We start from the raw sequence: 113,867 nt of genomic DNA, 5'->3' as shown, positions 1-113,867 counted from the left end.
GCCCGCGTCCACGCCGTAGCTCACCCCGTTGACGGCGTGCGCGACGCCGTCCCGGGTGCGGAACTCCACCTTCAGATCGCACACTTCGAGCAGCACGGCACCCTCACCTCAGCTTCGGGTCGAGGGCGTCGCGGACCGCGTCGCCGAGCATGATGAAGGCCAGGACGGTGACGGCCAGGGCTCCCGAGGGCCACAGCAGGGCGTGCGGGGCGTTGCGGATGTACGGGGAGGCGGCGGAGATGTCGATCCCCCAGGAGACGCTGGGCGGTTTGAGGCCGACGCCGAGGTAGGACAGGGTCGCCTCCAGGGCGATGTAGGTGCCGAGGGCGATGGTCGCCACGACGATCACCGGCGCGACGGCGTTCGGGGCGATGTGCCGGAGCAGGATCCGGGAGTCGGAGGCGCCGAGGGCGCGGGCGGCCTGCACGTAGTCGTTCTGCTTGGCGGTGATGACCGAGCCGCGGGCGATGCGCGAGATCTGCGGCCAGCCGAGCAGCACCATGAACCCGATGACCGGCCAGACCGTATTGCTGGTCACCACGGAGAGGAGGACGAGACCGCCGAGGACGACCGGGATGGCGAAGAAGATGTCGGTGACACGGGACAGCAGCGAGTCCCAGATCCCGGTGAAGTAGCCCGCGAGTCCGCCGAGCACCGACCCGAGGACGGCCACACCGAGCGTGGCCAGCACACCGACCGTGACCGAGGTGCGGGCGCCGTACACGGTGCGCGTGTAGACGTTGCAGCCCTGGCCGTCGTACCCGAAGGGGGCACCCGGCCCCGGCCCGTCCTGGGCCTTGGCGAGGTCGCACTGGAGCGGGCTGCCGGAGGCGATCGCCGACGGCCACAGGGAGATGAAGACCAGGAACAGGATGACGAGGCCGGAGAGGATGAAGACCGGGTTGCGCCGCAGGTCCCGCCAGGCGTCGGACCACAGGGAGCGCGGCTTGCCCTGCGCTCCCGTCCCCTCGTGCCCTCCGGGCGGCCCTTCGAGGGTGGCCGCCTCGCTCGCCCCGAGGTCCATCGCGCCGCCCATCCCGGTCCCCGCGATCGCGCCCTCGGGCTCGTACGGCTGCTCAGGCATAGCGGATCCTCGGGTCGAGTACGGCGTAGAGCAGGTCGACGAGCAGGTTGGCGACGAGGAAGACCAGGACGAGCACGGTCACGAAGCCGACGACCGTCTGGGTGTTCTGCCGCAGGATGCCCTGGTAGAGCTGGTAGCCGACGCCGTGGATGTTGAAGATCCGCTCGGTGACGATCGCGCCGCCCATCAGCGCGCCGATGTCGAAGCCGATGAAGGTGACCACCGGGATCAGGGAGTTGCGCAGCAGGTGCCGGGTGATGACGCGGTGCCGGGGCAGGCCCTTGGCGATCGCCGTGCGGACGTAGTCGGCCCGCTTGTTCTCGGCGATGGAGGTACGGGTGAGCCGGGTGACGTAGGCCAGCGAGACGGAGGCGAGGACCAGGCCGGGCACGATCAGCTCGTCGAAGCTCGCCGCCGGGGAGACGGAGGGCTTGATCCAGCCCCACTCGACGCCGAGCAGCAGCTGGAGGAGCAGGCCGGTGACGAAGGTGGGGACGGAGATGACGACGAGGGTCAGGACGAGGACCGAGGTGTCGACGGGCCGGCCGCGCCGCAGTCCGGTCACCACGCCGAGGGCGATGCCGACAACGATCTCGAAGAGGATCGCGACGATCGTGAGCCGGATGGTGACCGGGAACGCCGTGGCCATCAGCTCGGTGACCGGCTGGCCGTTGAACGCCGTCCCGAAGTTCCCGGTGAAGACGTTCCCCATGTAGGTCAGGTACTGCTGCCACAGCGGCTTGTCGAGGCCGAACTCCTTCTTCAGCTGGGCGGCCGTGGCCGGGTCGCAGGAGCGCTCACCGCACAGCCCGGCGATGGGGTCGCCCATCACGTTCACCATGAGGAAGATCAGCAGGGTGGCCCCGATGAACACCGGGATCATCTGGAGCAGCCGTCTGGCGACGTAGCGTCCCATGCCGCTCAGCCGACCTTGATCTCGTTGTACACCGGCACGCTGAAGGGGTTCAGGGCCACGTGGGACAGCCGGGCGGAGTAGCCGGCGCTGCCGTTCTGGTACCAGAGCGGGACGGCAGCCATGTTGTCCCGCACCACGCCCTCGGCCTGCTGGAAGAGCGCGATCGCCTTGGGGGTGTCGCTCTCGGCGTTGGCCTCGTCGACGAGCCGGTCGAACCGCTTGTCGGACCACTTGCCGTCGTTGGAGGAGGCGCCCGTGTAGTACAGCGGCTGCAGGAAGTTCTGGATCAACGGGTAGTCCATCTGCCAGCCGGCCCGGAAGGGACCGGACATCCTGTGCTGGGAGATCTGGTTGCGGAAGTCGGCGAAGGTGCCGACCGGGTTGCCGACGCAGGCCGTGTCGTTGCCGAGCGCGTTGTTGATGGAGTTGCACACGGCGTCCACCCACTGCTTGTGCGAGCCGGAGTCCGCGTTGTAGGTGATCTTCAGTCGGCCGCCGGGGATGCCGCCGCCCTCCTCGATCAGCTTCTTCGCCGCGACCGGGTCGTACTCGCAGGCGGGGCCGCACAGGCCGGCCTTGAAGCCGCCGTCGACGCCGAGGACCGGGGAGGTCCAGTCGGTGGCGGGGGTGCGGGTGCCGCGGAAGATGGTCTCGGTGATCTGCTTCCGGTTGATGGCCATCGACAGGCCGGTGCGGACCTTCCGGGCCCCGGCGGTGTTCCACTTCGGGTCGTAGAACGGGAAGGCGAGGGTCTGCAGGATGCCGGCCGGGGTGTTGATGTAGCGGCCGTCCAGGTCGGTCTCGACGTTCTTGAGCTGGGCCGCGGGCACGTCGTCGACCAGGTCGAGGTTGCCGGCCAGCACGTCGGTGTACGCGGTGCTGGTGTCGGTGTAGACCAGCAGGCTCACACCGTCGTTGCGGGCGCGGTCGGGGCCCGGGTAGGCATTCCACTTCCGCAGGGCCATGGCGGAGCCCTTGGTGTACGACTGGACCTGGTACGGCCCGTTGCCGACCGGCCTGCTCACCCAGGCCGCGTGATCGGTGAAGAACGCGCGGGGCAGCGGGGCGAAGGCGACGTAGCCGAGGGTGTCGGGGAAGCTGGAGAACTTCTGGTTGAGCCGGACGGTGAACGTGCGGGGGCCGGTGACCCGGAGCCCCGACAGGGTGTCGGCGGTCTGGGCGCCGCTGTCGGGGTGGACCTTGTCGTAGCCCTCGATGTAGCCGAAGAAGTAGGCGTTCTTCTGGTTGTTGCGCAGGCTCGCGCCGTAGTTCCACGCGTCGACGAAGGAGCTCGCGGTGACCGGCTCACCGTTGCTGAACCGCCAGCCGTCCTTGACGGTGACGCGGAAGTTCCGCGAGTCGGTGGTGTCGATCCGCTCGGCGAGCATGTCGGTGGCCTTGCCCGTTTTCGGGTCGTACCGCTTGAGGCCGCGGAAGATCATGTCGAGCACCTTGCCGCCCTGCACCTCGTTGGTGTTGGCGGGCTCCAGCGGGTTCTGCGGGTCGCCCCAGGAGGAGGTCAGGGTGCCGGGACCGCCGATGCCGCTCGCGCCGCTTCCGCAGGCGACGGCGAGGAACACCAGGGCGAGCGCGCCGGCGGTCCGCCCCACAGGCCCGGTTCCCCGCATGGCGTGCCTCCTCCGTGACTATTGATTCATTAACGGTCAATATCACGAATAAGGGACAGAAGGGCATGTTCCGCTGGGCCGACGGGCCGGAACTCAGCCGGATGCACGCCCGGCGATCCGCCCCCGGCGGGAAATCGGGCACCCTCGCCGACCGACGGAGGCCGCACCCGGTGGATCTTGGTCCGGAAGCGCAATAGATCTTCGGGCAACGATGCCGAAACGTTGGATTGCGACGCGTCGATGTACGCATTTCGACATACCACCGTCCGCATATCGAACTTGTTGCCCGAATAGTCCAGTTGGTCCGATGTGAAGCACGGATTGATTACGGGGCGCTACCCGCGTAGCTACGGAACAGTCAAGTACGAGCAAAGAAGGTAAATAGACAACCAAGCCGACCGAGAATTTATTGACCTTGAATGAATTGCGTTGAAAAAGTCCGGCGTAGCCCGTAGGGGAGCGCCCTGCGGAGTCATCTCTGACCCACCCTTGGGCCGCAGGAGCACCATGACCCTCCCAACTCCATCTACGGCTGTCCCCCTCGAGGTGACCGACGAGTCCGCCGCGAAGTCGATCACTTCCGGCGACTCGAAGGGCAGCGAGGGGCGTTCTCCGGGACGACTTGCCTGGAAGCGCTTCAAGCGTGACCGGACGGGTGTCATATCCGCCTGCATCGTGATCTTCTTCTTCGTGATCGGCATCGCTGCGCCGCTGATCTCGAAGCTGTACGGCAAGGACCCGTACACCACCTACGCGAGCCAGGACCCGAGCCTGCTCGACGCCTTCTCGTACCCCGCGGGCCCCAACGGCGGCATGAGCTCCGACTTCTGGTTCGGCATCGAGCCGCAGCTCGGCCGGGACGTCTTCAGCTTCCTGCTCTACGCGATCCGCAACTCGCTGGGCATCGCGGCCGCGGCCACGGTCCTCACCACGGTCGTCGGCGTCGTGGTCGGCGTCACGGCGGGCTACCTCGGCGGCAAGACGGACTACCTCGTCGGCCGGTTCATCGACATCCTGCTGTCGTTCCCGTCGACCCTGTTCTTCATCGCGTTCATGCCCGTCGTCTACGGCATCTTCGTCAAGCCGGACGACAACATCCCGACCGGACTGGTCGTCCTCTCCCTGATCGTCGTGCTGTCCGCCTTCGGCTGGGCGTCCATCGCCCGACTGCTGCGCGGCCAGGTACTCGGTCTGCGCGAGCGTGAGTTCGTCGAGGCGGCGAAGGTCACGGGCGCGTCTCCGATGCGCATCGTGTTCAAGGAGTTGCTGCCCAACCTGTGGACTCCGATCATCATCCAGTCCACGCTCATGCTTCCGGCGTACGTGACCGCCGAGGCCGGTCTGGCCTTCCTCGGCGTCGGCGTCACCGACCCCACCCCCGACTGGGGCGTGATGATCGGCCGCGGCGCCACGTTCTACACCGAGGACATCACCTTCATGCTCTTCCCGGGCCTCGCCATGGTGATCTTCGTCCTCGCCTTCAACCTGCTCGGCGACTCCGTGCGTGACGCACTCGACCCGAAGTCGAAGCGGTAGCAACGCAGTTCCACCCGGCCCGGGGCGGTGACACCCGGCTGGTCCCGTCTGTTCCGATCAATCCTCTAGGCAGGCTCAGCATGTCCTTTTCTCGTCGAAACTTCCTGATCGCCACCGGTGTGGTGGCCGCCTCCTCCTCGGTGCTGAGCGCCTGCAGCAGTGGCTCGAAGAGCTCCGGCCACGACAACGTGCCCTCGGTGAGCGACTCCAAGGCCGTCAACATCCCGGTCGGCACCAAGGCCGACTCGACCGGCCCGGCTCCCGAGGTCAAGGACGCGGTCAAGGGCGGGACCATCTACTCGCTCGACCAGTTCGACATGGACCACATGGACCCGGCCCAGATCTACGTCTCGACCGAGGGCGCCATCACCGTCCCGATCATGCGTGGTCTGACCGGCTACAAGCTCGACGAGAAGGGTGGCTGCACCCTCGTCGGTGACGCGGCCACGGACGCCGGCACCATGAAGAACGGCGGCAAGACCTGGTCGTTCACCATCAAGGACGGCATCAAGTGGGAGGACGGCTCCGACCTCTCCATGGACGACGTCCGCCACACCTTCGAGCGCCTCTTCGCGTCCTTCGTGACCGAGGGTCCGCGCTACGTCCAGCAGTGGCTGGTCGGCGGCGACAAGTACAAGGGCCCGTACAGCGGCAAGGAGCTCGACTCGATCGAGATCTCCGGCAAGACGATCACCTTCCACCTCACCGAAGCGCGCGCCGACTTCAACTACACCCTGGCGATGCGCGGCTACTCCCTGGTGCCCAAGAAGCACGACACCAAGGAGAAGTACGACAAGCGCCCGTTCTCCTGCGGCCCGTACAAGATCGGTGACCGCAAGATCGGCAAGTCGCTGACCTACGTGCGCAACGACCACTGGGACGCGAAGACGGACCCGATCCGCAACGCCTACCCGGACAAGTACGTCTTCCAGTTCGGCTTCGAGCTGATCGCCTCCACCGACCGCTACATGGCGGACAAGGGCAACGACCAGTACACGATGTCGATCTTCAACGAGGTCGCCCCGGAGCGCATCGCGCAGGTCCTCACCAACGCGAAGCTCAAGCAGCGCGTCCTCACCCAGGTCGACACGGTCACGTACTACTGGCCGATCAACATGACCCGCATCAAGGACGTCAAGGTCCGCCAGGCCATCAACTGGGCGTGGCCGCACCAGCAGCTGCAGACCATCCGCGGCGGCAAGGCGTCCAGCGAGCTGGCCACCACCATCCTCAGCCCCGTGACCCCGGGTTACGAGAAGTTCGACCTCTACGGCACGGACAAGAAGCCCGGTGGCGACCCGGCCAAGGCCAAGGCCCTGCTGAAGGAGGCCGGCAAGGTCGGCCAGAAGCTGGTCATCGCCTACCAGCACTCCGACAACGCCGTGAAGTCCGCCGTCGCGATCAAGAACGCCCTCGAGGCCGCCGGCTTCCAGGTCGTCAACAAGCAGGTCGACAAGTCGACCTTCTACACGCAGATCGGCAAGGTCGACAACGAGTTCGACCTGTTCGCGGCCGGCTGGAGCCCGGACTGGCCGAACGGCTACTCGGTCTTCTACCCCTGCTGGAGCGGCAAGAACATCGGCGACGGCCGCAGCAACTACGCCCAGCTGAACGACCCGAGCGTCAACAAGGCGATCGACGCCGCGTCGAAGATCGCCGACCCGGACAAGGCCAACAAGGCCTGGGGCAACGTCGACCGCCAGATCATGGAGCTGGCGGCGGTCGTCCCGGACTACCACTCCATCCGTAACTGGATGTACGGGTCGAAGGTCGGCAACGTCGTGTTCGACGCCGGCAACACCTGCATCGCGCTCTCGAAGCTCTACGCCAAGAAGTAAGAGCGCACGACCCCCGGGGGCGGCCATGACCTGGCCGCCCCCTCCGGCCCACCCCTCACCCCGGCGACGGCGCCCCGTCCGGAAAGTCACGCCCCATGTTCCGCTTCCTTGTCCGCCGAGTCCTCGGCGCGCTGGTCATCTTGTTGATCATCAGCGCAGTCACCTTCTGGCTCTTCTACGCCATCCCGCGTGACCCCGCCATGATGTCCTGCGGCAAGAACTGCACGCCTGACATGCTCAAGCAGGTGCGGCACAACCTGGGCATCGACCACCCGGTCCCGGTCCAGTACTGGTACTGGCTCAAGGGCATCTTCGTCGGACGCAGCTACGGCGACTTCGGCGACTGCAGCGCGCCGTGCCTCGGCTACTCGTTCGCCAACCGCGAGCCCGTCCTCGGCACGATCCTGGACCGGCTCCCGCTGACCCTCTCCCTCGCCTTCGGCGCGGCCGTGGTCTTCCTCGTCTTCGGCGTCGGCGCCGGCATGATCGCCGCCCTCAAGCAGGGCAAGTGGCAGGACAAGGCGGCCAGCTCCGCCTCGCTGGTCGGCTCCTCGCTGCAGATCTACTTCGTCGGGTACATCGCGATGTACTTCCTCGTGTTCAAGCTCGGCATCCTCGACAACCCGTCGTACACGCCGATCACCGAGGACCCGATGTCCTGGGCCTCCGGCCTGCTGCTGCCCTGGCTGGTCCTCGCCATCATCTTCACCGCGAACTACACGCGTATGGCGCGCTCGCAGCTCGTGGAGCAGCTCACCGAGGACTACGTCCGCACGGCCCGCGCCAAGGGTCTCTCCCGCCGCAACGTCTTCTTCCGCTTCGCCTGGCGTGGCGCGATGGGCCCGATCGTCACCATCTTCGGTGTCGACCTGGGCACCCTGATCGGTGGCGCGATCATCACCGAGTCCGTCTTCAGCCTCCAGGGCGTGGGCCGGCTCGCGCTCGACGCCGTGAACAAGAGCGACCTGCCCATGGTGCTCGGCGTCACCCTCCTGTCGGCCGGCGCGATCGTGATCTTCAACATCATCGTGGACGCCGTCTACGCCCTCATCGACCCGCGGATCCGGCTCGCCTGACCTCCGCCACACCCCCTACCCCTCGCATCACCCCAGGAGCGTCCCCGTGACGAGCACCGATCAGCAGCCGTTCCTCTCCATCAGGGACCTCAAGGTCCACTTCTCCACCGAGGACGGCGTCGTCAAGGCCGTCGACGGGCTCAGCTTCGACCTGATCAAGGGCAAGACCCTCGGCATCGTGGGTGAGTCGGGCTCGGGCAAGTCCGTGACGAACCTGACGATCCTGGGCCTGCACGACCGCGACCGCACCGCCATCGAGGGCGAGATCCTCCTCGACGGCAAGGAGCTGCTCACGGCCACCGAGAAGGAGCTGGAGCGGCTCCGCGGCAACAAGATGTCCATGATCTTCCAGGACGCGCTGGCCTCGCTGTCGCCGTACCACACCATCGGTACGCAGATCGGCGAGACCTACCGCAAGCACACGGGCTGCTCCAAGTCCGAGGCCCGCAAGCGCGCCATCGAGATGCTGCGCCGGGTCGGCATCCCGCAGCCGGACATGCGGGTCGACGACTACCCGCACCAGTTCTCCGGCGGTATGCGCCAGCGCGCGATGATCGCGATGGCGCTGGTGTGCGACCCCGAGCTGCTGATCGCGGACGAGCCGACGACCGCGCTGGACGTGACCGTGCAGGCCCAGATCATGGACCTGCTCAAGGACCTCCAGCAGGAGTTCGGCACCGCCATCATCTTCATCACCCACGACCTCGGCGTCATCGCCGACATCGCGGACGACGTCCTGGTGATGTACGGCGGCCGGTGCGTGGAGCGCGGCACGAAGAAGGAGGTGCTCGGCGACCCGCAGCACCCCTACACGGTGGGCCTGCTCAACTCGATGCCCAGCCTGAACGGGTCGGTGGACATCCCGCTGACGCCCATCCCGGGCTCGCCGCCCTCGCTGCTCAACCCGCCGACCGGGTGCCGCTTCCACCCTCGCTGCGCCTTCGCGGAGAAGGTGGAGGGCGGTCTGTGCTCCACCGAGCGCCCCCTGCTCGAGGTCCTGGACGGCCGTGGTTCCGCGTGCCACCTCACGCCGGAGCAGAAGCAGGAACTCTTCGCCGACTTCGCCGCGACCCCGCACAACTGACGGACAGACGGGACTTCACGATCATGAGCAACACGAACCCCCTCCTGGACGTCTCCGGGCTGACCAAGCACTTCCCGATCAAGGGCGGCTTCCCGATCCGCCGTACCGTCGGCGCCGTCCAGGCCGTCGACGGCCTGGACTTCCAGGTCGGCGAGGGCGAGAGCCTGGGCCTCGTCGGTGAGTCCGGCTGCGGCAAGTCGACCACCGGCCGGCTGATCACCCGGCTGATGGAGCCCACGGCGGGCAGGATCAGCTACCGCGGGCAGGACATCACGCACGCGGGCCGGAAGGACCTCGCGCCGATCCGGTCCGAGATCCAGATGATCTTCCAGGACCCGTACGCCTCGCTGAACCCGCGGCACACGGTCGGCAAGATCATCTCCGGTCCGATGGAGATCAACGACATCAACCCGGCCGGCGGCCGCGAGAAGCGCGTGCGCGAGCTGCTGGAGATCGTCGGCCTCAACCCCGAGCACTACAACCGGTTCCCGCACGAGTTCTCCGGCGGTCAGCGCCAGCGCATCGGCGTGGCCCGCGCGCTGGCCCTGGAGCCGAAGCTGATCGTCGCCGACGAGCCGGTCTCCGCGCTCGACGTGTCGATCCAGGCCCAGGTCGTCAACCTGCTCCAGAAGGTGCAGAAGGAACTCGGCATCGCGTTCGTGTTCATCGCCCACGACCTCGCGATCGTGCGGCACTTCTCACAGCGCGTCGCGGTCATGTACCTGGGTAAGATCGTCGAGATCGCAGACCGCGAGGACCTGTACGACAACCCGCGCCACCCTTACACGCGGGCCCTGCTGTCCGCCGTGCCCGAGGCCACGGTGGACGAGGAGCCGCGTGAGCGCATCCGCCTGACCGGTGACGTGCCGTCGCCGATCAACCCGCCCTCCGGCTGCCGTTTCCGTACCCGCTGCTGGAAGGCGACGGAGAAGTGCGCGACCGAGGCACCGCCGCTGGTCCAGGTGGACGGCAACAAGCCGGGCCACCTGACGGCCTGCCACTACCCGGAGACGGCGGACCTCATCCCGGCACAGCGCCTCTCCAAGGACCCCGAGGCGGCGGCCTGACACACCCCTTTTCCGTCAGCCGCCCCCTTGCGGAACGGACCTTCTCGGCCCATTGACCCGAGCCCATGAAGTCCGGTCCAGGGGATGAAGGCCCGCGTCTCCCCGATGCGGGCCTTCGTCGTTCCTCCGCGCCGAGCGCACCCCGCGGTCACGTGTCACCGACCCAAACTCCATACGGGCGTACGGAGTTGAGGAACCCTCAAGAATGGGGCCGGAAACTGACGCGCCGTTCAGCATCGTGTGTCAGACTGCCGCGGTGGTAGATCACTCGTTCGCCGATCTCTCGCTCGCCGCACTGTACGACGGCCTCAACCCCTGGGGGCCGAGTGACGACTTCTACCTCGGTCTGGTGAGAGACGCCCGCTCCGTGCTCGACATCGGCTGTGGCACCGGGCGGCTGTTGCGGCAGGCCCGGTCCGAGGGGCACGGGGGCCGGCTGATGGGTCTCGACCCGGCCGCCGCCATGCTCGTCCAGGCGCGCCGGGCCCGCCCCGACGTGGAGTGGGTGCTCGGGGACACGCGGGTACGACGGTGGCAGGCGGACTTCGACCTCGTCGTGATGACCGGGCACGCCTTCCAGGCGCTGGTCCGCGACCAGGACATCCGCCACTGCCTCGGCGGCGTCCGCGCGGCCCTCGCGGACGGCGGGAGGTTCGTGTTCGAGACCCGCAACCCGGCCGCCCGCGGCTGGGAGCGGTGGACTCCCGAGCGGGTGCACGACATCACCACCGACGACGGCACCCCGGTGCGGGTGTGGCACGAGGTGCAGGACGACGACCCCGAGCGGGGCCTCGTGCGGTTCACGGAGACCTTCGCGGGCGACGGCTGGCCGGCCCCCAGGGTCAGCCGCACCACCCTGCGCTTCCTGGACGCCGAGGCCCTGGAGGGCTTCCTCACGGAAGCCGGCCTGGTGGTCGTCGAACAGTACGGCGACTGGGGCCGGGAACCCCTCACCCCGACGGCCCCCGAGATCATCACGGTGGCCCGCCGGGCCTAGGGCCTGTCGTTTGGATCATCCCCGCTCGGGTCGGCAGACAAGGCACCGTGCGCCAGGCCGGCCTGATCCGAACGACAGGCCCTAGGGGGCTCCGGCCACCGCTGCGGCCAGCAGGCCGGCGGTCGTGGGATGAGGGCCGGCGAGCGCCCAGTCCAGCGGGGCGCGGCCGGTTCCGCGATCCTCACGCAGGCCCGGATCGGCTCCGTGCTCCAGCAACGCGCGCACGGTCTCGGTGTGCCCCCAGCACGCGGCCGCGCACAGGGGCGTTCCGTCCGTGCCGGGCCCGCCGCTCTCGGTGTCCGGGCACGCGCCGGCCGCCAGGAGCAGGCGCACGATCCCGGCCTCCCCGTTGACGGACGCCAGGTAGAGGGGGGTCGCTCCGTCCCGGTCGGCCTGCTCGGGATCCGCGCCGGACCGCAGCAGCGCGCGCACCCGGGCCGGGTCACCCGACAGGATCGCGTCGAACAGCCGCCGGGAGAGCTTCTTGCGCTGCCGTCGGTTCATGGGCGCCGAGACTAGCGGCCGGGCACGAGAAGGGCTCGTGGATATTCCGAGGGCTGTGACGGTCGGTCATCTCTACTCGGCGGTCTCCTGGCCCTGCCGGACCGGCCGCGGCGGGGCCGTCTGTCGGTGGCGGCCTTCGGACTGCCGCTGCCGGCGCTGCGGTTCCCGGCCTGATCGGTGTGTCCCTGGTCCGGCCGCTTAATCAGGAGCGCTATGTCCTGTTCGCCATGCTGGGCCTGGCGCTGCTGATCGGAGGGCCTGGCGGCGGCGGGCCGTCGGCGTCCGCGCGCCGGCTCGTCCCGGTGGCCGCCGTGACGGCGCCGGCGGCGCTGTCACCGCAGTTGCCGGCCAAGCGGTCCCCGGCCAGCCGCGTGGACGACGTCCTCGCGGTGACCGGGGACGTGCGGAAGCCGAAGAGGACCGGGGACGCCGCCCTCTTCAGCCCCGCGGACCGGCGCGACACCGCCCAGGTCTCCCCCGACGCCTTCGCCGGGCTCCGGGACATCGCGTTCGTGAGGGACCCCGTGGAAGCCGGGAACCTCAGGGGCGAGGAGGCCCCGCCGCACCGCATCCGGGCCGCGATGCCGACGCAGCGCCGAATCCTGCCGGTCACCGACGCACCGGAGGTGGCCCCGCCGGTGTCCGCCGAGCGGGACCGGGCGAAGAGCGCCGTACTGCGGCGGTACTTCACCGCGGTGGCGGAGGAGCGGGTCCGCGGCCGGGCAGGTGACGGTGGACGCGCGTCGCCCGTGACCGCCGGCACGGCCACGGGCGGCGCCTCGCTACGCGTCCTCGGCGGGCGCCGGCTGCGAGGTCCCCTCCTCCAGTGCCGCCAGCGCCGGGTCCAGGATGATGTCCTCGTCGCGGGCCTCGATCGTCGGCTCCTCCGGGAAGTGGCAGGCCGTCAGGTGACCGGCCCGGTTTCCGGAGATCTGCACCAGCGGCGGCTCGTCCGTGGCGCACTTGTCCTGCGCCTTCCAGCAGCGGGTGCGGAACCGGCAGCCGGAGGGCGGGGAGATGGGGGACGGCACGTCGCCGGCCAGACGGATGCGCTCGCGTGCGGGCGCTCCGCCCACCTCCAGGCTCACCTCGGGGACGGCGGAGAGCAGGGCGTGGGTGTACGGGTGGCGCGGCCGGGTGTAGATGGAGTCGCGGTCACCCACCTCGATGATCTTGCCGAGGTACATGACGGCCACGCGCTGCGAGAAGTGCCGTACCACGGCCAGGTCGTGGGCGATGAAGAGGAACGCGATGCCGAGTTCGTTCTGCACCTTCTGGAGCAGGTTGACGACCTGGGCCTGGATCGACACGTCGAGCGCGGAGACCGGCTCGTCGGCGACGATCAGCTTCGGCTCCAGGGCCAGCGCCCGGGCCACGCCGATGCGCTGGCGCTGACCGCCGGAGAACTCGTGCGGGAACCGGTTGTAGTGCTCGGGGTTGAGACCGACGATCTCCAGCAGCTCGCGCACGCGCTTCTCACGCCCACCCGCCGGGTTGATGTCGTTGATCTCCATCGGACCGGAGATGATCTTGCCGACCGTCTGCCGCGGGTTCAGCGACGAGTACGGGTCCTGGAAGATCATCTGGATCTCGGACCGGATCGGCGCCAGTTGACTGCGCGAGGCATGGCTGATGTCCCGGCCGCGGTAGCTGATCGAGCCGCTGGTCGGCTCCATCAGCCGGGTGATCAGCCGGCCGGTGGTCGACTTGCCGCAGCCGGACTCGCCGACGAGGCCGAAGCTCTCGCCCGCGTGCACGGTCAGGTCGATGCCGTCCACGGCCTGCACCGCGCCGATGGTGCGGCGGATCGGGAAGCCGCCCTTCACCGGGAAGTGCTTGGTGAGCCCAGCGACCTTCAGCAGCGGCTCCCCGTCCGCGCCGGTGCTCTGCTCCCGCGGGGCCGGGAGGACCAGGTCCTCTTTCATGACGGTGTCCTCCTATGACCTAGCCCAGTCGGGGCTTGATCTCCTCGATGAAGATGGTCCGCTTCTGGTCGGCGGTGAGGTGACAGGCCGACGCGCGGTCGGGGGCCAGCAGCGGGCGCTCCTTCACACAGCGGCCCGAGCCCTCCACCCGGTCCTGGAAGGAGCAGCGGGGATGGAAGCGGCAGCCGGACGGCGGGTTGAGCAGCGAGGGCGGGGCGCCGGGGATCGGGGACAGCTGGGCGCCGAGGTCGGAGTCGAGGCGCGGCATCGAGTTCAGCAGGCCCCAGGTGTAGGGGTGCTGGGGTGCGCGCAGCACCTCGTCGGTCGTGCCCCGCTCCACCGCGCCGCCCGCGTACATCACCATGATGTCGTCGGCCATGTCGGCGATCACCCCCAGGTCGTGGGTGATGAAGACGATGCCCGAACCGAACTCCTGCTGGAGGTCCTTGAGCAGGTCCAGGATCTGCGCCTGCACGGTCACGTCCAGCGCGGTCGTCGGCTCGTCCGCGATCAGCAGGTCCGGGTCGCACACCAGCGCCATCGCGATCATCGCGCGCTGGCGCATACCGCCGGAGAACTGGTGCGGGTAGTCCTTCGCCCGCTCCCGGGGGTTGGGGATGCCGACCTTCCCGAGCATCTCCACGGCGCGCTCCCAGGCCTGCTTCTTCGAGGCCCCGGTGTGCTTCATGTACGGCTCGGCGATCTGCCGGCCCACGGTGTAGTAGGGGGAGAGCGCGGTGAGCGGGTCCTGGAAGATCATGGCGACCTTGTTGCCGCGCAGCTTCTCCAGCTCCGACTCGCGGGCCGTGGTCAGTTCCTGCCCGTCCAGCAGGATCTCGCCCTCGACCGTGGTGAACATGGGGTTGTGCAGGCCGAGGATGGTCAGGTTCGTCACCGACTTGCCCGAGCCGGACTCGCCCACGATGCCGAGGGTGCGGCCGCGCTCCAGGTCGAAGGAGAGCCCGTCCACGGCCCGGACGATGCCGTCCTCGGTCTTGAAGCTCACGTGCAGGTCCCGCACCGAGAGCAAGGGCCCGGTGCCGGCCGGGGTGGGAGCACCGGCTTCCTTGGTCAGAGTGGTCACGACAGTGCTCCTAGGCCAGCCGCACGCGCGGGTCGATGAAGGCGTACGCGGCGTCGACGATGATGTTGAACAGCAGGATCATGCTGGCGGAGAACAGCATCACGCCGACCAGCAGCGGCAGGTCGCTGAAGAACACGGACTGGACCGCGAGCTGTCCGAGGCCCGGCAGGCCGAAGGTGTACTCGGTGATGATCGCGCCGCCGAGCAGGGCGCCGAGGTCGATGCCGAAGATGGTGACGATCGGGATCAGCGAACCGCGCCAGGCGTAGCGGAAGAAGACGTACCGCCGGGACATGCCCTTCGCGCGGGCGGTGCGGACGTGTTCCTCCTGGAGCTGTTCGATCATCGAGGAGCGCGACATACGGGTGTACTGCGCCGCGAAGATCGTGGAGAGGACCACCCACGGGATGATCAGGCCCGAGAACCAGGCCACGGTGTCCTGGGTGATCTCGTTGTAGGCCGGCTTGTCGAACCAGTGCGTCTGGTAGACGAGGATCGCCAGGGCCAGCGGGCCGAGGAAGTAGATCTGCAGGGAACTGATGACCATGGCACCCGCGGTGGCCGTCTTGTCGATCATCGTGCCGCGCCGCCAGGCGGCGAGCAGGCCGGTACCGAGACCGATGACAAGGAAGCACACGGCCGCACCCAGGGTGAGCGAGACGGTGGTGGGCAGGCGGTCCATCAGCGTGCCCCAGACCTGCTCGTTGGTGTGGTACGAGTAGCCGAAGCACGGTGCCGGGCACGGGCCCTGCGCGAACTGGTCGCTGCCCAGGACGAGATTGTGCAGGAAGATCCAGTACTGCTCGGGGATGGATTTGTCCAGGCCGAGCACGTGGTGGATGTTCGCGATGCTGTCCGGATTGCAGGTCTTGCCGCACATCAGCAACGCCGGGTCCCGGGGCACCCCGAAGAACAGCACGAACGTGACGATGCTCAGCAGGAACAGAATGACGACGGCACCGATGATCCGGCGGACGAGGAAGCGCAGCATGACAGGGCAGCTCTCAGACGTCGGCGGTCCGGGCGGTACCCGGCGCACCCCCTGTGCGGGAGCGCGCCGGGTACCGGATGGGGACGGTTACTTGATGTAGAGGCGACGCGGGTCGACACCGCCGAGCACGTCGTCGTAGACGAGCCCGCCGACCTTCGAGCCGGCGATCTGGGTCTGCTTGTAGTACGCGGTCGGGACGACGTTCACGACGTCCTTGACGAGGTACTGGTCGAGCTTCTCCCACTCGGCGGCGGACTTGACCGGGTCGGTGATCTGGTTGATCCGGTCGATCTCGCTGTTGACCTTCGGGTCGTTGACCTGCGAGTAGTTCTGCGCGCCGTCGGCGATCACGCGGCCGTCGTACAGCGGCGGGATCACGGTCGAGGAGGACGGCCAGTCGGCGCCCCACGCGGTGTGGAAGATGTCGTAGTTGTTGTCCAGCTTGGAGACCTGGTCGTAGTAGGTCTCGGCCGGGATCTCCTGGCGCTGGACGTTGAAGCCGGCCTTCTTCAGGCCCGCCGCCATGGCGGTGGAGTACTGCTGGCCCTCGGGGGTGTTGATGTAGCCGAAGGTCAGCTTCATGTTGAGCTTGCCGGCCTTCTTCAGCAGCTCCTTGGCCTTGGCCGGGTCACCGGCGGGCTTCTTCTTCTTGCCCCACGGGTCGAAGGCCGCGTCGTAGCCGGAGACGGTCGGGGAGATCAGGCCGCCCGCGACCTCCATGGCGTCGGTGCCGCCGTAGGCACGGACGAACGGGGTGATCGGCAGGGCGTAGGCGATCGCCTCGCGGATCGTCTTGTCCTTCATGGCCGGGTGGCTCATGTTGATGTTCATCTGGCCCACGTACGGCTGGTAGCCGGAGACCGTGCGCGACTTCATCTTCGTGTCACGCAGCACCTGGGACAGGTTGCCCGCGTCGACCTGGTTGTTGAAGCTGACGCCGGCCTGGTCCGCGCCGGAGTCGGCGAGCAGGGCCTTGGTGGACGTCTCGTACTGCTGGTTGAACGTGATGTTGAACTGGTCCACGTACTGGTGGCGGATCGGGTCCGTCTTCGGGTCCCAGTTGGTGTTCTTGACCAGCACCATCGACTTGCCGGACTTGAACGACTGGATCTTGTACGGGCCGGTCACCACCGGCGCCTTGTCGTACTTGACCTTGGTGTCGCCCTTCTCCGAGACGACCGCGTAGCCCGCCATCGCCATGGCGTAGGGCAGGTCGGGGTGCGGCGTCTTGAAGTGGAAGATGATCGTCTTGTCGTCCGGGGTCTCCAGGATGGAGCTCGGCAGGTGCTTGCCCTTGTACGGGCCGTCCTTGAGGAGCTTGCGGTACTCGGTGCCCGGCTTGTCGGCCAGCCACTGCTGGAGGTAGGTGGGGCCCTGGTTGATGAACGACGCGAAGAGCCGCTCGACGCTGTGCCGGACGTCCTTGGACGTGATCGGGGACCCGTCCTGGAACTTGATGCCGTCCTTCAGCGTGTACTTCCAGGTCTTGCCGCCGTCGGTGGTGGTGCCGGAGTCGGTGGCGAGGTCACCGACCACCTCGTGCTTGCTGCCGTCGTTGCTCGTGGCCTTGTAACCGGTCAGGCCGCGGTGCAGCAGCGAGGCGAGCGAGCCCTCGTCGGAGACGTAGATCTGCGCCGGGTCGAGGTGGGCGTAGCTGTCTCGCTGCAGCACCTCCATCGTGCCGCCGCTCTTGGCGCCGGGCACGTCCGCGGCCGGACCCGTGGAGGCCGCGGCGTCGCCGAACTTGATGGACGCCTGCTGACGCTGGGCGTTCTCCTTGTCCTTCTTGCCGTCGGTGCCGCTGTCGCTGCCGCCCTTGCTGCAACCGGTGAGCACAAGAGCTCCGGCCGCGAGCACGGAGAGTGCGCCGTATGCGTGGCGTCCGCCCCTACTCATCACGAAGATTCCCACCCATCTGTGTGTCACCAGTGCGTTCTGTGTGTCACCAGTGCGAAAGAGAACTGCTGGAAGTGCAGTGAGATGCAACGGAACTGACGTTCCGTGCGGTGGCCGTGCTTTGGGTCAGCGCGCGGTCTTGGGATCGAATGCGTCTCTGACCGAGTCCCCGAGCAGGTTGAACGCGACGACGAAAATGATCATCGAGATGCCGGGGAAGAACATGTAGGTGATGTCGTTCTGCATCACCAGTTCGGTGGACGCCTTGGAGAACATCTGCCCCCAGTCGGGCGTCGGTTCGACGATGCCCACACCCAGATAGGACAGGCCGGCCTCGGCCGTCACGAATCCGGGCAGCAGGTACGTCGACTGCACCAGGAGCGGGGTGACGATGTTCGGCAGGATCTCCTTGCGGATGATCCGCCACGGCTTGGCCCCGCTGACCTTGGCCGCTTCGATGAACTCCCGTTCACGCAGGGCCAGTGCGGTGCCGCGCAGGATGCGGCCGAGTCCCATCCAGCCCAGGAACCACTGGACCAGGATGAGCGCGATCACCCGGACGTACGTGGGCGTCTCGTCACGGGGGCTGACGAACAGGGAGACCACGACGGGCATGCTCGCGATGAAGAACAGCTGCGCGGGGAAAGCCAGCAGGAAGTCGATGACGCGGCCGAGGAAGTAGTCGGTCTTGCCGCCGATGTAGCCGGCGGTGACACCGAGCAGGATGCCGGTCACGACGACCGCGATGGTCACGGCGACCGAGATCATCAGCGAGGTGCGGATGCCGTAGATCAGCTTGGTGAAGACGTCGTAGCCGTTGCCGGGTTCGAGGCCGAACCAGAACTCGCCGCTGATACCGCCGTTGGGCTGGATGGGCACGCCGGCGCTGTCGAACAGTTCCGGACGCTCGTCGGCGTAGACCGTGTAGGGGTCCTTGCCGTAGAGCTTGGAGATCAGCGGGGCGAGCAGGCCGATCAGGAAGAAGAAGCCCACGACGTAGGCCGAGATCACGCCGGTGCGGTCGCGCTTGAAGCGCATCCACATCAGCTGGCCGGGAGACCGGCCTTCGAGCTTGACGGCCTCGCTCTTCGTCTCCGGCCCTGGTTCGCCGTCGACGACGACCGAAGTTCCGCCGCCCTCAATGTCGATAGGACTTGTCACGGTTCGTCCGTTTCACAGATATGAGTGTGAGTGGTGCCCGGGTACTCCGAGAACGCGCGAATCCGCAGTCGGACGCGCGTAGTTCTACAGCCGAATCACACTGCTGGAAGTGACGAACTGGCCCACTTGGTGTTTGTGACACCGCGCATGGGGGTTCCTCCTCATGACTTCACGTGTTCACCAACAGGAGAGGGTTTACGTCTTCCCTCCGACACCCCTGACGGAGGGTCAGACACCCCCTGGTGCTCGTGAGTCACCGCGCTGTCCCCACAGCACGAGACCCATTGACCCGAGCGCTACGCGGCTAACTATCTGCCATGAGCCAGGTGGCGACCACCGTCTTTAAATCTCAATTCAGTCACAGCTGGCGTGTAGAACTTCCAAAAACTGGACAAACTGTTCGCGGTGAGAAGGCCGCGAAACGGACGTGTTACATGGCTATCGGTCGAGGATCTCCGCAATGCGGACACCGGATCCCGCCTTGTGGATCACCGGTCGCCGGAAAACGGGTTGCAAAAAGCCCGGGTCCCCCCATCCTTGGGGGGACCCGGGCTCAATTGCCGTGGGGTCAGCCGTGCTTGGCGCGGCTCGCGGCACGGGCGCGCTCGCGGGCGTCCAGGTTCACCTTGCGGATGCGAACGGCCTCCGGGGTCACCTCGACGCACTCGTCGTCGCGGCAGAACTCCAGCGACTGCTCCAGGGAGAGCTTGCGCGGCGGGACGATGGCCTCGAACGAGTCGGCCGACGAGGACCGCATGTTCGTGAGCTTCTTCTCCTTGGTGATGTTCACGTCCATGTCGTCGGAGCGCGAGTTCTCGCCGACGATCATGCCCTCGTACACCTCGGTGCCCGGCTCCGTGAAGAGCACGCCGCGCTCCTGAAGGTTCGTCATCGCGAAGGCGGTGACGGCGCCGGAGCGGTCGGCGACGAGGGAACCGTTGTTACGGGTCTGCAGGGTGCCGAACCACGGCTCGAAGCCCTCGTGGATGGAGTGGCCGATGCCGGTGCCCCGGGTCTGGGTCAGGAACTCGGTCCGGAAGCCGATCAGACCGCGCGAGGGGACCACGAACTCCATGCGCACCCAGCCGGAGCCGTGGTTGGACATGTTGTCCATCCGGCCCTTGCGGACGCCCATGAGCTGGGTGACGGCACCCATGTGCTCCTCGGGCACGTCGATCGTCATGCGCTCGACCGGCTCGTAGGTCTTGCCGTCGACCTCCTTGGTGACGACCTGGGGCTTGCCGATGGTCAGCTCGAAGCCCTCGCGGCGCATCTGCTCGACCAGGATGGCGAGCGCCAGCTCACCACGGCCCTGCACCTCCCAGGCGTCCGGACGATCGGTGTCCAGGACGCGCAGCGAGACGTTACCGATCAGCTCGCGGTCCAGGCGGTCCTTGACCTGGCGGGCGGTGACCTTGCGGTCCTTGACCGCCGCCTTCGCGTCGGCGCCCTTGCCGGTGCCGCCGCGGCCGACCAGCGGGGAGGTGTTGGTGCCGATGACCATGGAGATGGCCGGCTCGTCCACCGTGATCAGCGGGAGCGGGATCGGGTTCTCGGTGTCGGCGAGGGTCTCGCCGATCATGATCTCCGGAATACCGGCGACGGCGCAGATGTCACCCGGCCCGGCCTTCTCGGCGGGCTTGCGGGTGAGCGCCTCGGTCATCATCAGCTCGGTGATGCGGACGTTGCTGATGGAGCCGTCACGCTTGATCCAGGCGACCGTCTGGCCCTTGCGCAGCTCGCCCTGCTCGACGCGGAGCAGCGCGATACGGCCGAGGAAGTTGTCGGCGTCGAGGTTGGTGACGTGGGCCTGCAGCGGCGCGTCGTCCTCGTACGTCGGGGCCGGGATGTGCTCCAGGATCGTGGAGAAGAACGGCTCCAGGCTGTCGCTGTCGGCCGGGACCGTGCCGTCCTCCGGCTTGGTCAGCGAGGCGACGCCGTCACGGCCGCAGGCGTAGACGATCGGGAACTCGATCTGGTCCTCGTCCGCGTCCAGGTCCAGGAACAGGTCGTAGGTCTCGTTGACGACCTCGTCGATCCGGGAGTCCGGGCGGTCCGTCTTGTTGATGCACAGGATGACGGGCAGGCGCTGCTGGAGGGCCTTGCGGAGCACGAAGCGGGTCTGCGGCAGCGGGCCCTCGGAGGCGTCCACCAGCAGCACGACACCGTCGACCATCGACAGACCGCGCTCGACCTCGCCGCCGAAGTCGGCGTGGCCGGGGGTGTCGATGATGTTGATCGTGATCGGGTCCCCGCCGTCCTTGGGGTGATACTTCACCGCCGTGTTCTTGGCGAGGATCGTGATGCCCTTCTCACGCTCCAGGTCGTTCGAGTCCATCATGCGGTCGTCGACGCCTTCGAGCTGGTGGGCGGCGAAGGCGCCGGCCTGCTTCAGCATGCCGTCGACGATGGTCGTCTTGCCGTGGTCGACGTGGGCGACGATGGCGACATTGCGGATGTCGTGGCGCGTGGCCATATTGCGACGTACTCCCGGGGTGTGAGGAAGGCCCTCTGCGTACGTCCGTGTGACGCGGGCCCTGCCGGGCTTGACATGCCACGGCCTCACCCCATGTTACGTGGCCCTGAGGGGGTCGGCTTCCTCAGGGCCTCACGGGTCTCAGCTCGCGGACGGCGCCGGGGAGACCTTGGCGCCCTTCTTCAGGTAGCCCATGTCCTCGTAGACGGGTGTCTGGAAGCCGAAGGCCCCGGCGTTGACCAGCGTCTTCCGTGCGCCCACGAGCTGCGGCCGCTGGTAGAGCGGGATGGAGCCCGCCGTCGCCCAGATGCGCGAGTCGGCCTTGCGGATCAGCGACCGCTCCTCGTCCTCGTCGAGGGTCGCCACCGCCTCGTCGAAGAGCTGGTTCACCTGGTCGGTGCCGACCCTCGTGTAGTTCTGCTCGACGTTCACCGACCCGTCGGCCGCCGCCACCGGCTTGGCGTAGATGGGGCGGGCGTCGGTCGCGGGGAAGGCGGAGGCCGGCCACGAGTACAGGGCCAGGTCGAAGTCGCCGGCGGCGATGTGGTCCTTGAAGTAGCTCTCGTCCGGGACCCTGCTGATCTCCGTGCGGATGCCGAGCCGCTCCAGCATGGCGGAGATCCGTCCGGCGACCGTGTTCAGGCTCTCCGAGCCGGGGCCGGAGGGCAGGACGAAGCGGAGCAGCAGCGGCTTGCCGTCCTTGGCGAGCGGCGCGGCCGGCGCGGCGGCCGGGGCGGCCGTGCCCTTGGGGGCGTAGGCGCCGGGCGCGCCGCCGTGCTTGCCCTCCTGGGCGAGGCGGCGGCCGCTCTCCTCGCCGTGCTCGTGCGTGCCCTCGGCGGACTCGTGGTGCTTGCCCTTGCCGTCGGGGCCGTCGTCGTGGCCCTTGTCGTCCTCGCCGACGATGTACTCGCCGTCCTCGCCGCCGTCGGACTCCTCGCCCTTCTGCTTCTTCTTCTCGGGGCCGGCGGCCTTCTCGGCCTTCTTCGGCTCCGTGACCGGGCCGCCGGGCACCCAGCCGGCGTCGGCGAGCAGCGCCTGCGCCTCCTTGGCGTCCTGACCGCCGATCGCGTCGCTGTTGTCGGCGTAGGCGGGCTGCCCGGAGAGGGCGAGGTGGCTGCCGACCGGGACGGCGGGCAGCCCGAGGGGCGTGAGGACCAGCTTGGCGAGCTCGTCGCGGTTCAGGGCGCGGGCGACGGCCCGGCGGACCCGGTCGTCGAGGAGCGGGCCGGTGGAGCCGTTCAGGGCGAGCTGGGTGTAGGCCGGCTCCAGGGACTTGCGGACCTCGAACCCGGCGAGGGCCTGCTGCTCCTCCAGGTACTCGGCGATGGACTTGCGCAGCTTCTTCCTGCCCGCCTTCACCTCGTCGGAGTCGAAGCCGTGGGCGAGCGCCCAGGAGCGCAGCTTCTTCACGGAGGTCTTGCCGCTGCCCTGGAGCGGGGTCCCGGTGCCCTTCTCGCGGCCGGCGAGCCCGATCCGCTGGGCCTCGACGGAGTCGACGTCGGCGAGGTCCACGCTGCCGTCGGCGAGGGCCACGGCCCGCTGGTCGCGGGGCACGGCGTGCAGCACGATCTCGTTCAGCTTGGCGGGCCTGCCCCACCAGCGGGCGTTGCGGGTGAGGACCACGTCCTTCTTGGCGGTGTCGACCTTCGCCACCTTGAAGGGGCCGGCGGTGACCTGGAGCTTGCGGCGGGCGCCGTCGTTGAAGGCGTCGGGGGTGCCCATGACGTCCTTCGGGTACAGCGGGGAGAACAGCGACTTCCAGTCGGCGTAGGGCTTGGAGAAGGTGACCTGGACCTGGAGGTCGTTGGCGCCGCGCTCGATCTTCTCGATGCGGTCGTAGCCGGCGTTGCGGGCGGTCCAGTAGGCGCTGTTCTTCCCGGACAGGGCGCGCCACTGGGCGAGGAAGTCGGCGGCGCCGATCTCCCGGCCGTCGCTCCAGACGGCCTGCTGGTTCAGTTTGTACTGCACGACCTGGCGCGGCTCGGTCTCGATCACCTTGGCCGACTCCAGGTAGGCGGGATTCGCCACCGGTCGGCCGTTCGCGTCCAGCCGGAACATCGAGGGGAGCACGGCCTGGGCGACGCGCGCGGTGCCCGCGTCGGCGTCGGCCTGGAAGGCGTTGAGGGTCTCCGGTACGGCGTCGACGGCCCACTTCAGGGTGCCGCCGTCGGCGACCTTGTCCCGGGCGACGAGCGCGATGTCCTGCGGCGCGGCGGGGGAGGTGGCCTCGTCGTCGGAGCCGCAGCCGGCGAGGAGCGGCACCGCGAGGGCGCCCGCGGTGAGGAAGACGACCGAGCGCTTGACCGCGCGCGGACCGACGCCGTCGTGGGACATCTCTGCTACCTCCGTGAAGCCGCGGGCTTTATGCTCACTTTTGTCGGTATATGGAGCTGATCACTATTGGCGGTATATGGAGCTGATCAGATCTATGCGGCCACTGAAGAGGAAAGGATCCGGCCACCGTGGGCGACACGGCGACGACGGGCGGTAACCCCACCCGTGCGGCGCAACACAACGCCAGATGCATCCATGCGCCTCCGCCAATCGCTGCACATGCCTTCACACCGGCGTGTGCGGCGCGCAACACTCCAAGGCGCATGAACGTTGCCGCCCAGGGTCCACCGGACCCCCGGAAGTGAGGGCAAGTCATGTCCGTGCACGACGACATCACCTCGGTCCAGCGTTCTCTCGACGATCTGTACCGGTCGCTGGGACGGCTGGAGAACCATCTCGGCAGCGGCGGCCTGGAGATGCGCCGCGTCCGGCTGGACGCCGACCATCTGCGGGAGAGCGTGGCGCTGCTGCGGGAGGCCGCCGCCTCCCCCGACGCGGCCCGCCGCCCCGACCTCGTCACCATCTCCGACACGCCCTACGACATCAGCCTGTGGACGGACTCGGACGACGAGGGCCTCGGCGCCCGCGACCGCCGCGCCCCCTGACACCCCCGAACCGACCGGAGTCCCCCTTGGCTACTGGTACGGAACCCCAGCAGAACAGCGGCGGCGTACACGCCGGTAGGCGCGCCGCGATCGCCGCGCGGCATCTGCGGACCGACCGCTGGTGGCTGGCGCCCGCCGTCACCGCGGCCGGTCTGTTCGCCTTCGTCGTCTACTCGACCTGGCGGGCCTTCGCGAACGCCGACTACTACGCGGCCCCGTACGTCTCGCCGTTCTACTCGCCGTGCCTGGCGGAGAACTGCCGGACGATGCGCGCGGGGCCGAACGCCGACCTCTTCGGAAGCTGGTGGGGCATCTCGCCCGCGATCATCATCCTGATCTTCCCGCTCGGCTTCCGCCTGACCTGCTACTACTACCGCAAGGCGTACTACCGCAGCTTCTGGGCGTCCCCGCCCGCCTGCGCGGTGGCCGAGCCGCACCGGAAGTACACCGGTGAGACCCGCTTCCCGCTGATCCTGCAGAACGTCCACCGGTACTTCTTCTACGCCGCCCTGCTGGTCGCCTGCGTGCTGACCTACGACACGGTGCTGGCCTTCCGGGACGAGCAGTACCGCTGGGGCCACATGGGTCTCGGCACCCTCGTGTTCCTGGCCAACATCGCGCTGATCTGGGCGTACACCATCTCCTGCCACTCCTGCCGGCACATCGTCGGCGGCAAGCTCAAGCACTTCTCCCGGCACCCCGTGCGCTACCGGGCGTGGCAGTTCGTGGGCAGGCTCAACGCCCGGCACATGCAGCTGGCGTGGGCCTCGCTGCTGAGCGTGGCGCTCGCGGACTTCTACGTCTACCTGGTCGCGTCCGGGGTCTTCGACGATCCGCGCTTCTTCTAGAGATTCCAGTGAGGGACTGACTGATGTCCGTGGTGGACCGGCAGGAGTGGGACGTCGTCGTGGTCGGTGCCGGGGGCGCCGGGCTGCGGGCCGCGATCGAGGCGCGCGAGCGGGGCGCCCGTACGGCGGTGATCTGCAAGTCCCTGTTCGGCAAGGCGCACACGGTGATGGCCGAGGGCGGCATCGCGGCGGCCATGGCCAACGCCAACGAGCACGACAACTGGCAGGTGCACTTCCGCGACACCATGCGCGGGGGCAAGTTCCTCAACCAGTGGCGGATGGCCGAGCTGCACGCGCAGGAGGCCCCGGACCGGGTGTGGGAGCTGGAGACCTGGGGCGCGCTGTTCGACCGTACGAAGGACGGCCGGATCTCCCAGCGCAACTTCGGCGGCCACGAGTACCCCCGCCTCGCGCACGTCGGCGACCGCACCGGCCTGGAGCTGATCCGCACCCTCCAGCAGAAGATCGTCGCCCTCCAGCAGGAGGACCACCGGGAGACGGGCGACCACGAGTCCCGGCTGAAGGTCTTCCAGGAGTGCACGGTCACCCGGATCCTCAAGGACGGGGAGCGGGTCTGCGGGGTCTTCGCCTACGACCGCGAGACCGGCCGCTTCTTCGTCCTGGAGGCCCCCGCCGTGGTCGTCGCGACCGGCGGCATCGGCAAGTCCTTCAAGGTCACGTCGAACTCGTGGGAGTACACCGGGGACGGGCACGCCCTCGCCCTGCTCGCGGGCGCGCCACTGCTGAACATGGAGTTCGTGCAGTTCCACCCGACGGGCATGGTCTGGCCGCCGTCGGTGAAGGGCATCCTCGTCACCGAGTCGGTGCGCGGCGACGGCGGGGTGCTGCGGAACTCCGAGGGCAAACGGTTCATGTTCGACTACGTCCCGGACGTCTTCAAGGAGAAGTACGCCGAGTCGGAGGAGGAGGGCGACCGGTGGTACGAGGACCCGGACCACAACCGCCGGCCGCCCGAACTGCTCCCCCGGGACGAGGTGGCCCGCGCGATCAACGCCGAGGTGAAGGCGGGCCGGGGCTCACCGCACGGCGGTGTCTTCCTCGACGTCTCCACCCGGATGCCCGCCGAGGTCATCCGGCGCCGGCTGCCGTCCATGTACCACCAGTTCAAGGAGCTGGCGGACGTCGACATCACGGCGGAGGCGATGGAGGTCGGGCCGACCTGCCACTACGTGATGGGCGGCATCGCCGTCGACTCGGACACGGCGGCCGCGCGCGGGGTGCCGGGACTGTTCGCCGCCGGTGAGGTGGCCGGCGGCATGCACGGCTCCAACCGGCTCGGCGGGAACTCGCTCTCCGACCTGCTGGTCTTCGGCCGCCGGGCGGGCCGGCACGCCGCCGACCATGCCCTGGGACTCGCCGGGGGCCGCCCCGCGGTGGACGACGCCCAGGTCAACACGGCCGCCGCGGAGGCCCTTCGGCCCTTCTCCGCGGAGACCGAGGGCGAGGCGGGACCCCCGGAGAACCCGTACACCCTCCACCAGGAACTCCAGCAGACCATGAACGACCTGGTCGGCATCATCCGCCGCGAGAGCGAGATGGAGCAGGCCCTGCACCGGCTCGCCGAGCTGCGGGTACGGGCGCGCCGGGCCGGGGTGGAGGGGCACCGCCAGTTCAATCCCGGCTGGCACCTGGCCCTGGACCTGCGGAACATGCTGCTCGTCAGCGAGTGCGTGGCGCGTGCCGCGCTGGAGCGCACCGAGTCGCGCGGCGGCCACACCCGCGAGGACCACCCGGCGATGGACCGTGCGTGGCGCAACGTGAACCTGCTCTGCGCCCTCGCCGACCCCACCGGCGGCCTCGCGGCGGCCGACCCCGCCCGGGGCCAGATCCGCCTGAGCCGCGAGACCACCGAACCCGTCCGCCCCGACCTGCTCGCCCTCTTCGAGAAGGAGGAGCTGGTCAAGTACCTCGCCGAAGAGGAGCTGTACGAGTGAGCAGCTACGAGGCCCGTTTCAAGGTGTGGCGGGGCGATGAGCAGGGCGGCGGCCTGACGGACTTCACCGTCGAGGTCAACGACGGTGAGGTGGTCCTCGACATCGTCCACCGCCTCCAGGCCACCCAGGCGCCCGATCTCGCGGTCCGCTGGAACTGCAAGGCGGGCAAGTGCGGTTCGTGCTCGGCGGAGATCAACGGCCGGCCCCGGCTGATGTGCATGACCCGTATGTCGGTGTTCGACCGCGCCGAGACGATCACCCTCACCCCGCTGCGCGCCTTCCCGGTGATCCGGGACCTGGTGACGGACGTCGGCTTCAACTACCAGAAGGCCAGGGAGGTCCCGGCGTTCGTACCGCCCGCCGGCCTGGGTCCCGGCGAGTACCGCATGATGCAGGAGGACGTGGACCGCTCGCAGGAGTTCCGCAAGTGCATCGAGTGCTTCCTGTGCCAGGACACCTGCCACGTGGTGCGTGACCACGAGGAGAACAAGACCGCCTTCGCCGGTCCGCGCTTCCTGATGCGGGTCGCGGAACTCGACATGCACCCGCTGGACTCGGCCGCGGAGGCCGGCCTGGACCGCAAGCGGACGGCCCAGGACGAGCACGGACTCGGCTACTGCAACATCACCAAGTGCTGCACGGAGGTCTGCCCCGAAGGCATCAAGATCACGGACAACGCGCTGATCCCCCTGAAGGAGCGGGCCGTCGACCGCAAGTACGACCCGCTGGTGTGGCTCGGCTCGAAGATCGGACGGCGGTCCTCGTAGCCTCGCGGCCGGGGCGCCGGGCCGGCATCCGCAGGTCCGGCCCGGCCATGACCGTCAGGGCCCCGCCAGGGCCAGGGCCCGCGCCAGGTTGTGTTCCGCGATGCCCCGCATGAGTTCCGGGTGGGGGAAGTCCCCGTCGAGCAGCCGCAGCGGGCCGGCGACCAGGTTCAGGTGCATCGCCAGCCGGTACAGACGCAGCCGGTCCGGGTCCAGACCGGGGGCGCGCAGGCCGTCGTAGTGCGGGCCGAAGCGGAAGCTCAGGAAGACGTGCTCCCACTCGGCGTCGAAGTACATCAGCCCCTCGATGTCGATCAGTGCGGGATGCCCGCCGGCGTCCAGCAGGACGTGGTCGGGGCCCAGTTCGCCGTGGACGAGGCTGTGCGCGGCACGCGGGCGCACCTCGGCGGCGAGCGCCCGCACGCTCTCCTCAAGCCGTGCGCGGTGGGCGGCGATCCGCGGTTCGCGTACGGCGGTCTCGGCGATGTCGGACAGCGCGCGGCCGGTGACGAGCCGGGCGCAGGAGCCGCCGTACGAGGAGGCCCCGCCGTCCGCGACGGCGACCTTGCCGAACCTGTCGGAGCGGCAGGCGCGAAGGGAGGCGAGGGCCTCGGCGAGTTCGCCCAGGGCCGGCCGGGCCGCGTCCGGGTCCCGCCGCAGGGCCTCCTCCAGGCTGCCGCCGGGCAGGTCCTCGACGACGGCCGCGCCCGCCTCGCGGTCCACGTGCAGCAGGCGGGCGGTACGGACACCGGCGGCGGCGAGCCGGTCGTGCGAGGCGGTGAACAGATCGAGGCCGGAGGCGTGCGAGAAGGGGTCGCGGGGGTCGGCGTCGGGCTGCTCCCAGTAGTCCTCGTCCGGGGCCCAGACGTAGGCGATCGCCGTCGTGCCGTCGTCCGTCCGGAGGCGGTAGGCGCCCTTCTTGGATCCGCCGCGCAGCCGGGTGACGGCCGTCAGGCCGCGGTGGGCGCCGAGGGCGGCCCGTGCGAGGGGTGCGAGGTCGGCGGTCGTGCGGTGCCGCCGTCCGGGTGTCATGCGGCCCAGTCTGCCCGGTAGGCCCGCCAGTCCGCCTCCGTCGCCGCGAAGTCGACGTACAGGGCGACGCCGAAGCGGGCGCGGTCGGCGTCGGTCCGGGACAGGCCCAGCCGCACGCCCCGCACGGCCGCGGGGACGGTCTCGGCGTGGGCCCAGTGGCCGAACCGGTTCTCGTGGTAGAAGGGCAGGCCCATGAGGAGGTCCGTGGAGTCGGGGGTGGCCTCCAGGGCGAGGCTGGTCTGCTGGGCCACGTATCCGCCGTAGAGGCTCTCCAGCGGCTGCATGGTGTCGTACGACATGACGGCGATCTGGTCGACCCGGCGGGCCACCTGCCCGAAGTAGGCCTGCGACCACCACTTGGGGTGGCCGGTGGTCGTGCCCCAGAAGGAGTGGAAGGCGGGCAGCGGGTCGATCTGGTGGGCGGCCACGGACAGCAGTGCGTGGTGGGCGTGGGTGAGGGCGCGCAGCTCGTCGAGGAGGTCGAGGTAGTCCCGGTCGCCGGAGTGGAGTGGCTCCAGGTCGAAGTGGGCGCCCTCGAACCCGGCGTCCAGGACGCGGCGGGTGGAGGCGACGATCGCGGCCCGGGTGGCGGCGCGCTCCAGGCGCAGCCCGGCGGGGCCCTCGGTGGCCAGTTTGTCGCCGAGCCAGGCCTGCACCCGCACGCCGGGCAGTTCCCGGTGGACGGCCGAGATCAGCCAACGCGCCCGCGCGTACGCGGAGCCGGGCAGGGTTCCGTCGTGCTCCAGCGGACCGGAGTGGACGTACACATCCCGGATCCCGGTGCCCCGCAGCCGGCCGGCCAGCGCCTCGACGTCGTGGTCCGTCTTGCGGCCGTCCACCCACGCGTGGCCCAGCCAGAGGGCGTCCCGGTGGCGCGTACGGGTCCCGGCGGCCGGGTCCCCTGTGTAGTTGACGCGCAGGGCGGTCTCGGCGGTGAGGAGGGGGACGAGAAGGAGGGCGAGCACGAGGAGGGCGTAGCGGCTGAACCGCCGGAGCCCGCGCCCGGCGCGCTTCCGCGGCGCGCCGGAGCCCGCGGGTTCGGTCGTGGCGCCGTCCGGCCGGGCCGCGTCCTCCTGCGGCTGTTCGGCTTCCGGCCGGTTCGTCCGTCCGGTGTCCATCCCGCCCCCTGTCCGCCTCGTCCCCCACCCGTATCCATCCCGCTCGCGAAGCCGTCTACCTGCCCATACGCTCCGAAATGTGACGTCCTCCCTCATCCGGGGCCGGCCCCGGCGCGCCAAGGCGCACATACGGGTGCGGGTGACGCATGCCGTGCTGGGTGCCGTGGCCGGGGCGGGGTGGCTGGTGCTGCCCCTGATGACGATCAACGCCGGCGAACCGGTTCCCGCGGCCCCCACCGGGCCGGTCGCGGGTGCCGCCGCGCCGCAGGACGAGACGTCCCCCGCCGACCTCGTCCTGCCGCTGGTGGCGGGTGGCGCGGCCGTCGTCCTGGCCGGATACGGCTACCTGCGCCGCACCCGGCGGGCCCGGTCCCGGACGACCCCGGGCATCGTCTCCGTCACCCCGGCCGCCCCCACCCCGGCCGACTCCGAACGCCAGGCGCGGGCCGCGCTGGTGCTGGCCGACGACTGCGTCCGCGCCGGCGGGGAGGAACTGTCCTTCGTGCGGGAGCGGTTCGGGCAGGCGGAGACCGAACGCCTCACGCACGCGCTGGATGCCGCGCGGACCGAGCTGTCGGCCGCGTTCGCGATCTGGCGGCGGTACGAGGAGGGGGTGCCGGAGGATGCGGACGCCCGGCGGCAGGCGCTGGTCGGGGTGATCGGGCGGTGCGCGGAGGCGGGGCGGCGGCTGGACGCCGAGGCGCCGGAGATGGACCGGCTGAGGGGGCTCGACCGGGGCGTGGGCGGGGCGCTGGAGGTCGCCGAGGCGCGGTTCCGGGAGCTGACCGCACGGACGGCGGCCGCCCAGGACGCCGTCGCCGCCCTGCACGTGCGGTTTCCGCCGCCCGCCGCGGAGCCCGTCACCGGGTACGTCGAACAGGCCAAGGACCGGCTGGTGTTCGCCACGACCCACCTCAACGGCTGCCGGCAGGCGGACGACTCCGCCGACCGGACACGGGCCGCGGCCCATCTGCGGGCCGCCGAGGGCGCCATCGCCCAGGCCGGCACCCTGACGACCGCGATATCCCGCCTGACGGCACACCTGGAGGAGGCCGCCGCCCTGGTGCCGCCCGCGCTGACGGGCGCGGAGGCGGAGCTGGCCGGGGCGCGGGAGCCCGAGGGCGAGAAGGCGGAGGACGGTTCGCCCCGCCCGCGTCCTGTGCCGGCCGCCGGTGAGCTGCGGGCGCGGCTGGCGCACGCCGACGGAGTACTGGCCGGTGTCCGCGCGGAGGCGACCTCGGGGCCGTACGACCCGCTGGACGCGCTGCGCCGGATCACGCGGGCCGTGGCCCGGCTGGGGACGGGGCGGGCGGGCGTGCTGGACGCCGCGGCGGTGCTGGTGGCCCGGAGTTCCGTCGCCGGGGCGGAGGAGTTCACGGCGGTGCACCGGGGCGCGGTGGGCGCGGAGGCGCGGGCCCGGCTGGCCGAGGCGACGCGGTCGCTCGCCGCGGGGGACGCCGAAGCGGCCGACACGGTGTCACGACAGGCGCGGGACCTGGCCGAACGGGACGTGCGCACGCACGGCACCCCGTACGTCGGCACCGACGGCGACCCGGCGGGGCCGGCCGGGGCCGTGCTCGGCGGGATCCTCCTGGCCGAGGACCCCGACGGCGGCCCCCGGCCGCCTACGGCGGCCCGGCCACCCGCGGCAGACACCACTTCCGCCCGCCCCCGTGACGGCCCGCACGCCGACGGCGGGCGCCGATCGCGTGCTTCCGGCCGGGCTGGCACCGTGTCTCGAACCGGCCGTTGCCCTGTGAGCGACGGCCCGGCGGGACCGCGCCCCAGGCAAAGCCGACCGCGGCCGGTCACCGGCGCCGACGGCAGGCCCATGCTCCGGCCAACGACCGCTACGGCGGGGCCCGACCGGGCGCGGGTGCCGGTGGCGGCCGGGGCGTGGGGTCAGAAGAGGCTGAGCAGTGCCTCCGCCGGGTCGGTCAGGCCGTTCTCGCCGCCCGGCAGCGGCAGCTCGAACCACACCGTCTTGCCCCGGGGTGTGCGCCGTGATCCCCATGCCGCGCTCAGCAGTCCGACCAGTTGCAGACCCCGGCCGCCCTCGTCCGTGTCCCGGGCCCGTCGCCGCCGGGGCTGGACGAGCCCCGAGTCCCACACCTCGCACACCAGGGTCCGGTCCAGCAGCAGCCGGAGCCGTATCTCCCCCTCGCCGTACCGCAGCGCGTTCGTCACCAGCTCGCTCACCAGCAGTTCGGCGGTGTCGACCAGCGGCTCCAGGTCCCAGCTGAGCAGCTGCCCGCGGGCGTACTCCCGGGCCCGCCCCACACTGCGCGGCTCGCGCGGCAGCGTCCAGTCGCCGACGGACTCGGCCGGCAGCCCCTGCACACGGGCCATCAGCAGGGCGATGTCGTCCTCGCCGTGGTGGGTGTCGAGGGTGTTGAGCACGTGGTCGCAGACGTCCTCCAGCGGCCGGGAGGGATCCGTGAGCGCGCCCACGAACGCCTGCAGGCCCTCGTCAAGGGGGTGGTCGCGGGACTCGACGAGCCCGTCCGTGTAGAGGGCGAGCAGCGCCCCCTCGGGGAGTTCGACCTCCACCTCCTCGAACGGCTCCCCGCCCACGCCGAGCGGCATGCCGGGCGGCACGTCGAGCATCAGCGCGGCCTCACCGGGCTCGACCAGGACCGGCGGCAGATGGCCGGCGTTGGCGAACGTACATCGCCTGGTCACGGAGTCGTAGACGGCGTACACACAGGTCGCCAGGTACACCTCGGAGAGGTCGGCGTCCCGGGGCTGCCGGGCCGTGCGCGTGGCCTGCTGGACGCCACCCGGGGTGCCGAGCCCCCGCGCGATCTCGTCCAGCGCCGACAGCACCTCGGCCGGTTCCAGGTCCAGCAGGGCCAGCGTGCGGACCGCCGTGCGCAGCTCGCCCATGGCGACGGCCGCCCGCAGTCCCCGGCCCATCACGTCGCCCACCACCAACGCGGTGCGGTGCCCGGGCAGTTCGATCACGTCGAACCAGTCACCGCCGACCTCCGTGGCCGCGTTGCCGGGCAGGTAGCGGCAGGCGATGTCCAGTCCGGAGGCCTCCGGGTCGCCGGGCGGGAGCAGGGACCGTTGCAGTATCAACGCGCGTTCGTGCTCGCGGCGGTACAGCCGGGCGTTGTCGATGCAGACCGCGGCGCGCGCGGCCAGCTCCACCGCGAGGTCCCGGTCGCGCTCGCCGAACGGCTCGCTGCCCTTGGTCCGCGCGAACCGGGCGAGTCCGACGACCGTGTCGTGGGCGACCATCGGCACGGCCAGCGTGGACTGCACGAGGCCGCCCTCCTCGGCGGGCACGGCATGCGGCCGGGCGGTGCGCAAAGCGTCGGCGCAGGGCGAGTTGAAGGGGAAGTGGTGGACCGCGCCGATCTCGACGGAGTCGCCGGATCCGCTGAGGGGCGCGTCGGCGACGGCGCTGGCGAAGGCGACGCGGCGGAGTTCGGCGCTGCCGTCGGCGAGCCCCGGCGGTGCCTCGTCGCCGGCCAGCAGTCCCTGGTAGAGGTCGACGGTGGCGAGGTCGCAGAAGCCGGGGACGACCACGTCGAGGAGCTCGCGGGCCGTGGTCTCCAGGTCCAGGGAGTTGCCTATGCGGGCGCCGGCCTCGTTGAGCAGGGCGAGGTTGCGCCGGGCGGCGGCCGCCTCGCGGGCCGCGGCGCGGCGGGCGGTGATGTCGGTGCCCAGCCAGGCGATGCCGATGGGCCGGCCGCTGCCGCTGTGCACACGGTAGAGGTTGACCGACCAGTGCCGGCGTTCCTCGGAGCCCGGGACGAATCCGGTGACGTGCATGTCGGTGATCGACTCGCCGCTCTCCAGCACCCGCCGCAGGGTGGCCGAGACCCGCTCGGCCTCACCGCGCGGGAGGTAGTCGTGAACTCCCTTGCCGCGGTGGTCGTCCGGGGTTCCGCCGAAGACGGAGGCGAACCGCTCGTTCGCCCGCCGGACCCGCAGGTCGGTGTCGATCAGCAGGAATCCGAAGGGGGATTGACCGAATATCGCCTGCGAGGCGGCGAGGTCGGTCTCGATGCTGCGCAGGGTGCGCACGTCCACGACGATGCAGACGGCGGCCTTGTCGCCCTCGGCGGTCCGGGTGGGCATCACGTAGACCTCGGCGAGGCCGTCCTCGCCGCGGCCGCCGTCCGCCGTACCCGGCGCCCGGAAAGGTACGACCCCGGTCCACTCCCGCCCGTCGAGGATTTCGGCCATCTTGCGCTGACCGCGGTCGCGCAGATCGGAGTCGATGAACGCCTCTATGGGGTCGATGCCCACGGCGCGTTCGGCGGGGATGCCGAGCAATTGCTCGGCGCGCAGGCTCCACTGGTCGACCAGACCGCCGGGACCGATGGAGAAGGACGCGACCTTGATGTAGTCGTAGATCGAACCGGGCGGACTGCTCTGCCACATGGCGTCGCCGGGTGCCGCGGCATCCGCGGCCTGCTGCCTCGCGCCGTCCGACGGGTCCTCGGACTCCGTGGCCTTCGCTGGTATCTCGCTCACGCGAACCGTCCCCTCCAGCTCACCGCGTCCGGCACCGGTCACCGGAGGCGGCTGCCCGCAGTATCCAGCACTACGGTGCCGCACGACACGGTGTTCACGATCACAGCTCGGTCCAGGTGTTTTTCGGACCGGTCCGTGACAACACTTCCACTCTTCTAACCAGGGAACACGCCCGCGAATCACACACACGCGGACCGGCCGGAGAGCGGAGCGCGATCGACGGCACCCCGGCGTACGTCCGGCCCCGCGCGAGCCCCCCTGTGCTCCCCCCTCACCCGGGCAGCGCCAGTTCGAACCAGACGGTCTTTCCGTTCGCGCCGGGACGGGTGCCCCAGCGGCGTGCGGATTGGGCGACCAGTTGCAGACCGCGCCCGTTCTCGTCCTCAAGGCGGGCGACACGCTCGCGCGGGGGGTCCGGGAGCGGGTCGGAGACCTCCACGAGCAGCGCGCCGTCGAGTCCGCCGGGACGCACCAGCCGTACGCCGATGGGCCCGGTGGCGTGGCGCAGGGAGTTGGTCACCAGCTCACTGACCAGCAGGGCGGCGAGGTCGGCCAGACAGTCGAGGCCCCAGCCGTGCAGCTGGCCGCGTACGGCGGCGCGTGCGGTGCGCACCGCTCCAGGTTCCGCGGGAAAGGACCACTCGGCGCAGTCGCCATCGGTCTCGATCACGCCGATCACTTCCCAGGCCAGCGAGCGCACCCATGTCCGGTTTCGTGGGGTTAATGGGCACATACCCGATATCTCGCGGGCAGTACCGCGCCGGAGGGCGCACTGTGGCACGAACGGCGTACGACTAGTCCGGCGCGGCGGGCCGAGCGCCGGACCGGTGCCGGTGCCGGGCATCCGGTCAGAAGGAGGCCAGCGCCTCGACCTCGCGGACCGCCGCCACGTCCTGGTCGAGCCAGGGCACGTCCCAGACCTCGGCCGGGGTCAGCCAGCGCAGCTCGTCGTGGTCCTGGAGGGGTTCGGGGGCCGGCGAGCCGGGGCGGAGGCGGGCGGTCCACACCTGGAGGACGTACGGCGTCCGCAGCGGCCACTCCCCCGGTACGCGCTCGACCGGCTCGGCGTCGATGCCGAGTTCCTCGCGGAGTTCGCGCACCAGGGCGTCCTCGGGGCGTTCGGCCGCCTCGACCTTGCCGCCGGGCAGCTCCCAGCGCCCGGCCAGTTCGGCGGGCGCGCTGCGGCGCGCGGCGAGCAGCCGGCCGTCGTCGAGCAGGGCGGCTCCCACCACCACGATGCGTTCGGTCCTGGGCGTCATGGGGCGGAGCCTACGGGAGTGCGCGCCTGGTCAGTTGCGCGTGCCGTCCCCGTTCTGGCCGATGCGTTCCACCCAGTAGAGCTGCTTGTGCCCCCGGTCGTCGAAACTGTCGGCGATCTTCTGGGCCTCGGCCCGTGTCGCGTACCGTCCGACGCGGTAGCGATTGCCGTTGTCGTCCTGCCGTATCACGATCCAGGGCAGAGAGACCGTGTTCTCACTCATGGCCCTCACCGCCCGGGTCACTCCTTCTCGCACCGCCCCACCCTCCACGACGCTCGGCTGCGCTCGCCCGGGGCCCCCGTCCCGTTCCGGGCCCCCGCCGTGCCCCGCCTAAGGAAACCGCAATCCGCATATGCCCGAGCGTACGCCCAACCTTCACGCACCGAATACGCCTTTTCACAAAGAGGTACGCAACCAGCCAGAACGGTGGGGGCGCACGGGACCGAACGCGCCGTCCCGGACGACCCCCACTGGGAGGGACGTCCGCTCGGCGGAAATGGGGATCACCTGGGAGAACGGCCGGATTGCAGCGGCCTGCCGGGCGGGGGTCATGGCCGGGCGACGGCGCGGACCGCACACCCGGTGCGCACCGGGTGTGCGCTACCTCACTCGGCGGGCGCGCGGACTCCTCGCCGCCGCCCCGCCCGGGCGGGGGTTACCAGGGGGCGTCACTTCACGGGCAGGTGGTACGCGACCCGGTAGCGGTCGGCCGGGATCACCACGTCGGCGGTCTCCACCGGGCGGCCGGAGGCGAAGTAGGTGCGCTGGATGACCAGGACGACATGGCCCGGGACGCCGCCGAGCAGGTGCAGTTCCTCCGCGAGGCCGGGGCGGGCGCCGACCTCCTCGGTGACGTTGTCCACGATGACGTCGATGGCCCGCATGCGCTCGGCCACGCCCATACCGCCGAGGGGGCCCTCCTCGGGGAGCATCACGGGGGTGCGGCCGGTGACGGCCAGCGGCTCCCAGGAGGTGGAGAGCATCATCGGCTCGCCGCCCTCCCGGAACAGGTAACGGGTGCGCATGACCCGCTCCCCGGCCTGGATCGCCAGCCGGTCGGCGATGACGGCACCGGCCTCGGCCTGCTCGCTGCTGGATTCCCAGGTGCCGCGCACCGAGGCGTCGGCCTGCTCCTGCCGGAAGGGCGTGGCACCGCCGGACGGGCGGTACCCGGAGCGGGACACCCTCCGGGGCACGGGCCGCTCCCGCACGTACGTCCCCGAACCGGAGCGGCCCTCGACCAGCCCCTCGGCCATCAGCACCTTGCGGGCCTCCAGGGCGACCGTGTCCGAGACGCCGTACTCCTCGCGGATGCGGGCCTGTGAGGGAAGCCGGGTGTGGGGTGGCAGTGAACCGTCGACGATCTTCTTGCGGAGATCACCCGCGACGCGCAGGTACGCCGGCTGCTCACCGAAAGTCACTGGCCGCTCCCATCAGGTTGTACAGACAGCAACAGCGTGGCAACCGTGGGTTGTGCCATGCAAGCGAAGGCCAGAGAATCACTCGATGTGATGACAAAAGAGCCGCAGGGTCTTCACGCAGGCACTTTCCTCCCTCTATAGGGGTGCTCATCTCGCGGCGCACTCACACCTGGACGACCCGGACGACAGAGACGAGCGAGGGCGGAATGACGGCGGAGACACGTGCGCGGGGCAGAGTGGGCAGCCGGGCCGTCCGGGCGGTGAACGGGCTCACCGCACGATGGGCGGCGACCGTGCGGGACGGCACGGTCTTCTCGGCGGCCGGCGTCTGGCCCCTGCTGGCCTTCCTCGCCGACGGTGCGGCAGGACCGGCACGGTCCGAACTGGCCGAGGCACTGGGCCTGCCGGCCGATCAGGCGGCCTTCGTGGGGCGGGAGTTGATCACCGGCATGGCCGCCGTGCCGGGCCTGGACAGCGCGGTGGGGCTGTGGACCGCGCGGACGCTCGAACTGCGCCCGGAATGGGCGGCGGGGCTGCCCGCCGGGATGCACGGCGTACTCACCGGGGACGTGCCCGCGGACCGGAGAGCCATGGACACCTGGGCGGTGGAGCGCACCGGAGGTCTGGTCGAGCGGCTGCCCCTGCCGGTGACGGAGGCGACCGAACTGGTGCTGGCGAACGCGCTCACGATGCGCACCGAGTGGCTGACACCGTTCGACGAGGTGCCGCTGGAGACGGCGTACGGACCGTGGGCCGCCACCGAACGGCTGGGCCTGCGGCGCTCGACCGCCGTGCTCGACCGCATCGGCGTCGTGGACACCCCGCACGGCCGGGTGACCCGGCTGACGGTGCTGGGACGCCACGCGCTGGACGTGCACCTGCTGCTCGGCGAGGAGGGGACGGACCCGGGCCGGGTGCTGGGAGCGGGCGTCGGCGCCCTCGCCGGGCAGCACACGGTCCTGCCGGGGCCGCGGCTGCCCTACGGGGCGGTGGGTCCCGGCCTGACCGTACGACGGGAACGCGGCACGAGCCCCCGGCCGCCCACGCTCGACGTCACGACGGCCGCCTTCGACCTGCGCGCGAGCCACGATCTGCGGGCCTCTCCACGGCTGTTCGGACTCACGACGGCCATGGACACCGACCGCGGCCACTTCCCCGGCATCAGCGGCGGCCACCCGCTCGCCCTCGACGCGGCGGAGCAGTCGGCTATGGCCAGGTTCGGCGCGCTGGGGTTCAGGGCGGCCGCGGTCACCGCCTTCGGGGCGGTGGCGGGCGGCGTACCGGACCCGCGGTACGTGACGACGACGGTCGACGCCCGCTTCGACCGGCCCTTCGGCTTCCTCGCCCTGCACCGGCACTCCCGGCTGGTGCTGGCGGCGGGCTGGGTGACGGATCCGCCGCCGTTCCCCGAGGACCCGGAGGAGGAGTGGAAGGAGCGCCGGTGACGGCCTCTCAGGGACGCTGATCCTCAAGGACGTCGACGCAGCGGGCGAGGAGAGCGGCCAGCGCCTCCCGCTCCTCGGCGCTGAACTCGGCGGCGAGGGCCCGCTCCACGCGTACGGCGCGGGCGTCGGCGTCGGCCAGTACGGCGCGGCCCTCGTCGGTGAGGCGGGTCTCCAGGACGTTCCTGTGCCACTCGTGCGGAGTGCGCGCGATCAGGCCGCGGTCCTGGAGGTTCCTCAGGACCGTGGTCATGGTGGGCGGCGTGACCCCGCACAGCCGGGCCAGGGCGGCCGCGGAGATGCCGGGCTTGTCGGAGAGGTGGAGCAGGGCGGCGTACTGGGCGACCGTCACGCCCGCCGGCTTCAGCACCGCGGTCTTGGTCGCGTTGAGAGCCTGCTCGGCCCGCTTGAGGTGGGAGCCGAGGCGCTCGGAGGCGGGCATGGAGGTCATCACCCGCGCATGCTAGCGGGCACGTACATCCATGCCGCCCCTGGCACCCGCACCACCCGACAGGCTCATTAATGCATTGACGATCGTTAGAGCTCTAACTTACCTTCGTGCACGCATCCATGGAATGGCTCAACCGATCCCGAGAGGCACCGCCACCCGTGTCCCCTTCGATCCACCGCCGCACGTTCCTGACCGCCACCACGGCCGCTGCGCTGGCCGTCGCCGCTCCCGGGCAGGCCCGGGCGGCCGGACCGCGCGTCTCCACGGCCTTCACCCTCCCCGGCGAGCGCGCCTACCCCGAGGGCATCGCCCTCGACCCACGCACCGGGGACGCGTACGTCGGTTCGTTCACCACCGGCGCGGTCTACCGCGCCGCCGCCGGGAGCCGCACCGCCGAGGTGTACCTCCCCGCCGGCACCGACGGCCGGACCACCGCCAACGGCCTGAAGACCGACCGCAGGGGCCGCCTGTGGGTCATCGACTCGACCACCGGCGTCGACGTCTACGACCTGCGGGACCGCTCCCTGCTGGCGCGCTTCGAGATCCCGGACGGCGAACAGCGCTTCCTGAACGACCTCACGATCACCGCCGACGGCACGGCGTACGTCACCGACAGCGTCCGTCCGCTCGTGTACCGCGTCACCCCGGCCGAGGTGAGCCGCGCCCGCGGCGGCCGCGCACCCCTGACCGCGCGCTACGACCTGAGCGCGGCCGTCCCCGCACAGCCCGGCGCGGCCTACACCCTGAACGGCATCGTCGCCGACCCGTCCGGCCGCCTGCTCTTCACCGTCGACATGACCGGCGGCGGCCTGTACCGGGTCGCCGTGGCCGACGGCTCGGTGCGCCGGGTCGCGCTGCACGGCGGCGACCTGGTGCACGGCGACGGCCTGGAGCTGGTGGGCCGCACCCTGTGGGCCGCGCACAACGCGACCAACACGCTGACCCATTGGCACTTGTCGGCGGACGGCACCGAGGCCCGCCTCCGGCGCACCCTGACCGACCCCGCCCTGCAGATCCCGACCACCCTGGCCCACCACCGCGACGGCCTGCTGGTGGTCCGCTCCCAGTTCGACAAGGGCGGCCCGATGGGCCCGGGCACCCCGGAGACCCCCTTCACGGTGGCCCGGGTGACGGGGCTGTGATCCACCCGGGGGGCGGAGGCCTCCGGGGCGCCGGGAAGGGGGGCACCCCTTGACGATCTCGTCGCCTCCGCCGCCCCGAGTGGCTACGATTTGACCATGACCGCACTGCCCGACTGGATGCGCCCGCCGCGCTCGGAAGGCTGGTTCGCGGAGGACCTGGACCGCCTCCCCGAGGCACCCCGCCACACCGAGCTGATCGACGGAGCCCTCGTCTTCATGATGTCGCCCCAGCGGTCCTGGCACGGCCGCCTCGTCACGTCCCTCACCACCGCGCTCATGGCGACCACACCCGCCGATTTCGAGATCGAGCGGGAAATGACGATCCGCCTTGACGAGCGCAATCGTCCGGAGCCGGATCTGCTCGTGACGACCGCTGCCTACGATCCGGACCGCACGTGGTACGCGCCGGAGATGGTCCAGCTCGTCATCGAGGTCGTCTCCCCCGAGTCCGCCCACCGGGACCGCACGGTCAAGCTCCGCAAGTACGCGGAGGCCGGCATCCCGCACTACTGGTGCATCGAGGACGAGGACGGCGCTCCTGTCGTCCACGTCTACGAACTCGACGAGCCGACCGGCGTCTACGCCCCCGCGGGCATCTTCCGGGGCACCCTCGAACGGCCCGTGCCCTTCGAGATCAGCCTGGACCTCGACAGGCTCGTCCCGCCGAGGAGCGTGTAGGAGCCGGCGCCGACTCGGCACACGGAAAGGGGCCGGACTCACCGAGCCCGGCCCCTTTCCGGCGGTTCAGACGTTGAAGCGGAACTCCACCACGTCGCCGTCCTGCATGACGTAGTCCTTGCCCTCCATGCGCGCCTTGCCCTTGGCGCGGGCCTCGGCCACCGAGCCGGCGTCGACCAGGTCGCCGAAAGAGATGACCTCGGCCTTGATGAAGCCCTTCTGGAAGTCGGTGTGGATGACACCGGCCGCCTCGGGGGCCGTCGCGCCCTTCTTGATGGTCCAGGCGCGGGACTCCTTGGGGCCGGCCGTCAGGTAGGTCTGCAGGCCCAGGGTGTTGAAGCCGACACGGGCCAGGGTGGCGAGGCCCGGCTCCTCGGCGCCCACCGACTCCAGCAGCTCCAGGGCGTCCTCCTCGTCGAGCTCGGCGAGGTCCTGCTCCAGCTTGGCGTTGAGGAAGATCGCCTCGGCGGGGGCGACCAGGGCGCGCTGCTCGTTCTTGAAGTCCTCGTCGACCAGTTCGTCCTCGTCGACGTTGAAGACGTAGAGGAACGGCTTGGTGGTGAGCAGGTGCAGGTCGTGCAGCAGCTCGTTGCGCTCGGTGCCCTGGACGATGCCGTGCGCGAAGAGCGTGTCGCCCTTCTCCAGGATCTCCTTGGCCTCCTCGACGGCCTTGACCTTGGGCGCGATGTCCTTCTTGATCCGCGACTCCTTCTGGAGCCGGGGCAGGACCTTCTCGATGGTCTGGAGGTCGGCGAGGATCAGCTCGGTGTTGATCGTCTCGATGTCGTCCTTCGGCGAGACCTTGCCGTCGACGTGGACGACGTTCTCGTCCTTGAAGGCGCGGATGACCTGGCAGATCGCGTCGGACTCACGGATGTTCGCGAGGAACTTGTTGCCCAGGCCCTCACCCTCGGACGCGCCGCGCACGATGCCGGCGATGTCCACGAAGTCGACCGTGGCCGGAAGGATGCGCTCCGACTTGAAGATCGAGGCCAGCTGGGCGAGACGGGCGTCGGGCACACCGACGACGCCGACGTTCGGCTCGATCGTGGCGAACGGGTAGTTGGCCGCCAGCACGTCGTTCTTGGTCAGGGCGTTGAACAGGGTCGACTTGCCGACATTCGGCAGGCCGACGATTCCGATCGTGAGCGACACGTTGCGACTTCCCGTAGATGAGTGGGCCAGGGGCTGCCAGGGGCCAGGAGACACTGGCCGATCCACCAGTCTACGGCGTTCCCGGGGGCGGGCTCGCGGGAGCGTCGAACGCCCGGCCAACCTCCTCTCATCGGCGTGTCCGAGGGCCGATTCGGCACATAAACAGACCTAAGTTGGTCCAGTGGAGCAACACAGAACGCGACCCCCGAACGACGGAAGGCGACGTGGCACGCCGCACGGCTCTCTGCCGTCGCAGGCCGGACGCCGGTCCGGTGGAGCACGGCCCGGACGGGCGGAACGGCCGTTACGACAGGTCCGGGGCGCCCGGCAGGCGCCGCGGGGCCCGCGGCTGCCCGACCTGCGGCTGACCGGCCTCGGCAGCGGCCTGTTCTGCGGCGCGGCGACGTTCCTGCTCGGCTTGTTGGACTGGTTGCTGTTCGACGGGTCCCTGCCCGTGTACGGGGTGCTGTTCCTGCCGGTGTGCGTGCTGACCGCGCTCTGGGTGCGCGAGGGGGACGTGCTGTCCGCGCCCGTGGTCGTGCCGATCGCGTTCGTCGTGGGGCTGCTCCCCCTCGCCGGCGGCGACGGGGGACTGACCGGCCGCATGGTGGGGCTGGCCACCGGCCTCGCCACCCAGGCCGGCTGGCTGTACGGGGGGACGCTCGTCGCGGGGGTGATCGTGCTCGTCCGCCGGGTGCGGTGGGTACGGCGGCGCCGCCGGCGGGGCTGAGCGGGACCCGGGACCGCGGGGCGGCCGCCGCGCGGTCCCGCTAGCCCCGGCCCTGCCGGCCCCGGCCCTCCTGGGCCGCTCTCATCGCCGCCCCCACGATCCCCGCGTTGTTCTGCAGCTGCGCGGGGACGATCTCGGCCTCGATGCCCTCGATGAGGTGCAGGAACTTGTCGGACTTGCGGCTGACCCCGCCGCCGATGATGAACAGCTCCGGCGAGAACAGCATCTCGACGTGCGCCAGGTACTTCTGGACGCGGTGCGCCCACTGCTGCCAGGTCAGGTCGTGGTCGTCCTTGGCCTTGCTGGAGGCGCGCTTCTCCGCGTCGTGGCCGTTCAGCTCCAGGTGGCCCAGCTCCGTGTTCGGCACGAGGACGCCGTCCACGAAGACGGCGCTGCCGATGCCGGTGCCGAAGGTGAGCAGGATGACCGTGCCCCGGCGGCCCTGCCCGGCGCCGAACTGCATCTCGGCGACGCCCGCCGCGTCGGCGTCGTTGACCACGGTCACCGGCAGGCCGCCGAGCCTGCCCCCGAACAGGACGCGCGCGTCGGTGTCGATCCAGCTCTTGTCGACGTTCGCCGCCGTGCGGACCGTGGCGCCGCCGGTGACCACTCCGGGGAAGGTCAGCCCGACCGGGCCGGTCCAGCCGAAGTGGTCGACCACCTGCTTGACCCCGTCGGCCACGCCGTCGGGCGTCGCCGGATGCGGGGTGAGCACCTTGCAGCGCTCCTGGGCCAGGGTGCCCCCGTCCAGGTCCACAGGGGCACCCTTGATCCCGGATCCGCCGATGTCCACGCCGAAGATCTGCATGGCACCACGTTACGACGGACCACTGACGGTCACTACGGTGAGCGGCGGAGTGATCCGCCGGCCGTCACTCGGCGGCGGTGCCCGCGGCGCCCGAGCCGCCGCGCTCGGCGACCAGGACGGCCGCCTCGTCGCGCAGGTCCCGGCGCAGTTCCTTGGGCAGCGAGAAGGTGATGGACTCCTCGGCCGCCTTGACGATCTCCACGTCGCCGTAACCGCGCTGGGCGAGCCACTCCAGGACCTGCTCGACCAGCACCTCGGGCACGGAGGCGCCGGAGGTGACGCCGACCGTGGTGACGCCCGCCAGCCAGGCCTCGTCGATCTCGTCGGCGAAGTCCACCAGGTAGGCGGCGCGGGAGCCGGCCAGCTTGGCGACCTCGACCAGCCGCTTGGAGTTGGAGGAGTTGCGGGAGCCGACGACGATGACCAGTTCGGCCTCGGCGCCCATCTGCTTCACGGCGAGCTGGCGGTTCTGCGTGGCGTAGCAAATGTCGTCGCTGGGCGGGGAGACGAGCCCGGGGAACTTGGTCTTCAGGGCGTCGACGGTCTCCATGGTCTCGTCGACGGACAGGGTGGTCTGGGACAGCCACACGACCTTGGACGGGTCGCGGACCTCGACCTTGGCGACGTCCTCGGGTCCGTCGACGAGCTGGATGTGCTCGGGGGCCTCGCCGGAGGTGCCGATGACCTCCTCGTGGCCCTCGTGGCCGATCAGGAGGATGTCGAAGTCGTCGTTCGCGTAGCGGACGGCTTCCTTGTGGACCTTGGTGACCAGCGGGCAGGTGGCGTCGATGGTGGCGAGCCGGCCCTGGCGGGCCTCCTCGTGCACGACGGGGGCGACGCCGTGCGCCGAGAACATGACGATGTTGCCGGGCGGCACCTCCTCCGTCCGCTCGACGAAGACGGCGCCCTTCTTCTCCAGGGTCTGCACGACGTACTTGTTGTGGACGATCTCGTGCCGGACGTAGATCGGGGCCCCGTACTGCTCGAGGGCCTTCTCGACGGCGATCACGGCGCGGTCCACACCGGCGCAGTAGCCCCGGGGGGCGGCGAGCAGGACACGGCGGCCAGGCGAAGCGGTCATGCGTCCCATCGTAAGGCCGCGTCCGGTGCCGCGGAGATCGCGTCCCCGCTCTGCCGCGGGGAACACGGGAACCCCTGTCCGACACCGGAACGGCGGCCTCCGCGCGGACGCCCGCCCGCGCGGCGCGTGGCCACCGCGGGCCCCGGCACCGCAGGCCGGCGGCCCCTCGCTGTCGGTACCGGCCGATACGCTCGGGCGCATGGCTGTCAACACGTCCCCCGAAGCGCCGCTGCCCGTCGGTGAGGTGTCCCGGATGATCGGGGGCTGGATCGACCGGCTCGGGGCGGTGTGGGTCGAGGGGCAGATCACGCAGCTGTCGCGGCGGCCCGGTGCCGGCGTCGTGTTCATGACGTTGCGCGATCCGTCGCACGACATGTCGGTCAGCGTGACCTGCTACCGGCAGGTCTTCGATGCCGTCGCCGATGTCGTCGGCGAGGGCGCGCGTGTCGTGGTCCTGGCGAAGCCCGAGTGGTACGCCCCGCGCGGCCAGCTGTCGTTGCGGGCAGCCGAGATAAGGCCCGTCGGCGTCGGTGAGCTGCTGGCGCGGCTGGAGCGGCTGAAGAAGGCGCTCGCGGCCGAGGGGCTGTTCGCGCCGGAGCGGAAGAAGCCGCTGCCGTTCCTGCCGCAGCTGATCGGGCTGGTGTGCGGCCGCGCCTCCGCGGCGGAGCGGGACGTGCTGGAGAACGCCCGGCACCGCTGGCCCGCCGTCCGCTTCGAGGTGCGCAACGTCCCCGTCCAGGGCGTGCACGCCGTGCCGCAGGTCGTGCAGGCGGTGAAGGAGCTGGACGAGATGGACGGCGTGGACGTCATCATCGTCGCCCGCGGCGGGGGCAGCGTGGAGGACCTGCTGCCCTTCTCCGACGAGCAGCTCGTACGGGCGGTGTCGCAGTGCCGTACGCCCGTCGTGTCGGCCATCGGGCACGAGCCGGACAGTCCGCTCCTGGATCACGTCGCCGACCTGCGCGCCTCCACTCCGACGGACGCGGCGAAGAAGGTCGTGCCGGACGTGGGCGAGGAGTTCGAGCGGGTGCGGATGCTGCGGGACCGCGCGCGGCGCTGCGTGAACGCGTCGCTGGAGCGGGAGGAGCGGGGCCTCGCGCACGCGCTGGCCCGGCCCTGCATGGAGGACCCGCACCGCATGATCGACGAGCGGTCCGATCACGTGGTCTCCCTGACCGAGCGGAGCCGGCGGACGCTCGGCCATCTGCTGGACCGCGCGGACTCGGAGCTGACGCACACCCACGCGCGCGTGGTGGCCCTCTCCCCCGCGGCGACGCTCAAGCGGGGTTACGCGGTGCTGCAGAAGGCCGACGGGCACGCGGTCCGGGATCCGGAGGAGGTCGCGCGGGGCGAGGCGCTGCGCGCCCGTGTCGCCGACGGCGAATTCACAGTGAAGGTAGGGGAATGACGGGCAAGGTGGACGAGACGCTCTCGTACGAGCAGGCGCGGGACGAGCTGGTCGAGGTCGTCCGGCGGCTGGAGGCGGGCGGGACGACGCTGGAGGAGTCCCTGGCGCTGTGGGAGCGCGGCGAGGAGCTGGCCAAGGTGTGCCGGCGCTGGCTGGAGGGGGCGCGGGCGCGGCTGGACGCGGCGCTGGCCGAGGAGGAGTCCGAGGGCGAGGACACCGAGTAGCCGGACCCGGGAGGCTGTGAAGCGGATCACCGCACCCCGGTATTTGTTGAACATTGAACTTCCTTTGTCGTAAGGTCGTGCCGTCAGCCGGTCCGGGACTCCGGGCCGGACGCACACCTGAGGAAGTCACGCATGTCTCTCGTTCTTGACCCCGCTGCCCAGGACCTGCTCTTCCGCGAGGCCCGCACCGCGAACACCTTCACCGACGAGCCGGTGACCGACGAGCAGGTCCAGGCGATCTACGACCTGGTCAAGTACGGCCCGACCGCCTTCAACCAGTCGCCGCTGCGCATCACCCTGGTCCGCTCCGCCGAGGCCCGCGAGCGCCTCGTGCAGCACATGGCCGAGGGCAACCAGCCGAAGACGGCCGCCGCCCCGCTTGTCGCCATCCTCTCCGCGGACAACGAGTTCCACGAGGAGCTGCCGGCCCTCTTCCCGCACTTCCCGGCCGCCAAGGACGTCTTCTTCTCGGAGCGCCCGGCCCGCGAGGGTGCCGCCGCCCTGAACGCCGCCCTCCAGGCCGCCTACTTCATCATCGGCGTCCGCGCCGCCGGTCTCGCCGCCGGCCCGATGACCGGCCTGGACTTCGCGGGCGTCCAGAAGGAGTTCCTGGACGACGACCACACCCCGCTGATGGTCGTCAACATCGGCCGGCCGGGCCCGGACGCCTGGTTCCCGCGCTCCCCGCGGCTGGCGTTCGAGGACGTCGTCACCACCGTCTGAGCCGTACCGCCGGTCCGTGAGGCCGGCCCGCAGCACCCATGGAAGAGGCCCCCGGCGATGCCGGGGGCCTCTTCCATGGGCGGTCGCCGTGCGGCGCGCGGGCAGGACCGCGCAGCACGGCCGGGCGCCTACTGCATCTTCAGGGCCGCCGCCATCTTCGTCAGATCGGCGAAGGACGCCGTACCGGCCACCACCGTCGTGGAGCCGGGCGTGTCCTGGAGGACCAGGGCGTCGTAGCGGCCGCCGGTGTAGCGGGTCCAGGTGCGGTCGCCGATCCGGTCGGTCCGCTTGGTCGCCGACGCGCCCTGGCTGGCCTCGTCGATGAACCGGGAGGGCTTCTGAGCGGACTGCTCGACCTGCACGTACTGCCCGTCGGGGGTCTGGAAGCCCAGGTGCCAGCGGTCTTCCTGCTCGCCCTGGAAGCGTACGGAGGTCGCCTTCCAGGTACTCGGCAGTCCTTCGGGGGCGGCCACCGGGTAGCTCACCGCGCGCCGGGCCGTGAGCAGCTCGACCTTGTAGTCGACCCGCTTGAGTTGGGGAGCGTGATCGTCGTGCGGGATGCTGAGGAAATAGACGACCGCCGCCGCGATCCCGATGAGGGCCAGGGAGAGGATCATGTCCCGGGCCGTCTGCTGCTTGCCTTTCGAACCTGCCACGCCCCCTATCGTCGCAGGTGCCCCAAGCGCTCATCCGTGGGGTCCCCTGCTCATTTTGTCGGCCTAACGATAGAGTCGGGGCGAAGACCCTCATCCGGCCGTCGTCGTATCAGAAAGGTGCGCTCCGATGACCGAAAATCATCACCTGCCGTCCGAGCTCGATGTTCCCTCCGAGGCTCCCGACCGCAACCTCGCCCTGGAACTCGTCCGGGTGACCGAAGCCGCCGCGATGGCAGCGGGCCGCTGGGTGGGGCGCGGCGACAAGAACGGCGCCGACGGCGCCGCGGTGCGCGCGATGCGGACCCTCGTCTCCACCGTCTCGATGAACGGCGTCGTCGTCATCGGCGAGGGGGAGAAGGACGAGGCCCCGATGCTCTTCAACGGGGAGCAGGTCGGTGACGGCACCGGACCGGAGGTCGACATCGCCGTCGACCCGATCGACGGCACCACGCTGACGGCCAAGGGCATGCCGAACGCGATCGCCGTCCTCGCCGCCGCCGAGCGCGGCGCCATGTTCGACCCGTCCGCCGTGTTCTACATGGACAAGCTGGTCACCGGCCCCGAGGCGGCCGACTTCGTCGACATCAACGCGCCGGTGGAGGTGAACATCCGCCGGATCGCCAAGGCCAAGCGGTCCGCGCCGGAGGACGTCACCGTCGTCATCCTGGACCGGCCCCGGCACGAGGGCCTGATCCGCGAGGTCCGCGAGGCCGGCGCGCGCATCAAGCTGATCTCGGACGGCGACGTCGCCGGCTCGGTGTACGCGCTGCGCGAGGGCACCGGCGTCGACCTGCTGCTCGGTGTCGGCGGCACCCCCGAGGGCATCATCTCCGCCTGCGCCGTGAAGTGCCTCGGCGGCACCATCCAGGGCAAGCTGTGGCCCAAGGACGACGAGGAGCGGCAGCGGGCCATCGACGCCGGGCACGACCTGGACCGGGTGCTCACCACGGACGACCTGGTCTCCGGAGAGAACGTCTTCTTCGTGGCGACCGGCATCACCGACGGTGAGCTGCTGCGGGGCGTGCGGTACCGCTCGGAGACCGCCCTGACCGAGTCGATCGTGATGCGCTCGAAGTCCGGGACGGTGCGGCGGATCGACTCCGAGCACCGGCTGCGCAAGCTGCGTGCCTACAGCGCGGTCGACTTCGACCGGGCCAAGTAGCACCTGCCGTCCGGGGGCCGGCCGGCCCCCGGACGTGAAGGAGACCGGCTGCGCCGCCGGTGCGGAGCGGGCGCAGCCGTCTCCCGCTCAGCCCGCTATGCGGTTCGCGGCGGTGGCCCGCGCCGCCTTCTTCAGGTCCATCTCCCGGCGGCGGCGCCGGGCCAGGACCACGCGGCGCTCGGCCGCCGTGAGGCCGCCCCAGACGCCGTACGGCTCGGGCTGGAGCAGCGCGTGTTCGCGGCACTCGACCATGACCGGGCAGCGCGCGCAGACGCGCTTGGCCGCCTCCTCGCGGGACAGCCGGGCGGCGGTGGGTTCCTTCGACGGGGCGAAGAACAGGCCGGCCTCGTCACGCCGGCAGACCGCCTCGGTGTGCCACGGGGCGTCCTGGTCCCTGTCCCGTGCCGGACCCCGCTGGGCCGGCACAGCAGCTACCTGCAGGGACGAATGCGGCGGTTGCAGCACGGTCTACTCCTGACGACGGCTTCGCGAGCGAGAGACGATGCAGCAAGGCCTACCCGCTGTGCGCGTGCCTATGCACAGCGTTTCCGACCGCGGGCGCGCGGCGGCCCGTTCACGCCCCCGCAACGGCGCCGCGGGTGGACCGGAACCTTCCGGTGACCCCGCGGGCGGGCCGGGCCGTCAGCGGTCCAGGTGCTTGCGCAGCTTGCGGTCCACCTTGTCGTGGACCCGCTCCAGGATGTCCGCCACGAGCCTGCCGCGCTTCGGGTGCGCCTCCACGTTGCCGAGGACGGCCCAGCCGTCGACGTAGACGACCGGGGCGTCGGGCTCTCCGGAGTCCAGCGGGCTGACCTCGAAGTTGCCCAGCACCCCGCCGCCGGTACCGCGCAGCGAGATGTTCTCCGGGACGCGGATCTGGACGTCGCCGAAGACCGACACGGCCTTGATGACGACCTGCTGGTACTCGAAGAGCGCCTCGCTGAGGTCGATCTCGACCGAACCGAAGATCGCGTACGCGTGCAGCCGGCGGCCGGCGCGCCAGCGGCCGCGGCGCATGGCGCTGCTGAACACGGCCACCACGTTGGCGTCGGCCTCGGCCGGCACCGCGCCCGGCGTCGGCCGGGACGGCACCGGTGTGCAGGCCGGAGCCGACCGCCGCCGGTGGCCGGCGGGCAGGTCCCGGATGAAGACCTCCAGCTCGCCCACCGTCTTGGCGTGCAGCACTCCCTCGACGCGCTCGGCGTGCTCGTCGGCGGTCAGGCGGCCCTCGGCGAGGGCTTCGCGGAGGATGTCGGCGACCCGGTCGCGGTCGGCGTCCGAGGCGCGCAGTTCGGAGACGCGCGGTCCGGCGTCCTGGATGGGGGCGGGCTTCTGAAGGTCCACGGCAGCAGCGTACCCAAACGCGATAGATCGCGACTAGGGGGTGGGCCGGCCAGGTCGCGTCCGGTGCTGAGCGCCACCTCACACCTACTGAGCCTTACCTCACAGGTTCCGTGTCCGCGGCAGGTTCTAGGCTGGTGAGGCCCGCCAGCGTCGGCGGGCGCCGTCCGTCAGAGTGAGGAATGGGCTGAGATGCCTGAGTTCGCGTACACCGATCTGCTCCCCCAGGGAGAGGACACCACCCCGTACCGGCTGGTGACGTCCGAGGGCGTCTCCACGGTCGAGGGGCCCGACGGGCGGACGTTCCTCAAGGTCGAGCCCGAGGCGCTGCGCAAGCTCGCCGAGGAGGCGATCCACGACATCCAGCACTACCTGCGCCCCGCCCACCTCGCCCAGCTCCGCCGGATCATCGACGACCCCGAGGCGTCGGGCAACGACAAGTTCGTCGCGCTGGACCTGCTGAAGAACGCGAACATCGCGGCGGCGGGTGTGCTCCCGATGTGCCAGGACACCGGCACGGCGATCGTCATGGGCAAGCGCGGCCAGAACGTGCTGACCGAGGGCGGCGACGAGGCGGCGCTGAGCCGCGGCATCTACGACGCGTACCTGAACCTCAACCTGCGCTACTCGCAGATGGCTCCGCTCACCATGTGGGAGGAGAAGAACACCGGCTCCAACCTGCCGGCCCAGATCGAGCTGTACGCGACCGACGGCGGCGCCTACAAGTTCCTGTTCATGGCCAAGGGCGGCGGCTCGGCCAACAAGTCCTTCCTGTACCAGGAGACGAAGGCCGTCCTGAACGAGTCCTCCATGATGAAGTTCCTGGAGGAGAAGATCCGTTCGCTCGGTACGGCCGCCTGCCCGCCGTACCACCTGGCGATCGTCGTCGGCGGCACGAGCGCGGAGTACGCGCTGAAGACCGCGAAGTACGCCTCCGCGCACTACCTGGACGAGCTGCCCTCCGAGGGCTCCCCGCTGGGCCACGGCTTCCGGGACAGGGAGCTGGAGGAGAAGGTCTTCGAGCTGACCCAGAAGATCGGCATCGGGGCGCAGTTCGGTGGCAAGTACTTCTGCCACGACGTGCGTGTGGTCCGCCTGCCCCGGCACGGCGCCTCCTGCCCGGTCGCCATCGCCGTCTCCTGCTCCGCCGACCGCCAGGCCGTCGCCAAGATCACCGCGGAGGGCGTCTTCCTGGAGCAGCTGGAGACCGACCCGGCGCGGTTCCTGCCCGAGACGACCGACGAGCACCTCGACGAGTCCTCCGACGTGGTGAAGATCGACCTGAACCAGCCGATGGACACGATCCTCGCCGAGCTGACGAAGTACCCGGTCAAGACCCGGCTGTCGCTGACCGGCCCGCTGGTCGTCGCCCGTGACATCGCGCACGCGAAGATCAAGGAGCGGCTGGACGCGGGCGAGGGGATGCCGCAGTACCTGAAGGACCACCCGGTCTACTACGCCGGGCCGGCCAAGACCCCCGAGGGCTACGCGTCCGGCTCCTTCGGCCCGACGACGGCCGGCCGCATGGACTCCTACGTGGAGCAGTTCCAGGCGGCGGGCGGCTCCAAGGTGATGCTCGCGAAGGGCAACCGCAGCAAGCAGGTCACCGACGCGTGCGCCGCCCACGGCGGCTTCTACCTCGGCTCCATCGGCGGCCCCGCCGCCCGCCTCGCCCAGGACTGCATCAAGAAGGTCGAGGTCCTGGAGTACGAGGAGCTGGGCATGGAGGCGGTCTGGAAGATCGAGGTCGAGGACTTCCCGGCGTTCGTCGTCGTGGACGACAAGGGCAACGACTTCTTCCAGGACCCGGCCCCGTCCCCGACGTTCACGTCGATCCCGGTACGGGGGCCTGGGCTCGCGTAGTGCCTTACGGGGCGGCGGGGCCGGAATCCGTCCCCGCCGCCCCTACCCGTCCCCTCACAGGGGCTCCGCCCCTTCACCCCCGCCGGGGCTGCGCCCCGGACCCCGCTTCGGCCTGGACGACCTCGCCCTCGAACGCCGGACGGGCTGAGTGGTTCGGCCCGCCGAACAGGCCGAACGACTTCTTCCAGGCCCCGGCCCGGCCCCCGACGCTCACGCCGATCCCGGTACGGGGCCCCCGGCCGGCCTGGCGCCTCCCGGTCCGCCTGGGGCGCCCTCGCCCCTCTGACCGGCCCTGCCAACGGCCGACCGCACACCCGGCAGGGACTTCGCCACGGAAGCCTCCCCGCCCGACCGCCCCGTCCCCGGACGCCGGACGGGCAGACGTACCGCCGGACCAATCGGCGAACCCCGGGCCGGCCCGCCAGTGCCGCCCGCCCCTCCCCAAGTCCTCCACCCCCGCCGGGGCAGCGTCCTCGCCCCCGCCCGGCCCCGGCGTTCGCGGCGCGCCCGGCAGCGGGGTCCCGGGCGTCCGGATGCCGGGCGGTGAGGGCGCTCGTACGCTGTAGCGGTGGAGGTGGCTCCATGGGTTTCTGGATGCACTGGGCCGTGATCGGGGTCGCCGACGCCGCCTCCTCCGTCACCGACGTGGACGAAGCGGTGGCGGTTTTCGACAGGTCCATCCACGCGGTCCAGGAGAAGGCCTGCACGCCTCCGGAAGCGGCCGCGCTGGGCGCTTCGGCCGGTGCGGTGCGGACGCGGATGGCCACGGACGGGTCCACCGCCGTGGCGCGGGGCCAGGAGTGGCGCACCCGCGCGGGGGACGTCGAGGTGGTGTTCCGCCCGCGGCCCTAGGGGCACCCGGCGCAACGCGCGGCACCGCACGCCGAGTTGCCCGCGGCCGGCGCCCGCACGGGTGTCCGGACGGGAATACGGGTACCCCGGCCGGTGCTCACGTCTCCGGAGGTACGACGATGACGACCGAAGAGCCGCAGTACCGGATCGAGCACGACTCGATGGGTGAGGTCCGGGTCCCGGCCCACGCCAAGTGGCGGGCGCAGACACAGCGCGCCGTCGAGAACTTCCCCGTCTCCGGGCAGCGGATCGAGCGGGCGCACATCGAGGCGCTGGCGCGCGTCAAGGCCGCCGCGGCGAAGGTGAACGCCCAACTGGGCGTGCTGGACAAGGAGGTCGCGGAGGCGATCCAGGAGGCGGCCGGCGAGGTCGCCGCGGGGAAGTGGGACGAGCACTTCCCGGTGGACGTGTTCCAGACGGGCTCCGGCACCTCGTCCAACATGAACACCAACGAGGTCATCGCCACCCTCGCGACCGAGCGGCTGGGCCGGGACGTCCACCCGAACGACCACGTGAACGCCTCGCAGTCGTCCAACGACGTCTTCCCGTCCTCCCTCCACATCGCGGCCACCGCGGCCGTCACCCGGGACCTGATCCCGGCCCTGGAACACCTGGCCGCCTCCCTGGAGCGCAAGTCCGAGGAGTTCGCCGACGTGGTGAAGTCCGGGCGGACGCACCTGATGGACGCGACGCCGGTGACGCTCGGGCAGGAGTTCGGCGGCTACGCGGCCCAGGTCCGGTACGGCGTGGAGCGGCTGCGGGCCTCGCTGCCCCGGCTGGCGGAACTGCCGCTGGGCGGCACGGCGGTCGGCACCGGCATCAACACCCCGCCCGGGTTCTCCGCCGCCGTCATCGAGGAGGTCGCGCGGGCGACCGGGCTGCCGCTGACCGAGGCCCGCGACCACTTCGAGGCGCAGGGCGCCCGCGACGGCGTCGTGGAGACCAGTGGGCAGCTGCGCACGATCGCGGTCGGCCTGACGAAGATCGCCAACGATCTGCGCTGGATGTCCTCCGGCCCCCGCACGGGCCTCGCCGAGATCCGGCTGCCCGACCTCCAGCCCGGCTCGTCGATCATGCCGGGCAAGGTCAACCCGGTCGTCCCCGAGGCCGTCCTGATGGTCGCCGCGCAGGTCATCGGCAACGACGCCACCATCACCACCGCCGGTGCCGCCGGGAACTTCGAGCTGAACGTGATGCTGCCGGTGCTCGCCAAGAACGTGCTGGAGTCGATCCGGCTGCTCGCCAACGTCTCCCGGCTGCTGGCCGACCGCACCGTCGACGGCATCACCGCCGACCGCGAACGCACCCGCGAGTACGCCGAGTCCTCCCCCTCGGTGGTGACCCCGCTCAACAAGTACATCGGCTACGAGGAGGCCGCGAAGGTCGCCAAGAAGTCCCTCGCCGAGCGGAGGACGATCCGCGAGGTCGTCCTGGAGGGCGGGTACGTGGAGCGCGGCGACCTCACCCGGGAGCAGCTCGACGAGGCTCTGGACGTCCTGCGGATGACGCGTCCGTAACCGCGAGCGAACCTTTCCGGCCACCGCCGTACAACCGTGACGCGTACCGCAGCGTCGTATGCCTACGGCACCTAATATCTGTGCATGAAGGACGACGGAGCGGTGACACGAGTGGAAGCGGGACCTGCCGGCCATTGGCGCCCCGGGACACAGGTCCTGTGGCGCTATCGCGAGAACGCCGGCGATCACGTGCACATCGCCCGGCCCGTCACCGTCGTGCGCGACGACGCGGAACTGCTCGCGGTGTGGCTGGCGCCCGGCACCGAGTGCGTGCGCCCGGTCCTGGCCGACGGCACGCCCGTGCACCTGGAGCCGCTGGAGTCCCGCTACACCAAGCCCCGTACGGTCCAGCGGGACCGCTGGTTCGGCACGGGTGTGCTCAAGCTGGCGCAGCCCGGCCGGCCCTGGTCGGTGTGGCTGTTCTGGGAGCCGGGCTGGCGGTTCAAGAACTGGTACGTCAACCTGGAGCAGCCCCTGGTCCGCTGGTCCGGCGGGGTGGATTCCGAGGACTACTTCCTGGACATCTCCGTGCACCCCGACCGGAGTTGGTACTGGCGCGACGAGGACGAGTTCGCGCAGGCCCAGCGGGACGGGCTGATGGACGCGGCGACCGCCGAGCGGGTGCGCGCGGCCGGGCGGGACGCGGTGGCGGTGATCGAGGGCTGGGGGCGGCCGTTCCCGGACGGCTGGCAGCACTGGCGCCCGGATCCGTCCTGGACGGTACCGTCACTCCCCGATGACTGGGACCGTACGCCCGCGCACGTGTCCTCATGAGACCCTTGATGCGCCCCCAGGCAAGAAACGTAGGATCGTCCTCCGCAAGGGCGCACACAAGCAAGTCCCGGCTCACGGGCCGGGCCTGACCGATCGTCACCGAGGGGCGGCACGACGTGAGCGAGGAGTACCAGGACACCGCGGCCGGCCGCCGAGGCCCCGCCGGTGGCACGGCGACATCTCCTGAGCACGCGGGAATTCCGTTCCCGGGGCACGCATTGCGGGTATCGGGATTTCGGCGGGACCCACTGCGCGCCCGGCGCGCAGCCCCGGACGGATGGATGCGACACGCGTGACGGAGCAGCCCACCTCCTTCGAGCGCCCGCAGCAGGGCGCCGACCCCGCGGAGGCCCGCGGGGCGCTCCTGCGTACCCCGAAGCCGCCCGGCAGCCCGGCCTTACCGGTGCAGGCCCGGGCCGACGGCACGCCGTCGGGTCCGGCTACGGCCACGCCCTGTGGCAAGGGAAAGGACGGCAAGGGGAAGGAGCCCCCAGTCAACGGCCCCGAGCACTCCCAGCCCGCCGCGGCGGAACCCGGCGCGCACCGCCCGCGCCCCGCACCGGAGGGCATCCCGCCGCAGCCCGGTGCCGATCAGGAGCGGGCACCGGCCGGCCAGGAGCGCCGTACCGGGCGCGGACTTCCGCCGGGGCGGCCCATGCCGATGCGGCGCGACGGGGACCGGCTGCGGTTCGTGGGCGCGGCCACCCGCCGGATCGCCCGCGGGCTGGACCTGGACGAGATCGTGATGGGGCTGTGCCGGGCCACCGTGCCGACCTTCTCCGACGCGATCCTGGTCTACCTGCGCGACCCGCTGCCGGTCGGCGACGAGCGGCCCACCGGGCCGGTGGTGCTGCGGCTGCGCCGTACCGACCGCATACCGGAGGAGCGGGACACCGACGGGGTGCCGCTGCCGCCCGCCTTCGAGCCGGAGCCCGAACCGCCCGCGCTGACGGACCTGTCCTCGCTGACGACGGAGCTGTGCGAGGTGCGGCCCGGCGGTGCGCTGAACGAGGTGCTGCGCGGGGTGCGGCCGGTGTTCGCCGACGCGCCCGCGGCCCGGGCCGCGCTGCCCGAGCTGCTCGGTGAGAACGGCGAGGCGGTCGTGCCGGACGGCCGGCACGCGATCCTCGCCCCGCTGCGCGGGCGGCGCCGGGTGATCGGCGCGGCCCTGTTCCTGCGCAGCCCGGAGCGGCCGGCGTTCGAGGCGGACGACCTGCTGGTGGCCGCGCAGCTGGCCACGCACAGCGCGCTCGGCATCGACAAGGCGGTGCTGTACGGCCGTGAGGCCTACATCGCCGACGAGTTGCAGCGCACCATGCTGCCCGAGACGCTGCCCCGCCCGACCGGCGTCCGGCTGGCCTCGCGGTACCTGCCGGCGGCGGAGACCGCGCGGGTCGGCGGTGACTGGTACGACGCGATCCCGCTGCCCGGCAGCCGGGTCGCGCTGGTGGTCGGCGACGTGATGGGCCACTCCATGACCTCGGCGGCGATCATGGGCCAGCTGCGCACCACCGCGCAGACCCTGGCCGGGCTGGACCTGCCCCCGCAGGAGGTGCTGCACCACCTGGACGAGCAGGCGCAGCGCCTGGGCACCGACCGCATGGCGACCTGCCTGTACGCCGTCTACGACCCGGTCACGCACCGCATCACCATCGCCAACGCCGGTCATCCGCCGCCGGTGCTGCTGCACCTGGGCGGCCGGGCCGAGGTGCTGCGGGTGCCGCCGGGCGCCCCGATCGGGGTCGGCGGGGTCGACTTCGAGGCGGTCGAGCTGGACGCGCCCGCCGGGGCCACCCTGCTGCTCTACACCGACGGGCTGGTGGAGTCCCGGTTGCGGGACGTGTGGACCGGCATAGAGCAGCTGCGGGAGAAGCTGGCCGCGACCGCGCAGCTGACCGGGCCGGACCACCCGCCGCCGCTGGAGGCGCTGTGCGACGAGGTGCTGGACATGCTCGGTCCGGGCGACCGGGACGACGACATCGCGCTGCTCGCGGCCCGCTTCGACGGGATCGCGCCGAGCGATGTCGCCTACTGGACGCTGGAGCCGGAGGACTCGGCCCCCGGCCAGGCCCGCAGGCTGGCGCGGCGCGCGCTCGCCCGCTGGGACCTGGAGGACCTGTCGGACTCGGTGGAGCTGCTGGTCAGCGAGGTCGTGACGAACGCCGTGCGGTACGCCTCGCGGCCGGTGACGCTGCGGCTGCTGCGGACGCATGTGCTGCGCTGCGAGGTCGGTGACGACGTGCCGCAGTTGCCGCGGCTCAGGCAGGCGCGGGCCACGGACGAGGGCGGGCGCGGCCTGTACCTGGTCAACAGGCTGGCCCGGCGCTGGGGCGCGACCCGGCTGAGCACCGGCAAGGTGGTCTGGTTCGAGCTGAACCGGGGCTGAGCGCGGCCGGCATGACGACGACGAAGGGCGCCCGGATCACTCCGGGCGCCCTTCGTCGTCGTGCCGGGCCTACTGGTCGAGGGCGCTGTCGGGGTCGAGCGGGTCCTCGGTGGCGGGGTCCGTGGGCGGCCCGGTGCTCGGCGACTGCGACGGCGACTGGCTGGGCGGCTTGCTGGACGGGGTCTGCGACGGGGTGTCGGACGGCGAGTTCGACGGTGGCGCGGACGACGTCGGCGGCTTGCTGGACGGGGTCTGCGACGGGGTGTCGGACGGCGACTGGGACACCGTCGGGGTGTCGGTCGGCTCGACGGCCGCGCCCTGCGTGGTGTTCAGGTCGAACTCGGCCTCGTCGGTCACGCCGAAGGTGTACGCGGCCCAGATCTTCGCGGGCGGACCGCCGCCGTTGACACGGCCGCCGCCCATCGCGCCCTTCAGCGAGACGTGGTCGTTCTTCTTGATCGGCCGGCCGTCGCAGCCGGTGCCACCCGCCTTGTCCGCCTCGCCGAACAGGCCGACCGAGGTGACCAGGTCGGGCGTGTAACCGGTGAACCAGGCGGAGCGGTTGCAGTCGGACGTACCGGTCTTGCCGGCGACCTCCTGGCCCTGGCGCAGCGGGTTGCCCGCCACGGACTCCTGGGCCGTGCCGTCGTCGACCACGCCGGTGAGGACGGAGGTGACCGTGTCGGCCGCCGTGCGGCTGATCACCGAGCCGCCGACCGCGTTCGGTATGTGCGCCGAACGGCCGCGGTTCTCCGCCGACTTCAGGATGCTCGGGGTGACCTTGTAGCCGTGGTTGTCGAAGGTGGCGTAGATACCGGCCATCTCCAGCGGGCTCGCTCCCATGGAGCCCAGCGTCTGGGCGGGCACGGCCTGCATGCCCTTGGTGTCCATGCCGAGCTTGTCCGCGGTGCTCATGACCTTGTCCATGCCCACGTCCACGCCCATCTGCGCGAAGACGGAGTTGACGGACGCGTTCATGGCCTTCTGGACGGTGATGTCGCCGTAGTCGCGGTTGTCCTCGTTCGGCGGGGCGAAGCCGACCTTGGCGCCGTGGTCCAGGACCTGTCGGCGGCTGGTGCCGTCGTAGATCGTGCCGGCGGTGATCGGCTTGCCGTCCTGCGTGGTGGCGTTCTGCTCCAGCGCGGCGGCGAGGATGACCGGCTTGAACGTCGACGCCGGCTGGTAGTCCGTGCGGGTGGCGTTGCTGAAGTAGTGCTTGTAGTAGTCCACACCGCCGTACAGCGCGACGATCTTGCCGTTCTTGGGGTTGACGGAGACGGCGCCGGCCTGAACGTCGTTGTCGACCTTGCGCCTCTTCTTGTCCAGCTTGCTGGTCAGCTCCGTCTTGACGGCCTTCTCCAGCGCGGCCTGCTTCTTGCGGTCGATGTTGAGGGTGATCGTCCAGCCCTGGTCGATGACCGCGCTCTCGGCCTGGCCCCGGCTGAGTCCCTCCTGCTCCATCAGCTGCTGCTCCAGCTGCTGGTTGGCGAGCTCGACCAGGTAGCCCTTCTGCCCGTCGAGGCCGGGGGCGCCCTTGGGTGTCTTGGGGTAGGGGAACTTCAGGCCGTCCCGGGTGGCCTTGGGCAGCCAGCCCTCCTCGACCATGTTGTCCAGGACGTAGTTCCAGCGCTGCTGGACCAGCCGCTTGCCGGTGGGCGTGGCGACCGCCCAGTCGTACTGGCTGGGTGCCTGGAGCAGCGACGCGAGGTAGGCGCCCTGCGCCACCGAGAGCCGCTCGGCGTCGACGTGGTAGTAGGCCTGGGCGGCGGCCTGGATGCCGTAGGCGTTGCGGCCGTAGTAGCTGGTGTTGATGTAGCCCGCGAGGATCTCGTCCTTGGACTTCTCCCGGTCCACCTTCAGCGAGATGACCAGTTCCCTCAGCTTGCGGGAGACCGTCTGGTCCTGGTTCAGGTAGAAGTTCTTGACGTACTGCTGGGTGATCGTCGATCCACCCTGCTTGCCCTTGCCCGACAGGGTGTTGAGCAGGCCGCGGGCGGTGCCTTTGAAGTCGACTCCGGAGTCGTGGTAGAAGCTCTTGTTCTCCGCGGCGACGAAGGTGAGCTGGACCTTGCGGGGCACCTTGGCCAGGTCGACGATCTCCCGGTTCACGTCGCCCTTGCGGGCCAGGACCCTGCCGTCGCTGTACTTGTAGACGTTGCTCTGCCGCTGCGCGGCGGCGTTGCCCTGGGGGACGTCCACATACAGGTACAGGCCGATGAAGCCCGCGATGCCCAGGAGGCACACGCCGAAGAACGTCCCGAGGATCCTCTTCCAGGTGAACATCCTGCGTATGAGGCTCTTGCCGGATTTGCCGCCGCCCCCGGCGGGCCCGGTACCGGCCGTGGGTGCGGAGCGGCGGCTGGGCGCCGCGCGGTGGCCACCACGCTGCCGCGCTCGTCTCTCTTCCGCTCGTCCCATGGGTTCCTACGCTCGCTTCCGTCTCGGCATCAGCTCCGAAAGCTAACACCCGCCTATATGACAAAGAGGGTCTGATTCGCTCTTTTAGGGACGTGACAATCAGCACCCACCCCAAGGGAACCGACGGCCCGGACGCCCACAAGGTTGCCTGGCGGATCCGGGAGAATCCCTTGACACACTAAAGTGATATCACTTAGCTAGAACCAAGCTAAGCGAACCAGGCCGGGCGCCCCTCTACGGCGCCGTCCAGAACGGGGGGACCATCATGTCCGCGCAGGACTCCACGCACACGCCCGACCACCAAGTCGACGCCGACATACCCGAGATGCCCGCTCCCCGGGTGCGGGAGTTCGCCGCCCACAGCATCGGCGGCGGGCTCGCGCTGCTGCTCGGCCTGCTCGGGCTCGGCGTGGCGGCCGCCCTGCTCGCGGCCTCCTCGGCGGTCGATGCGGCCGGCGCCCGGGCCGGGCTGCTCGTCGCCGGCGTCCTGGTCCTCCTCGCCGCCGTCATCGCGATGCGCGGCCTGAACACGGTCGCCCCGGGCGAGGCCCGGGTCGTGCAGCTCTTCGGGCGGTACCGGGGCACGATCCGGCAGGACGGCCTGCGCTGGGTGAACCCCTTCACCTCCCGCACCCGGATCTCCACCCGCGTGCGCAACCACGAGACCGCCGTGCTGAAGGTCAACGACGCCTACGGCAACCCGATCGAGCTGGCCGCGGTCGTGGTGTGGAAGGTCCAGGACACCGCGCAGGCCACCTTCGAGGTGGACGACTACGCCGAGTTCGTCGCCACCCAGACCGAGACGGCCGTACGGCACATCGCCATCGAGTACCCCTACGACGCCCACGAAGAGGACGGCCTGTCGCTGCGCGGCAACGCCGAGGAGATCACCGAGAAGCTGGCCGTCGAGCTCCAGGCGCGGGTGCAGGCGGCCGGAGTGCGGATCATCGAGTCGCGCTTCACGCATCTCGCGTACGCTCCCGAGATCGCCTCGGCGATGCTCCAGCGGCAGCAGGCCGGGGCGGTCGTCGCGGCCCGGCGCCAGATCGTCGACGGCGCGGTGGGCATGGTCGAGGCGGCGCTCGCCCGGATCGCCGAGCGGGACATCGTGGAGCTGGACGAGGAGCGCAAGGCGGCGATGGTGTCGAACCTGATGGTGGTGCTGTGCGGCGACCGGGCCCCGCAGCCGGTCCTGAACACCGGGACCCTCTACCAGTGACGGACACCCCGGACTCCCCCAAGGCCCCGAGGCGCCGGCCCCAGCAGCGCAAGCAGGTGCTGCTGAGGCTGGACCCCTCGGTGTACGAGGCGCTGGCCCGGTGGGCCGGGGACGAGCTGCGGTCGGCCAACGCGCAGATCGAGTTCCTGCTGCGCAAGGCACTGGCGGAGGCGGGGCGGCTGCCGCGGGACACGGGCCCGCTGCCCCGCCGGGGCCGGCCGCCCGGCGACTCCGCCTCCGGACCCCCTTCGCCCTGACCGGCCCCGTCCCCGCTCGCGGGACGGGGCCGATCGTCGTTACCGAACCATGACAATCGGCCGCCACCTGCGCGGCGGTACAGCCCGCCATGATCTGCACACTCCGCGTATACACACCGCGTATACACCGTGTGTAGAGTGCTCCGCATGTCCATCGGTCACACCCTTCTAGGGCTCCTGGAGTCCGGCCCGCGCCACGGCTACGACCTCAAGCGGGCCTTCGACGACAAGTTCGGTCACGACCGGCCGCTGCACTACGGCCAGGTCTACTCCACGATGTCCCGGCTGCTGAAGCACGGCTACGTGGAAGTCGACGGGATCGAGGCCGGCGGCGGCCCCGAGCGCAAGCGCTACGCCATCACCGACGCCGGCATCACCGACGTCGAGCGCTGGCTCGCCACCCCGGAGAAGCCGGAGGAGTACCTCCAGTCGACCCTGTACACCAAGGTCGTCCTGGCGCTCCTCACCCACCGGGACGCGGCCGACATCCTCGACACCCAGCGCTCCGAGCACCTGCGCAGCATGCGGATCCTGACCGACCGCAAGCGCAAGGGCGACCTCGCGGACCAGCTGATCTGCGACCACGCCCTGTTCCACCTGGAGGCCGACCTGCGCTGGCTCGAGCTGACCGCGGCGCGCCTCGACAAGCTCCGTGAGGCGGTGGCCCGATGACTCCTCCCGCCGGCTCCCTGCTCACCGCCGAGAATCTGCGCAAGGCCTACGGCCCGACCCTCGCCCTCGACGGCGCCGAGTTCTCCATCCACCCCGGCGAGGTCGTCGCCGTGATGGGCCCCTCCGGTTCCGGCAAGTCGACGCTGCTGCACTGCCTAGCCGGCATCGTGCCGCCCGACTCCGGCTCCATCACCTATGACGGCCGCGAACTGTCCGGCATGAGCGACACCGGGCGCAGCGCCCTGCGCCGCAGCGACTTCGGGTTCGTCTTCCAGTTCGGCCAGCTCGTCCCCGAGCTGACCTGCGTGGAGAACGTGGCCCTGCCGCTCCGCCTGAACGGCCGTCCCCGCAAGGAGGCCGAGCGGGCCGCGCTCACCTGGATGGAGCGCCTGGAGGTGGACGACCTCAGGGCCAAGCGCCCGGGCGAGGTCTCCGGCGGTCAGGGGCAGCGCGTCGCCGTGGCGCGGGCGCTGGTCACCGGACCGCGCGTGCTGTTCGCCGACGAACCGACCGGCGCGCTGGATTCCCTGAACGGCGAGCGCGTGATGGAGCTGCTGACCGACGCCGCCCGCTCCACCAACGCGGCCGTCGTGCTCGTCACGCACGAAGCCCGGGTCGCCGCCTACTCCGACCGGGAGATCGTCGTACGCGACGGCAGGTCCCGGGACATGGAGCGCGCGATATGAACGTGCGGCAGTGGGGCCGCGATCTCGGCATGGGGATCCGGTTCGCCTTCACGGGCGGGCGCGAGGGCTGGGTCCGGATGCTGCTGACGGCCGTCGGGGTCGGTCTCGGGGTGGCGCTGCTGCTGCTGACGACCTCGCTGCCGAACGTGCTGACCGCCCGGCACCGCGTCGAGGAGGCCCGCCAGGACTACACCTTCTCGGCCACGCTGCCGAAGAAGGCCGACGACACGGTGCTGATCGCCGCCACCGACACCACGTGGCACTCCCGGGACGTCCGGGGCCGGCTCCTCGAACCCGAGGGTTCGCGGCCGCCGTTGCCGCCCGGCGTCAGCCGGGTGCCGGCCAAGGGCGAGATGGTGGTGTCCCCCGCGCTGAAGGAGCTGCTGTCGTCGGACGGCGCGAAGCTGCTGCGGGAGCGGATTCCGTACCGGATCACCGGCACCATCGGCGACAGCGGTCTGATCGGCTCGCGCGAACTCGCCTACTACGCGGGCGCCGAGGGCCTGGTGCCGCGGGCGGGCGGGGCCCGGGTGGAGCGGCTGACCGCGTTCGGCGACCCGCATCCGACGGTCGAGAAGGCCGACCCGGTCCTCATCCTGATGATGCTCGTCGTCTTCGTCGTCCTGCTGATGCCGGTCGCCGTGTTCATCGCCGCGGCCGTGCGATTCGGCGGCGAGCGGCGCGACCGCAGGCTGGCCGCGCTGCGGCTGGTGGGCTCCGACAGCCGGATGACCCGGCGGATCGCGTCCGGCGAGGCACTGGCCGGCGCGCTGCTCGGGCTGGTCGTCGGCAGCGGGTTCTTCCTCGCCGGACGGCAGGCCGCCGGCTCGGTGGAGGTGATGGGCGAGAGCTTCTTCCCCGGCTATCTCAACCCCTCCCCCCTGCTCGTCGCGCTGGTCGCGGTGGCGGTCCCGGCCGCCGCCGTCCTGGTGACCCTGCTCGCCATGCGCGGGGTGGTCGTCGAACCGCTGGGTGTGGTGCGCGCGGCCAAACCGGCCCGGCGGCGCCTGTGGTGGCGGCTGCTGCTGCCGCTGGCCGGCCTGGGGATGCTGTACCCGATGCTCGGCAAGGGCCGTTCGCACGGCGACTTCAACCAGTACCTGGTCACCGGTGGTGTGCTCCTGCTGCTGGTCGGCGTGACCGCGCTGCTGCCCTGGCTGGTGGAAGCGGTCGTCGCCCGGCTGGGCTCGGGCGGGGTCTCCTGGCAGCTGGCCGTACGACGGCTCCAGCTGAGCAGCGGTACGGCGGCCCGCATGGTCAACGGCATCGCCGTGGCGGTGGCCGGCGCGATCGCGCTCCAGATGCTGTTCGCGGGCGTTCAGGGCCAGTACACCAAGGAGACCGGACGCGACCCGAACCGGGCGTCGATGGAGATCGACCTGCCCGACCGCGCACAGGTGACCGCGGCCGGCAGGGAGTTCGCCGCGACCAGGGGCGTGCGCACCTCGGTGGCGCTGTCCACCGGGTCCGTCGCCGACAAGCGGCGCGAGCCGGACAACCTGGCCGACATCACGGTCGGCGACTGCACCGCCCTGCGGGAGGTGGCCCACCTGCCGTCCTGCCGTGACGGCGACGCGTTCCTGCTGAACAGCCCGCAGTTCGACAGCGACTACGTCGCGCGGATGCGCGCCATCGTCCGGCCCGGCCACCAGCTGTACATCGACCCGTCCGCCGCGCAGGACCGCGGCCTCGAAGTGCCGTGGAAGGTACCGGCCGGACTGAAGAAGGCCGTCTACCGCAAGGACTCGCTCCAGCAGGGCGTCGCCGGGGTGCTGATGACGCCGTCCGCGCTGCCCGGCAGGGCCGTGCCCTCGCTGAGCGGCCGGGTCTTCGTCCGCCTCGACGCGTCGGTGCCGGACGCCGAGGAGTACGTGCGGACCACGACCGCGAAGGTCGACCCGGTCGCGAACGCCTACAACTGGGCGGCGACCGAGCAGTCCGACAAGTACACCTCGCTGCGCACCGGTCTGTTCATCGGCGCGATCTGTGTGCTCGCGCTGATCGGGGCCAGCCTGCTCGTCTCCCAGCTGGAACAGCTGCGCGAACGCCGCAAGCTGCTGTCGGCGCTGGTCGCCTTCGGCACCCGGCGCCGCACCCTGGGCCTGTCGGTGCTGTGGCAGACGGCGGTGCCGATCGCCCTCGGCCTGCTGCTCGCCTCGGCGGTGGGGCTGACCCTCGGCGCGGTGCTGCTGAAGATGACGGCCACCCCCGTGGCCGTCGACTGGGCGAGCGTGCTGTCGATGACCGGCGCCGGCGCGGCGGTGGTCCTCGCGGTCACCGTGCTGAGCCTGCCCCCGCTGCTGCGGCTGATGCGGCCCGAGGGGCTGCGCACGGAGTAGGGCGCGGCGGCTCCGGCCCGCACGTACGACGGCTCCGTGCCACCGGTCCCCCGGTGGCACGGAGCCGTCGTACGTGCGCGGGGCGGTGCTCAGCCCTCCGTGTCGAGGACCCGGACCGGCAGCGCGCGCAGGGCCTCGCGCAGCGCCGCCGCCAGCTCCTCGTACTCGGCGCCGCGCGCAGCGCCCGCCCGCATCGCCAGGGCGACGCGGCGGCTCGGGGCGGGTTCGGCGAAGTAGCCCGTGAGGAGCCGGCTGCTGCGGGTCGTCTCCAGCTTCAGCGCGGTGCGCGGCAGCAGGGTGCAGCCGAGGCCGCCCGCGACGAGCTGGACCAGCGTGGACAGCCCGGCGGCCGTCGTGGTGACCGGCGCGTCCTCCCGGCCGGCCTCCCGGCAGATGTCGAGCGCCTGGTCGCGCAGACAGTGACCCTCGTCCAGGAGCAGCAGGTTGAGCTCCTTGAGCGCCTCGCGCGGAATGCCCTCGCGGCCCCCGAGCCAGTGGTCGAGCGGGGTGACGAGCACGAAGTCCTCGTCGAAGAGGGGCAGTTCGGTGACGCCCGGCACGCCGAGCGGCACGGCGAGCAGCAGCAGGTCGAGCCGGCCGGAGTGCAGGCCGTCGATCAGGCTGGCGGTCTGCTCCTCGTGCACCTGGAGGTCGAGGTGCGGGTACCGCTCGTGCACCAGGCGCAGCACGGTGGGCAGCAGGTACGGCGCGACGGTCGGGATGACACCGAGCCGCAGCACCCCCGTGAAGGGCGCCCGGACCGCCTCGGCCTCCTCCAGCAGCGCCCCGACCTCGTCCAGCACCGCCTTCGCCCGTACCGCGAGCCGCTCCCCGGCGGGCGAGAGCAGTACCTTGCGCGTCGTACGCTCGAGGAGGGTCACCCCGAGGGTCTCCTCCAGTGCCGAGACCGCGCCGGACAGCGCGGGCTGGCTGGTCCCGATGGCGGCCGCCGCGTCCCGGAAGTGCAGGTGCTCCGCGACGGCGGCGAAGGCGCGCAGCTGCGCGAGGCTCGGCTGCCTCCGTTTGCCGCTACTGATGGTCACTGATAACTACCTCCGATCAACATGACCGAGTGTAGCTATTTCCCGAATCAATGCATGCTGTGCCAACATCGTTTCAGTCCAACCCATGGGAATCGCCCTCAAAAGGGGCGCTTCCTCGCTGCAAGGAGAGCGTGTGCTCACTGTCGGTGACAAGTTCCCCGAGTTCGAACTGACCGCCTGCGTCTCGCTGGAGAAGGGCAAGGAGTTCGAGGAGATCCACCACAAGTCCTACGAGGGCAAGTGGCTCGTGGTCTTCGCGTGGCCCAAGGACTTCACGTTCGTGTGCCCGACCGAGATCGCCGCGTTCGGGAAGCTGAACGACGAGTTCGCCGACCGTGACGCCCAGATCCTCGGCTTCTCCGGTGACTCCGAGTTCGTGCACCACGCCTGGCGCAAGGACCACCCGGACCTGACCGACCTGCCGTTCCCGATGATGGCCGACTCCAAGCACGAGCTGATGCGCGAGCTGGGCATCGAGGGTGAGGACGGCTTCGCGCAGCGCGCCGTCTTCGTCGTCGACCCGAACCGCGAGATCCAGTTCACCATGGTCACCGCCGGTTCCGTGGGCCGTAACCCCAAGGAGGTCCTGCGGGTCCTGGACGCCCTGCAGACCGACGAGCTGTGCCCCTGCAACTGGAGCAAGGGCGAGGACACCCTGGACCCGGTCGCGCTGCTGGCCGGTGAGTGACCCATGTCGCTCGACTCCCTGAAGTCCCGCGTACCCGACTACGCCAAGGACCTGAAGCTCAACCTGGGCTCGGTCATCGGCAACTCGGACCTGCCCGCGCAGCAGCTGTGGGGCACGGTGCTGGCGACCGCCATCGCCTCCCGTTCCCCGATCGTGCTGCGTGAACTGGAGCCGGAGGCGAAGGCGAACCTGACGCCGGAGGCGTACACCGCCGCCAAGGCGGCCGCCGCCGTCATGGCGATGAACAACGTCTTCTACCGGACCCGCCACCTGCTGTCCGACCACGAGTACGGCACCCTGCGCGCGGGCCTGCGGATGAACGTCATCGGCAACCCGGGCGTGGAGAAGGTCGACTTCGAGCTGTGGTCCTTCGCGGTCTCCGCGATCAACGGCTGCGGCATGTGCCTCGACTCGCACGAGCAGGTGCTCCGCAAGGCCGGCGTCGAACGCGACGTCGTCCAGGAGGCCTTCAAGATCGCCTCCGTGATCCAGGCGGTCGGCGTCACCCTGGACGCCGAGGCGGTGCTGGCCGACTCGGCCGAGTAGTCCGCCGCGAGAACGCCGACGGCCCCTGCCCTCCACGGGCAGGGGCCGTCGCCCGTTCAGCGGCGCGCGTTCACCGGCGCGCGGGGCGCGCCCGCCTAGGCCGGCTCGTCCGCGGTGGGCGCCGGTACGTGGGCCGTCGGCGCCGCTTCCGTCGTGGCCGGGGGCCCGCTCCCGGGCTCCTGCACCCGCTCCTCGGCGCCGACTTGCTGCTCCTGGGCGTACTGGCGCAGATAGCCGACGACCGTGTTCGTCACCGCCACCAGGGGGACGGCCACCACCGCGCCGCCGATGCCGGCCACCATGCCGCCGGCCGCGACCGTCAGGACGACCGCCAGCGGGTGGACGCGGACCGCGCGGCCGAGGATGAACGGCTGCAGCACGTGCCCCTCGATCTGCTGGACCGCGAGGACCACGGCGAGCGTCATGACCGCGGTGAAGACGCCCTGCGTGACGAGCGCGACGATCACCGCGAGCGCGCCGGAGGCGACCGCGCCGACCAGGGGGATGAACGAGAACAGGAAGATGAAGACGGCCAGCGGCACGGCCATCGGCACGTCGAGGAAGTAGATGCCGATGCCGATGAAGACGGCGTCGATGAGGGCGACCAGGACCGTGCCGCGGACGTAGGCGGTCAGGGTGCGCCAGGCGCGCGGGCCGGCACCGGCCACGCCCGGACGGGCGGCGGAGGGCACCAGCTTCAGGAACCACTGCCAGATGCGCACACCGTCGTAGAGCAGGAACAGCGTCGAGAAGAACACCAGCAGGATGCCGGTCAGCGCCTCGACGACGACCTGAACTCCCTCCAGACCCGCGGACGTTATCTGGTCGGTGTTGGCCCCGATCGCCTCGCGCAGGTTCTTGGCGATCTGGTTGATCTGCTTGTCTGTGACGTGGAAGGGACTCTTCAGTAGCCAGTTGCGCAGATCATCGATGCCGTTCTGGATCTGCGTGGAGAGCGTGTCGATGTTCTCCATGACCTGCCAGGTCACGAACCAGCCCATCAGGCCGATGACCACGAAGCCGAGGATGGCGGTGAGCGCCGTCGCCGGGCCCCGCGGCACCCCGTGCCGCATCAGCCGGGCCACCGTCGGCTGGAGCAGCGCGGTGACCAGAAGGGCGATGACGAAGGCGAAGACGACCAGTTGGACCGCGCTGATGACCCGCATCAGCACCCACACGGTGCCGGCGAGCACCAGCAGGCGCCAGCCGGCCTCGGCCGCTACCCGGACACCCCACGGCACCGCCTGCGCCGGATCGGGCCGGGGCCCGGCCGGCGGCGCGGGCCGGCGGACCGGCGCCGGGTCGACGGCGGCGGCAGACGCGTCGGCCGGTTCGGACTCGGCGTGCTCCTTCTCCACCTCGGCGCGGCGCTCGTCCAGACGCTCGCCCATCTCGGTGAGATTGGCGCCGAGCCGGCCGAGCCAACCTGGCACTCGCGACATCATCCGTCCTCTTTCCCCGCGTCCCCGGGTGCTCGCCACGCTCCCCCCTGGAGTCGTTCCGATACGACCGTACAGTGCGAAAGCCCCTCCCCTGAGGACGGGGAGGGGCTGCGCGAGGTTGAGCGGAGCCGGTCGGCTCGGTACCGAGGACCGTCGGGCGGCCTAGTACCAGTGGTTGGCCTGCCAGAACGACCACGCCTGGCACGGGCTGCCGTAGCGGCTGTTCATGTAGTTGAGGCCCCACTTGATCTGCGTGGCGGGGTTCGTCTGCCAGTCGGCGCCGACGGACGACATCTTGGAGCCGGGCAGGGCCTGGAAGAGACCGTAGGCACCGGAGGAGGCGTTGACCGCCTTGTAGTTCCAGCTGGACTCGTGGTCCACGATGTTGCTGAAGCACTGGAACTGGCCGCCGCCCACCATCTGACGCGCCATCGCCTGGATCTGCGCCACGGTGTAGCTGCTCTGGGTGGGGAAGCTGGAGGAGTCGCGGACGTCGTCGCGGCTGGCCGCGGCCTTCGTCTCGGCACGCTCCTTGGCCTCCTTGGCCGCCTTCTCCGCCTTCTCGGCGGCCGCCTTCTTCGCGATGGCGGTCTCGGCGGCGGCCTTGCGGGCTGCTGCCTCGGCGTCCTTCTTGGCGCCCGCGTCGGCGGCGATGGCCTGAGCGTCGGCCTGCTGCGTCAGGGACGCGGTCTGCACCTGGGCCTGCTGACCCGCGGGTATGTCCGCGAGGAGCGTGGTGTCGGCTGCCGTCGTCTCTGCGTCGTTGTTGTTCTGCGCGACGCTGCCCGAGGCAACGCCGACAACGCTTCCGACGGCGGTGACCGCGGTGGCCGAGGCCACTGCGAATCCCCGGACCGAAATCCGGCTCACACGGTTTCCTTCCAGCATCGCCCGCTTCGGTGACCCTGGCGGACGCAATCGTGCCCCTTGGCACTGGCCTCCCAACTGCGGGGTCACGGGAGGCGCGGGCCCGGTGGGCAACTCCCCCGAGGGGAGCGCCGCGTGGTGCTCGGGCGGCATACGACGAACTCTGTGAAGTTGGTGGTGTTGCTGTGGTGCCGTACCGCTGGGGGTACAGGTGTGTCGTATGCGGGGCCTGACAGGAGTGAGACTCTGCCGTAACCGGACGCCGCGTGGCAATTCTGTGTTGCGTGTGAAAGCTCACATCCCGTTTGGCCCTGGTGATTTCAGGAAACCCCCACACGCGAAGGCACCGCCCGGCTAGGCTCCTGTGCCTTTGCCGGACGGCGCCGAATGGGCCTTCCTCAGGGTCAGATGTGGCCGTCCTCCAGCATTTCGGTCACAAGGGCGGCAATCTGGGACCTCTCCGACCGCGTCAGCGTGACGTGGGCGAAGAGCGGATGCCCCTTCAGCTTCTCCACCACGGCGACCACGCCGTCGTAGCGGCCTACGCGCAGATTGTCCCGCTGTGCCACGTCATGGGTCAGAACCACCCGCGAGTTGGCGCCGATCCGGGACAGAACGGTCAGCAGGACGTTCCGTTCCAGGGACTGCGCCTCGTCCACGATCACGAACGCGTCGTGGAGCGAGCGGCCGCGGATGTGGGTGAGCGGGAGGACCTCCAGCATCCCGCGCGCGGTGACCTCCTCGATGACCTCGCGGCTGGTGACCGCGGAGAGGGTGTCGAAGACGGCCTGCGCCCACGGGCTCATCTTCTCCGCCTCGGAACCGGGCAGATAGCCCAACTCCTGCCCGCCGACCGCGTACAGCGGACGGAAGACCATCACCTTCTGGTGCTGGCGGCGCTCCAGGACCGCTTCCAGGCCCGCGCACAGCGCGAGCGCCGACTTGCCGGTGCCGGCCCGGCCGCCCATCGAGACGATGCCGACGTCCGGATCGAGCAGCAGGTCGAGCGCGATGCGCTGCTCGGCGCTGCGCCCCTTGATGCCGAACGCCTCCCGGTCGCCGCGCACCAGCCGGACGTTGCCCTCGGCGGTGACGCGGCCGAGCGCCTTGCCGCGCTCGGACTGGATGGTCAGGCCGGTGTGCACGGGGAGGTCGGAGACCTCCGGGACGTACACGTGCCCTTCCTCGAAGAGGAGGTCGACCTGTTCGCCGGAGAGTGTCAGTTCGGACATTCCGGTCCAGCCGGAGTTCTCCGTGATGGCGAGTTCGGCCCGGTACTCCTCGGCCAGCAGGCCCACGGACGAGGCCTTGATCCGCAGGGGCAGGTCCTTCGACACCACGGTGACGTCGAACCCCTCGGCCTGCAGGTTCCGGGCCACCGCGAGGATGCGGGAGTCGTTGTCCCCCAAGCGGTAGCCGGTGGGCAGCACGCTGGGGTCCGAGTGGTTGAGCTCGACACGGATCGTTCCGCCGAGTTCCCCGATCGGGATGGGGGCGTCGAGGCGACCGTACTTCACCCGGTAGTCGTCCAGCAGGCGCAGTGCCTGGCGGGCGAAGTAGCCGAGTTCGGGATGGTGCCGCTTGGCCTCCAGCTCCGTGACCACCACGACGGGGAGCACGACCTCGTGCTCGTCGAAGCGGGTCAGGGCGTTCGGGTCGGCCAGCAGGACGCTGGTGTCGAGAACATAGGTGCGCCGGTCTGGCTTGTGGCGCTTTGTGCTGGTCACCACGGAAGGACGTACCCCCTCGGATGAGGTCGGGGAGCGACGAAGTGGAGCTGGACCGGTTTCCGGCCTCCGCACACGGCGGGCCGGATACCGGCCCTCCGCGGCTGCTTCCGTGCAGCGATCGCACGGTCGGGCTGGTGCAAAGGGCCTCCCGGGCGGACGGCCCCGTGCCGCCCGCTGAGATCCGACGCCCGTGGTTCGGGTGTCGACCTGCTTGGCTTATGCCCTCGAACATGCACCGCCATGCAAATGCAGCCAACAGCGCACCGGTGAACTCCTTGTTACATCCACCCGAACCGGGGTATACGGCAACCGCCCCGGCGCCGGGCGGCGACGGGGCGGTGCGGTGTGCGGTCAGCCGCCGTAGCGGCGGTGACGTGCGGCGTAGTCGCGCAGGGCGCGCAGGAAGTCGACCTTGCGGAAGGCCGGCCAGAAGACCTCGCAGAAGTAGTACTCGGAGTGCGCGGTCTGCCAGAGCATGAATCCGGACAGCCTCTGCTCGCCGCTGGTGCGGATGACCAGGTCCGGGTCGGGCTGGGCCCGGGTGTAGAGGTGACGGCCGATCATGTCGACGTCGACGGACTCGGCGAGGTCCTCCATCGTCACGCCCTTGTCCCGGGCGTCGAGGACCATGGAGCGCACGGCGTCGGCGATCTCCTGCCGGCCGCCGTAGCCGATGGCCACGTTGACCACTATCCCGTCGATGTGGGCGGTGGCCTCCTCGGCCTCCTTCAGCGCGGTCTGCATCTGCGAGGGCAGCAGGTCGGGCGTGCCGACGTGGTGCACGCGCCAGCGGCCGTCGGCGGCGAGGGTGCGGACGACGTCCTCGATGATGCCGAGCAGGGGGACGAGCTCGTCCGCCGGACGGTCGAAGTTGTCCGTGGACAGCAGCCACAGGGTGACGACCTCGACGTCCGTCTCGGAGCACCAGCCGAGGAACTCCTCGATCTTCTCGGCGCCGGCCCGGTGGCCGTGGACGGTGGTGGAGCCGGACGCCTTCGCCCAGCGGCGGTTGCCGTCCATGATGACGCCGATGTGCTTGGGCACCTGGTCGTGGTCGAGGTGGCCTTCCACCCGGCGTGCGTAGAGCCTGACGAGCAGGCCGCGCAGCTTGTCGCGCAGGTTCACGTGGCCCTCCGGGGGTTGGCGCGGGGGTATGGGGTGCCGGAGCCGTTGAGCCTACCGCTGCCGGAGGCCCGGTCCCGGCCCGGGGCTTGGGTGGGTCCCGACACGGTCTCGCCGTCGGTCGCCGGTCCGCAGAGGCGTGCCGCGCGCACGCGGTGGGGCCGTACCTCGGAAGACAGCCCCGGGACCCCGTGTGGGACGGGGGCCGGCGGCCGGCGGTTGCGGACCGGCCCATGAAAAAACGGGCCGGTCCGTGGGGGGGAGACGGACCGGCCCGAGGGGGGGTTTCCACCATAACCCTTCGTGAGGGATGGTGGGTGCATCGGCGCGACACAACTACTCTCCGGAATCATCCGGCGACGCCCCGGTGGGTGCGGAAGGTGGGATTCAGGGGCGCTTCGTGGCCGATTCGCATCCGAATCCCAGGTAAATCCTGCTGGATGCAGAGGAATTCAGAGGGTTTGCGCCATATTGGCGATAGAACGGCATGTCGCTCCGCCGTCCCCCTGACGGGCTACCCGGCCGGCGAACGGCGGACTTGACGGTTCCGCTCGACGCGGGATGCGGAATGGGAGAGGCTCACCGGCCTGTCGGCACCGCGCAGCCCCCTCCTCTGCGCGGTGCCAGCCCGCGCAGCTTTGCTGGCGCGAATTACCTTGGTCTGAACTTACGTGACCGGTGAGGCTGATGTGAACCGGAGCCGATAACAATGTGGAAACCCCGGGGGAACGGCGAGCAAAGCCTGCCGGGTAAGCCCGCGTATGCCCCGTTTGGTCAGCTGTCCGGTTTGCGGACGTCGAAGAGGTGCCGGGTGCTGTGCGCGACGAACGGCCCCTGCTTCCCGATCCGCTCGTGCAGCGCGCGCAGCCGCGGCTCGTACGCCTCGACCGTGAAGCCGGGCACCATCCAGACAACCTTCCGCAGGAAGTGGACGACCGCCGCGACGTCGTGGAACTCCATCCGCAGCCGCTCCGCCCGCAGACCGGCCACGACGAGGCCCGCCGCCTCGGCACCGGCCCGCTCCCGCTCCGGGTCACGGGCGGACCGCACCTCCTCGGGCTGCGGGCCCAGGAAGTACTCGACCAGCTCGAAGACGCTCGCGGGTCCGACGTGCTGCGCGAAGTAGGTGCCGCCCGGGCGCAGCACCCGGGCGATCTCGTCCCAGTACGGCCGGACCGGGTGGCGGCTGAGCACCAGGTCGAACGCCGCGTCGGCGAACGGCAGCGGCGCGTCGTCCGCGGCCGCGACGACCACCACCCCGCGGGGCCGCAGCAGCGCCGTCGCCCTGGCGACGTTCGGCGGCCAGCCCTCCGTGGCGGCGACCGCGTCCGGGCGGTCCGGCCCCGCCGTGCCCAGCGCGAAGTCCAGCACCTCGCCGCCGCCGGTCTGCACGTCCAGCGCCGCCCGCGCACCGACCAGCCGCTCCCCCGCCGACCGGGCGTACCCCCAGGAGGGCCGCGCCTCGGTGGCCCGGCCCTCGAACCAGGAGAAGTCCCAGCCGTCCGTGGGCGCCGCGGCGCCCTCGGCCACGAGGTCCGCGAAGGATCGGTTCGCTGTCATGACACCCATGATCGCAGCCGGTTGTCGGTGCGTCCTGCTACTTTCCGCCCGCATGACGACGACTTACTTCGCCGGGGAGAAGGACACCCTGCACGCCAGCCTGGACCGGCACCGGGACATCGTGCTCGGGAAGCTTCAGGGCCTCGACGACGAGCAGCTGCGCCGCCCGATGACACCGACCGGCACCAACCTGCTCGGCCTGGTCAAGCATCTGGCCGCGGTCGAGTACGGCTGGTTCGTGGAGACGTTCGGCCGCGAGGCCGAGCCCTTCTGGTTCGACCCCCACGACGACATGCGGGTCTCCCCCGGCGAGACGACGGAACGGATCGTCGCCTTCTACGGCCGTGCCCGCGCCGCCGCCGACCGCGCGATCGACGCGCTGGCGCTGGACGCCGAGGGGCGTCCCGCCTGGCGGGACGTCGGCGTCTCCCTGCGCTGGACCCTGGTCCACATGATCGAGGAGACCGCGCGGCACGCCGGGCACATGGACATCCTGCGCGAGCTGATCGACGGCGCGACCGGGGACCGTCCCTAGCGGGCTTCGTCCGGGCCGGCCGGGGCCGGGCGAGCGGCCGGGGCGGCGGGTGCGGGGAGGACGAGGAGGAGGTGTTCGTTCTCGCCGTGCCGGACCGTGCCGGCGCGCTCGAAGCCGTGTCTCTCCAACAGGCGCACGGAGGCCGCGTTGCCGGCGAACGGATCGGCGTACAGCGGGCGGGCCGGCTCCTCGCGGAGGAAGAGGGCGAGGGCCCGGGTGCCGACGCCACGGCCCCAGTACGGCCGGCCGAGCCAGTACCCGAGGAACCGGCGGCCGTCCTGCGTCCAGGACACGAAGCTACCGGCGACCTCTCCGTCCACGGTGACCGTCCGCACGAGGCAGTCGGGATCTCCCAGGACGCGCTGCCGCCAGTGGGCGAGGAAGGCGTCCCGCGGCCGCGGGGTGAACCTCGACCGCCGGACCGCCTCCGGATCGTGCTCGTGGTCCAGGAACAGTTCCAGGTCCGCCTCGACGACGGCGCGCAGCCGCACCTCGGGGTGCCCGCCCCGCTCTCCGCCCGTGTCCCGCGTCGCGTCCGCCATGCCGGGAAGTGTGGCAGCCGCCACCGACACCGGGGCCTTCCCGCGGATCTACGGCACCAGAGGCCGCACTTCCTCGGCGGTGAAGCGCACGAAGCCCTCCGGGTCGGGTTCGTCCCCGGTCGGCTGGAGGACGACGGTGTCCGCTCCTGCCTCGGCCAGCCGGCGCACCGCTCGGGCCACCGCGGTCGCGTCCCCCGCGACCCCGACGTCCTGGGCCGACTCCAGTCCCTCGGCGGCGAGTTCGGCGCGCAGCCGTGTCTCGGCGCCGGCCCCGGTGGCGGCGAGCAGGTAGACGACCACCGTGTGGGGATCGGTGCGGCCCGTCTCCCGCCGCCCCTCGTCGACGAGCTGCCGGGCCCGCCGTACGCCGTCCGGTGAGGTGGACGCGGTGAGGACGGTGCCGTCGGCCCGGGCGCCCGACAGCCGCAGCGTACGGGGGCCCGTGGCGCCGGCGAACACCTGCGCCGGGGTGTCCGGGGGCCAGTCGAGTCCGACGTCGTCCAGGGTGACGTACCGCCCCCGGACGGTGAGCCGTTGGCCGGCGAGCAGCGCGCGCAGGGCGTCGAGGTGTTCGCCGAGCAGGGTGAGCGGGGACGCGGGGCGGGCGCCCACCTGCGCCATCCAGTCCTGCACCCCGTGTCCGACCACGACGGTGGCGCGGCCGGGGAACATCCGGTGCAGTGAGGCGGTCTCCATCGCGGTGAGGGCCACGTTCCTGAGGGGGACGGGCAGCAGCCCCACGCCGACCCGCACCCGCTCCGACCAGGCGAGCGCCGCTGCGGCGGTGGAGATGCCGCCCTCCCGGAAGCAGTCCTCCCACAACCACAGCTCTTCGAGGCTCACGTCGTCCGCCGTCCGGGTGACGGCCCGCAGCCGCTCGGGAGGAAGCTGGGGGCGGAAGACCACACCGAGTCGAGTCATGTCGCCCTTCCTAGTGGGGAGGACGGGATGAGGACAACGGGATTTCGTCCGGCGGCTGTTGATGCCGAGGCCGGCGCGGAGAGGGGAGTCGGGTCATGGGGCGGCGGGAACGCTGGCGGGACGGACGGGGACGGCTGATCGTGGGGGGAGGCTCCGGGGACGCGGCGGCCGTCACCGTGCCCCTGGAGATCGCGGCGTCGTACCGGGCCCGTACGAAGGGGCTGCTGGGCCGTGACGCGATCGACGGGGCGATGCTGCTGTCGCCCGCGAGCGGGGTGCACACCTTCGGGATGCGGATGCCGATCGACGTCGCCTACCTGGACAGCCGGTCGACCGTCATCGCGGTCCGCACGATGCGTCCCGGCCGCCTGGGCCTGCCACGGCCGCGGGCCCGGCACGTGCTGGAGGCGCGGGCGGGGGCGATGGCGGGCTGGGGGCTGGTGGCGGGGGTACGGGTCGAGGTCGAGGCCGTTGTCGGTGGGGCGGCCTAGCATCCGGGCATGAGAGCTTCAGGGACGTTCACGGTCGAGGAGTTCGCTCCGGCAGCGGTACGGCTGCCGGAGCCGGCGGTCGAGACGGCGGTGCCCGTCGGGGTGGCCACCATGCGGAAGCGGTACGACGGCGAAATCGGCGGGAGATCGGTGACCCTGTTCACCGCGGCGTACGACCAGGCCGCCGCGACCGGCACCTATGTCGCGATGGAGTCGTTCGAGGGGACCCTGCACGGACAGGGCGGCACCTTCAACTTCGCCCACTCGGGCACGACCCTCGGGGAGGGCAGGGAGGCCGAGTTCTTCGTGATCGTGCCGGGCAGCGGGACGGGCGCGCTGACCGGGATCCGAGGGGCCGGCGGTCTGTCGATCGACGCGGACGGCACCCATCGGATCTGGTTCGACTACGAGGTGGGCGGCTCCGTCACCCCTGGGGGCGGGGGAAGGTGACCTCGACCCGGCGGTTCTTGCGCCGGCCCTCCTCGGTGGAGTTGTCGGCGATCGGGTACTGCTCGCCGTAGCCGCGCACCTCGAAGGTGATGCCGGGCTCGTTCAGGTCCTGGTCCAGGACGGCCTGGACGGCGTTGGCGCGCTGCTTGGACAGGACGTCGCCGTGGGCGGAACTGCCCAGGTTGTCCGTGAAGCCGAAGACGCGGACCTGGGTCGCGTTCTGCTTCCTGATCTCGTCGGCGATGGCCGCGATGCGGGCCTTCGCGTCCGTGCCGAGCTTGGCGCTGTCCTTGCCGAACAGCACCTCGGCCTGGAGGGCGAAGGTGACGTCGGCGTTGGTGTCCTCCCGCCGCTCGTCCCCGCTCTGGTCCTCCACGACCGACTTGATGTCCAGCACCTTGGCCTCCGCCAGGGTGGCCCCCTCGGGCAACTTCAGATCGGGATCGGTGGGGTCGACCTTCACGGGGGCGGTGGCGGAGGGTTCGGTACCGGGGGGGTTGCTGGGGTCGGTGTCGTCGGCCCGTGCGGGATCGGCACCGTGCAGCCCGGCGGCCAGCAGAAGCCCGGCGGCGCCGAGGGCGAGAGCGAGACGGGGAGCGGTGGTCACTGTGGCCTCACCCGGAGATCTGGATGCCGGCGCTGGAGAACGTGGGCAGTTGGAGGGTCACCTCGGTGGTGTTCGTGGGTGGAGCGGGGAACTGCATGAACACCGGAAGCGACTGACCACCCTGAAGAGTGCCGAGGCCTGTCGTGGTGAGGGGGCGGCCTTCCGTGTCGCGCAGTACGTAGTACCGCTTCTTGCCCTTGGGATCGACAAGGGTCGCACCACCCAAGGACAAGCCGTGCTTGACGATCTCCGTCTCGTCGCCGCTCATTTGCGGCGGCACCACGACGGACTTCCCGCCGTCGTTCTTCAGGTTGCCGCTCACCGTGACGAAGCCCCCAGCGTCGCGCTGTGCCGAGGTGACCTGCAGGAGCAGACCCTCCGTTCCCTTGAGTTCGGCCAGCGGGGTCTCGGACTGGCCCTCTTGAGTGCTCGGGCCCGATCCTCTGCCCTTGGAGGCGGAAGCGGAGGCCTGGGGCTTCTTGTCGTCGTTCCCGCCACCACCGCAGCCGGCCACACTGACGGCGAGGCCGACGGCGAGGGTCAGCGCGACCACCCCCTTGTGGGCCTTCGCAGTGAACCGAATGCTCATCTCTGCGCTTCCTTCTTCTCTCGTCGTTCGCTTGTCAGCCGGCCAGGTGGACATCGAAGAGATCCTCGGGCTTCGGCAGCCCTTCTCGGTCGTCCGGATCAAGTTCCCAGACTTTGCCGTCACAGGTGAGCTCGGGCAACGCTTCAGCTTCGGCGTCCTCGCCGAGGGGCTTGAACGAGCAGAGCGGTTCGATCTCGGCGATGGCTGTGGCCGACGCACGGATGTTCTCGGTGGTGGGAACGACGGATTCTCCGACGGACTCGTTGTTCGTCACCTCCGCCTGGTACTTGAGCGGCGAGAGCGCATTGCAGCCGTCGAGGCGGGAGTGGTTCTGCTCGGCAAGCTGTCCGGCACGCCCACACGGGTTCCCCACTGCTGCTGTCCCGTCCAGGATGTCGGGCCACTTGGCCGGGTCCCGCAGATCGTCCAGCCAGAGGGCCGCAAGCTCATCTCGCTTGTTCTGAGCCGCCGCCAGCGCTGCCGCATCGGCTGCCGTCTGCGCGCCACTTCTGTTCACGGCGGCCTGGCCCACCGCCAGGTAGGCGAGCGCAAGAAAGAGCAGGCCCGCCACCACCGTGATGTAGATGGGGAAGGCCTGCCCTGCGTCCTTGTGTCTACGCGAAAGCGTCAGGTGATCTCGTTGATCTTCGCAAGAATCTTCTGCATGATCGACTGACCGATGCTGGTACCAGTAACCGCCAGCACGATCGCCACGACCACGGCGATGATCCCGAGGTACTCGACGGCGGTCTGCCCCCGGTCGTCGTCGCGACGGTGCATGGCCACCATCAACTTCAAGAACCAGTCGCTCATGGTGTTCCCCTCCGGCTCCACTTCGGATCCCGCAAACGTAGAAGCCCACCCCGCACACACCCCAGGGCCCCAGGGCCCAACCCCAGGCCCATTCGTGGGGCGTGCCGCTCGCCCGTGTCGCCATCTCACGCCACCCCCAGCCACTTCGCGGCCGCCTGGGACCTCGTCGTGCTGTCGAGCTTGGCGAAGATGCGGTTGATGTGGTTCTTGACCGTCTTCTCGCTGATGAAGCAGGCGGCGGCGATCTGCTGATTGGTCATGCCGGACGCGATGAGGTCCATGATCTCCGCCTCCCTCGTACTCAGCCGGAACCGCGACCGATACGACTCTCCCACAGGACGTTGCAGTTGCGAAAGAGGAATGGGGGGTAATTCCTCCGAAATAAGCGGCGGTTCGCACTCCACGTGTGCAGGTGCACTCGACTGGGGCTCGGGAAGCAACGCCCTCGCCGCCCCCGGTGTCACATGCGGCCGCCCCTCCCGCACGTCCCGCACCGCCCGCACCAACTGCTCGGTCGTGAACTCGCCGTGCACCAGGTATCCCCCCGCCCCCAGCCGCAGCGCCTCCCGCACGGTCTCCGCCTCGTGGCTGTACGTCAGCATCATGACGGGAGCCAGCCGCACCAGGTGGGGCAACGCCGAGATTCCGTCCACCCCGGGCATGCGGACGTCGAGCAGGATCACGTCGGGCCGGCACCGCAGCGCCGCCTCGTAGGCCTCACGGCCGTCCGTCGCCTCCGCCACCACCGTGGTGTCCTCACGGCCGGACAGCAGGGCGGTCAGGCCCGCGCGGACCACGGGGTTGTCGTCGGCGACCAGCAGCCGCAGGGGCGGGGTCACGGGCGCGGAGGGCGGGAAGTCCGGCCGGGGACGGGTGTGCCGCATCGGTACCTCCTCTCAGGCGTCCGGGGAGGACGGGTGGGCGGGACGATCGGTGGGGGCGGTCACGGGGCGGGCCCGCAGCGGGAGTTCCAGCCGTACCTCCGTGCCCCGTGCGTGGCCGCCCCGGCCGACACGGAGGCGGGCGCCCGCCTGTGCGGCGCGTTCGACCATGCCGAGCAGGCCGAAGTGGCCCGAGGTGCGCAGGTCTTCGAGCGTGGTGCCGGGCGGGAGTCCGGCGCCGTCGTCGTGCACGGTGATCCGGAGCAGGTCGCCATGGACCGCGGCCCGTACGTCCACCCGGGTCGCGGACGCGTGCCGGTGCGCGTTCTCCAGCGCCTCCACGACGATGGCGAGGACATGGCGGCCCGTGCTCGCGGACAACGGCGGGAGGCCGGCCGGGACCGGCCAGTGGCAGTGGACCGGAAGACCGGTGCGGGCGCCGAAGTCGAGCACGCGCGCGTGCAGTTCGCGCCATGCCGCCGTCTCCTCCGCCCGGCCCGGCCGCTCGCGTCGCAGGTCCGTCAGCAACTCCCGCGACTCCGCCGCCGCCCTGCGCGCCGAACGGGACACCAGCTCCGCCTGTTGTCTTATGCGGTCGGGATCGGGCGCGTCCGTGGAGGCGGTCGCCGCCAGTCCGTCCGCGGCCAGCGCCACGCCGTACAGGGTCTTGGCCACGGAGTCGTGCATCTCGCGTGCCAGGCGGGCCCGTTCCGCGCTCACCGCCTCGGCCGCCGCGAGGCGCGCCTGCACCGTGGTCAGAGCCTGGGTCGCGGCGCCGAAGCGGAGCATCAGGTTGCGCAGGGTGGAGCCCATGGCACCGGCGATGACGCACAGGCCGGGCAGGAGCAGGGCCTCGGCGACGGGCGCGTGCCGGTCGGCCTTCAGGGTGGCGTGCACCAGCAGCAGGATCAGCGACTGGAGCGAGGCGAAGCAGGCCGCACCGCGCCAGCCGTAGACCAGGCCCGCCACGAGCGGGGTGCAGACGCTGACGTAGGCGAGGGTGGTGTCCGGGCCCGCCGAGACGAGCAGGAAGGAGCCGAAGAGGGTGTCGACGGCGAGCAGGCTGGGGTGGCGCAGCAGGAGGGGGCCGAAGCGGGCCCAGTCGCGGAAGAGGACGTAGGACATCATGAACGTGACGACCACCGCGGCGCCGACCAGGCGTGCGCCCAGGCCGGGTGCGGCGTTGAGCAGCGCGGCGGGGGCGGCCACGGCGATCATGGCCAGCCGGAAGCCGAAGACCTGCCGGCACATCGCCTGCAGCGCCCGCACCTGGATCTTCTCCGACGGCTCGGTCGGCAGCACGCCCTGACCCGCCCCGGTCGCGGAGTGCGAGTCGGCTCCGGACCGCGGATCGGCCGCAGGCCTCGGGTCGGCCGCGGACAGCGGGTCGGTCCCGGCCGCCGGACGTCCTTCCCGCCGGCCTCGGGCCCGCCGGTCCTGCCCGGGCCGGCCCCCGGCCCGCCGCGCCAGCCGGCCGGTGGCCGTCCGTAGTCGCCGCTGGCCCCCGAAGGACGCGTCCCCCACGTGTCCTCCGGCTCCCGTCAGCCCTGTCGCCGTCATGTCCGCCTCACTTCCCCGTGAGCGAACCGAAGTCCACTCCGGAGCCGAGCAGCAGTCCGGCGCCCAGCAGGAGCATCGTCGCCGGGACCATGAACGTGGTGATCATCAGCGTCGCCTTGGGAACCGCCCGGGCGGCCTTGCGGCGGGCGTTCTGCGCGTCGGTGCGGCGCATGTCCTTGGCCAGGGAGACCAGGGTGTCCACGATCGGGGCGCCCAGTTCCTCGCCCTGCTGGAGTGCCGTGACGAACATGGCCACCTGCTCGGAGTCGTTGCGCCGGCGCAGCTCCGCGAAGGCCTGGCGGCGGCTCATGCCCAGGTCCATCTGGCGCAGGGTGATGCGGAGTTCGTCGGCCCAGGGGCCCTCGTAGCGGGACGCGACCCGGTCCAGGGCCTGGCGGAAACCGAGGCCCGCGCTGACCACGACCGCCAGCACGTCGAGGAAGTCCGGCAGGGTGCGCTCGATGACGTCCTTGCGGACGCGGATCGCGGACCAGATGCCGACCTCGGTCCAGAACGCGCCGAACAGCAGCAGGAGCAGGGCCACGAACCACTGCCCCCGCAGCAGGAAGACCAGGAAGCCGACGCCGCCGAGCGCGCCGTAGACCGCGCGGCGGGCCGCGTACCGGTCGATGGTCAGTCCGCCCGGGTTGCCGGCGAGGTCGATCCTGCGCCGGTACCTGGCGACCAGCCGCGGCCCCATCAACCGCAGCACGGCGGGCGCGTAGCGCATGCCCATGCGGTCGATGACCGAGCCCACCGCGCCGGTGCGGGTGGCGCCGACCTCCAGGGCCACGGCGAGGTCGCCGGGGAGCTTGGCGTCGGCGCGGTACATGCGGATGCCGGCGAAGACACCCCAGACCGCGAGGCCCATCACGAGTGCGAGCAGGAGTTCCACGGTAACCGCCCCCTCACACGTCGATCCGGCTGAGCCGCCGGATGAGGACGAATCCGACGGCGTACAGAGCGAACGCGATGATCACGCAGGCCTGGCCCACCGGGGAGCCGGTCATGCGTTCCAGCGCGCCGTCCTTGACGCCGTTCATCAGGAACAGGGCGCCGATCCCCAGGACCGGGACGGCGTACGACGTCATCGTGACCTGGGAGAGCTGGGTGCGGATCTCGCGCCGGGTCTCCTTGCGTTCCTCCAGCGTCTCGGTCAGGTTGCGCAGGGCGGACACCACCTGGCCGCCCGCCCGGTTCGACAGGACCAGGGTGGTGACGAGGACGACCAGTTCGCGGGAGGGGAGGCGGTCGGCGAGTTCCCCCAGCGCGTCGTCCAGGGAGTGTCCGATGGCGAGCTGGTCGTCGACCTTGGCCAGTTCCTCGCCAGCCGGTGCCTCCAGTTCCTCCGCGGCCATGCCGATGGCGGTGCGCAGGGCCAGGCCGGCCTGGGTGGCGTTGGCCAGGATGCGGGCCAGTTCGGGGAGCTGGTTGATGAACCGCTCGATGCGTTTCTGCCGTTGCCAGTTGAGGAACTGGACCGCCGCCCAGATGCCGAGGAGCCCGGCGATCGGGCCGAAGAAGGGCGCCAGGGCGGCCTGGCCGATCAGCCAGAGCGCGGCGACCGTGGCGAGCAGGTAGACGAAGAACTCGCCGGGGGTGACGTCCAGGCCGGTCGCCGCCAGCCGCAGTTCGAGCCAGCGGCCGAAGCGGGTGCGGCGCAGGCGCCGGTCGAGGTCGCGGAAGCGGCGCGTCCGGCCGGTCCCCGCGTGGGGGCCGGTGAGCGCGAGGCGGTCGACGAGGGCGGCGCGCTGGGCCCGCCCGGAGGCGTAGGCGTGCACGCCGGCCACCGCCAGGACGCAGGTCAGCAGCGCCACTCCGGTGGTGAGCTGGACGAGGGTGTGGAGTTCCATGGGGGGTGGCCTACCTACCTGGCTTCTCGGGTGGCGAGCTGGTCGGCGGAGTGGGCGACTCCGAAGGCCTGCGGGACGGGCTGGCTCGCCATGTAGAGGCGGTCGGCGGTACGGCGGGGCAGCGGGAAGTACTGGAAGGTGCCGTACACCCGGCCGTCCGGGGTCATGGGCCGCGCGTCGAAGCGGGCCACGGTGGCCAGCCGGTACGGGTCCCCGCCGTGGCTGTCGAGCAGCGCGATCTCGGTGATGCGGCGGGCGCCGTCGGCGAACCGGGTCAGCTGGACGAGGACGTCGACCGCGCTGTTGATCTGGTCGTGCAGCGCCACGAAGGGCACCTCGACGTCCGACATGGAGGCGAGGGTCTGCAAGCGGGTGAGGGCGTCCTCGGCGCTGTTGGCGTGCACGGTGGCGAGGGAGCCGTCGTGGCCCGTGGACATGGCCTGGAGCATGTCGAGGGACTCGCCGCCGCGGACCTCGCCGACGACGATGCGGTCGGGGCGCATGCGCAGCGAGTTGCGGACCAGGTCGCGGATGCTGACCTGGCCCTTGCCCTCGACGTTCGGCGGCCGCGACTCCAGCCGGACCACATGGCTCTGCTGGAGCTGGAGTTCGGCGGAGTCCTCGATGGTGATGATGCGCTCGTGCGAGGGGATCAGCCCGGAGAGGGCGTTGAGCAGGGTCGTCTTCCCGGTGCCGGTCGCCCCGGAGACGATGATGTTGAACTTGGCCTGCACCAGTCCCGCCAGCAGGTACACCATCTGTTCGTCGAGCGAGCCGAAGGAGATCAGCTCCTGGAGGGTGAAGGAGCGCGGGAAGCGGCGGATGGTGAGGATCGGGCCGGTCAGCGACAGCGGCGGGATGATGACGTTGACCCGCTCGCCGGAGGGCAGGCGGGCGTCCACCATCGGGTTCGACTCGTCGACGCGCCGGTTGACGGTCGACACGATCCGTTCGATCGTCTGCATCAGCTGGTCGGCGGAGACGAAGCGGAGCGGCAACTGCTCGACGCGGCCGCCGCGTTCGACGAAGATCGCGTCGGGCCCGTTCACCATGATCTCGGTGATCGACGCGTCCTCCAGCAGGGGTTCCAGGATGCCGAGGCCGAGGGCCTCGTCCACGACCCGGCGGATCAGCTGCGAGCGCTCCACCGTCGACAGGACCGGGCCCTCGCGGCTGATGATGTGCCCGAGCACCCGCTCCAGCCGCGCCCGGCGCTCGGCGGCGGCCAGCGAGCTCATCTCCGCTAGGTCGATCTCCTCCAGCAGCTTGGCCCGGTAGGAGGCGACCAGGTGCCCGTCCTCGCCCCGGCTGCCGTGCTCCTCCGGAGTGCTGATGCGTGCCCGCAGGCTCATGGTCGGCGGCTCCTCGTTCAGTGGTCGAGCGGCATGGTGGCGGACTTGGTGGCCTTGCCGAGGTCCCAGCCGGGGACGATCTGCGGGATGTCCACTTCGGCGGTGACCGTGACCGAGCCGGCTCCGCCTCCGCCCTCGCCGCACGACACGGTGAGCCCGCCGCTCACGGCCTGGGCGCACGCCGCCTGCGCGTCCTGGTGCAGGGACGCGGCGCGTGCCCCGGCCCGGGCGGCCGTACCGGCCTGCTCGGCGGCGTAGGCGACGGCACCGATCTGGATGCCGGCCATGCCCACGAGCAGCAGGATCGGTACGAACCCCAGGTACTCGATGGCCACTTGGCCGCGGTCACGTCGTCGGCGGCACGGCATCTCAGTGCTTCACCTCCTCGACGGCACCGGCGTGACCGGTCACCGTGGCCGGGAAGTCGATCAGGCCGGGGAAGAGGACGGGGACGTGCAGCTCGACCCTGGCCGTGACGTATCCGCTCGGGTTGCAGTTCACCTCGGCGCCTCCCCTCCACGCGGCCGACAGGTTCTTCATCCCCGCCGCCGAGCAGGCCGCCTGCCGCGCACCGCCCGGCGGCGCGGCCGTCCCCGCCCGCACCGCCTCGTCCGCGGCGTTCCCGGCGAGCGTGAAGGTGTATCCCACGAGCACGGCCTGCCACATCAGCACCAGCGTCAGCACGATCAGGGGAGTCATCCCCAGGAACTCGATGCTGACCTGTCCTCGGTCCCCACCGCGTTTCACGGGCCGCTCACTCCTTCCGCCGCCGGAAGCCGGGCGCACCGCGGCCCGTGCCCCGGTGCGCGCCCTCGCCGCCGGTCTTCACCAGCCCCAGTTCGCCCGCGAGTGCCCACAGCGCCTGCTTAACGGTGCTCTTGGCGTCGAGTTCGTGCACCCGGCCCGCGTCCACCACCGCCTGGAGTTCCTTGAAGTTGGCGGGGACGGCCGTGCGCGCCAGTGCCGTGCCGGTGATGCGCTGCACGAGGGCCGGCTGGATCTCCGTGTTCCGTGTGTGCCGGTTGACGACCACGGTCGTCTCCTCCGCCTTGCGGATCTGGAGCCGGTCCCACATCCGTACCGTCCGCTTGGCGGCGCGTACGGCGATGACGTCGGGGGTGGTGACCAGCAGGGCGGTGTCGGCCATCTCGACGGCCGCCGCGCCGGCCCCGCCGAGCTGGGAGCCGCAGTCGATGACGACGATCTCGTAGCGGGAGCGCAGGGCGCTGACGATCTGCCGGGCCGCGCGGTCGGTGACCTCCTCGCCGCGTTCGCCCTCGCCGGGCGCGAGGAGCAGGGCGAGGCCGGTGTCGTGCCGGAAGACGGCGTCGGCGAGGACGCGCGGGGAGATGTCGGTGATGGTGGCGAGGTCGACGACCGAGCGGCGGAACTGGATGTCCAGGTAGGAGGCGATGTCGCCGGTCTGCAGGTCGAGGTCGACCAGTGCGGTGGCGCGGCCGGAGGCCTGGGCGGCGAGGGCCAGCTGGATGGCGGTCAGGGTGGCGCCGGTGCCGCCCTTGGCCCCGCTGACCGTGACGACGGTACCGCCGGCTCCGCCGAGCACGTCGGCGCCGTGGCCGAGGTGCCGCCGTACGCCCGTCGACCACTGGGCGACGGCCTGGACGCGGCCGGCCAGCTCCTCGTACGACAGGGGGAGCGCGACCAGGCCGCGGGCGCCGGAGTCCATGGCGGCGGCGAACAGGCCGGGGCTCGCGTCGGTGGTGACGAGGACGACGCCGACGGCCGGGAAGCGCAGCGCGACCTCGCGGATCAGCTCCAGCGCCGGTACGGGGCCGATGCGCTCATGGACGACGACGACTTCCGGGAGTTCGTCGACGGACTCGGCGGCGAGCCGGGCGAGGGTGTCGACCAGATGGGTGGAGTCGGCGGCCGGCGGCTGCGGTTCGGCGTCGGGGAGCTGGCTGAGCAGGGTGGTGAGGGAGCGGACGGCGTCCGGGTCCGAACCGGCCGGGAGGATCCTGGTGGGCATGGCCGCCTCTCACTTGTCCGTCACGAGTTCGTAGGTGCGGTCCTTGTCCGGGACGCTGGTCCCGCCGCCGGGTGCCACCAGCGCCAGGCGGACGCGCTGGGCGAAGGACTCGGCGTAGGTGATGCGCTGGGCGTCGAGGGTGGACAGCGCGAAGGTGATGGGGACGGCCTCGGTGGGCTGCTGCTGGTCCTTGCTGCGGTCGGGGTCGAGGGCGGTGATGTGACCGACGTCGAGGACACGGGCGTTGGTGACGATGATCTTCGACTGGTCGGGATCGGCCTCCTTCTTCCCCTCGAAGGTGGCGTAGACGTTGACCCGCGAGCCCGGGGTGATCTTGCCCGCGACGCCGGTGGCCGCGTCGATCATGATGGCGACCTCCTGCTGCCCGGCCTGGAGGGCGGGCTGGTCGACGATCATGTCGGTCTGGAGCAGCGAGCCGGACTGCAGCGTGGTCACGGCGATCTTGCCCCGGATCTGGCGGAGGTCGGTCACGGCGTTGGCGGACAGCCACCTCTTCGGCATCTCGATCTTCTCGAACTGGCCGGTGCTCAGGGCGGTGTACGGCTCCACCTTGGACTTCACCCGGTAGGCGGTGACCTCGGGGCCGACCTTGGAGTTCACGTCGCGGATGACGGAGAGGACGCCGGCGAACGCGCCGAGAGCGCACAGGACCGACAGGATCAGGAGTATCACGCCGCGGCGCTGACGGGAGTTCATGAACCGTGCAACCTCATTGGGGGAATCGGTCGAGCGGGATGTGAGTGTCGGGCCGGGCCGGCGGCCCGGGGTCGGTCCGGTCAGGCGGGCGTGCGTTGCTCCAGGGCGCGGGGAGCGGGCGGTTCGTGGCCGGGCGGGGTGGCCGAGCAGAAGACGCAGCGGTCGCCGATGACGTCGAGGCCGCACCAGTGGCAGCTGGTCTGCCGCACGGACGTGACGAGTTGGTAGAGCACCGAGAGGTCCGCGAGGTAACTGCAGAACTCGATCATCCGGCCGGTCCCCCACCACACCGGGGACTCGGCGGGCAGCGGCGTCTCGCGCACGCCGTGCGCGTTCCACGCCGTGCCGAGGCCGGCGGCCCAGTCGCTCTGCAGCTGCCCCTTGGCGACGAGCAGCCAGGTGCCGAACTCGGGTCCCTTCAGCGTGACGTCGGGAGCGATCCGCACGAGTTGCGGCTCGGGGTGGGCGAGTACCGCGAACTGGCTGCCGGGCACCCAGGACTTGGCGTGCGCCTTCAGTCCGACGGGGACGCGGTCCAGCTTGGCGACGGAGCCGAGGACGGCGCCGGCGTGGATGTAGTGGGTGAGCAGGCGCCCGGCCGAGGCGAGCACGCCCGGGCTCAGGTCGCAGGAGGCGAGCTGGCGCAGCTGCCGGGCCAGGACGGCGATGCCGAGGGGCGGCAACTCCGGCCGGAACAGGGCGATGCGGTCGCTCTCCAGCAGGGAGCGCAGGGTGTGCAGCCGTCGTACGACGGGTTCCGGGGTGGCCGGTGAACAGACGACCACCACGTATCCGTACTGTTCGATGAGGGCGTAGAGCTCGGTGAGGACGTGGTCCAGCGGTCGCCGGGCGATGTCGCGCAGCACGACGGCGGGCATGGTCCGTTCGTCCTGCGCCGGCAGCGCCATGTCGGCGCTGGTCACGGCAATGGCAGTTGGCACGCGCAGCTCCCCGCTCTCCCACCCGCCGCCGGCCCACCGGGGTGACTCCCGTGCGCCGGGACGACTTCACTGCGTGACTACCTGAGCACTGTATCCACGGCCGTGAGACCGGAGAACAGCGTTTGTGAAGCTCGCGCGCAACTCTCCTGACGCAAGTCCCGCCAAAACCGGACAGGTTGTGCCGACGGACGGAAACGGTTTTGGTCTGGACCTCTTGACACCCGGATTGGTCTGGACCAACTTGTACGCCAGCGGTGGCCACCGTTCCTCACCTCTCCCCGCCGAACTCCCCCACCGGAGGCCCCAGTGGACCGCGCACCAGGCACACCCAGACCCCGCAGCGGGCGGCTCGCGGCGTGGTCCGCCGCCACCGCCCTCGCCCTGTCGGTCGCCGGCCTCGCCGCCGCCTCCCCCGCGTCCGCGGCGGACGTCAACAACGTCAGGAACGCCGGCTACGAGTCGGGCCTCGCCAACTGGACGTGCACGGCCGGCAGCGGGGCGACGGTCTCCTCGCCGGTGCACGGGGGCACGGCCGCCCTCAAGGCGACCCCCGCCGGGCAGGACAACGCCAAGTGCACCCAGTCGGTGGCGGTCAAGCCCAACGCGACGTACACGCTGAGCGCCTGGGTCCAGGGCGGCTACTCCTACCTGGGCGTGACGGGCACGGGCACCACGGACGTCTCCACCTGGACCCCCGACTCCGCGTCCTGGAAGCAGCTCACGACGACCTTCACCACCGGGGCGTCCACGACCTCGGTCACCGTCTACACGCACGGCTGGTACGGACAGGCCGCGTACTACGCCGACGACGTCTCGGTCTACGGCCCCGACGGCGGCGGAGGCGGCGACCCGGCCCCGACCGTCCCGGCCGCCCCGGGCGGTCCGACCGTCTCGGGCACGACCTCCTCGTCGGTCTCCCTGACCTGGTCGGCGGTCTCGGGCGCGACGGGCTACAACGTCTACCGCAACGGTACGAAGGTGACGGCGGTGACCGGCACCTCGGCCACGGTGACGGGCCTCGCGGCGTCGACGTCGTACTCCTTCCAGGTGACGGCGACCAACGCGGCGGGCGAGTCGGCGAAGTCGGCGGCCGTGACGGGCACGACGTCCGCGACCGGCGGCGGGGGCGGGGGCGGCTCGGTGCCCAAGCACGCCGTGACGGGCTACTGGCAGAACTTCAACAACGGCGCGAAGGTCCAGAAGATCTCCGACGTCCCGTCCGCCTACGACATCATCGCGGTGGCCTTCGCCGACGCGACCTCGACGCCGGGCGCGGTCTCCTTCAACCTGGACTCGGCGGGCCTCGGCGGCTACACGGTCGACCAGTTCAAGGCGGACATCAAGGCCAAGCAGGCGGCCGGCAAGAAGGTCATCGTCTCGATCGGCGGCCAGAACGGCACGGTGTCGATCAACGACTCGGCGTCGGCGGCGAACTTCGCGAACTCGGTCTACTCGCTGATGCAGACGTACGGCTTCGACGGCGTCGACATCGACCTGGAGAACGGCCTCAACGCGACGTACATGACCCAGGCCCTGCGCTCGCTGTCGTCGAAGGCGGGCTCGTCCCTGATCATCACGATGGCCCCGCAGACGATCGACATGCAGTCGACGTCGAACTCCTACTTCCAGACGGCCCTGAACATCAAGGACATCCTCACGGTCGTCAACATGCAGTACTACAACAGCGGTTCCATGCTGGGCTGCGACAGCAAGGTCTACAGCCAGGGCTCGGTCGACTTCCTCACCGCGCTCGCCTGCATCCAGCTGGAGGGCGGCCTCTCCCCGTCCCAGGTGGGCCTCGGCCTCCCGGCCTCCACGAGCGGCGCCGGCAGCGGCTACGTCTCCCCCACGGTGGTGAACAACGCCCTGGACTGCCTCTCCAAGGGCACGGGCTGCGGCACCTTCAAGCCCTCCAGGACCTACCCCGACCTCCGCGGCGCGATGACCTGGTCCACCAACTGGGACGCGTCGTCGGGCAACGCCTGGTCCAACACGGTGGGAGCGCACGTGCACGCGATGCCGTGACCTGAGAACTTCCTGCGGCAGAGCGCCCGGAGCCTTCACGGTTCCGGGCGCTGTCGTGTGCGCGGATGCGGTTCCGGCCACATCCGAGTGACCCGGCGTGTACTTCGTTGCAACCGGCAAAGAGTCGATGTGATGATCGGGCCATGACCGACCAGGGGGGCGAAGCCGGCTCGGCGACGCAAAGACACAGGTCAAGGCTGTACGACTACATGGACCTGCCTCGCGGTGACCAGCGGGGAACGAACCGCCCGCAGATATCTGAGGGCACCGCTTTGCCTGAGCACGCGGCGACCTCCCCCGATGTCCCGGACATGGTCGAACGGGCTCGGCGTGAGTTCGCCGTGCTGCTGGGTGTCTTCCGGCGCACGGCCGTACTGGTCCCGGTGGACGACGAAAGCGGCAGCCCGCTGACCGGGGACTACGGCGGCGTTCGCTGGATCTACGCCTTCTCCAACGAGCGCACCCTGGCCCGCTTCGCTCTCGCGCGAGGCGAGGGGGACCGTGAATGGTCGTACCAGGGTTGGCTCGGGGCACGCCTGCTGGACGCAGCGGTTCCGGCGGCGGGAGTGCCGTGCGGAGTCGCTCTCGACGTCGGCGACGAAGGCGAGGGCACGCTGTTCCCGCCGGTGCGCGGGGTGGTGCCGGAACGGGTGGCGGTCGATGTCGTGGCGGAGACGGGGGACGGGAATTGAGCGGCGGCGACAAGGATCTGCAGACGGACGGGCTGGCTCTGATCGCCAAGGGCCTGACCGATGCGCTGGGGGAACTGAAGGAACTCGGCATGGTGGGCTCGGCCGGGGCCGGGCGCGGCTTCAGTGACATCGCGCTCTCCGGAATCGAGCTGGGGCACGAGGGGCTGACGGGCGAGTTCACGTCGTTCTGCGAGCGCTGGGAATGGGGCGTGCGCTCGCTGGTCGAGGAGGGCAACGGGTTCGCGCTCAAGACCGGACTGGCGGCGGGGACGTATTACGAGACCGACCAGTACGTCTCCGGGTCGGTGAAGGTGGTCGAGAACGCGGCCGTCGGCAACCCGTACGCCTCCGAGGAGGAGGTCGAGCGGATGGGCTACGGCGACATCGTCAAGTCCGGTCCGTGGGGCGGTGACGTGGACTACAGCAAGGAATCCTTCGAGCAGGCCTGGGCGAACAGCAAACAGAATTGGAAGGACACCGGGCGGGACCTCGTGACCTCTCGAGAACTCGGGTCGCTGAGCCCGAGTGCCGAGATGTTCGGCATGACGGACTCCGAGTACGCGCAGTACCTGGACGACACGTTCGGTCCGTCCCCCGAGGCACGTGCCAGGGCCGCCGGGCAGGAGGGGGGTGAGGGCTGATGGGCGTCTTCGGTGACATCGGCGACGGCCTCAACAGCGCCCTCGGCTACGGCGAGAACCTCTACGACGAAGGGAAGAAGAAGCTCGGTCAGGGCGTCGACTACACCACCGACAAGCTCGGCGACGGCTTGGACTACGTCGGCCTCCACGACTGGGCGGACACCGTCGAGGACTGGGGCGACGACTTCGCCTCGGGCCTTGGAGCCACACCGGGCGAGCAACAGCTCGGCCAGACCGAGGAAGCCGACGAACTCGTCCACGGCAGCCCGGTCAAGATCCGCGAGAGCGCCAAGCACCTGCGGGACTTCCACAGCGCCTTCGACAAGGTCGGCCGGGGCTTGAAGAAGGTCGATTCCTCCGGTTGGAAGGGCGAGGGCGGCGACGCCTTCCGCGAGAAGTTCGGCGTTCACCCCACCAGGTGGGCACACGCGGCAGAGGCATGCAAGGACGCCGCCGGTGCCCTGGAGTCGTACGCCGACACCGTCAAGTGGGCGCAGGGTCAGGCCAAGGAGGCCGCCGCGCTCTACAAGAAGGGCGTGCAGGCGTCCAAGGACGCGGTCGCCGCCTACAACAAGAAGGTCGACGCCTACAACGCCAAGATCAAGGCCGACCAGGACCCCGGCCCCAGGCCGGGGCCGTTTCATGACCCGGGCAAGGCCGACATCAAGGCCGCGGTCCACAAACTCGCCGAGGCCCGCAAGCAGCGCAACACCGCCGCCTCAGACGCCCAGGGCAAGGTGAAGTCGGCACTCGCCCACGCACCCGCCGAGCCCCCGCCCCTGGAACGCCTGGGCAACAACCTCAGCGACGGCCTGGAGGCCTCGAAGACCGAACTCACCCACTTCGGTGGGGGCGTCCTCAAAGGCTCGGCCGGCCTCATCAACTTCGTCCGCGGCCTCAACCCCGTCGACCCCTACAACATCACCCACCCCGCCGCCTACCTGCAGAACGTCAGCATGACGCTCTCCGGCCTGGCCTCCACCACCGCCCACCCCGAACGAGCCGCACAAGGCATGTGGGACGAGTTCCAGAAGGACCCGTCCGAATTCGGCGGACGCCTCCTGCCCCAGTTGGTGGGCACCGACGGGATCGGCATGGAGGCGGGCCTGGCACGCAACGCGGCGGAAGCAGGCCTCACCCGCCAGGCGGCGGAGGCCGCGATGCGCCGAGAAGCACGGGCAGGGGCGGAGGACGCGGGCAGAGCCTCGGCTCGGGGACGCGTGACCGAGGACCCGCACCTGTCGTCCCGGGAGAGCAACGCGGTCGAGAGCAAGGGCACCGACCCCATCGACCTCGCCACCGGCAAGATGTACCTGCCGCAGACGGACGTCGTCCTCCCCGGCGCCCTGCCGTTGCTCCTGACACGGCGGGTGGAGTCCGGGTACCACCTCGGTCGCTGGTTCGGCTCGTCGTGGTCCTCCACGTTGGACCAGCGCCTGGAGATAGACGCAGAGGGCGTCGTCTTCGTCACGGAGGACGGCCTGCTCCTCTCGTATCCTCACCCGGCGCCCGGCTTGCCCACCCTGGCGAGCCACGGCCCCCGCCTCCCGCTGGACCGGGTGGACGGCGGCTACACGATCACGGATCCGCGCACCCGTCGCACCTTGCACTTCGCCAATCGAGGCGCCGACCTGGCGGTCCTGGAACAGATCGACGACCGCAACGGCAACTGGATCACCTTCGAGTACGACGCGGACGGCGCGCCCCTCGGCGTCTTCACCAGCAGCGGCGAGGGCGTCCGAATCACCACGGGAGCGGGCCGGGTCACGGCTTACCATCTGGCGACGACCGGCGAGGAGCTCAAGCGCTTCGGCTACACGAACGGCCGCCTCACGGAGGTCGTCAACTCCTCCGGTATTCCCCTCCGTTTCGCCTACGACGAGGCCGGCCGCATCACGTCCTGGACAGACACGAACGACCGCAGCTACACGTACGAGTACGACACACAGGACCGCTGTGTCGCCGAGGGCGGCACGGCCGGCCACATGGCACTGCGTCTGACGTACGGTGATCCGGATCCGAGTACGGGCCTGCGGACCACGACGGCGACGACGGCCGAGGGCCACACGCGTCACTATCTGGTCAACGACGCGTGGCAGGTGGTGGCCGAGACCGACTCGCTGGGCGCAACGACCCGTTACGTCCGGGACCGTTACAACCGCCTGCTCGCAACGACGGATCCCCTCGGCCACACGACGACGCTCCGCTACGACGACGACGGCAACCTGACCTCCGTGGTCCGTCCGGACGGTCGCGAGTCGCGGGCCGAGTACAACACACTCGGCCTGCCGGTGAAGGTGGTGAACCCGGACGGCACGGTGCTCCGCCATGCGTACGACGAGCGGGGCAACCGCATCTCGACGACCGACCCGGCGGGCCGGACGACGTACTTCACCTACACGGAGGCCGGGCACCTGGCGTCCGTGACCGACCCGCTGGGCAACACCATGCGCGTGGTCTGCGATCGGGCGGGCCTGCCGGTGGAGGTGACGGACCCGCTCGGCGCGACGACACGCTACGTACGAAACTCGTTCGGCCGCCCGACCGCCATCACGGACCCGACCGGCGCGACGACGCTGCTGGAATGGTCGGTCGAGGGCCACCTGACCCGCCGCACCGCTCCCGACGGAACCGCGGAGTCCTGGACGTACGACGGCGAGGGCAACTGCACCAGCCATACGGACCCTCTGGGTGGGATCTCCCTTTTCGAGTACACCCACTTCGACCTGCTGACTGCCCGCACGGGGCCCGACGGTGTCCGCTACGAGTTCGACCACGACACCGAGCTGCGCCTCACGAAGGTGACGAACCCGCAGGGGCTCGACTGGACATACGCGTACGACGCCGCAGGCCGACTGCGGTCGGAGAAGGACTTCGACGACCGCACACTGACATACGCGTACGACGCGGCCGGCCGATTGGTCTCGCGGCGGAACGTGGTCGGCGAGGTCGTGTCCTTCGACCGAAATGAACTCGGCCAGGTAATCCGCAAGAACGCGGCGGGCCGGATCACCACATACGCCTACGACCTGACCGACCAGCTCGCTCAGGCGACAGGCCCGGACGGCACGACCCTGACCCTCCTGCGAGACCGCTACGGCCGCCTGCACTCGGAGACGGTTGACGGCCGTACGCTGACGTACACCTACGACGAGCTGGGGCGCCGCACCGGCCGCATCACGCCGACCGGCGCCGAGACGAGATGGTCGTACGACGCGGCGGGCCGCCGCACGGGCATGCTGGCGTCGGGCAGGGAGATCGACTTCACGTACGACGAGCTGGGCCGGGAACTCACACGCCGTGTCGGCGACACGATCACGCTGGAGCATGCCTTCGACGCAGCCGGCCGCCTGAGGACCCAGGCGGTGACAGTAGCTGGAGGCCGGCAGGTCCAACACCGGACGTACAGCTATCGCGCCGACGGCAATGTCATCGGCATCGAAGACCACCTGTCCGGCACCCGCCGCTTCGACCTGGACGCGACGGGCAGGGTGACAGCGGTTCACGCGGCCGGCTGGACGGAGCGGTACGCGTACGACGAGGCCGGCAACCAGACCCAGGCGTCCTGGCCGACCGACCACCCGGGCCGCGAGGCGACGGGCCCCCGCACCTACAGCGGCACCCGCATCACCCGGGCCGGCAACGTCCGCTACGAACACGACGCCCTGGGCCGCATCACCCTGCGCCAGAAAACCCGCCTGTCGAGGAAGCCGGACACCTGGCGCTACGAATGGGACGCCGAGGACCGCTTGACCTCGGTGGTGACCCCCGACGGCACCCTCTGGCGCTACACCTACGACCCCCTGGGCCGCCGCACGGCCAAACTCCGCATGGCGGAAGACGGCGTCACAGTGCTGGAACGGGTGCACTTCACCTGGGACGGCACGACCCTTTGCGAACAGACCACCATCTCTCCCGGCCACCCCCACCCGGTGACCCTGACCTGGGACCACCAAGGACTACGCCCGCTGCTCCAGAGGGAACGCATCACCGCGGCAGCGGCGTCGAAAGAAGAGATCGACTCCCGTTTCTTCGCCATCGTCACCGACTTGGTCGGCACACCGACCGAACTCGTCGACGAGAGCGGCGCTATCGCCTGGCGGACCCGGAGCACGCTGTGGGGAACTACGGCGTGGGCAACGGACAGCACGGCCTACACACCACTCCGCTTCCCTGGCCAGTACTACGACCCGGAGACGGGCCTTCATTACAACTACTTCCGCCACTACGATCCCCAAACCGCGAGGTACCTCACCCCGGACCCCTTGGGGCTCGCCCCGGCACCCAATTCCTCGATCTACGTTTCAAATCCTCTGCTGTGGACGGACTACCTGGGTCTGGCGCCGGACTACATTGCGATCTATCGGACCCCCAAGGGGGCACATGCGGAATACGAACTGAATAACGGACCCAACCCGGCGAACCATCAGCCTGGAGTTGACATCGGCGGCGGCATCATGTCCGATGGAAAAATCTACTTCGGCGAACGCGCCGTCGCAGCAGAATACGCTGGCCCGACGGGCGCCAACTTCGCCAAGGGAATGGTTAAATATGAAATGCATCCATCATTCCTTGAGGAGTTCGGTGAGCATGCAAAAGTTCATGACTATAACGGTCCAGATGGGGCTCCACGCCTAGAGTTCGAGGTTCCGGTGGAGAAGCTGGATCGATTCAACGAGCTAACTCAAGGCCGCAGCTGGATTTCCATATTTGGAGGACCTAAATGACTTTGCAAAATCATCAGGAGCTTGAAGTTACCGTAGTTGCGGTAGCCTCGGTGGGGGCAAAGGTCGACGCCGACGGCGAAACCGGTTTCATTGATCAGGTCAAGCATCCTTCTTGGTGGGACAATGGCATTCCACAACCTCAGGCTGGCGATCGCCTGCATGCTGTCGTCCTTGACGCCAGCCGTCAACCGCCCCGCCTCAGCGCACTTCAGCGCGATATCGACATCGCACGGCGGTTGCGGGGTACCGGCTCATGATGAGATATCCGACCAAGAAATTTCATAATTCAGCTCTTTTCTCGGGATCGGAGGGAGCTGAAACGCCCCCGCGAGTGGCAGGGCATTCATCTACGTGAGGTCCAGGCGACAGCCCGTAGCCCGCGTCGTCCGGCTGCAATCTGGAGGGACCACCAAGGTCACCCATCACGGAGAACACAAGACCGATCCCCACCCCGTCCCAGATCGAGGGATTGCAACAGCTTCAGCTGAGGGCTGGGCCCCCGATCGGAACACTCGCGAAGGCCAAGTCCGCCGCCATCCGAGCCAGGCAAGCTGCCGCACAGAGCTTTGGGCAACATGTGATGATTGCTCAGCAGTTGGCGGCCCGTGTAATCTCCTCACGCTCCTGGATAGCGAGCCCCGCTCTCGACCTTCCTCACATACCTGTTCCGCCTGCGGGTGGCACCAGAAGTGCTGGACCTCCACCTTCCTCTGAGCGCCGAGCCCCTCTGGAAGATTTGAATCAACACCTCATGCGACGAGCCGACCATCACACGGCCTCCAGCTCGCACCAGACGTACTTGCCCCGGTCGCCGAACCGGGCCGACGGCTGCCAGCCCCAGTGGTCCGCGCAGGCCCGCACCAGGCCGAGTCCGCGCCCGTCCTCGCGCTCCACGATCTGCCCCAGTGGCCGCGGGGCAGGCGGGGGCCCTGGGTCCGTGTCCCAGGCTCCGATCCACACCACCCCCTGCGCGGTGCGACGCACCCTCAGCGCCGCCGGCCCCTTCGTGTGCCGTACCGCGTTGGACACCAGCTCCGTCGCCAGCAGCTCGGCCGTGTCCACCAGACCGATCAGACCGTGCAGGGTCAGGATCAGGCGCAGGGTGCGACGGCAGACGGTGACCGCTCTGACGTCGTTGGGGATGTAGAGGGTGTAGTCCCAGGACCCGTTCTCGGGCATGCGTCATCAACTCCGTTGGTGAGCGGGGTTTTTGCGCGCGGTGGCATTGCCGCGGACGTCATGGCAGGACGTCGCGGTGCGCTTCCGCTGCGTGTTCGGTGCGTCACCGAAGGTAGGACCTAAATTTATGACCACGCAAGCCGTTGCCGTAATCTTGCGCTCGAAAGAGTCGACAGACCTAGGTGGTTGGGGCGGAGAGGAAGCCAATGGGGCGTCGCCAGGAACCCACCGCACGCCAGGCGCGTCTGGGCCGTGAGCTGCGAAGATTGCGCGAGGCCGCAGGGCTGAAAGCAACGGAGGCGGCAGGACTGCTCGGGGTGAACTCGGTGCAGATGAGTCACATCGAGTCGGGGATCTCGGGTGTCAGCGAGCAACGACTACGTCGGCTCGCGGCAAACTACGCCTGCACTGATGCCGAGTTGGTCGATGCCCTGGTAGCCATGGCTACGGACAGGTCGCGGGGCTGGTGGGAGGAGTACCGAGGCGTTCTGCCCGCCGCCTACCTGGACCTTGCCGAGCTCGATCACCACGCCACGTTCCGTCATGACGTGGCGATCACCCACGTGCCTGGGCTCTTCCAGACGGAGGACTACGCCCGCTCCCTCTTCGGCTACATGAACCCGGAGTTCCCTGAGGACGAAGTGGCACTCAGGGTCGAGCATCGGATGAAGCGGAGGGTGGTGATCGAGGGCGCCACCCCCATTCCGTACGAGACGGTGATCCACGAGGCAGCACTGCGTATCCGTGTGGCCGGGCGAGCCGCCACCCAAGTTCAGTTGCGCCGCATCCTCGAGCTGTCAGAGCTCGAGCACATTACCGTCCAAGTCATCCCCTTCACTCATGAGGACTTTGCAGGAGCTGGGAGCACCATGGTGCACTCCGGAGGCTCGCTTCCCCAGTTGGACACCGTCGTACGGGATGCGCCGCACGGTACGGCCTTTGTTGATTCTGAAGCTCAGCTGGAGCACTTTCGAACGCTCTTCCGTAGGGTGAGAGGCGAAGCGCTGCCGCCGAAGCAGTCGCGTGACCTCATCAACCAGTTGGCGAAGGAGCTGTGAGGCCGGCATGACCGACCCCTCCCTTTGGAAGAAGTCGTCCCACTCCGGCGGCGGTGAGGGCAACGACTGCGTCGAAGTCGCCCGCCTGCATACCCACATAGCCGTCCGCGACTCCAAGGCCCCGGCCCGAGCCACCCTCACCTTCCCGAGCGCCGCCTTCGCCCCCTTCCTCCACGCCCTGAAGAACGCTCATGTGCATCTCGGCCGCTGAAGCCGCCTTCTCCGGCACCACCCTGTACTGCGGGCGGCTCCGGCATCCCGTGCACGGGCTCATCCATGTCATGGGGTACCAGAACACGGCGCTGAACCTCGCCGCCGGGCCCAACGCCATGCTGCTCCACCTGCCCACCCGGCGGCTCGCGCCCGAGCAGTTCGTGTCCGTCGGGCGGGCCGACGACATCCTGCGCCGGATGGTGGACGCCGTCGAGATCAAGGATGTCCAGGACGACGGCATCGCCTGGATGGGCCTGAGCCGCTCCCCCGTGCGGGTCTTCGATCACGACGTGTACACCGTGCTGCTCGCCGACGACCCCCGTCTGATCCCCACCGCCCTCCACCAGGTCCCGTGGAACAGACGACCCGCGGTCAGCCCCGAGCTGCTGGACTTCTACGCCGGGCTCTTCCCCGACCACGCCGTCGCCCTGTGCTGCTTCGACAACGCCGACGCCCGGCGCGCCAAGCCGCTGCTGGTCCGGTACGAGCCGCTCGACCCCGACCGGTTGAGCGTGCCGGCGCTGGACAGCCACACCGGTGGGCCGCCCGACCTCGGCGCGGACGTACCCGTCGACCACTGGGTGCTGTTCTCCACCGACGAGGCCCCGGACGACTGGGGCGCACCCGTCACCTACCCCGAGCGGATGCGGCACAGCCTGCGGGCCCTCCTGCCCGACAGGGTCGTGGGGCGGTATTACGGCGACGGCCGGGCCCTGCCCAACGGGGACTTCGGCATCAGCCACCAGGAGCTGCTGACCGGCGACCTCGACCGCGTCGAGCGGCACCGGCCGGCCCCCACCTCGTAGGACCCGCCCACCCCTTTTCGGCCGGACCCTTTGACCCACCTTGACCTGGCCATGACACGGCAGGACCATGAGGCGCCCGCACCCAACGCACGTCGCACTGAAGCACCCCCACCTCCACCCCAAGGAGTTTTCATGCGACTTCGCACCCGTGGCTCCGGCGCGCGCGGCGGCAGACGTGCCGCCGGCCTCGGCGCCCTGCTGGCCCTCGCCCTCGCCGCTCCCGTGGCGGCGACCGCCCCGAGCGCCAGCGCCGACAGCACCCGCAAGGCCGCTCCCGCCGGCCACGACATCCGGCAGTACGAGATCCACCAGCGCTCGACTCCCGTCACCCGTACGGCCATTCAGGCCACCGGCGTCACCGTGGACGAGGCCGACGAGGAAACCGTCGTCGTCTCCGGGCGCGCCGACCAGATCCGGAGACTGCGCCGACTCGGCTACGAGGTCAGCCCGTTGGGCGCCGCTCCCGCGCGGTCGGGAGCGCGGCTGCGCGACTTCCCCACCGCCGACTCGAAGTACCACAACTACGCCGAGGCGAACGCGGAGATCGACCAGCGGCTGGCCGCCTACCCGGGCATCATGAGCAAGCGCGTGATCGGGAAGTCGTACCAGGGACGCGACATCGTCGCCATCAAGGTCAGCGACAACGTCGGGACCGACGAGGACGAGCCCGAGGTGCTCTTCACCGCCCACCAGCACGCGCGGGAGCACCTGACCGTGGAGATGGCGCTGTACCTGCTGCGCGAGCTGGGCGCGGGGTACGGGACGGACTCCCGGATCACGAACCTCGTGAACAGCCGGGAGATCTGGATCGTGCCGGATCTGAACCCGGACGGCGGGGAGTACGACATCGCCACCGGCTCATACCGGTCGTGGCGGAAGAACCGGCAGCCCAACTCCGGTTCCTCGGCCGTCGGTACGGACCTCAACCGGAACTGGGACTACAAGTGGGGCTGCTGCGGCGGTTCGTCGAGCAGCAAGTCGTCCGAGACGTACCGCGGCGCCTCCCCCGAGTCCGCGCCCGAGGTCAAGGTCGTCGCCGACTTCGTCCGCAGCCGGGTCGTCGGCGGCAAGCAGCAGATCAAGGCCGGGATCGACTTCCACACCTACAGCGAGCTGGTGCTCTGGCCGTTCGGGTGGACGTACAACGACACCGCGACCGGCATGACGGCCGACGACGCCGCCGCCTTCAAGGCCGTGGGGCAGAAGATGGCCGCGAGCAACGGGTACACCCCGGAGCAGTCGAGCGACCTGTACATCACGGACGGGTCGATCGACGACTACCTGTGGGGGACGCAGAAGATCTTCGACTACACCTTCGAGATGTATCCGACGTCCGCCTGGAACGGCGGGTTCTACCCGCCCGACGAGGTGATCGAGCGGGAGACCTCCCGCAACAAGGACGCCGTGCTGCAACTGCTGGAGAACGCCGACTGCATGTACCGGGCGATCGGCAAGGCCGCCCAGTACTGCAGCTAGCTCCTCAGGCCTCCTCGAAGTAGGCGTCGAGCACCGCGTCCAACTGCTCGTCCCACTCCTGGAAGCGCGCCCTGGCCGCCGCCTCGATCTCGATCGGGTACCAGCGGCGGTCAGGGGTGTGCACGGTGATCGTGAACCGCTTGCCGAAGCGGGGCGACTCCGTCTCCACGGCGGCGATCTCGTCCCAGCGGAACTCGCAGGACTCCTCGTCCAGGCGGAGGCGGACGCCCTTGCGGTCGGCCACTATCCGTGCGCGGCGGTCGGCGGCCTCGAAGACGGGGCCGTCGGCCGCGTCCTCGTCGTCCGCCTGCTCCGCCTCGTCCGCCGGCGCTTCGTCCGACGGCCGGTCCGGGCCAGCCGGCGCCTCGGACTCCGGTTCCCCGGCCGTCGCCGGGGCCGCCTGAGCGACCGCGTCCTGCGGCTCGGCCTCGTCCTCGCTCCCGGCCTGCGCCGGAACCGCGGCGGGAGCCGTGATGCCGGGGATGAAGGCCGGGTCGAAACCGGCACCCTTCACGGGCTCGCCCTCCAGGGGCTTGCTGCTCGATCCTATGCGCTGCTCCACGGCGGCAGTATGGACGACTTACCTGTGCCGGAACCAGTCAGCCCGCCCATCCCTTGGTTCACACGGGTCACCGATGGCCGACATGTACGGCTCGAACGGCTCGTACGGGCCCTAGACGAACACGCTCACCAGTGCCGCCACCGCGAACCCCGCCACGGAGAGCACCGACTCCAGGACCGTCCACGTCCTCAGCGTGTCGCGCTCGCTGATGCCGAAGTACTTGGCCACCATCCAGAAGCCGCCGTCGTTGACGTGCGAGGCGAAGATGGACCCCGCGGAGATGGCCATGATGACGAGGGCGACGAAGGCCTGGGAGTGGTGGCCCTCCGTCAGGAGCGGCGCCACGATGCCCGCCGTGGTGACGATCGCGACCGTCGCCGAGCCCTGGGCGACCCGCAGCACGAGCGAGATCAGGTACGCCAGCACGATCACCGGCAGGCCCACGCCGTTGAAGGTGTCGGAGAGCGCCTGGGCGACCCCGCTCGCCTTCAGCACGGCGCCGAAGACCCCGCCCGCGCCGACCACCAGCAGGATGTTGCCGACCGGCTTGAGGGACGAGGTCGACACCGACTCCAGGGACTTGCGGGACCAGCCGCGCCGGATGCCGAGCAGGTAGTAGGCGAGCAGCAGGGCGATGGTCAGGGCCACGAAGGGGTGGCCGAAGAACTCCAGCACCGAGCGGCCCGGGGAGGGGTCCAGCGCGATCGAGGAGAAGGTCGCGGCGAGGATCAGGATCAGGGGCGTACCGATGATGGCGAGGACCGTGCCGAGCGGTACCGGCTTCTCCCGGGGTTCCACGCCCTGCGCGCGCTGCTCGGCGAGGACGGCCCGCCTGGCCTCCTCCGCGGCCTCGACCATGTCCTGCGGTACGGCGACGAAGATCCGCCTGCCGACCCAGGCGGAGTAGGCCCACGCGGCGAGGACGGCCGGGATGCCGCAGACGACGCCCATGAGGATGACCCAGCCGAGCTGGACGTGCAGCAGTCCGGCGGCGGCGACCGGACCGGGGTGCGGCGGCAGGAAGGCGTGGGTCATGGAGAGGCCCGCGAGCAGCGGCAGGCAGTAGAGCAGGATCGACTTGCCGCCGCGCTTGGCGGCCGCGTACACGAGCGGCGCCAGGACGAAGATGCCGACGTCGAAGAAGACCGGGATGCCGAAGATCAGGCCGGTCAGGCCCATGGCGAGCGGGGCGCGCCGCTCACCGAAGAGACCCAGCAGGCGGGAGGCCAGCACCTCGGCGCCGCCGCTGACTTCGAGGATCGCGCCGAGCATGGTGCCGAGGCCGATGATGATCGCGACGTGGCCGAGGATGCCGCCCATGCCGGACTCGATGGTGGAGACGGCGTCGGAGCGCTGGACGGTGCCGAAGAGTTCGGTGACCGAGAGGCCGGCGAGCAGGCCGACGGCTATGGAGACGGCGAGGAGGGCGACGAAGGGCTGCAGCCGCACCTTGATGATCAGGAAGAGGAGCAGGGCTATGCCGATGGCGGCGACGGTGAGCAGTCCGGTGGTGCCGTCGAGGAGGAGGAGCAGGCCGCCGGTGTGGGGTGGTGCGGCGGGGGCGGCCGCGGCGAGCGGAAGGGGCATCGAGGGGGTCCTCTGGGTAAGTGCATCGTGCTTTCGGGCAGGGGGGATCGCGGCACGGCGCCCGGAAGGGTGCCGTGCCGTGCGGGACGTACGGGGGGTGCGGTGGCGTCAGCCGAGTACGGCGAGCGCGTCGATCTCGATGAGGAGCCCGGCCGGCAGACCGACGTAGACCGTCGTGCGGGCCGCGGGCGGCTGGGTGAGGCTCTGCTCCCCGAAGTAGGCGTTGTAGATCTCGTTCATCTCGGCGAAGTGGTCCACGTCGGTGAGGTAGACGCGGATCATCATCACGTCGTCCCAGCTCGCGCCGCCCTCTTCGAGGATCGCCTTGACGTTGGCGAGGGTCTGCAGGGTCTGCTCGCGCAGGGTGGGGCCGGCCGGGGTGGGGGCCTTGCCCTCCTCGGCGGGCAGGAAGCCCACCTGGCCGGCGACCTGGAGGATGTTGCCCTTCTTCACCCCGTGGGAGAACTGCGCGGGCGGGGCGGTGTGGGTCTTCGGGGTGAGCGCGGTCTTTTCCGTCATGCGGGGTCCCTTACTGGTGTTCTGCCGGAGTACTCGCCGCTGATCGCGTCCGCCGTACGGCGCACCAGCGGGAGCAGGGTGAGGAGTTCCTCGGCGGTGACTACGACGTTCGGCGCGGACACCGACATCGCGGCGACCACCCGGCCGTCGGCGCCGCGGACGGGGGCCGCGACGCAGTTGATGGACTCCTCGTGGCCACCGAGGTCGGTGGCCCAGCCCTGTTCGCGCACCTGCTCCAGCTCCCGCAGGAAGGCGGGCGCGTTGGGGGTGGAACGGGCCGTGTAGAGGGGGTAGTCGAGCGTGTCCGCGAGGGCGCGGCGCTCGGGTTCGGGCAGGTCGGCGAGGAGGAGCTTGGCGACGGCGGCGACCGTGATGGCCACCGGCTTCCCGATCCGCGAGTACATCCGCACGGGGTAGCGGCTCTCCACCTTGTCGATGTAGAGCACCTCGTTCTCCTCGTGGACGGCGAGGTGGACGGTGTGTCCGCACTGCTCGTTGAGGCGTACGAGGTGGGGGTGGGCGATCTCGCGGATGTCGAGGTTCTCCATCGCCTCCTGGGCGAGGGCGAAGAGGCGGGCGCCGAGCCGGTAGCGCTGGTCGGACTGGCGGTAGACCAGGCCGTGCTCGTGCAGCGTGCGCAGCAGCCGTAGCGCCGTGGACTTGTGCACGCCGAGGCGGTCGGCGACCTGCCCGAGGTCGGCGGGGCCCTCGGCGAGCAGCGGCAGGATGCTCAGGGCGCGGTCGACGGTCTGACTCATGGGGTGATCGCCTCCTCATCGGCCTGTCCGGCGTGCGTCCAGCCGGGGCCGAGTCGAAGTCTCCCCCATGCCCCCGCGTCCACGGCCGCCAGGCGGTCGGCGTGCCCCCGGGAGGGGGGTGCGGCGAGGTCGCCGGGTGTGGTGAGGGCGGCGGCGGCGAAGAGGTGGCCGTACCTCAGGCGGGTGCGCAGGGGGAGACCGCGCAGGGTGCCCGAGAGGAATCCGGCGGCGAAGGCGTCGCCGGCGCCGGTGGTCGCCACGACGTCGACGTGGAGGGCGGGCTCGAAGACGGGTCCTGGGCCGGGTGGGGCGGGCAGCGGGGGCCGGGATCCGGTGTCGCGGTCCTCGCGCGCGGAGCCGGACGGCGGCGGCCCCGGCTCCGCGCCTCCCGCCTCGCGTGCGAACGCCGTCGCGCCGTGCGCGCCCTGTTTGACCACCAGCACGGCCGGTTCCGGCAGGGCCCCACGGATCGCCTCCGGGCCGCCGGTGATCCCCCAGGCGTGCTCGGCCTCGTCGTCGCCGACGAAGACGATGTCGGCGCCGCGCGCCAGTTCCAGCAGCACCCGCGGGCCGTCCGCGTCCGGCCAGAGCGCCGGCCGGTGGTTGACGTCGAAGGAGACCAGCGGGCGGCCGGGCCGGCGTGCCGTCAGTTCCCGCGTCAGCTCCAGGCAGTCGCGGGAGAGGGCGGCCGTGATCCCGGACAGGTGCAGCACCCGTGCGGTCCGTACGGCGGCCGGGTCGACGTTGCCCACGGCCATGGCGGAGGCCGCCGATCCGGCCCGGTAGTACGCCACCTCGTGCGCGTCGGTGGCCCGGTCGGCCGCCGTGCGGAAGTAGACGCCCGTGGGCCGGTGGGCGTCGCGGCGGACGGCACGGACGTCGACGCCGTATCCGGCGATCCGCTCCACCAGGTGCTCCCCGAAGCCGTCGGCGCCCACGCGGCTGACCCAGCGGGCCGGGTGCCCGGCGGCGGCCAGCACGCAGGCCACGTTGGACTCGGCGCCGCCGATGCCCCGCTCGAAGGAGGCCACGTCGGCGAGGCGCCCCGGCCCGGACGGCAGGAACGTGACCATGGACTCGCCGAGCGCCACCACGTCCACGACGTCCACCACATCCACGGCGTCGGGGGTGGCGCGGGGGTGTCCGTCGGCGGTCACGATGGTGGGGCTCCTTGTCCGTGTCCCGGGGCGGCGGTTTCGTTGACCCGGTGTTCGCGAGATGTTAGACAGCAGTGAGCGACATACGCAATGGATGTTGCATACAGTGCAACGCACCTGATCAGGAGGGTTTCATGGGCCGTCAGACCGGCGCCGAAGCGCTCGCCGCCCTCGCAGAGGAACGCGTCGACCACCGCTTCAAGGGCCTCCCCCCGGACGCCGACGGCCTCACCGTCGCCGAACTGGCCGCCCAGCGCCGCAATCTCTTCCGCGCGGCGGACGGCTTCACCACCCCCGTCCTCGCCCTGTCCGCGGAGCGCCTGGAGCACAACCTGGCGCTGATGGAGACGTACACCGTCCGGCACGGCCTCGCCTTCGCCCCGCACGGCAAGACCTCCATGGCCCCGCAGCTCTTCCGGCGCCAGATCGAGCACGGCGCGTGGGGCATCACGCTGGCCGTCCCCCACCAGGTGCGCGTGGCGCGGGCGTTCGGGGTGCGGCGGATCTTCCTGGCCAACGAACTGGTGGACGCCTCGGCTCTGCGCTGGATCGCCGCCGAACTTGCCGCCGACCCGGAGTTCCACTTCGTCTGCTACGTCGACTCCGTGCGCGGGGTGGAGCTGATGGACGCGGCCCTGCACGGCTCCGGCCGCCCGGTGGACGTGGTCGTGGAGCTGGGCGCGGGAGACGGCGCCCGGACCGGCGTCCGCACGGAGGAGGAGTGCCTGGCCGTCGCCGCGGCCGTCGCCGCCGTACCGACCCTGCGCCTGGTCGGGGTGGCGGGCTACGAGGGCGAGGTGCGCGAGGCCGACCCGCAGCGGGTGGCGGCCTACCTGCGGCGGCTGACGGCGCTCGCCGCCTCACTCGACGAGGCGGGCCGGTTCGCGGACGCGGAGGAGATCGTGGTGAGCGCGGGCGGCAGCGCCTGGTTCGACACGGTGGCCGAGGTCTTCGGCGAGCTGCCCGCGCTCTCCCTGCCGGTACTGAAGCTGCTCCGCTCGGGCGCCTACGTCTCGCACGACGACGGGCACTACCGAAGGCTCACCCCGTTCGCCCGGGTCCCGGAGGAGGGCGCCCTGGAGCCCGCCTTCCGGCTGTGGGCCGAGGTCGTCTCCCGGCCGGCCCCCGGGCAGGCCTTCGCCAACGCGGGCAAGCGCGACGCGGCCTACGACCTGGACCTGCCCACCGCGCAGGTGCTCCGCCGGGACGGCGCCGAGCGGCCGGCCACCGGTGTCACGGTGACCGGTCTGTCCGACCAGCACACCTGGCTGCGCACCGGCCCGGAGGCGGACGTCGAGGTCGGCGACTGGATCGGCCTCGGCCTCTCCCACCCGTGCACGTCCTTCGACAAGTGGCAGCTGATCCCGGTGGCGGAGGCGGACGGCACGGTCGTCGACTACATCCGCACGTTCTTCTAGGAGGCCCCGTGGAGGACCTGGTCATCCGCGACGCGGACGTCGTCGACGGCAGCGGCGCGGACTCCTACCGCGCCGACGTCCTGATCGACGGCGGCCGGATCGTCTCGATCGTCAAGGAGGCGGCCGCGGCCGGCTGCCAACGCCCTTGTGCCGTACGGGAGATGGACGCGGAGGGCCTGATCCTCTCGCCGGGCTTCATCGACATGCACGCCCACTCCGACCTCGCCCTGCTGCGCGACCCCGACCACAGCGCCAAGGTCGCGCAGGGGGTCACGCTGGAGGTGCTCGGCCAGGACGGGCTGTCGTACGCCCCGGTGGACGACCGCACGCTGGCGGAGGTACGGCGTGCGATCACCGGCTGGAACGGGTACGGCGACGACGTCGACTTCGACTGGCGCTCGGTCGGCGAGTACCTGGACCGGCTGGACCGCGGCGTCGACGGCCGCGGGATCGCCGTGAACGCGGCCTACCTGGTCCCCCAGGGCACGGTCCGGGCGCTCGCCGTCGGCTGGGAGGACCGCCCGGCCACGCCCGGGGAGCTGGACCGGATGCGGCGGCTGGTCGCGGAGGGTCTGGAGCAGGGGGCGGTGGGCCTGTCCTCCGGGCTCACCTACACACCCGGCATGTACGCCGAGGACGCCGAACTGACCGAACTGTGCCGGGTGGTGGCCGCGTACGGCGGCTACTACTGCCCGCACCACCGCTCCTACGGCGCCGGCGCCCTGGAGGCCTACGCCGAGATGATGGCCCTGACCCGGGAGGCCGGCTGCCCGCTGCACCTGGCGCACGCGACGATGAACTTCGGCGTGAACGAGGGCCGGGCGCCCGAACTGCTGGCGCTGCTCGACCGGGCCCTGGACGCGGGCGCGGACATCACGCTGGACACCTATCCCTACACCCCCGGCTGCACCACGCTCGCCGCGCTGCTGCCCGGCTGGGTGAGCGAGGGCGGTCCGGAGGCGGTGCTGGCCCGGCTCACCGATCCGGCGACGGCCGAACGCATCCGGCACGAGCTCGAGGTGACCGGCTCGGACGGCTGCCACGGCGTGCCCGTGGAGTGGGAGACGATCGAGATCGCCGGGGTGGCCGATCCGGCGCTCGGCGACCATGTGGGCCGCACGGTCCGCGAGTCGGCGGAGCTGCGCGGCGAGAGCCCGTGGACCACGGCCCACCGGCTGCTGGTCGAGGACCGGCTCGGTACGACGATCCTCCAGCACGTCGGCCACGAGGAGAACGTCCGCACGATCATGCGGCACCGGACCCACACCGGCGGCTCCGACGGCATCCTCCAGGGCGCCAAGCCGCACCCGCGCGCCTACGGCACCTTCCCGCGCTACCTCGGCCACTACGTACGGGAGTTGGGCGTGCTCACGCTGGAGGAGTGCGTCGCCCGTCTCACCGGGCGGCCCGCGGCCCGGCTGCGCCTGCCGGACCGCGGTCTGGTGCGCGAGGGGTTCCGGGCCGACCTGGTGCTGTTCGACCCGGAGACGGTCGCGTCCGGTGCCACCTTCGCCGAGCCGCGCAGGCTGCCGGCCGGCATCCCGCACGTCCTGATCGACGGCCGGTTCGCCGTCGAGGACGGCAGGCGGACGGACGTCCTGGCGGGGCGGGCGGTCCGCCGCACTCCGGCGTGACCGCCCGGCCCCGACGGGCACGGGGCTACGACAGGGCTGTGGCTACGGCTACGGCTACGGCTTGGGCAGGGTGCAGCCGGCCGCGCTCAGGTTCAGCTGGTTGCCGGTCGTGAAGCAGGCCGGGATGAGGTAGGTCTCCTCGGCGTAGTTGATGCCCTGGCGGACGGTGACGTTGCCGTTGGCGTCGACCTCGCACGGGTTGTTCTCCGTGCAGCGCTGGCCGTCCTCGTTGCCGGTGTTGTTGACGGCGACGACCTTGCCGGTGTTCGTGTCGATCACCGGCGAGCCCGAGGTGCCGCCGATGGTGTTGCAGGACGAGGTGTAGCGGAGCGAGTCCTTCCAGGTCCAGTCGCCTTCCTTGAGCCGGTAGACGAACCCGTCGACGTTGCAGCTGTAGATCCGCTTCCAGTAGCCGGACACCACCTTGATGGGCGTGCCGGCGGTCGGGTGGGTGTCCTGCACGGTGAGCGGGCTGATGCCGTACGAGCTCTTGATCTTCGCGTACGTGGTGGTGGTCCGGTAGATCGTGACGTCCGTGTCCGTCATGGTCGAGTAGACGACCTGGTTGGCGCGGAGCGTGGCGACCTTGGTGCCGGCGGAGTTCAGCAGGCCGAAGGAACGGCTGGAGGACTGGCCGGTGATGACCTCGCCGGGCTCGGGGAAGCCGGTCTCCAGGCAGTGGCCGTTGGTCATGACCAGCGCCGGGTCGGTGTCCGCGGAGTTGGGGAAGCGGACGACGGAGCCGGAGCAGTTGCTGAGGGAGACGGTGCCGGCGAAGTTGACCGTCACCGCGGCGGCCTTGGCGGTGGGCTTCGCCGCGGTGTGCGGCGCGGCGACCGCCGGTGTCGCGCCCAGCCCGGCTATCGCCAGGGAGGACAACGCGGCAAGGAGAGGCTTGTTCATGTGGGGGTCCCCTCTTACGACGGAGGCGGCCGGAGCTCTTCCGGCCGCCCTTGCGTCTTTGTCATGCGCATTCTCAACGCATGGAGGGCCCCGGACAAGGAGCCGGGTCAGGTCATAGGGGTTTCCCTGTGCGGATTTCGCCGGAGGCGAGCAGGTCGGCGTCGGAGCCGCGCATACGGTCAACTCTCGGACGCGGTACGGCGGATGCACCGGAGTCCACGCCAACCAGGCTCACTGCTGCGGAACTTGCCGTGCGCACGCGGCGGGCGCGAGCGCACCCGGCTGCCGCCGGGGCCCTGCCCACCCCGCCGCCGGGAGTGACCGGAAGGCCCCGCCCGGGACGGTGAAGCCGCGGTCGGCCGGGAGGCGACGCCTCGACGCCCGCATCGCGTCCCTCGGGCGGCCCGGACACCCCCGGGCCCCCGGCCGTCGACCGTGGGTGCCGGTCAGCGGGGGCCGCGACCGTGGCCGTGGCCCCTGCCCGGGCGGTCGGGCCAGGACGCCGTCGGGGCCGGTGACGTGAGCGTCGGAGTGGCGGCGGCCGTGGAGGGCGGGGGCGAGGCCGTGGTCGCCGGGGCGCTGCTCGCCCCGGCGCCGGGAGTGACCGGAAGGCCCCGCCCGGGAGGGTGAAACCGCGGTCGGCCGGGAGGCGACGCCTCGGCGCCGGCATCGCGCCCCCGGGCGGCCCGGACACCCCCGGGCCCCCGGCCGTCGACCGCGGGTGCCGGTCAGCGGGGGCCGCGACCGTGGCCGTGGCCCCTGCCCGGGTGGTCGGGCCAGGACGTCGCCGGGGCCGGTGACGTGAGCGTGGGAGTGGCGGAGGCCGTGGAGGGCGGGGGCGAGGCCGTGGTCGCCGGGGAGCTGCTCGCCCCGGCGCCGGGACCGGCCGTCGACGTACCGGCGGCCGAGGAGGTCGCCGCGCGGAGCGGGGAGGCCGGGGTGGACGGGCCGACGGCCGTCGGGGCACCCGCCGTCGGCGCGGCCGGGGCACCGCTGTCCGTGCGGGCGCTCTCGGTGGCGTCGTCGGCGACCCGTCCGCCGCCGGCGGGACGGGACCCGTCCGGGGACCCCGAGCCGCCCGACAGCCCGGCGATCGCCGCCACGGTTCCGGCCACCCCGAGCACTCCGGCGACGACCGCGAGCCGGCGCCGGCCACCCCTGCGCCGCTGCTGCTCGCGCCGGCGTCCGGCCCGCCCCTCGCCAGGTCCGCCCGGTCCGCCCGGCTCGCGCTGCGCGGGCACGGCCGGCAGCTCGCGCGTGGCGTCGTAGGCGTTCTGCCAGCCGTGGGCGGCGGCCGGATCGGCGTAGGCGTCGTACACGGGCGCGGGGGCCTCCTGAGGGAGGTACACGTTCGGCGGAACCTGTGGCTCGCCGATCGGTACCTGCCCGCCGGACGCCCCCGCCCCGTACTCGCGTTCGGTGGACATGACGCGGATTCTAGGGACGCAAGGGACCGCTGAGACAGCCGACGGCGATATCGGGGCAATTCTTCGTGTCTCACGTGGCGGATAACACCACCCGTGAGCCGTTACCGGGCCGTAAGCTCACGGGCATGCAGGTGATCCAGTCGACCAAGCTCGCCAACGTCTGTTACGAGATCCGGGGCCCGGTTCTCGAGGAGGCCATGCGGCTCGAGGCGGCGGGTCACCGCATCCTCAAGCTCAACACCGGCAACCCCGCGGCGTTCGGCTTCGAGTGCCCGCCGGAGATCCTGGAGGACATCCTCCGCAACGTCTCCACCGCGCACGGCTACGGCGACGCCAAGGGCCTGCTGGCCGCCCGCCGCGCGGTCGTGATGCACAACCAGACGCTCGGCATCGAGACGGACGTCGAGCACGTCTTCATCGGCAACGGCGTCTCCGAGCTGATCGTGATGGCCATGCAGGGCCTGCTGGACGACGGCGACGAGGTCCTCGTACCGGCCCCGGACTACCCCCTGTGGACGGCGGCCGTCTCCCTCTCCGGCGGCACGGCGGTGCACTACCGCTGCGACGAGCAGTCCGACTGGATGCCCGACCTCGCCGACATCGAGCGCAAGGTCACCGACCGCACCAAGGCGATCGTCATCATCAACCCGAACAACCCCACGGGCGCGGTCTACGACGAGGCCGTGCTCAAGGGGCTGACGGACATCGCCCGCCGGCACAACCTCCTCGTCTGCTCCGACGAGATCTACGACAAGATCCTCTACGACGGCGCGACGCACACCCCGACCGCGAAGATCGCCCCGGACCTGCTCACCCTCACCTTCAACGGCATGTCCAAGGCCTACCGGGTGGCCGGCTACCGCGTCGGCTGGATGTCGATCTCCGGTCCGCGCGCGCACGCCGACTCCTACATCGAGGGCCTGACGATCCTCGCGAACATGCGGCTGTGCGCCAACATGCCGGGCCAGCACGGAGTGGTCGCCGCACTGAGCGGACGCCAGACGATCAACGACCTGGTACTGCCGGGCGGCCGGCTGAAGGAGCAGGTGGACACCGCCTACGAGCTGCTGACGCAGATCCCGGGCGTGAGCTGCGTACGGCCGAAGGGCGCGCTGTACCTCTTCCCGCGCCTGGACCCGCAGGTCTTCAAGATCAAGGACGACCGCCGGATGGTCCTGGACCTGCTGCGCCAGGAGAAGATCATGGTCGTCCAGGGCACCGGCTTCAACTGGCCCGACCCGGACCACTTCCGCGTGGTCACCCTCCCGGCGGTCGGGGACCTGCGGGACGCGATGACCCGCATCGGCACCTTCCTGGACGGCTACAGCCAGCCGTAGCACACGGAGACCGTCGGACCGCAATCGGTGACACCGCTCAACTTTAGACGAAATCCAAGCTAAGATGGCTTCCTGTAAGCGCACAGGAGGCCATCACCCATGTACGAACCGATCCGCACCAAGTCGGTCCACAGCACGATGGCCGGCACCCCGTCCGACTTTCCCCACCGGTCGCGCGAGGAGGAGCTGGACATCCAGCTCGCCGGACACCTCGCCGCGCTGCTCGCGGTCACCGACGAACTGCGCGTCCTGACCCCGTCCGCCGGCCTCGACACGGCCGCGGAGCGCCTGACCGGCGAGATCTCCCGGCTGCGGGGAGGACGCGCGCCGCTGCGCGCGGCACCGGCCGCGGCCGGCGACCCCGCCGCCCTGCACCGTCGCGCACACGCCCTCGCCGGCCGCGCCCTCGTGGTCGCCGCCTCGCGGGCCGACACGGCGGCGGCGATCCTCTCGGCCGAGCGGATGGACGCGCACGCGGCCGCCCTGGCCGACCCGAGGGAGCTCACCGCGGCCCCCTGACCCCGCCCCGGGGTCCCACGAACGGCCCCGGTCCGCGCGCACCCGCAGCGACGCGCGGACCGGGCGCCACAGATCCGCGACCGGCGGCCACGGCCGTGGACTCTTCGCCGGAGGAACGCGACGCGTACATTCGAGTGGTCTGAGGCTCCCGCCTGCCCGGCAAGTGACGACGGCCTCATGACTTCCTCGTAACGTCGGACAGCGTGAAACACAGGCCATTGCTGGCAGGACTCTTCGGTGCGGCCGTTCTCGCCACGGGAGCGATCTCCTGGGCGGTCGCGACCCGGTCGGACATGTTCGCGGAATCCAAGGCCCCCGCACCTGCGTACCAGGAAGCGGATTCCCTGCTCCGGAAGGGCATTCAGCAGGACAGGAACCATGATCACGCGGGGGCCGCCCACTCCTACGCGCGCGTGCTCGAACTTCAACCGCAGAACAAGTACGCCTGGTACGACCTGGGATACGCCGCGGAGGAAGTCGGAAACACGGACGACGCGCGCCGGGCCTATGAAAGGGCCCTGACGATCGACCCGGCGTTCTCGCCGGCTCTCTACAACGAGGCGCTGCTTCTGAAGAAGTCCAAGCCCGACCAGGCCATGGCGCTTCTGGAACGTGCCATGACCGCCGACCCGAAGTCGGCGGCCACAGCCCACTACCACATCGGGCTCATCTGGTCGCGAAAAGGCCGTGACCGCCAAGCAGTGACGGAATTCCGCCAAGCCGTGGCGATCAACCCCTCACTTCTCTCCGAAGTGCCGCGCACATACAGGGAATCCCTGAGCAAGCACTGAACGGGGAAGTGAGCGGGGTCCGGGCTCGCCGGTGTCTCAGACGCCGGCGAGCTCTTTCGGGCTCAGCCGCTGACATGCGAGCTCAAGATTCTTCTTCACGCGCTCGCGGTGTTCCTCGGGCAGTTTC

General features: G+C 70.7%; 105 protein-coding genes (2 of these 105 running past the window's edge). 47 read left to right on the top strand and 58 right to left on the bottom strand.

Going from position 1 to position 113,867, the window contains the following annotated elements; genetic code table 11:
• The 4 genes in view from N8I86_RS24630 to N8I86_RS24615 are tightly spaced (at most 7 nt apart) and all read right to left on the bottom strand, a layout consistent with a single transcriptional unit that may run on beyond the window.
• Positions 1–96, bottom strand: the beginning of a protein-coding gene (locus N8I86_RS24630) for an ABC transporter ATP-binding protein (protein ID WP_263278736.1). The gene continues 888 nt to the left of window position 1, outside the view; 96 of the gene's 984 nt are visible here — the first part of the coding sequence; its start codon is at positions 94–96; its stop codon lies off the left edge, out of view.
• A gap of 7 nt (positions 97–103) precedes the next feature.
• The gene (locus N8I86_RS24625) at positions 104–1,084 is read right to left on the bottom strand and encodes an ABC transporter permease (protein WP_263278735.1); all 981 of its coding nucleotides are present in this window, start codon (positions 1,082–1,084) and stop codon (positions 104–106) included.
• Positions 1,077–2,000: an ABC transporter permease gene (locus N8I86_RS24620; protein WP_073889236.1), complete on the bottom strand. Its 924-nt coding sequence runs from the start codon at positions 1,998–2,000 to the stop codon at positions 1,077–1,079. The genes N8I86_RS24625 and N8I86_RS24620 overlap by 8 nt, the downstream gene beginning before the upstream one ends.
• 5 nt (positions 2,001–2,005) lie before the next feature.
• Positions 2,006–3,628, bottom strand: coding sequence for a peptide ABC transporter substrate-binding protein (locus N8I86_RS24615; RefSeq protein ID WP_263278734.1), 1,623 nt, complete (start codon positions 3,626–3,628; stop codon positions 2,006–2,008).
• A 507-nt stretch (positions 3,629–4,135) separates the two neighbouring features.
• Here N8I86_RS24615 and N8I86_RS24610 point away from each other — a divergent pair.
• From N8I86_RS24610 to N8I86_RS24585, 6 genes are all read left to right on the top strand, one after another.
• The gene (locus tag N8I86_RS24610) at positions 4,136–5,164 is read left to right on the top strand and encodes an ABC transporter permease (RefSeq protein WP_185091252.1); all 1,029 of its coding nucleotides are present in this window, start codon (positions 4,136–4,138) and stop codon (positions 5,162–5,164) included.
• Positions 5,165–5,244: 80 nt separating this feature from the next.
• Entirely contained in the window at positions 5,245–7,002 is a 1,758-nt protein-coding gene (locus N8I86_RS24605; RefSeq protein WP_073889231.1) for an ABC transporter substrate-binding protein, read from the top strand.
• A gap of 95 nt (positions 7,003–7,097) precedes the next feature.
• On the top strand, positions 7,098–8,078 hold the full coding sequence (locus N8I86_RS24600) for an ABC transporter permease (protein WP_073889230.1): 981 nt from the start codon (positions 7,098–7,100) through the stop codon (positions 8,076–8,078).
• Positions 8,079–8,124: 46 nt separating this feature from the next.
• Positions 8,125–9,162, top strand: a complete 1,038-nt coding sequence (locus tag N8I86_RS24595; protein WP_073889228.1) for an ABC transporter ATP-binding protein — start codon at positions 8,125–8,127, stop codon at positions 9,160–9,162.
• A gap of 23 nt (positions 9,163–9,185) precedes the next feature.
• Positions 9,186–10,229 carry an ABC transporter ATP-binding protein gene (locus N8I86_RS24590; RefSeq protein WP_073889227.1) on the top strand — a complete coding sequence of 348 codons (1,044 nt, stop codon included), beginning with the start codon at positions 9,186–9,188 and terminating at the stop codon, positions 10,227–10,229.
• A 256-nt stretch (positions 10,230–10,485) separates the two neighbouring features.
• Entirely contained in the window at positions 10,486–11,226 is a 741-nt protein-coding gene (locus N8I86_RS24585) for a class I SAM-dependent methyltransferase (protein ID WP_263278733.1), read from the top strand.
• Positions 11,227–11,307: 81 nt separating this feature from the next.
• Here N8I86_RS24585 and N8I86_RS24580 read toward each other — a convergent pair whose 3' ends face one another.
• The 8 genes from N8I86_RS24580 to N8I86_RS24545 form a co-directional block, all read right to left on the bottom strand.
• Positions 11,308–11,730, bottom strand: coding sequence for an ankyrin repeat domain-containing protein (locus tag N8I86_RS24580; protein ID WP_263278732.1), 423 nt, complete (start codon positions 11,728–11,730; stop codon positions 11,308–11,310).
• Positions 11,731–12,512: 782 nt separating this feature from the next.
• Complete coding sequence (locus tag N8I86_RS24575; RefSeq protein ID WP_263278731.1) at positions 12,513–13,655, bottom strand: ABC transporter ATP-binding protein; 1,143 nt, start codon at positions 13,653–13,655, stop codon at positions 12,513–12,515.
• 19 nt (positions 13,656–13,674) lie between these two features.
• The gene (locus N8I86_RS24570) at positions 13,675–14,739 is read right to left on the bottom strand and encodes an ABC transporter ATP-binding protein (RefSeq protein ID WP_073889219.1); all 1,065 of its coding nucleotides are present in this window, start codon (positions 14,737–14,739) and stop codon (positions 13,675–13,677) included.
• 10 nt (positions 14,740–14,749) lie between these two features.
• Positions 14,750–15,730 carry an ABC transporter permease gene (locus N8I86_RS24565; RefSeq protein ID WP_123436787.1) on the bottom strand — a complete coding sequence of 327 codons (981 nt, stop codon included), beginning with the start codon at positions 15,728–15,730 and terminating at the stop codon, positions 14,750–14,752.
• Positions 15,731–15,817: 87 nt separating this feature from the next.
• Entirely contained in the window at positions 15,818–17,626 is a 1,809-nt protein-coding gene (locus N8I86_RS24560) for an ABC transporter substrate-binding protein (protein WP_073889216.1), read from the bottom strand.
• Between the two features lie 126 nt (positions 17,627–17,752).
• The gene (locus tag N8I86_RS24555; RefSeq protein WP_073889215.1) at positions 17,753–18,787 is read right to left on the bottom strand and encodes an ABC transporter permease; all 1,035 of its coding nucleotides are present in this window, start codon (positions 18,785–18,787) and stop codon (positions 17,753–17,755) included.
• Between the two features lie 568 nt (positions 18,788–19,355).
• Positions 19,356–21,263 (bottom strand): translational GTPase TypA, encoded by a 1,908-nt coding sequence (gene typA / locus N8I86_RS24550; RefSeq protein ID WP_263278730.1) that lies wholly within the window; start codon positions 21,261–21,263, stop codon positions 19,356–19,358.
• Positions 21,264–21,404: 141 nt separating this feature from the next.
• Complete coding sequence (locus tag N8I86_RS24545; protein WP_263278729.1) at positions 21,405–23,597, bottom strand: ABC transporter family substrate-binding protein; 2,193 nt, start codon at positions 23,595–23,597, stop codon at positions 21,405–21,407.
• Between the two features lie 314 nt (positions 23,598–23,911).
• On the opposite strand from N8I86_RS24545, the gene N8I86_RS24540 reads away from it, so the two are divergent.
• The 4 genes from N8I86_RS24540 to N8I86_RS24525 are packed head-to-tail and all read left to right on the top strand — an operon-like array spanning position 23,912 to position 27,772.
• A complete protein-coding gene (locus N8I86_RS24540) occupies positions 23,912–24,202 on the top strand; it encodes a hypothetical protein (RefSeq protein ID WP_073889206.1) in 291 nt (96 codons plus the stop codon).
• A gap of 26 nt (positions 24,203–24,228) precedes the next feature.
• The gene (locus N8I86_RS24535) at positions 24,229–25,050 is read left to right on the top strand and encodes a hypothetical protein (RefSeq protein ID WP_263278728.1); all 822 of its coding nucleotides are present in this window, start codon (positions 24,229–24,231) and stop codon (positions 25,048–25,050) included.
• Between the two features lie 23 nt (positions 25,051–25,073).
• Positions 25,074–27,005 (top strand): fumarate reductase/succinate dehydrogenase flavoprotein subunit, encoded by a 1,932-nt coding sequence (locus N8I86_RS24530; RefSeq protein ID WP_263278727.1) that lies wholly within the window; start codon positions 25,074–25,076, stop codon positions 27,003–27,005.
• Positions 27,002–27,772, top strand: coding sequence for a succinate dehydrogenase/fumarate reductase iron-sulfur subunit (locus N8I86_RS24525; protein WP_073889198.1), 771 nt, complete (start codon positions 27,002–27,004; stop codon positions 27,770–27,772). Before N8I86_RS24530 ends, N8I86_RS24525 begins: the two co-directional genes overlap by 4 nt.
• A gap of 54 nt (positions 27,773–27,826) precedes the next feature.
• On the opposite strand, the gene N8I86_RS24520 is transcribed toward N8I86_RS24525, so the two are convergent.
• The 7 genes from N8I86_RS24520 to N8I86_RS24485 form a co-directional block, all read right to left on the bottom strand.
• Entirely contained in the window at positions 27,827–28,801 is a 975-nt protein-coding gene (locus N8I86_RS24520) for a phosphotransferase (protein WP_073889197.1), read from the bottom strand.
• Positions 28,798–29,919 carry a glycoside hydrolase family 18 protein gene (locus N8I86_RS24515; protein ID WP_263278726.1) on the bottom strand — a complete coding sequence of 374 codons (1,122 nt, stop codon included), beginning with the start codon at positions 29,917–29,919 and terminating at the stop codon, positions 28,798–28,800. Before N8I86_RS24515 ends, N8I86_RS24520 begins: the two co-directional genes overlap by 4 nt.
• Before the next feature lie 1,902 nt (positions 29,920–31,821).
• Positions 31,822–34,407 carry a SpoIIE family protein phosphatase gene (locus N8I86_RS24505; protein ID WP_073889194.1) on the bottom strand — a complete coding sequence of 862 codons (2,586 nt, stop codon included), beginning with the start codon at positions 34,405–34,407 and terminating at the stop codon, positions 31,822–31,824.
• 271 nt (positions 34,408–34,678) lie between these two features.
• Positions 34,679–35,107 (bottom strand): ATP-binding protein, encoded by a 429-nt coding sequence (locus N8I86_RS24500; protein ID WP_073889188.1) that lies wholly within the window; start codon positions 35,105–35,107, stop codon positions 34,679–34,681.
• 148 nt (positions 35,108–35,255) lie between these two features.
• Entirely contained in the window at positions 35,256–35,666 is a 411-nt protein-coding gene (locus N8I86_RS24495; protein WP_073889187.1) for a (deoxy)nucleoside triphosphate pyrophosphohydrolase, read from the bottom strand.
• A 30-nt stretch (positions 35,667–35,696) separates the two neighbouring features.
• Positions 35,697–35,888, bottom strand: coding sequence for an SPOR domain-containing protein (locus N8I86_RS24490; RefSeq protein ID WP_073889184.1), 192 nt, complete (start codon positions 35,886–35,888; stop codon positions 35,697–35,699).
• 446 nt (positions 35,889–36,334) lie between these two features.
• Positions 36,335–37,087, bottom strand: a complete 753-nt coding sequence (locus tag N8I86_RS24485) for a GntR family transcriptional regulator (protein ID WP_073889182.1) — start codon at positions 37,085–37,087, stop codon at positions 36,335–36,337.
• 206 nt (positions 37,088–37,293) lie between these two features.
• Here N8I86_RS24485 and N8I86_RS24480 point away from each other — a divergent pair, with 206 nt between their 5' ends.
• On the top strand, positions 37,294–38,532 hold the full coding sequence (locus tag N8I86_RS24480; protein ID WP_263278725.1) for a serpin family protein: 1,239 nt from the start codon (positions 37,294–37,296) through the stop codon (positions 38,530–38,532).
• Between the two features lie 7 nt (positions 38,533–38,539).
• Here the strand turns inward: N8I86_RS24480 and N8I86_RS24475 are convergent, their stop codons facing one another.
• Positions 38,540–38,980, bottom strand: coding sequence for a MarR family winged helix-turn-helix transcriptional regulator (locus N8I86_RS24475; protein WP_241840785.1), 441 nt, complete (start codon positions 38,978–38,980; stop codon positions 38,540–38,542).
• 158 nt (positions 38,981–39,138) lie between these two features.
• Here N8I86_RS24475 and N8I86_RS24470 point away from each other — a divergent pair, with 158 nt between their 5' ends.
• Together N8I86_RS24470 and N8I86_RS24465 are read left to right on the top strand one after the other, a co-directional pair.
• A complete protein-coding gene (locus tag N8I86_RS24470) occupies positions 39,139–40,122 on the top strand; it encodes an SMP-30/gluconolactonase/LRE family protein (protein ID WP_263278724.1) in 984 nt (327 codons plus the stop codon).
• 96 nt (positions 40,123–40,218) lie between these two features.
• Positions 40,219–40,800: a Uma2 family endonuclease gene (locus tag N8I86_RS24465; protein ID WP_263278723.1), complete on the top strand. Its 582-nt coding sequence runs from the start codon at positions 40,219–40,221 to the stop codon at positions 40,798–40,800.
• 66 nt (positions 40,801–40,866) lie between these two features.
• Here the strand turns inward: N8I86_RS24465 and ychF are convergent, their stop codons facing one another.
• Positions 40,867–41,955, bottom strand: a complete 1,089-nt coding sequence (ychF, locus tag N8I86_RS24460) for a redox-regulated ATPase YchF (RefSeq protein WP_073889177.1) — start codon at positions 41,953–41,955, stop codon at positions 40,867–40,869.
• A 181-nt stretch (positions 41,956–42,136) separates the two neighbouring features.
• Between ychF and N8I86_RS24455 the strand changes: the two genes are divergently transcribed.
• Positions 42,137–42,685, top strand: coding sequence for a DUF6542 domain-containing protein (locus N8I86_RS24455; protein ID WP_198960307.1), 549 nt, complete (start codon positions 42,137–42,139; stop codon positions 42,683–42,685).
• Between the two features lie 40 nt (positions 42,686–42,725).
• Here N8I86_RS24455 and ppgK read toward each other — a convergent pair whose 3' ends face one another.
• Together ppgK and N8I86_RS24445 are read right to left on the bottom strand one after the other, a co-directional pair.
• Positions 42,726–43,493: a polyphosphate--glucose phosphotransferase gene (gene ppgK / locus N8I86_RS24450; RefSeq protein WP_073889175.1), complete on the bottom strand. Its 768-nt coding sequence runs from the start codon at positions 43,491–43,493 to the stop codon at positions 42,726–42,728.
• Positions 43,494–43,557: 64 nt separating this feature from the next.
• Positions 43,558–44,583 carry a 4-hydroxy-3-methylbut-2-enyl diphosphate reductase gene (locus tag N8I86_RS24445; protein WP_107423595.1) on the bottom strand — a complete coding sequence of 342 codons (1,026 nt, stop codon included), beginning with the start codon at positions 44,581–44,583 and terminating at the stop codon, positions 43,558–43,560.
• 190 nt (positions 44,584–44,773) lie between these two features.
• On the opposite strand from N8I86_RS24445, the gene xseA reads away from it, so the two are divergent.
• The 3 genes from xseA to N8I86_RS24430 all read left to right on the top strand — a co-directional run bounded on the left by xseA (position 44,774) and on the right by N8I86_RS24430 (position 46,929).
• Complete coding sequence (gene xseA / locus N8I86_RS24440) at positions 44,774–45,982, top strand: exodeoxyribonuclease VII large subunit (protein WP_073890395.1); 1,209 nt, start codon at positions 44,774–44,776, stop codon at positions 45,980–45,982.
• Positions 45,979–46,206, top strand: coding sequence for an exodeoxyribonuclease VII small subunit (locus tag N8I86_RS24435; RefSeq protein ID WP_073889171.1), 228 nt, complete (start codon positions 45,979–45,981; stop codon positions 46,204–46,206). The genes xseA and N8I86_RS24435 overlap by 4 nt, the downstream gene beginning before the upstream one ends.
• A gap of 132 nt (positions 46,207–46,338) precedes the next feature.
• The gene (locus N8I86_RS24430; RefSeq protein WP_073889170.1) at positions 46,339–46,929 is read left to right on the top strand and encodes a malonic semialdehyde reductase; all 591 of its coding nucleotides are present in this window, start codon (positions 46,339–46,341) and stop codon (positions 46,927–46,929) included.
• Between the two features lie 128 nt (positions 46,930–47,057).
• Here the strand turns inward: N8I86_RS24430 and N8I86_RS24425 are convergent, their stop codons facing one another.
• Positions 47,058–47,585, bottom strand: a complete 528-nt coding sequence (locus N8I86_RS24425) for a DUF4245 domain-containing protein (protein ID WP_263278722.1) — start codon at positions 47,583–47,585, stop codon at positions 47,058–47,060.
• 127 nt (positions 47,586–47,712) lie between these two features.
• Here N8I86_RS24425 and glpX point away from each other — a divergent pair, with 127 nt between their 5' ends.
• Complete coding sequence (gene glpX, locus N8I86_RS24420) at positions 47,713–48,747, top strand: class II fructose-bisphosphatase (RefSeq protein ID WP_073889167.1); 1,035 nt, start codon at positions 47,713–47,715, stop codon at positions 48,745–48,747.
• An 87-nt stretch (positions 48,748–48,834) separates the two neighbouring features.
• On the opposite strand, the gene N8I86_RS24415 is transcribed toward glpX, so the two are convergent.
• A complete protein-coding gene (locus tag N8I86_RS24415; protein WP_073889165.1) occupies positions 48,835–49,212 on the bottom strand; it encodes a WhiB family transcriptional regulator in 378 nt (125 codons plus the stop codon).
• Between the two features lie 177 nt (positions 49,213–49,389).
• Entirely contained in the window at positions 49,390–50,091 is a 702-nt protein-coding gene (locus N8I86_RS24410) for a DUF1707 SHOCT-like domain-containing protein (protein WP_263278721.1), read from the bottom strand.
• A 189-nt stretch (positions 50,092–50,280) separates the two neighbouring features.
• On the opposite strand from N8I86_RS24410, the gene N8I86_RS24405 reads away from it, so the two are divergent.
• The 5 genes from N8I86_RS24405 to N8I86_RS24385 all read left to right on the top strand — a co-directional run bounded on the left by N8I86_RS24405 (position 50,281) and on the right by N8I86_RS24385 (position 57,480).
• Positions 50,281–51,951, top strand: coding sequence for a fumarate hydratase (locus N8I86_RS24405; protein WP_263278720.1), 1,671 nt, complete (start codon positions 50,281–50,283; stop codon positions 51,949–51,951).
• Positions 51,952–52,533: 582 nt separating this feature from the next.
• The gene (locus N8I86_RS24400) at positions 52,534–52,803 is read left to right on the top strand and encodes a hypothetical protein (protein ID WP_073889161.1); all 270 of its coding nucleotides are present in this window, start codon (positions 52,534–52,536) and stop codon (positions 52,801–52,803) included.
• A 119-nt stretch (positions 52,804–52,922) separates the two neighbouring features.
• Complete coding sequence (locus tag N8I86_RS24395; protein WP_263278719.1) at positions 52,923–54,320, top strand: class II fumarate hydratase; 1,398 nt, start codon at positions 52,923–52,925, stop codon at positions 54,318–54,320.
• 84 nt (positions 54,321–54,404) lie between these two features.
• Positions 54,405–55,094, top strand: a complete 690-nt coding sequence (gene fomD, locus N8I86_RS24390) for a cytidylyl-2-hydroxypropylphosphonate hydrolase (RefSeq protein WP_263278718.1) — start codon at positions 54,405–54,407, stop codon at positions 55,092–55,094.
• 292 nt (positions 55,095–55,386) lie between these two features.
• On the top strand, positions 55,387–57,480 hold the full coding sequence (locus N8I86_RS24385; RefSeq protein ID WP_073889156.1) for an ATP-binding SpoIIE family protein phosphatase: 2,094 nt from the start codon (positions 55,387–55,389) through the stop codon (positions 57,478–57,480).
• Positions 57,481–57,549: 69 nt separating this feature from the next.
• On the opposite strand, the gene N8I86_RS24380 is transcribed toward N8I86_RS24385, so the two are convergent.
• Positions 57,550–59,898 (bottom strand): transglycosylase domain-containing protein, encoded by a 2,349-nt coding sequence (locus N8I86_RS24380; RefSeq protein ID WP_263278717.1) that lies wholly within the window; start codon positions 59,896–59,898, stop codon positions 57,550–57,552.
• A 265-nt stretch (positions 59,899–60,163) separates the two neighbouring features.
• Between N8I86_RS24380 and N8I86_RS24375 the strand changes: the two genes are divergently transcribed.
• From N8I86_RS24375 to N8I86_RS24355, 5 genes are all read left to right on the top strand, one after another.
• Positions 60,164–61,117 (top strand): SPFH domain-containing protein, encoded by a 954-nt coding sequence (locus tag N8I86_RS24375; RefSeq protein ID WP_263278716.1) that lies wholly within the window; start codon positions 60,164–60,166, stop codon positions 61,115–61,117.
• Entirely contained in the window at positions 61,114–61,374 is a 261-nt protein-coding gene (locus N8I86_RS24370; protein ID WP_263278715.1) for a type II toxin-antitoxin system antitoxin, read from the top strand. Before N8I86_RS24375 ends, N8I86_RS24370 begins: the two co-directional genes overlap by 4 nt.
• 147 nt (positions 61,375–61,521) lie before the next feature.
• Positions 61,522–62,046: a PadR family transcriptional regulator gene (locus N8I86_RS24365; RefSeq protein ID WP_073889150.1), complete on the top strand. Its 525-nt coding sequence runs from the start codon at positions 61,522–61,524 to the stop codon at positions 62,044–62,046.
• Positions 62,043–62,732 (top strand): ABC transporter ATP-binding protein, encoded by a 690-nt coding sequence (locus N8I86_RS24360; RefSeq protein WP_123436811.1) that lies wholly within the window; start codon positions 62,043–62,045, stop codon positions 62,730–62,732. Before N8I86_RS24365 ends, N8I86_RS24360 begins: the two co-directional genes overlap by 4 nt.
• The gene (locus tag N8I86_RS24355; RefSeq protein ID WP_263278714.1) at positions 62,729–65,071 is read left to right on the top strand and encodes an ABC transporter permease; all 2,343 of its coding nucleotides are present in this window, start codon (positions 62,729–62,731) and stop codon (positions 65,069–65,071) included. Before N8I86_RS24360 ends, N8I86_RS24355 begins: the two co-directional genes overlap by 4 nt.
• An 89-nt stretch (positions 65,072–65,160) precedes the next feature.
• Here N8I86_RS24355 and N8I86_RS24350 read toward each other — a convergent pair whose 3' ends face one another.
• Positions 65,161–66,108 carry a LysR substrate-binding domain-containing protein gene (locus tag N8I86_RS24350; protein ID WP_392165302.1) on the bottom strand — a complete coding sequence of 316 codons (948 nt, stop codon included), beginning with the start codon at positions 66,106–66,108 and terminating at the stop codon, positions 65,161–65,163.
• A gap of 139 nt (positions 66,109–66,247) precedes the next feature.
• On the opposite strand from N8I86_RS24350, the gene N8I86_RS24345 reads away from it, so the two are divergent.
• Both N8I86_RS24345 and N8I86_RS24340 read left to right on the top strand, forming a co-directional pair.
• Positions 66,248–66,802: a peroxiredoxin gene (locus N8I86_RS24345; protein ID WP_073889144.1), complete on the top strand. Its 555-nt coding sequence runs from the start codon at positions 66,248–66,250 to the stop codon at positions 66,800–66,802.
• A 3-nt stretch (positions 66,803–66,805) separates the two neighbouring features.
• On the top strand, positions 66,806–67,348 hold the full coding sequence (locus N8I86_RS24340; RefSeq protein ID WP_073889143.1) for an alkyl hydroperoxide reductase: 543 nt from the start codon (positions 66,806–66,808) through the stop codon (positions 67,346–67,348).
• Between the two features lie 95 nt (positions 67,349–67,443).
• Here the strand turns inward: N8I86_RS24340 and N8I86_RS24335 are convergent, their stop codons facing one another.
• The 5 genes from N8I86_RS24335 to N8I86_RS24315 all read right to left on the bottom strand — a co-directional run bounded on the left by N8I86_RS24335 (position 67,444) and on the right by N8I86_RS24315 (position 74,069).
• Positions 67,444–68,790, bottom strand: a complete 1,347-nt coding sequence (locus N8I86_RS24335) for an AI-2E family transporter (protein ID WP_123439588.1) — start codon at positions 68,788–68,790, stop codon at positions 67,444–67,446.
• A 162-nt stretch (positions 68,791–68,952) separates the two neighbouring features.
• Complete coding sequence (locus N8I86_RS24330) at positions 68,953–69,678, bottom strand: aggregation-promoting factor C-terminal-like domain-containing protein (RefSeq protein WP_093475068.1); 726 nt, start codon at positions 69,676–69,678, stop codon at positions 68,953–68,955.
• A 383-nt stretch (positions 69,679–70,061) separates the two neighbouring features.
• Positions 70,062–71,387, bottom strand: coding sequence for a PhoH family protein (locus tag N8I86_RS24325; protein WP_073889139.1), 1,326 nt, complete (start codon positions 71,385–71,387; stop codon positions 70,062–70,064).
• Between the two features lie 351 nt (positions 71,388–71,738).
• Complete coding sequence (locus N8I86_RS24320; protein ID WP_073889137.1) at positions 71,739–72,512, bottom strand: isoprenyl transferase; 774 nt, start codon at positions 72,510–72,512, stop codon at positions 71,739–71,741.
• 771 nt (positions 72,513–73,283) lie between these two features.
• Positions 73,284–74,069 (bottom strand): class I SAM-dependent methyltransferase, encoded by a 786-nt coding sequence (locus tag N8I86_RS24315; protein ID WP_263278712.1) that lies wholly within the window; start codon positions 74,067–74,069, stop codon positions 73,284–73,286.
• A gap of 52 nt (positions 74,070–74,121) precedes the next feature.
• On the opposite strand from N8I86_RS24315, the gene N8I86_RS24310 reads away from it, so the two are divergent.
• On the top strand, positions 74,122–74,604 hold the full coding sequence (locus tag N8I86_RS24310; RefSeq protein WP_123436814.1) for a DinB family protein: 483 nt from the start codon (positions 74,122–74,124) through the stop codon (positions 74,602–74,604).
• Here the strand turns inward: N8I86_RS24310 and N8I86_RS24305 are convergent.
• Both N8I86_RS24305 and N8I86_RS24300 read right to left on the bottom strand, forming a co-directional pair.
• Positions 74,601–75,146: a GNAT family N-acetyltransferase gene (locus N8I86_RS24305; RefSeq protein WP_263278711.1), complete on the bottom strand. Its 546-nt coding sequence runs from the start codon at positions 75,144–75,146 to the stop codon at positions 74,601–74,603. The two genes, N8I86_RS24310 and N8I86_RS24305, sit on opposite strands and share 4 nt — an antisense overlap.
• Positions 75,147–75,194: 48 nt before the next feature.
• Entirely contained in the window at positions 75,195–76,067 is an 873-nt protein-coding gene (locus N8I86_RS24300; protein WP_404830828.1) for an LLM class flavin-dependent oxidoreductase, read from the bottom strand.
• 95 nt (positions 76,068–76,162) lie between these two features.
• Here N8I86_RS24300 and N8I86_RS24295 point away from each other — a divergent pair, with 95 nt between their 5' ends.
• Positions 76,163–76,558, top strand: coding sequence for a DUF192 domain-containing protein (locus N8I86_RS24295; protein WP_263278710.1), 396 nt, complete (start codon positions 76,163–76,165; stop codon positions 76,556–76,558).
• A 9-nt stretch (positions 76,559–76,567) separates the two neighbouring features.
• The gene (locus N8I86_RS24290) at positions 76,568–77,008 is read left to right on the top strand and encodes a DUF3224 domain-containing protein (RefSeq protein WP_073889130.1); all 441 of its coding nucleotides are present in this window, start codon (positions 76,568–76,570) and stop codon (positions 77,006–77,008) included.
• Here the strand turns inward: N8I86_RS24290 and N8I86_RS24285 are convergent.
• The 14 genes from N8I86_RS24285 to N8I86_RS24220 form a co-directional block, all read right to left on the bottom strand.
• The gene (locus N8I86_RS24285) at positions 76,983–77,615 is read right to left on the bottom strand and encodes an OmpA family protein (protein WP_263278709.1); all 633 of its coding nucleotides are present in this window, start codon (positions 77,613–77,615) and stop codon (positions 76,983–76,985) included. The genes N8I86_RS24290 and N8I86_RS24285 overlap by 26 nt on opposite strands.
• 7 nt (positions 77,616–77,622) lie before the next feature.
• On the bottom strand, positions 77,623–78,204 hold the full coding sequence (locus tag N8I86_RS24280; RefSeq protein ID WP_263278708.1) for a hypothetical protein: 582 nt from the start codon (positions 78,202–78,204) through the stop codon (positions 77,623–77,625).
• Positions 78,205–78,238: 34 nt separating this feature from the next.
• Complete coding sequence (locus N8I86_RS24275) at positions 78,239–78,835, bottom strand: pilus assembly protein TadG-related protein (RefSeq protein WP_263280148.1); 597 nt, start codon at positions 78,833–78,835, stop codon at positions 78,239–78,241.
• On the bottom strand, positions 78,832–79,017 hold the full coding sequence (locus N8I86_RS24270; RefSeq protein ID WP_263278707.1) for a hypothetical protein: 186 nt from the start codon (positions 79,015–79,017) through the stop codon (positions 78,832–78,834). Before N8I86_RS24270 ends, N8I86_RS24275 begins: the two co-directional genes overlap by 4 nt.
• A 125-nt stretch (positions 79,018–79,142) precedes the next feature.
• On the bottom strand, positions 79,143–79,901 hold the full coding sequence (locus N8I86_RS24265) for a response regulator (protein ID WP_263278706.1): 759 nt from the start codon (positions 79,899–79,901) through the stop codon (positions 79,143–79,145).
• Positions 79,902–79,913: 12 nt separating this feature from the next.
• A complete protein-coding gene (locus N8I86_RS24260; protein WP_263280147.1) occupies positions 79,914–81,149 on the bottom strand; it encodes a sensor histidine kinase in 1,236 nt (411 codons plus the stop codon).
• 316 nt (positions 81,150–81,465) lie between these two features.
• Positions 81,466–82,353, bottom strand: coding sequence for a DUF5936 domain-containing protein (locus tag N8I86_RS24255; RefSeq protein WP_073889123.1), 888 nt, complete (start codon positions 82,351–82,353; stop codon positions 81,466–81,468).
• Between the two features lie 13 nt (positions 82,354–82,366).
• Positions 82,367–83,311 (bottom strand): type II secretion system F family protein, encoded by a 945-nt coding sequence (locus tag N8I86_RS24250; protein ID WP_263278705.1) that lies wholly within the window; start codon positions 83,309–83,311, stop codon positions 82,367–82,369.
• A gap of 14 nt (positions 83,312–83,325) precedes the next feature.
• Positions 83,326–84,663 (bottom strand): CpaF family protein, encoded by a 1,338-nt coding sequence (locus N8I86_RS24245; RefSeq protein WP_073889120.1) that lies wholly within the window; start codon positions 84,661–84,663, stop codon positions 83,326–83,328.
• 17 nt (positions 84,664–84,680) lie between these two features.
• Complete coding sequence (locus N8I86_RS24240; protein WP_073889119.1) at positions 84,681–85,031, bottom strand: TadE/TadG family type IV pilus assembly protein; 351 nt, start codon at positions 85,029–85,031, stop codon at positions 84,681–84,683.
• 1 nt (position 85,032) lies between these two features.
• On the bottom strand, positions 85,033–85,362 hold the full coding sequence (locus N8I86_RS24235) for a septum formation initiator (protein ID WP_073890390.1): 330 nt from the start codon (positions 85,360–85,362) through the stop codon (positions 85,033–85,035).
• A gap of 55 nt (positions 85,363–85,417) precedes the next feature.
• Positions 85,418–86,653, bottom strand: coding sequence for an AAA family ATPase (locus tag N8I86_RS24230; RefSeq protein ID WP_123436821.1), 1,236 nt, complete (start codon positions 86,651–86,653; stop codon positions 85,418–85,420).
• A 9-nt stretch (positions 86,654–86,662) separates the two neighbouring features.
• Positions 86,663–87,370: a Flp pilus assembly protein CpaB gene (gene cpaB, locus N8I86_RS24225; RefSeq protein ID WP_123436822.1), complete on the bottom strand. Its 708-nt coding sequence runs from the start codon at positions 87,368–87,370 to the stop codon at positions 86,663–86,665.
• 80 nt (positions 87,371–87,450) lie between these two features.
• Entirely contained in the window at positions 87,451–88,293 is an 843-nt protein-coding gene (locus N8I86_RS24220) for a hypothetical protein (protein ID WP_073889115.1), read from the bottom strand.
• 324 nt (positions 88,294–88,617) lie between these two features.
• On the opposite strand from N8I86_RS24220, the gene N8I86_RS24215 reads away from it, so the two are divergent.
• The 5 genes from N8I86_RS24215 (at position 88,618) to N8I86_RS24195 (ending at position 96,653) form a co-directional block, all read left to right on the top strand.
• Positions 88,618–90,336: a chitinase gene (locus tag N8I86_RS24215; protein ID WP_263278704.1), complete on the top strand. Its 1,719-nt coding sequence runs from the start codon at positions 88,618–88,620 to the stop codon at positions 90,334–90,336.
• 311 nt (positions 90,337–90,647) lie between these two features.
• Entirely contained in the window at positions 90,648–91,028 is a 381-nt protein-coding gene (locus tag N8I86_RS24210; protein ID WP_352063598.1) for a hypothetical protein, read from the top strand.
• Entirely contained in the window at positions 91,025–91,669 is a 645-nt protein-coding gene (locus N8I86_RS24205) for a hypothetical protein (protein ID WP_263278702.1), read from the top strand. The genes N8I86_RS24210 and N8I86_RS24205 overlap by 4 nt, the downstream gene beginning before the upstream one ends.
• Positions 91,669–96,396, top strand: a complete 4,728-nt coding sequence (locus N8I86_RS24200) for a putative T7SS-secreted protein (protein ID WP_263278701.1) — start codon at positions 91,669–91,671, stop codon at positions 96,394–96,396. Before N8I86_RS24205 ends, N8I86_RS24200 begins: the two co-directional genes overlap by 1 nt.
• On the top strand, positions 96,393–96,653 hold the full coding sequence (locus tag N8I86_RS24195) for a hypothetical protein (RefSeq protein WP_263278700.1): 261 nt from the start codon (positions 96,393–96,395) through the stop codon (positions 96,651–96,653). Before N8I86_RS24200 ends, N8I86_RS24195 begins: the two co-directional genes overlap by 4 nt.
• Before the next feature lie 511 nt (positions 96,654–97,164).
• Here the strand turns inward: N8I86_RS24195 and N8I86_RS24190 are convergent.
• The gene (locus N8I86_RS24190) at positions 97,165–97,575 is read right to left on the bottom strand and encodes an ATP-binding protein (RefSeq protein WP_263278699.1); all 411 of its coding nucleotides are present in this window, start codon (positions 97,573–97,575) and stop codon (positions 97,165–97,167) included.
• Positions 97,576–97,781: 206 nt separating this feature from the next.
• Between N8I86_RS24190 and N8I86_RS24185 the strand changes: the two genes are divergently transcribed.
• From N8I86_RS24185 to N8I86_RS24170, 4 genes are all read left to right on the top strand, one after another.
• Entirely contained in the window at positions 97,782–98,633 is an 852-nt protein-coding gene (locus N8I86_RS24185) for a helix-turn-helix domain-containing protein (RefSeq protein WP_263278698.1), read from the top strand.
• 7 nt (positions 98,634–98,640) lie between these two features.
• On the top strand, positions 98,641–98,844 hold the full coding sequence (locus N8I86_RS24180) for a DUF397 domain-containing protein (protein ID WP_263278697.1): 204 nt from the start codon (positions 98,641–98,643) through the stop codon (positions 98,842–98,844).
• Entirely contained in the window at positions 98,825–99,652 is an 828-nt protein-coding gene (locus N8I86_RS24175) for a hypothetical protein (protein WP_263278696.1), read from the top strand. Before N8I86_RS24180 ends, N8I86_RS24175 begins: the two co-directional genes overlap by 20 nt.
• A gap of 132 nt (positions 99,653–99,784) precedes the next feature.
• On the top strand, positions 99,785–101,128 hold the full coding sequence (locus N8I86_RS24170) for a M14 family metallopeptidase (protein ID WP_263278695.1): 1,344 nt from the start codon (positions 99,785–99,787) through the stop codon (positions 101,126–101,128).
• Between the two features lie 4 nt (positions 101,129–101,132).
• Here the strand turns inward: N8I86_RS24170 and N8I86_RS24165 are convergent, their stop codons facing one another.
• The 5 genes from N8I86_RS24165 to N8I86_RS24145 all read right to left on the bottom strand — a co-directional run bounded on the left by N8I86_RS24165 (position 101,133) and on the right by N8I86_RS24145 (position 105,711).
• Positions 101,133–101,690, bottom strand: coding sequence for a hypothetical protein (locus tag N8I86_RS24165; protein WP_263278694.1), 558 nt, complete (start codon positions 101,688–101,690; stop codon positions 101,133–101,135).
• 111 nt (positions 101,691–101,801) lie between these two features.
• Complete coding sequence (locus tag N8I86_RS24160; protein ID WP_263278693.1) at positions 101,802–103,277, bottom strand: GntP family permease; 1,476 nt, start codon at positions 103,275–103,277, stop codon at positions 101,802–101,804.
• A gap of 108 nt (positions 103,278–103,385) precedes the next feature.
• Positions 103,386–103,796 (bottom strand): RidA family protein, encoded by a 411-nt coding sequence (locus tag N8I86_RS24155; RefSeq protein ID WP_263278692.1) that lies wholly within the window; start codon positions 103,794–103,796, stop codon positions 103,386–103,388.
• Complete coding sequence (locus tag N8I86_RS24150) at positions 103,793–104,554, bottom strand: IclR family transcriptional regulator (protein ID WP_073889097.1); 762 nt, start codon at positions 104,552–104,554, stop codon at positions 103,793–103,795. Before N8I86_RS24150 ends, N8I86_RS24155 begins: the two co-directional genes overlap by 4 nt.
• Complete coding sequence (locus tag N8I86_RS24145) at positions 104,551–105,711, bottom strand: sugar kinase (RefSeq protein WP_263278691.1); 1,161 nt, start codon at positions 105,709–105,711, stop codon at positions 104,551–104,553. Before N8I86_RS24145 ends, N8I86_RS24150 begins: the two co-directional genes overlap by 4 nt.
• Positions 105,712–105,845: 134 nt before the next feature.
• Here N8I86_RS24145 and N8I86_RS24140 point away from each other — a divergent pair, with 134 nt between their 5' ends.
• Together N8I86_RS24140 and N8I86_RS24135 are read left to right on the top strand one after the other, a co-directional pair.
• Positions 105,846–107,129 carry an amino acid deaminase gene (locus tag N8I86_RS24140; RefSeq protein WP_263278690.1) on the top strand — a complete coding sequence of 428 codons (1,284 nt, stop codon included), beginning with the start codon at positions 105,846–105,848 and terminating at the stop codon, positions 107,127–107,129.
• An 8-nt stretch (positions 107,130–107,137) separates the two neighbouring features.
• The gene (locus N8I86_RS24135) at positions 107,138–108,763 is read left to right on the top strand and encodes an N-acyl-D-amino-acid deacylase family protein (protein ID WP_263278689.1); all 1,626 of its coding nucleotides are present in this window, start codon (positions 107,138–107,140) and stop codon (positions 108,761–108,763) included.
• 54 nt (positions 108,764–108,817) lie between these two features.
• On the opposite strand, the gene N8I86_RS24130 is transcribed toward N8I86_RS24135, so the two are convergent.
• Positions 108,818–109,666 carry a trypsin-like serine peptidase gene (locus N8I86_RS24130; protein ID WP_263278688.1) on the bottom strand — a complete coding sequence of 283 codons (849 nt, stop codon included), beginning with the start codon at positions 109,664–109,666 and terminating at the stop codon, positions 108,818–108,820.
• A gap of 728 nt (positions 109,667–110,394) precedes the next feature.
• Complete coding sequence (locus tag N8I86_RS24125) at positions 110,395–111,093, bottom strand: TrbL/VirB6 family protein (RefSeq protein WP_263278687.1); 699 nt, start codon at positions 111,091–111,093, stop codon at positions 110,395–110,397.
• 125 nt (positions 111,094–111,218) lie between these two features.
• On the opposite strand from N8I86_RS24125, the gene N8I86_RS24120 reads away from it, so the two are divergent.
• The 3 genes from N8I86_RS24120 to N8I86_RS24110 all read left to right on the top strand — a co-directional run bounded on the left by N8I86_RS24120 (position 111,219) and on the right by N8I86_RS24110 (position 113,740).
• Positions 111,219–112,430 carry a pyridoxal phosphate-dependent aminotransferase gene (locus N8I86_RS24120; protein ID WP_073889090.1) on the top strand — a complete coding sequence of 404 codons (1,212 nt, stop codon included), beginning with the start codon at positions 111,219–111,221 and terminating at the stop codon, positions 112,428–112,430.
• Between the two features lie 99 nt (positions 112,431–112,529).
• Positions 112,530–112,949: an SCO4983 family protein gene (locus N8I86_RS24115; protein WP_123436839.1), complete on the top strand. Its 420-nt coding sequence runs from the start codon at positions 112,530–112,532 to the stop codon at positions 112,947–112,949.
• A gap of 203 nt (positions 112,950–113,152) precedes the next feature.
• Positions 113,153–113,740 carry a tetratricopeptide repeat protein gene (locus N8I86_RS24110; protein ID WP_263278686.1) on the top strand — a complete coding sequence of 196 codons (588 nt, stop codon included), beginning with the start codon at positions 113,153–113,155 and terminating at the stop codon, positions 113,738–113,740.
• A 36-nt stretch (positions 113,741–113,776) separates the two neighbouring features.
• Here the strand turns inward: N8I86_RS24110 and N8I86_RS24105 are convergent, their stop codons facing one another.
• Positions 113,777–113,867 carry the 3' portion of a glycosyltransferase gene (locus tag N8I86_RS24105; RefSeq protein WP_263278685.1) on the bottom strand. It continues 1,025 nt past the right edge of the window, so 91 of the gene's 1,116 nt are visible here — the last part of the coding sequence; the start codon falls outside the window, past its right edge; it ends in the stop codon at positions 113,777–113,779.

The sequence above is a fragment of the Streptomyces albidicamelliae genome (assembly GCF_025642175.1).
Classification (GTDB): Bacteria; Actinomycetota; Actinomycetes; order Streptomycetales; family Streptomycetaceae; genus Streptomyces; species Streptomyces albidocamelliae.
The sequence above is the reverse complement of the archived record's forward strand: the minus strand, read 5'-3'. Positions and strand labels throughout refer to the sequence as shown.

What these genes read in the sequence shown, in the direction of transcription:
- N8I86_RS24625 (WP_263278735.1), bottom strand. Translation starts at nt 1,084, where the DNA reads ATGCCTGAGCAGCCGTACGAGCCCGAGGGCGCGATCGCGGGGACCGGG.
- N8I86_RS24620 (WP_073889236.1), bottom strand. Translation starts at nt 2,000, where the DNA reads ATGGGACGCTACGTCGCCAGACGGCTGCTCCAGATGATCCCGGTGTTC.
- N8I86_RS24615 (WP_263278734.1), bottom strand. Translation starts at nt 3,628, where the DNA reads ATGCGGGGAACCGGGCCTGTGGGGCGGACCGCCGGCGCGCTCGCCCTG.
- N8I86_RS24610 (WP_185091252.1), top strand. Translation starts at nt 4,136, where the DNA reads ATGACCCTCCCAACTCCATCTACGGCTGTCCCCCTCGAGGTGACCGAC.
- N8I86_RS24605 (WP_073889231.1), top strand. Translation starts at nt 5,245, where the DNA reads ATGTCCTTTTCTCGTCGAAACTTCCTGATCGCCACCGGTGTGGTGGCC.
- N8I86_RS24600 (WP_073889230.1), top strand. Translation starts at nt 7,098, where the DNA reads ATGTTCCGCTTCCTTGTCCGCCGAGTCCTCGGCGCGCTGGTCATCTTG.
- N8I86_RS24590 (WP_073889227.1), top strand. Translation starts at nt 9,186, where the DNA reads ATGAGCAACACGAACCCCCTCCTGGACGTCTCCGGGCTGACCAAGCAC.
- N8I86_RS24580 (WP_263278732.1), bottom strand. Translation starts at nt 11,730, where the DNA reads ATGAACCGACGGCAGCGCAAGAAGCTCTCCCGGCGGCTGTTCGACGCG.
- N8I86_RS24575 (WP_263278731.1), bottom strand. Translation starts at nt 13,655, where the DNA reads ATGAAAGAGGACCTGGTCCTCCCGGCCCCGCGGGAGCAGAGCACCGGC.
- N8I86_RS24565 (WP_123436787.1), bottom strand. Translation starts at nt 15,730, where the DNA reads ATGCTGCGCTTCCTCGTCCGCCGGATCATCGGTGCCGTCGTCATTCTG.
- N8I86_RS24560 (WP_073889216.1), bottom strand. Translation starts at nt 17,626, where the DNA reads ATGAGTAGGGGCGGACGCCACGCATACGGCGCACTCTCCGTGCTCGCG.
- typA (WP_263278730.1), bottom strand. Translation starts at nt 21,263, where the DNA reads ATGGCCACGCGCCACGACATCCGCAATGTCGCCATCGTCGCCCACGTC.
- N8I86_RS24545 (WP_263278729.1), bottom strand. Translation starts at nt 23,597, where the DNA reads ATGTCCCACGACGGCGTCGGTCCGCGCGCGGTCAAGCGCTCGGTCGTC.
- N8I86_RS24540 (WP_073889206.1), top strand. Translation starts at nt 23,912, where the DNA reads ATGTCCGTGCACGACGACATCACCTCGGTCCAGCGTTCTCTCGACGAT.
- N8I86_RS24530 (WP_263278727.1), top strand. Translation starts at nt 25,074, where the DNA reads ATGTCCGTGGTGGACCGGCAGGAGTGGGACGTCGTCGTGGTCGGTGCC.
- N8I86_RS24520 (WP_073889197.1), bottom strand. Translation starts at nt 28,801, where the DNA reads ATGACACCCGGACGGCGGCACCGCACGACCGCCGACCTCGCACCCCTC.
- N8I86_RS24515 (WP_263278726.1), bottom strand. Translation starts at nt 29,919, where the DNA reads ATGGACACCGGACGGACGAACCGGCCGGAAGCCGAACAGCCGCAGGAG.
- N8I86_RS24495 (WP_073889187.1), bottom strand. Translation starts at nt 35,666, where the DNA reads ATGACGCCCAGGACCGAACGCATCGTGGTGGTGGGAGCCGCCCTGCTC.
- N8I86_RS24490 (WP_073889184.1), bottom strand. Translation starts at nt 35,888, where the DNA reads ATGAGTGAGAACACGGTCTCTCTGCCCTGGATCGTGATACGGCAGGAC.
- N8I86_RS24480 (WP_263278725.1), top strand. Translation starts at nt 37,294, where the DNA reads ATGACGGCGGAGACACGTGCGCGGGGCAGAGTGGGCAGCCGGGCCGTC.
- N8I86_RS24475 (WP_241840785.1), bottom strand. Translation starts at nt 38,980, where the DNA reads ATGACCTCCATGCCCGCCTCCGAGCGCCTCGGCTCCCACCTCAAGCGG.
- N8I86_RS24465 (WP_263278723.1), top strand. Translation starts at nt 40,219, where the DNA reads ATGACCGCACTGCCCGACTGGATGCGCCCGCCGCGCTCGGAAGGCTGG.
- ppgK (WP_073889175.1), bottom strand. Translation starts at nt 43,493, where the DNA reads ATGCAGATCTTCGGCGTGGACATCGGCGGATCCGGGATCAAGGGTGCC.
- N8I86_RS24445 (WP_107423595.1), bottom strand. Translation starts at nt 44,583, where the DNA reads ATGGGACGCATGACCGCTTCGCCTGGCCGCCGTGTCCTGCTCGCCGCC.
- xseA (WP_073890395.1), top strand. Translation starts at nt 44,774, where the DNA reads ATGGCTGTCAACACGTCCCCCGAAGCGCCGCTGCCCGTCGGTGAGGTG.
- N8I86_RS24435 (WP_073889171.1), top strand. Translation starts at nt 45,979, where the DNA reads ATGACGGGCAAGGTGGACGAGACGCTCTCGTACGAGCAGGCGCGGGAC.
- N8I86_RS24430 (WP_073889170.1), top strand. Translation starts at nt 46,339, where the DNA reads ATGTCTCTCGTTCTTGACCCCGCTGCCCAGGACCTGCTCTTCCGCGAG.
- glpX (WP_073889167.1), top strand. Translation starts at nt 47,713, where the DNA reads ATGACCGAAAATCATCACCTGCCGTCCGAGCTCGATGTTCCCTCCGAG.
- N8I86_RS24405 (WP_263278720.1), top strand. Translation starts at nt 50,281, where the DNA reads ATGCCTGAGTTCGCGTACACCGATCTGCTCCCCCAGGGAGAGGACACC.
- N8I86_RS24400 (WP_073889161.1), top strand. Translation starts at nt 52,534, where the DNA reads ATGGGTTTCTGGATGCACTGGGCCGTGATCGGGGTCGCCGACGCCGCC.
- N8I86_RS24395 (WP_263278719.1), top strand. Translation starts at nt 52,923, where the DNA reads ATGACGACCGAAGAGCCGCAGTACCGGATCGAGCACGACTCGATGGGT.
- fomD (WP_263278718.1), top strand. Translation starts at nt 54,405, where the DNA reads ATGAAGGACGACGGAGCGGTGACACGAGTGGAAGCGGGACCTGCCGGC.
- N8I86_RS24380 (WP_263278717.1), bottom strand. Translation starts at nt 59,898, where the DNA reads ATGGGACGAGCGGAAGAGAGACGAGCGCGGCAGCGTGGTGGCCACCGC.
- N8I86_RS24375 (WP_263278716.1), top strand. Translation starts at nt 60,164, where the DNA reads ATGTCCGCGCAGGACTCCACGCACACGCCCGACCACCAAGTCGACGCC.
- N8I86_RS24365 (WP_073889150.1), top strand. Translation starts at nt 61,522, where the DNA reads ATGTCCATCGGTCACACCCTTCTAGGGCTCCTGGAGTCCGGCCCGCGC.
- N8I86_RS24360 (WP_123436811.1), top strand. Translation starts at nt 62,043, where the DNA reads ATGACTCCTCCCGCCGGCTCCCTGCTCACCGCCGAGAATCTGCGCAAG.
- N8I86_RS24355 (WP_263278714.1), top strand. Translation starts at nt 62,729, where the DNA reads ATGAACGTGCGGCAGTGGGGCCGCGATCTCGGCATGGGGATCCGGTTC.
- N8I86_RS24340 (WP_073889143.1), top strand. Translation starts at nt 66,806, where the DNA reads ATGTCGCTCGACTCCCTGAAGTCCCGCGTACCCGACTACGCCAAGGAC.
- N8I86_RS24335 (WP_123439588.1), bottom strand. Translation starts at nt 68,790, where the DNA reads ATGTCGCGAGTGCCAGGTTGGCTCGGCCGGCTCGGCGCCAATCTCACC.
- N8I86_RS24330 (WP_093475068.1), bottom strand. Translation starts at nt 69,678, where the DNA reads ATGCTGGAAGGAAACCGTGTGAGCCGGATTTCGGTCCGGGGATTCGCA.
- N8I86_RS24315 (WP_263278712.1), bottom strand. Translation starts at nt 74,069, where the DNA reads ATGACAGCGAACCGATCCTTCGCGGACCTCGTGGCCGAGGGCGCCGCG.
- N8I86_RS24310 (WP_123436814.1), top strand. Translation starts at nt 74,122, where the DNA reads ATGACGACGACTTACTTCGCCGGGGAGAAGGACACCCTGCACGCCAGC.
- N8I86_RS24305 (WP_263278711.1), bottom strand. Translation starts at nt 75,146, where the DNA reads ATGGCGGACGCGACGCGGGACACGGGCGGAGAGCGGGGCGGGCACCCC.
- N8I86_RS24300 (WP_404830828.1), bottom strand. Translation starts at nt 76,067, where the DNA reads ATGACTCGACTCGGTGTGGTCTTCCGCCCCCAGCTTCCTCCCGAGCGG.
- N8I86_RS24295 (WP_263278710.1), top strand. Translation starts at nt 76,163, where the DNA reads ATGGGGCGGCGGGAACGCTGGCGGGACGGACGGGGACGGCTGATCGTG.
- N8I86_RS24290 (WP_073889130.1), top strand. Translation starts at nt 76,568, where the DNA reads ATGAGAGCTTCAGGGACGTTCACGGTCGAGGAGTTCGCTCCGGCAGCG.
- N8I86_RS24280 (WP_263278708.1), bottom strand. Translation starts at nt 78,204, where the DNA reads ATGAGCATTCGGTTCACTGCGAAGGCCCACAAGGGGGTGGTCGCGCTG.
- N8I86_RS24270 (WP_263278707.1), bottom strand. Translation starts at nt 79,017, where the DNA reads ATGAGCGACTGGTTCTTGAAGTTGATGGTGGCCATGCACCGTCGCGAC.
- N8I86_RS24265 (WP_263278706.1), bottom strand. Translation starts at nt 79,901, where the DNA reads ATGCGGCACACCCGTCCCCGGCCGGACTTCCCGCCCTCCGCGCCCGTG.
- N8I86_RS24260 (WP_263280147.1), bottom strand. Translation starts at nt 81,149, where the DNA reads ATGTGCCGGCAGGTCTTCGGCTTCCGGCTGGCCATGATCGCCGTGGCC.
- N8I86_RS24250 (WP_263278705.1), bottom strand. Translation starts at nt 83,311, where the DNA reads ATGGAACTCCACACCCTCGTCCAGCTCACCACCGGAGTGGCGCTGCTG.
- N8I86_RS24245 (WP_073889120.1), bottom strand. Translation starts at nt 84,663, where the DNA reads ATGAGCCTGCGGGCACGCATCAGCACTCCGGAGGAGCACGGCAGCCGG.
- N8I86_RS24240 (WP_073889119.1), bottom strand. Translation starts at nt 85,031, where the DNA reads ATGCCGTGCCGCCGACGACGTGACCGCGGCCAAGTGGCCATCGAGTAC.
- N8I86_RS24235 (WP_073890390.1), bottom strand. Translation starts at nt 85,362, where the DNA reads ATGACTCCCCTGATCGTGCTGACGCTGGTGCTGATGTGGCAGGCCGTG.
- N8I86_RS24230 (WP_123436821.1), bottom strand. Translation starts at nt 86,653, where the DNA reads ATGCCCACCAGGATCCTCCCGGCCGGTTCGGACCCGGACGCCGTCCGC.
- cpaB (WP_123436822.1), bottom strand. Translation starts at nt 87,370, where the DNA reads ATGAACTCCCGTCAGCGCCGCGGCGTGATACTCCTGATCCTGTCGGTC.
- N8I86_RS24210 (WP_352063598.1), top strand. Translation starts at nt 90,648, where the DNA reads ATGGTCGAACGGGCTCGGCGTGAGTTCGCCGTGCTGCTGGGTGTCTTC.
- N8I86_RS24200 (WP_263278701.1), top strand. Translation starts at nt 91,669, where the DNA reads ATGGGCGTCTTCGGTGACATCGGCGACGGCCTCAACAGCGCCCTCGGC.
- N8I86_RS24195 (WP_263278700.1), top strand. Translation starts at nt 96,393, where the DNA reads ATGACTTTGCAAAATCATCAGGAGCTTGAAGTTACCGTAGTTGCGGTA.
- N8I86_RS24190 (WP_263278699.1), bottom strand. Translation starts at nt 97,575, where the DNA reads ATGCCCGAGAACGGGTCCTGGGACTACACCCTCTACATCCCCAACGAC.
- N8I86_RS24185 (WP_263278698.1), top strand. Translation starts at nt 97,782, where the DNA reads ATGGGGCGTCGCCAGGAACCCACCGCACGCCAGGCGCGTCTGGGCCGT.
- N8I86_RS24180 (WP_263278697.1), top strand. Translation starts at nt 98,641, where the DNA reads ATGACCGACCCCTCCCTTTGGAAGAAGTCGTCCCACTCCGGCGGCGGT.
- N8I86_RS24175 (WP_263278696.1), top strand. Translation starts at nt 98,825, where the DNA reads ATGTGCATCTCGGCCGCTGAAGCCGCCTTCTCCGGCACCACCCTGTAC.
- N8I86_RS24170 (WP_263278695.1), top strand. Translation starts at nt 99,785, where the DNA reads ATGCGACTTCGCACCCGTGGCTCCGGCGCGCGCGGCGGCAGACGTGCC.
- N8I86_RS24160 (WP_263278693.1), bottom strand. Translation starts at nt 103,277, where the DNA reads ATGCCCCTTCCGCTCGCCGCGGCCGCCCCCGCCGCACCACCCCACACC.
- N8I86_RS24155 (WP_263278692.1), bottom strand. Translation starts at nt 103,796, where the DNA reads ATGACGGAAAAGACCGCGCTCACCCCGAAGACCCACACCGCCCCGCCC.
- N8I86_RS24150 (WP_073889097.1), bottom strand. Translation starts at nt 104,554, where the DNA reads ATGAGTCAGACCGTCGACCGCGCCCTGAGCATCCTGCCGCTGCTCGCC.
- N8I86_RS24140 (WP_263278690.1), top strand. Translation starts at nt 105,846, where the DNA reads ATGGGCCGTCAGACCGGCGCCGAAGCGCTCGCCGCCCTCGCAGAGGAA.
- N8I86_RS24130 (WP_263278688.1), bottom strand. Translation starts at nt 109,666, where the DNA reads ATGAACAAGCCTCTCCTTGCCGCGTTGTCCTCCCTGGCGATAGCCGGG.
- N8I86_RS24125 (WP_263278687.1), bottom strand. Translation starts at nt 111,093, where the DNA reads ATGTCCACCGAACGCGAGTACGGGGCGGGGGCGTCCGGCGGGCAGGTA.
- N8I86_RS24120 (WP_073889090.1), top strand. Translation starts at nt 111,219, where the DNA reads ATGCAGGTGATCCAGTCGACCAAGCTCGCCAACGTCTGTTACGAGATC.
- N8I86_RS24115 (WP_123436839.1), top strand. Translation starts at nt 112,530, where the DNA reads ATGTACGAACCGATCCGCACCAAGTCGGTCCACAGCACGATGGCCGGC.